We start from the raw sequence: 93,471 nt of genomic DNA on the forward strand, positions 1-93,471 counted from the left end.
GGCTACCCGGCGGCGGTTTCTCGTTTGGCCATGGTTCGATGAATGGCGTTGGCAATCCGCGCGTGGACACGCCAGGGCCAATGATGTCGGTGGGGGAGAACCCATGTGGGTTGGCTATTCCCGTGGCGCGTATCTGCGACATGTTGCTGCACCCCGGCGAACCCTATCAGTTCCGCGGTGAAACCTTGCACTATCCGGATATCCATCTGGTGCATTGGGCCGGTGGCAACCCGTTCCATCACCATCAGCAGTTAAATCGACTGGTGGAGGGCTGGCAGAAGCCGGATACGGTGATTGTGCAGGATATCTGGTGGACACCGGCGGCAAAGATGGCAGATATCGTTCTGCCAGTCACGACCTCGCTGGAACGTAACGACATTGGCGGTTCATCACGCGATCGCTACGTGTTGGCGATGCATCAGGCCATTGCACCACAGCATCAAGCGCGCAACGATTTTGATATTTTTGCCGACTTGGCGGAGCGATTGGGTTATCGCGAGCAATTCACCGAAAACCGCAATGAACGGGCCTGGATCGAATCTATTTACCAACAGTGTGGGCAGGCGCAGGCGGGCACAGGGGTGGAATGGCCCGAATTTGACGATTTCTGGCGTAAAGGCTACGTCGAGTTGCCGGCACCGGCGAAGGAATTTGTGTTCTTTGACGACTTTCGTGCCAATCCAAAGGCTAACCCGCTGCAAACGCCGAGTGGCAAAATTGAGCTGTTCAGCGAGAAAATCGCCCGTTATCGCTATCCCGATTTTGCACCCCATCCGCAGTGGCAGCCGCCGGTCGAGTGGCTGGGGGCTCCACAGGCGAAAACGTGGCCGCTGCACCTGATTTCTATCCAGCCGAGTGACCGTTTGCATAGCCAGATGGATCCTGCGCCGCTAGCGCAAGGCAATAAAACCGCGGGTCGTGAGACTCTGTATATGCACCCTGAGGATGCAGAAAAACGGGGTATTGCCAATGGCGCCGAAGTGCAGGTTAGCAATGCGCGTGGTCACTGCCTGGCGGGCGTTGCTATTACCGATGGGGTCACACGTGGTGTGGTACTGATGGCGACCGGTGCCTGGTTTGATCCGGGGGTGGGTGACCAACAGTTACCGGTAGAGCAGTCCGGCAACCCCAATGTATTAACGCTGGATATCGGCACCTCGCCGCTAACCCAGGGGCCGAACGCCATGAGCTGCCTGGTAGAGGTGAGCACCCGATAAATAGCTGGTTACACTTTGCGCCCTAATGTTGCGATAGCCTGCTGGCTGGTATTTGGCAGCACGGGGTAAGTTTAACGTCCCAGAGGTATTGATTGGTGAGTTTCAACAACGTGTTTGTTGAACCCATATTAATTTGCACCAACCTACGCAGATGCGTAGGTTTTTTTTCCTGAAGCCCAGCTAACCCGCCTGCACAAAATCACATTTTGTATTTATCTTGCCCAGGATTGTTTAGCTTTCATTGAGTTATTTCTGCCAAGCGTGGGAAATTTACAGCTGGTTGCATTTAGAGCAAAACTCTTGCGATTGATCGGTAGTTTCTTAATCCACTCCTCTCTAGAGTAGGTGATCCCAGAGGTATTGATTGGTGAGAAATCAACATACTCTGTATGTTGAAGCCATTTTCAATTGCACCAACCTACGCGGATGCGTAGGTTTTTTTTTGCCTGCCATCTGCCATATAGTATTCTTTTCCCAACAACCATTTATCCCCTTTACCTTTCAAGGCGCTGGTGTGTTGGCTGCGCCCCAATGACTTACTTCTGTAAGCGCTTGGGGGCCCGTATGCTTGCGGCCATCCCGCTCCTTGAGATCTATTGGGGATACACTCATTTTGGGCCAAAGGGAGAAGGGCATGATCTTTTCTATGCTGCGGGTGTTGTTCCGCCTGTTGTACCGGGTACGTGTCGAAGGTGACGCCCGGCATTTTGATCAGCCAAAGCTGCTGATTACACCCAATCATATCTCCTTCCTTGATGGCATTTTGTTGGCGCTGTTCTTACCAATCAAACCAGTGTTTGCCGTTTATGCCAGCATTGGCGATCGTTGGTTTATGCGTTGGCTGCGGCCCTATATCGATTTTGTCTCACTCGACCCAACAAAACCGATGGCCATCAAGCAGCTGGTGCGCAGGGTGGAACAGGGACGACCGATTGTGGTTTTTCCTGAAGGGCGGATTACCGTTACCGGATCCTTGATGAAGGTTTACGATGGCGCTGCATTTATTGCCGCCAAATCGGGGGCGACCCTGGTGCCCATTCGGCTCGATGGTGCTGAATTCAGCCCCTTTGGCCGTATGGCTGGGGTGTTCAAGATCCGCTGGTTTCCACAGATCAGCATCCGGATCTTACCCCCAACGTCACTGCCGATGCCGATTGCCCCCCGTGCCCGCGATCGCCGTGCGCTTGCCGGGGACCGTTTGCATCAGATCATGATGCAGGCACGTATGGATACCCGCGAACCACAGACCTTGTTTCAAGCCCTGCTGGCAGCACAGCACCGTTACGGCAGCCGTAAGCCGTGCATCGAGGATATTAACTTTAAGGAAGACAGCTACCAGACGTTGATCAAAAAGGCTCTGGGTGTCAGCCGTATCCTGCAACGCTTTACTGCCGAGGGTGAGCATGTCGGCATGCTATTGCCGAATGCCACTATCACTGTCGCAGTGATTTTTGGCGCTTCACTGCGTAACCGTATTCCGGCGATGCTCAATTACACCGCCGGATCCAATGGCCTGAAAAGCGCCATGACCGCCGCCAATATCAAGACCATTGTCACTTCGCGCCAGTTTCTGGAGAAGGGCAAATTGACGCATTTACCGCAGCAGGTACCTGAAGCTAACTGGGTCTATCTGGAGGATTTGAAAGATACCGTTACTTTGACGGACAAATTGTGGATCCTTCGCCATTTGTTGCAACCTGTGCGGGCAATGCTGCCACAGCAGCCGGACGATGCTGCGTTGATCCTGTTTACCTCGGGCTCGGAAGGCAATCCAAAAGGCGTGGTGCATTCTCACGCCAGTTTATTGGCCAATGTTGAGCAGATCCGTACCATTGCTGATTTCACGCCACGTGATCGCTTTATGTCATCGCTACCCTTGTTCCACTCATTTGGCCTGACGGTCGGGTTGTTGACGCCGCTGATGACCGGTAGCCGTATTTTCCTCTATCCCAGTCCGCTCCATTACCGCGTGGTACCGGAGCTGGTGTATGACCGCAACTGCACCGTGTTGTTTGGTACTGCCACCTTCCTTAATAACTATGCACGCTTTGCCCATCCGTATGATTTTGCCCGTTTACGCTATGTCGTGGCTGGCGCGGAAAAGCTGGCAGACAGCACCAAACAAATTTATCAGGACAAATACGGCATTCGCATCCTCGAAGGCTATGGCGTAACAGAATGTGCACCTGTGGTGTCGATCAACGTACCGCTCGCGGCTAAGGTCGGTACGGTGGGGCGCATTATGCCGAAGATGGAGGCGCGGCTGATCGCGGTACCAGGCATTGATAACGGCGGGCGTCTGCAGTTGAAAGGGCCGAATATCATGAAGGGCTATTTGCGGGTGGAGCGTCCGGGCGAGTTGGAACCACCGGCGGCAGAGGATGCACAGGGTAACCTGCAACCGGGCTGGTATGATACCGGCGATATCGTCACATTAGACGAACAGGGATACTGTGTGATCCGTGGTCGAGTGAAGCGCTTTGCCAAACTGGCGGGTGAAATGGTTTCGCTAGAGAGTGTTGAGCTGTTGGCACAACGTGCAGCGCCAGAAGGGCAGCACGCTGCTACGGTGAAAAGCGATAGCAGTAAGGGCGAAGCGCTGGTGCTGTTTACCACGGCAGCAGGCATGAGCCGTGAAGCGTTGCTACGGGTCGCTCGTGAGTTGGGCAGCCCCGAGCTGACAGTGCCGCGTGATATTCGCATTTTGAAAACCTTGCCGGTGCTTGGCAGCGGTAAACCGGACTTTGTGACCCTGCGTAACATGGCTGAACAGCCGGAGACAGTCTGATGAGCTCGACGTTGAATACTGATTCACCTCTGCTTTCACGCAGTATGATCGCCGTGATCTGTGCGCAGTTCCTGTCCGCTTTTGGCGATAATGCGTTGTTGTTCGCCACGCTGGCGCTGATCAAACAACAACTCTACCCGGACTGGAGTCAGCCGATTTTGCAAATGGCTTTTGTCGCGACCTACATCGTTCTGGCTCCCTTTGTCGGTCAGGTCGCCGACAGTTTCGCCAAGGGGCGAGTGATGATGGTGGCCAATGGATTGAAGCTTGCTGGCGCACTGGTCATCTGTTTTGGGCTCAATCCGTTCCTTGGTTATAGCCTGGTGGGTGTCGGCGCCGCAGCCTATTCGCCGGCAAAATACGGCATTCTGGGGGAGATCACCGGCGGTGAAAAGCTGGTCAAGGCCAACGGCCTGATGGAGGCTTCCACTATTGCTGCGATCCTGATTGGCTCTGTGGCCGGTGGTATATTGGCCGATTGGCATATCGTGGCGGCGCTGGCGGTGTGTGCATTGGTCTATGCGGCTGCGGTGATCGCCAACCTGTATATTCCGCGCTTGCCGGCGGCGCATCCGGCGGTTTCCTGGACGCCGCGTGCCATGACTCGCGCTTTCTTCAACGCTTGCGTGGTGCTGTGGCGCGATGGTCAGACACGTTTTTCATTGATTGGTACCAGCCTGTTCTGGGGCGCAGGGGTCACACTGCGTTTTCTGCTGGTGCTGTGGGTACCCGTGGCGCTCGGTATCACGGATAACGCCACGCCAACGCTACTCAATGCGATGGTGGCGGTTGGGATTGTGGTGGGGGCCGGTGCCGCCGCGCGCTTTGTCACATTGGAGACGGTGAAACGCTGCATGCCTGCCGGGATTTTGATCGGTGTCGCTGTGGCGGTATTTGCACTGCAAACGACCCTGTTTAACGCCTATGTGGTGTTGTTGATTATCGGCGTGTTGGGCGGCTTCTTTGTGGTACCGCTGAATGCCTTATTACAGGAACGGGGCAAAAACTCGGTGGGGGCAGGCAATGCGATCGCGGTGCAAAACCTGGGAGAGAACACCGCAATGTTGCTGATGCTCGGGCTGTATTCTCTGGCGGTGAAAGTCAGCGTGCCGGTGGTTGGCGTAGGAATTGGTTTTGGCGTGGTGTTTGCGCTGGCGATAAGCGCACTGTGGTTGTCGCAGCGGCGGGCAAAATAACAGATGGGGCGCGGTTCATTTACGCGCCCCACATGATTTATGGTGCAGGAATAGTAAAGAGGGTATGGATTTCTTCCAGCCCTTGAAGAACGTCTTCATTCAACACCACGTCGAAACTGTCGATGTTGGTTTTCAGTTGCTCTAACGTGGTGGCGCCCAGCAGGGTACTGGCAACGAAAGGTTGCTGACGTACAAAGGCCAGCGCCATTTGTGACGGATCCAGCCCGTGTTTTTTGGCTAATGCGACATATTCTGCAATGGCCAGCTGCGTTTGCGGCGCAGAGTAGCGGTTAAAGCGGCTAAATAGCGTATTACGCGCTCCGGCAGGCTTGGCACCGTTCAGGTATTTGCCACTGAGCGTACCGAACGCCAGGCTGGAATAGGCCAGCAGTTCGACGCCCTCATGCTGGCTGATCTCGGCCAGGGCTATTTCAAAACTGCGGTTCAGCAGGCTGTAGGGGTTCTGAATAGAGACGATGCGCGGTAACTCGTGCTTTTCAGCCAATTGCAGATAACGCATCACGCCCCATGGCGTTTCATTAGACACCCCGATATAGCGGATTTTACCGGCACGTACCTGTTCGGTCAGGGCTTCCAGCGTTTCCAGCAGGGTGACGGTGGCTTTATCGTCGGTGTATTGATAATTAAGCTTGCCGAAGAAATTGGTCGCTCGCTGCGGCCAGTGCAGCTGGTAGAGATCGAGATAATCGGTGTTTAGTCGCTTCAGGCTGGCATCCAGAGCTGCGCGGATATTTTTGCGGTCTAATGCCTGCTGCGGGCGGATGCTGCTATCGGTGCCACGCACCGGCCCGGCGATCTTGCTGGCCAGCACGATCTTCTCACGATTGCCGCGTGCCTTGATCCAACTGCCGATGTATTGCTCAGTCAACCCCTGGGTTTCTGGACGGGGCGGTACCGGATACATCTCTGCGGTGTCGATCAGGTTGACGCCAGCGGCTAATGCATAGTCGAGTTGCGCGTGGGCATCGGCTTCACTGTTCTGTTCGCCAAAGGTCATGGTGCCCAGTCCCAGCACGCTCACTTCTAAAGAACTGTGGGGAATACGGTGGTATTGCATTAACGGCCTTCCTTTCATGTTAGCGCTACGGGCTGTACCGCCCGGTGAAACAGGAGCCAAAGGGCAGGCTGCGGCAAACAGCCTGCAAGGCGGTATATCGCCTTTCTCGACTATAACCAAGCGGAGAAGATGGGGGAAGAGGATTCAGTGCGAGAGGCGGCTATCGTGTATCACAGAGGCGGTCTTTCAAGCTGCGGCGATCAAATAGGTTCCCGGCAGATTTGTCACTGACTTCAGCGACTGTAGGGACGAATAACCTCGTCCCTACAATATTTGGGTACAAACGAGCTGGGGGCCTGGCTGCAACGTGAAAGCTATAGGGTATAGTCAGGGTGTTTAACGCTCGATAACCTGTGAAACCTGATCACCGTTGATTTGGCGACTGTTACCTTTTTCATCTTTATAGCTGATCAGGCCGGTATCTTTGTCGATTTCCGGTTTGCCCTGGGTCAGGATCATATTGCCGTCTTTAGTCGCCATAACGTAATCGCTGGAACATCCCGCCAACCCGGCGGCGATAACCAGTGCCGAAACTGCCATTACCCACTTTTTCATCCTGCCGATCCTCGTTTATGTATGCAGAAAAGAAGTCTCTTCTTAGATTAGCAAACTCTAGATGCGCCGTGTTTCGGATAAGTCCTTATCTCTGTAAGAGAAAGTGGGATCGAGCAGCGTTGGGAACGGCGGACAATATTGCGGGAGCGGCTTTTGCACACTCCCGCAGAGGCATTACTCAGAGACCTGCTTTTTCTTGCTGCGCATTAAGTTGAGCGCTTCAACCGACATTGAGAAGAACATCGCAAAGTAAATGTAGCCTTTTGGTACATGTACCTGGAAGCTTTCCAACATCAGTGTGAAGCCGACCAGGATCAGGAATGCCAGCGCCAGCATTTTCACCGAAGGGTGGCGGTTAACAAACTCGCCAATCGGGCGGGCGGCAAACATCATGACGCCAACGGCAATGACCACAGCGGCCATCATGATAAACAGGTGGTCAGACAGACCTACTGCGGTGATCACCGAGTCCAGGCTGAAAATGATATCCAGCAGCATAATTTGTACGATGGCGCCAAAGAAACTGTGCACTTTCGTGTTGTGTTCTTCCTCTGAGCCTTCGATGGTTTCATGAATCTCTTTGCTGGCTTTCCAAATCAGGAACAACCCGCCCAGAAGCAGGATCAGATCGCGTGCGGAAATGCTGTGTTCCATCACGGTAAACAGCGGGTGGGTCAGACGGATCACCCAGGCGATAGAGGCCAACAGCCCCAGGCGCATTAACATTGCACCCGCCAACCCGAGACGGCGCGCTTTATTCTGTTGCGCTTTCGGCAGTTTGGACACCACCAGGGAAAGGAAAATAATGTTATCAATACCCAGAACGATCTCAAGAATGGTCAGCGTACCTAACGCTAACCAGGCATTGGGATCCACAATCCACTCGAACATTGCCCAGCACACCTTAATAAAAAGCCAAGGCTGAATTATACCCGTTTATTGATACGGCGACACCGTTAGCTAAACGTGACCTAAACAAACGCGATCAGATGAGAAAATGTCTTGCCAATAGCGCGCCGGTAAAACTTTTCTTCAGATAAAAGCCGCGCGGCAAGGTGAGGATCGGCTGCCCCTGTTCACCGATGGCTTCCGTTAGCGCTTTACTGTTGGCGGCCTTGGGCCGAAGTTGCAGTACTTCACCGTGTCGAGCCGTGATCTGTTCGACGTGGCCGAGCACGATCAAATCCATCAATTCTTCCCAGTCGCGGCGCAGCATTTCTTCTTCAACCGCGTTAGGGCTCCATAACAACGGAGAACCGATGCGACGTTGCGCCAGCGGGATTTGCCGTTCACCTTCAACCGGGATCCACAATACACGCGCCAGTTTATAGCGCACGTGGCTGCTGGCCCAGGTTACACCGCTATTGCCGGTTAAGGGGGCAACGCAGACGAAGGTGGTTTCCAGTGGTTTACCGGCGGCGTCTATCGGAATCGTTTTTAACTCGATACCCAATTCGGGGAAATCCTGCTCCGGTTTGCTGCCTGCCATGGCGCCAAGATATTGTTCCAACAGCATGCCAACCCAGCCTTTATCGCGCTTCAGGTCCTTAGGGATAGCCAACTGTGCGCGTTCGGCCAGCTCACCCAGGCTGCAACCGGCAAGCTGTTGCGCCCGTTCAAACAGCTGTTGCTCGTTTTTGGGAGGAGCGGGCAGAGGAGATAAAAACGCCATAATACAAGCCTGTTAGATTTGGTTGAAAAACGTACTGCATTTGTACACAGATAACTTTTGCCGGAAGTGGCTGGGGAAAAGAATAATAGTAGCATGATTTTTCATGACTTTTTTTCTGACACATGGCGGGGAGAAAATTCCTGACGACGCTTGTGCACCAGAAGCCACCGACAATAAACAGGATCTTACACCTATTTATCCACAGATTTATGGGATAACCCAAATTTTTACCGATCACTGGTTCGATTTACAGCCTTGACGTGGACACCTTTTTGCGAAATTGTCCGTTTTGTGCGTAACTTACGCGAATAATCTGTGGATAAAAACGACGTTGGTGGATCTTTCACCAGGCCAGGATCCTTAACGGACATAGATCACATTTTTGCTCTGTACATGTCTGTTGATAAATCCATAACTTCTTATTTTAAAGGTATTAATTTGGTTTTCGTTTTTTATGGGTTTTTGAGCTTGTCAGAGTTTTACCGGCTTATCCCTTGAGTTCTTCACACACCTATCCACAGAAAAAGTGAATAAAACCGCGGTGAAATTGCCCTGCATGTTTATAACTTTGCCATTATCTGTGAGTTATCCCAATGTTATCCGGTTTGCAGGGCCGCAAAGCAGTGGTTTACCGCCTGTAGCTTGTGTGAAACAATCAGGGTATCTATGCGAATTTAAGCTTATCGAGGTAGTCCGGTGATCGATGATGATGGCTACCGCCCGAATGTTGGTATCGTAATCTGTAATCGTCAGGGGCAAGTCCTGTGGGCTCGCCGTTACGGTCAACACTCCTGGCAGTTTCCCCAAGGTGGGATTAACCCTGGTGAAACCGCAGAACAGGCAATGTACCGTGAGCTGTTCGAAGAAGTGGGGCTGAGTAAAAAGGATGTGCGTATCCTGGCCTCAACCCGCAACTGGTTGCGCTATAAATTGCCAAAACGTTTGGTGCGTTGGGACACAAAGCCGGTTTGTATCGGCCAAAAGCAGAAATGGTTTCTGTTGCAGTTAATGTGCAATGACGCTGATATCAATATGCAACGCAGCAGCACGCCGGAGTTTGACGGTTGGCGCTGGGTGAGTTTTTGGTATCCGGTGCGCCAGGTGGTGTCGTTCAAACGTGACGTATACCGCCGGGTGATGAAAGAATTCGCCGTGACCGTGATGCCAATGCAGGAGCAGGCAGCACAGCGGCAGATCCCCGCTTATCGCCGGAAGAGAGGTTAAGTTAAGCCGACTATGCTCACGCGCTTGCGAGAAATTGTTGAGAAGGTGGCCGCGGCGGCCAGTCTGACAGATGCGCTGGATCTTTTGGTTAATGAAACCTGTCTGGCAATGGATACGGAGGTCTGTTCCATCTATCTGGCGGACAACGACCGCCGCTGCTACTACCTGATGGCGACACGCGGGTTAAAAAAACCGCGTGGGCGTGTCATCGCGTTGGCATTTGATGAAGGTGTCGTCGGGTTGGTCGGGCGCCGTGCGGAGCCTATTAACCTGGCGGATGCGCAAAGTCACCCCAGCTTCAAATACATTCCTCAGGTGAAGGAGGATCGTTTCCGATCCTTCCTCGGCGTGCCGATCATTCATCGCCGCCAATTGCTGGGCGTGTTGGTGGTGCAGCAGCGTGAGCTACGTCAGTTTGACGAAAGCGAAGAATCCTTCATGGTGACGCTTGCCACGCAGATGGCCGGGATCCTCTCGCAGTCACAGCTTAACGCCATTTTCGGCCAATACCGACAGACGCGTATTCGCGCACTGGCAGCCTCACCGGGCGTTGCGGTGGCGGAGGGCTGGCAGGACAGCAGCCAGCCTTCACTCGATCAAGTTTATAAGGCCTCGACGCTCGATACCGCGAGCGAGCGGGAACGCCTGACTCAGGCGCTTGAAGAAGCCGGGGCGGAATTCCGTCGCTTCAGCAAGCGCTTTGCCGCCAGCTCGCAAAAAGAGAGCGCGGCGATCTTCGATCTCTACTCTCACCTGTTGAACGACGCCCGTCTTAAACGCGAATTGTTTGCCGAGATTGATGCCGGTTCTGTGGCTGAATGGGCGGTTAAACAGGTGATTGAAGTCTTTGCCGCGCAGTTCGCCAGCCTGCAAGACACCTACATGCGCGAGCGTGCAAGCGATCTGCGTGCGCTTGGCCAACGCCTTTTGTTCCACCTCGACGACACCACCCAAGGTGCGACTCAGTGGCCAGCGCGTTTTGTACTGGTGGCCGATGAGCTGACTGCCACACTGCTGGCCGAAATGCCGCAGGACAGGCTGGTCGGTGTTGTTGTGCGTGACGGTGCTGCCAACTCCCATGCGGCGATATTGGTGCGTGCGATGGGCGTGCCGACGGTGATGGGGGCAGATATTCAGCCTGCGCTGCTCAGTCAGCGGCTGTTGATTGTCGATGGTTATCGCGGTGAACTGCTGGTGGATCCTGAGCCGGTACTGGTTCAGGAATACCAACGGCTGATCAGCGAAGAACAAGAATTAAGCAAACTGGCTGAGGACGACGTTGAGCAGCCGGCCCAACTCAAAAGTGGCGAGCGTGTTCAGGTCATGCTCAATGCTGGCCTTAGCCCGGAACACGAACAATTGCTGGGTGGGCGGGTCGACGGCGTTGGCCTGTACCGTACTGAAATCCCCTTCATGTTGCAAAGCGGTTTTCCTTCTGAAGAAGAACAAGTCGCGCAGTATCAAGGCATGCTCCAGCTGTATCCGAACAAGCCAGTGACGCTGCGTACGCTGGATATCGGTGCCGATAAGCAACTGCCGTATATGCCGATCAGCGAAGAAAACCCCTGCTTGGGCTGGCGCGGTATCCGTATCACGCTGGATCAACCGGAAATATTCTTGATTCAGGTACGGGCCATGCTCCGTGCCAATGCGGGCACGGGCAATCTGGGTATTCTGCTGCCGATGATCACCAGCCTGGAAGAGATCGACGAGGCTCGGCGTTTGATCGACCGCGCAGGGCGAGAAGTGGAAGAGGTTCTCGGGTATGAAATCCCGAAACCGAAGCTGGGCATCATGCTGGAAGTGCCGTCGATGATCTTCATGATCCCGCATCTGGCCGGGCGCGTTGAGTTTATTTCGGTGGGCACCAACGACCTGACGCAATATCTGCTGGCGGTAGATCGCAATAATACCCGGGTAGCGTCGCTGTATGACAGCCTGCATCCTTCCATGTTGCAGGTGTTGAAGTTGATCGCCGTTCAAGCCAAGGCCGTCGGGTTACAGGTCAGCTTGTGCGGTGAATTGGCTGGCGACGCAATGGGCGCGCTGTTGCTGGTGGGCATGGGGTATCGCAATCTGAGCATGAACGGCCGCAGCGTGGCGCGCATCAAATATCTGTTGCGACATATCGAACTATCCGACGCCGAAGTGTTGACGCAGCGGGTACTGAACGCACAAATGACCACCGAAGTACGTCATCAGGTTGCGGCGTTTATGGAGCGGCGTGGCATGGGCGGTTTGATCCGCGGCGGTAAGTAAGGTCACGGGCTGACTGATTTTTTTACAGAACTTTTCCCAGCAGGCCAGACCGGAGGGGGTTAAGCTTATGCTATTATCCGCCTCCTCAACTGCGTTGAAAGCAACGGAAAAAGAGTGTTCCTGCTGTGTTTCACCGCGTTTGGCACCTGCCGCCCCCGGATGGGGAAGAATAATAGACATGTTGTGGTGATAGATGACCAATAGCTATCTGGCGTTTCCTAAATTTGATCCGGTGATTTTCTCTATCGGCCCGGTTTCTCTGCATTGGTACGGTTTGATGTACCTGGTTGGCTTCGTTTTTGCCATGTGGCTGGCGGTGCGCCGTGCCAACAAGCCAGGCAGCGGTTGGACCAAGGATGAAGTAGAGAACCTGCTGTATGCCGGTTTCCTCGGTGTGTTCGTCGGTGGCCGCGTTGGCTATGTGCTGTTCTACAACCTGCCGCTGTTCCTGGATAACCCGCTCTATCTGTTTAAAGTCTGGGATGGCGGCATGTCGTTCCACGGCGGTTTGATGGGTGTGATCCTGGTGATGTTCTGGTTCGCTCGTCGCACCAAGCGCACCTTCTTCCAGGTTTCCGATTTTATTGCCCCGCTGATCCCATTCGGGTTGGGTGCCGGCCGCTTGGGCAACTTTATCAACGGCGAACTCTGGGGCCGTGTGACGACCGATACCCCATGGGCGATGCTGTTCCCAAGTTCGCGCAGCGAAGACGTGGCGCTTGCCGCCGCAGACCCGCAGCTGTTGCCGATCCTGAACCAATACGGAGTGTTGCCGCGCCATCCATCTCAGCTGTATGAATTGCTGCTGGAAGGCGTGGTGCTGTTTATCATTCTGAACCTGTTTATCCGCAAACCGCGGCCAATGGGCGCCGTCTCCGGCCTGTTCCTGATTGGTTATGGTGCATTCCGTATTATTGTCGAAGCTTTCCGTCAGCCGGATGCCCAGCTCGGCCTGTTCGACGGCGTAATCAGCATGGGGCAGATCCTGTCCATTCCTATGGTGGTGGCCGGTATTATTATGATGATTTGGGCGTATCGTCGCCGCCCGCAGCAACAACTGTCGTGAGGAACAAATGAAACAGTATCTGGATTTGATGAACAAAGTGCTCGCCGAGGGCACCCCTAAAGCCGACCGTACCGGCACTGGCACGTTGTCGATTTTCGGCCACCAGATGCGTTTCAATTTGCAGGAAGGGTTTCCCCTGGTTACCACCAAAAAATGTCACCTGCGTTCAATTATTCATGAACTGCTGTGGTTCCTGAACGGTGACACCAACGTGGCTTACTTACGGGAAAACAACGTCAGCATTTGGGATGAATGGGCTGACGAAAACGGCGATCTTGGCCCGGTGTACGGCAAGCAATGGCGAGCCTGGGGGGCAGCGGACGGTCGTCAGATCGACCAATTGACCACCGTGCTGAACCAATTGAAACAGGATCCAGATTCGCGCCGTATCATCGTTTCTGCCTGGAACGTGGGTGAGCTGGATCAGATGGCATTGGCACCGTGCCACGCGTTCTTCCAGTTCTATGTGGCAGACGGGAAATTGTCTTGCCAGCTGTATCAGCGTTCTTGTGATGTGTTCCTGGGCCTGCCGTTCAACATTGCCAGCTATGCGTTGCTGGTGCATATGATGGCGCAGCAATGCGATCTGGAAGTGGGTGATTTCGTCTGGACAGGTGGCGACACGCATCTGTACAGCAACCATATGGAACAAACCCAGCTTCAGTTGACCCGCGAACCGCGTGCATTGCCAAAACTTCTGATCAAACGCAAACCGGCATCGCTGTTCGATTACCGTTTCGACGATTTTGAAATCGAAGGTTACGATCCGCACCCTGCCATCAAGGCACCGGTTGCCATTTGATTTCCTTGCCATAAATTATTGCTAAGGGCGCACGGGTTGCGCCCTTACTTTTTTCTGCCTCTGCCTCTGCCTCTGCCTCTGCCTCTGCCTCTGCCTCTGCCTCTGCCTCTGCCTCGTTTACCTCTGCGTTCTGCTTCGCATTTTTTTAGGCTTTTCCACTCGTTACATCAAAAGGTTGCGTGGCGTAATTCATGTCGGCTAACGGGCGCTTTATCCCGCGGCATACTGGCTTACACTGGCCGCTATGAATGATGAGACGACGTTTAACTTTACAGGCCAACGTGGCATGACACTCATTGAACTGTTGGTGGTTATGACCCTGGCCGGTGTGCTAACCGGCGCAGGGATCAGCCATTGGCGTGATTACCAGCAGTCTTTGCGGTTGGAGCATACCGCCCAACAGTTGCTGGCCTTTCTCACACGGATGCAAGCGGACGCTAACTGGCGCAATCGCACGGTATTGCTGGGTTTTAAAACCGGCACCCCCTGGTGCATCAGCAACGGGCAAGCCCCTGCGGATTGCAATGCGCTCGGCGATGACGTGTTCACCCCGCACTACACGGATGTGCAACTGGCGGGTTATACCCAAAAAGAGATGGGCTTCTATGGCCTGCGTAACAATGCACAAGCCGGGCATATTGTACTGAGCAATGGGGCTGGTAGCCTTCGACTCGTGTTGTCCGGCAAGGGGCGGCTCCGGCTATGCAGTGAAGGCCAAAGCATACGGGGGATTCCATTATGTCAGTCTTAGAGCGTGGTTTTACTTTGCCGGAGGTGATGCTGGCACTCACATTCGGCAGCCTGATTGCGCTTGCTGCCGCTAAGACCTACCCGGTGCTGCGTCAGCACAGTGTTGATGTCGGCCGCTATTATCGGTTGGAGTCGGTGCTGCGGCAGTTGGCTTTTGGTATAGAGAAAGATCTACGCCGTGCCGGTTTCTGTGCGGGTCAGTGCCGCGGAAAGCCTCTGCTGATTAGCCATGCCAGCGGTGAGGCGGCGGGCAGCTGCGTGATTGTGGCCTACGACGTCTCTCGCAACGGTCAGTGGGCAGACACCGGCACTGATGCTGATTACTTTGGTTATCGTCTTCGACAGGGCATGCTGGAAGGGCAGCGTGGTGTGAGGCACTGCAGTGGCACGGGGTGGGAACGCCTACTCGATAGCGACGAAGTGCGCATTGAAACTTTTAACGTCAAAGCCAACGCGGGGGATGGGGGCAAAACCTGGGTTTCGCTGGCATTGACCGGTCGCTCGAAAGCCAATAGCGGTATACGGCGCAGTTTGCATTGGGCAGTTAATATGGCCTCGCTGCCATGAATGCGTGCAAGCAACGAGGGGGCAGTACCCTGGCGGCGGTGATGATGCTGTTGGTGATGGGGCTGATGTTACTGAATGCTCAGCATCGCCAACTGGATAGTGCCTTACTGGTGGCGGCCGACGAGCAGCGCTACTTACAGGCTTATAACCAGGCTATTTCGGCACTCAGTTGGGGTGTGGCACAATCCTGGCCGCGCAACCGCCTTGTCACTAATGGGTGGTGGTGCCAGAAAACCGCTGCATTGCGTGCCTGCGCAAAATTGTCCGCTCAGACGGGTATTGTGCTGGTGCGAGGTGAAGCCGACATGAATCATGGAGAGCCGCTGCGGATATATCAACGGACGAAGCCTGACGGGGCGGAAAGTTCGATCGTGCTGGTTGCAGAGGCGGGGGGCTGGCTGGATTTTTGCCCGGAAAAAAGACAGGTGGACTGTGCGGAGTAAGCAGCAAGGTTTCAGTCTGCCAGAGGTGATGATTGCTGCGTTGCTGTTCGCGGTGTCGCTACTGGGATTGTTACAGTATCATCAGGTGCTGTTGCAGTCGTTCCAGCGTCAGTGGCAGTATCGGCAAGCTTGGTCGTTAGCGCACCAGCAATTAGACGTTTTCGCCGCAACTGGGCGTGTGGATGCCGGACTGCCGCTACCTGCGCCGGGGTGGCTGCTTGATACTGAGCTGAGCACTCCGCAGGCGTTCTGCCAAAGGCTGACGGTAAAAATACAAACGCCCCAACGACAGTGGGCGAAACTCAGCCGTTGGTACTGCAAACGCCAGTAATCCGGCAGTCATTTTGTTTTAAGGGAGCTCCCAATGTTTAGGGTTTATCATTCCAATCAGTTGGATTTGCTGAAAACGTTGACCAGCGCGTTGATAGCCAGAGAGCCATTGGCCGATCCTTTTCAACAGGAAGTGGTATTGGTGCAGAGCCCCGGTATGGCGCAGTGGCTACAGATGCAACTGGCCGAACAGTTTGGCATCGCCGCCAATATCGCTTTCCCACTGCCTGCAACCTTCATCTGGGAGATGTTTACGCGAGTTTTGCCGGGTATTCCGAAAGAGAGTGCCTTTAGCAAAGACGCCATGACCTGGAAGCTGATGTGGCTGCTGCCCGATCTGCTCACCCAACCTGAATTTGCCCCGTTGCAGCATTACCTCACCGACGACGGCGACAAACGTAAAATTCACCAGCTTGCTGGCCGGGTGGCAGACCTGTTCGACCAATATTTGGTGTACCGCCCGCAATGGCTGGAAAGTTGGCAGAAAGGCGAACGCATAGACGGACTGGCGGAAGCACAGCAATGGCAGGCTCCGCTGTGGGCGCGGCTGGTCGAATACACTCAGGCGTTGGGGCAACCGGAATGGCACCGTGCCAATTTATACCGTCGCTTTATCAAGGCACTGGAAAGTGCGGATCAGCCGCCGGTAGGATTGCCGCCACGGGTATTTATCTGCGGTATTTCCGCATTACCGCCGGTATACCTGGAAGCGCTGCAGGCATTGGGAAAGCACATTGATATTCACCTGATGTTCACCAATCCGTGCCGTTACTATTGGGGCGATATCCAGAGCCCGTCATTCTTGGCGAAGTTACAGAGCCGTAAACGGCAGCACTATCGCGATAAAACGGAATATGCATTGTTCAGGGATCCGGATAATGCCGCTTCGCTGTTCAATGAAGAGGGTGAACAAGACTTGCCGAACCCGTTACTGGCCTCATGGGGCAAGCTGGGGCGGGATCATCACTTTTTACTTTCGCAGATTGAATCCTCACAAGAGGTTTTTGCTTTCGTTGATGTCCCTGCGGACAATCTGCTGCATGCCATTCAACACGATATGCTGGAGTTGAAGAACAGCGCAGTGATCGGCACCACACCGGAAACGTTGGAAAGTAGCGCCACTAAACGCCAGCTTGATCCCGACGATCGCTCCATTAGTCTGCATGCCTGCCACAGCCCACAACGAGAAGTTGAAATATTGCACGACCAGTTGTTGAGTATGCTGGCGGACGATCCCGCGCTGACGCCTCGCGATATCATTGTGATGGTGGCGGATATCGACAGCTACACGCCTTATATTCAGGCGGTGTTCGGCAACGCCTCACCTGAACGTTATTTGCCGTTTGCCATTTCTGACCGAAAGGCCAGCCAGGCGCATCCTGCGTTGCAGGCGTTTATTTCGCTGTTGGATCTACCCCAGAGTCGCTTTACGTCAGAACAGGTTTTAGCTCTGTTGGAAGTTCCGGCGCTGGCTGCGCGTTTCTCCATTCGTGAGGAAGGGCTGCGCCTGCTGCGCCACTGGGTCGGCGAGTCTGGCGTGCGCTGGGGCCTGGATGACGACAACGTACGCGAGTTGGACTTGCCCGCGACCGGTCAGCACACCTGGCAATTCGGGATTACCCGTATGCTGCTGGGTTACGCCATGGACAGCAACGCCGGTGATTGGCAGGGCGTATTACCTTACGACGAATCGAGCGGGTTAGTTGCTGAACTGGCTGGCCAACTGGCGGAACTGCTGGCTGCATTGAGCCGCTGGCGGCAACGATTGGGGCAGGCACGCTCCCTGACCGAATGGCAACCGCTGTGTCGACAACTGCTTGAGACCTTCTTCGAGCAGGATGACGAAACCGAAGTGGTGTTGGCACTGATAGAGCGGGAGTGGAACAAAGTGTTCGAGTTCGGGTTGGCGGCGCGCTATCCCGATGACGTGCCGCTGTCTATATTGCGTGACGAGTTGGCTGCGCGTCTTGATCAAGAACGCATCAGTCAACGCTTCCTCGCCGGGCAAATCAATTTTTGCACCCTGATGCCGATGCGTTCCATTCCGTTCGACGTGGTTTGCCTGCTGGGCATGAACGACGGGGTTTACCCGCGCACTCTGCCACCGCTGGGTTTTGACTTGATGGCGCAACAGATGAAGCGTGGCGACCGTAGTCGCCGTGATGATGACCGTTATCTTTTCCTGGAAGCGATTCTGTCGGCACAGAAACGGCTCTATATCAGCTTTATTGGCCGTTCTATCCAGGATAACAGCGAGCGTTACCCCTCGGTATTGGTGACTGAATTGTTAGAGTACCTGGAGCAAAGCTATTGCTTGCCGGGCGATGAAAAGCTGGACGCCGATGGCAGCGCTCGGCGCGTGGGTCAACATTTGCTCAACTGGCATTCACGCATGCCGTTTGCCGCAGAGAACTTTCTGCCCGGCAGCGAAGATCAAAGCTATGCGGCAGAGTGGTTACCTGCCGCCGATAGGCGCGGTGCGGCACATCCGCCGTTTAATCAGCCGTTATTGCCAGAGCCGCAAACGCAGATCTCGTTGGATGATTTGCTGCGGTTCTACCGTCACCCTGTCCGTGCGTTCTTCCAACTGAGGTTGGGCGTCAGTTTCATTCTGGAAGAAACCGAATTACCGGATGAAGAACCCTTTACCCTGGATAACCTCAGCCGCTATCAGTTCAACAGCCAATTGCTGAACACCTTGATTGATGGCGAGGATGCTACGCGCCTGTTTCAGCGGGTACGCGCCGCTGGCGGTTTGCCTTTTGGCCCCTTCGGCGAAATTTATTGGCAGAAGCAGCAGGAAGAGATGACCGAACTTGCCGAACAGGTGCGTGCTGAACGACGAGAGGGACATAGCCTGGAACTGGATATCGATATTGCCGGGGTGAATATCAGTGGGTGGTTGCATCAGGTTCAAGACGATGGGCTGCTGCGCTGGCGACCGTCAACGTTGTCGGCGGTTGATGGGATATTGTTGTGGCTGGAACATCTGGTGTATTGCTGCGTCGGTGGCACGGGAGAAAGCCGTATTTACGGGCGTAAGGGGGCCGCCTGGCGTTTTGCCGCGCTAAGCGCACAAGAGGCTCACGAGCACTTGGCTGAGCTGGTAGCGGGTTACCAGCGCGGCCTGTGTCAACCGTTACTCTTGCTGAACAAAAGTGGTTGGGCATGGCTGAGCCAGTGCTACCAGCCTGAAACGCAGCAGATTGATTGGGATGACGAAGTACAAACCAAGGCTCGGGCGAAACTGCTGCAAGCCTGGCAGGGCGATCAGCGTATTCCTGGCGAGGGTGAAGATCCCTATGTACAGCGGGTGTTCCGCCAATTGGATAATATTTATTTAGCGCAAATTCTGGCCGAAACAGAGCGTTATCTTCTGCCGGTGGCAAGGCATAACCTTGGGTAACAATCCCCCGGTGGTACTGATTGCCTTGTGGTGGTAAAAATAATCAGGGTTATATTCAACTATCGGGGTTAGCTCTGGTCGTACATAACGTACAAGCATATAGACCCGCCGCTTTTCAAACTGCAGCCGTTGTTAACTGCAGCTTGAAATTCAGAGGGTACAGATTTTGAGTGTGTTGTTTTGATGTACGTCGTCAACGTCAGGGATTTGCCGTGACGGCGTCAGAATAGGGGTTCATTTTGGATATACGCAGACAGTTGGCCCGCATCACCGGGTTAGTATTATTGGTTATGTTTTGGGCACCGTTGAGTTGGGCTGCACAGGGATGGCAACCGCTGGCGGAGAAGATCAACAAAAGCGATCACGATCCCCGTCAATATCAGGCGATCAAGTTGGCGAACGGTATGACCGTGCTGCTGGTTTCAGATCCTCAGGCACCTAAATCGCTGGCGGCGTTGGCGCTGCCGGTGGGGTCGTTGGAGGATCCAAATAGCCAGCTTGGGTTAGCGCACTACCTGGAACACATGGTTCTCATGGGGTCAAAGCGCTACCCGCAGCCAGAAAACCTCTCAGAGTTCCTGAAGAAGCATGGCGGTAGCCATAACGCCAGCACGGCGTCTTATCGCACCGCATTCTATCTGGAAGTGGAAAACGACGCCTTGGCCCCGGCGGTAGACCGCATGGCGGACGCCATCGCCGAACCGCTGCTGGATCCGGGTAATGCCGACCGTGAGCGTAATGCAGTCAATGCCGAGTTGACCATGGCACGTTCACGCGACGGTATGCGCATGGCGCAGGTCGGGGCAGAGACGCTGAACCCGGCTCACCCGAGCGCGCGTTTCTCCGGTGGCAACCTCGATACCCTGAAAGATAAGCCAGGCAGCAAATTGCACGACGAGCTGACGGCATTCTACCAACGTTATTATTCCGCTAATTTGATGATGGGGGTGCTTTACAGCAACCAACCATTGCCGGAGTTGGCTGAACTGGCGGCCAAAACTTTTGGCCGCGTGCCTAACCGTAACGCCACTGTGCCGCCGATAGATGTCCCGGCAGTGACCCCTGAACAGCAGGGCATCATTATTCACTATGTGCCGGCTCAACCGCGTAAGCAGTTGAAAGTAGAGTTCCGCATTGACAATAACAGCGCTGAATTCCGCAGTAAGACCGACATCTATATCGGCTACCTGATTGGTAACCGTAGTCAAAATACCTTGTCTGACTGGCTGCAAAAGCAAGGGTTGGCGGATGCCATTAATGCCGGGGCTGATCCGATGGTGGATCGCAATGGCGGCGTATTCTCGATCAGTGTATCGCTGACGGATAAAGGCTTGGCCAAGCGTGACGAAGTCGTTGCCGCGATTTTCAACTACTTGAAAATGCTGCGTACAGAAGGCATCAAGCAAAGCTATTTTGATGAGATCTCCCACGTACTGAATCTGGATTTCCGCTATCCGTCGATCACCCGTGATATGGATTACATCGAATGGCTGGTGGATACCATGGTGCGAGTACCGGTAGAGCATACGCTCGATGCCCCTTACCTGGCCGACCGCTATGACGCCAAGGCAATTGCCGAGCGCCTGGACGCCATGACGCCGCAAAATGCGCGTATCTGGTTTGTCAGCCCGAATGAGCCGCATAACAAAATGGCTTACTTCGTCAATGCACCTTATCAGGTCGATAAAATTACCCCGCAGCGTTTTGAGCAGTGGCAGCAATTGGGTAAAGGGATCAGCCTGTCGTTACCTGCTTTGAACCCGTATATTCCGGATGATTTCAGCCTGAACAAGCCTTCGCACGAGTTTAAAAAACCGGAGATGGTGGTCAACCAACCGGGGCTGCGGGTGTTGTATATGCCAAGCCGCTACTTTGCCGACGAGCCAAAGGCCGACGTCACGGTGGCGTTCCGCAATGCGAAAACCATGGATTCAGCACGCAATCAGGTGCTGTTCTCTTTGACCGACTATCTGGCGGGGATTTCGCTGGATCAACTGAGTTATCAGGCTTCGGTTGGCGGGCTGAGTTTCTCGACTTCGCCAAACAACGGCCTGATGTTTAACGCCAACGGTTTTACCCAGCGCTTGCCACAGTTGCTGACTTCGCTGATCGAAGGGTATTCAAGCTTCACGCCGACGGAAGACCAACTGACGCAAGCCAAATCCTGGTATCTGGAGCAGTTGGATTCGGCGGAGAAGGGCAAAGCCTTTGAACTGGCCATTCAACCGGTGCAGATGGTCTCTCGTGTTCCTTACTCCGAACGCAGCGAGCGCCGTGAGGTGCTGAAAACCCTGACGCTGAAGGACGTATTGGCTTACCGCGACAGCCTGTTGGCGGATGCAACGCCAGAACTGCTGGTGGTGGGGAATATGAGTAAGCAACAGGTGGATACCCTGGCCTCAACGCTGAAGCATCGCTTGGGGTGTACCGGCGTTGAATGGTGGCATGGCGAAGACGTTGAAGTGGCAAAAAAACAGTTGGCCAATCTGCAACGTGCGGGCAGCAGCACTGACTCAGCGCTGGCAGCGGTGTATGTACCGACCGGCTACGATGAAGTGACAGGTATGGCATACAGTTCACTGTTAGGCCAAATTATACAGCCCTGGTTCTACAGCCAACTGCGCACTCAGGAACAACTGGGTTATGCCGTCTTTGCCTTCCCAACGTCAGTGGGCCGGCAATGGGGGATCGGTTTCCTGCTGCAAAGCAACAGCAAGCAGCCAGCATACCTTTACCAGCGCTATCAGGATTTCTATCCGAAAACTGAGAAACGCCTGCGTGAGATGAAAGAAGCCGACTTCGAACAGTACAAGCAGGCGATGATCAACGAGCTTAAACAGCGCCCGCAAACGCTGAGCGAAGAGGCTGGCCGTTTTGCCAATGATTTTGACCGCGGCAACTTTGCGTTTGATACCCGCCATAAGCTGATTGAGCAGATCAAACAATTGACGCCGACTAAACTGGCAGATTACTTCCATCAAGCGGTGATCCAGCCGCAAGGCTTGGCTGTGCTGTCGCAGGTCAGCGGCAGCGGTCAAGAAAAAGCGGATTACGCGGTCCAGCCGGATTGGGTAACTTATCCCAATGCGTCTGCATTGCAGAAAACCTTACCGCGTAAGGTGGCGACACCATGACTGAGACGGCCCCGCAGCGGCTTGACCCACTCACGTTGCCGCTGTTTGGCGAGCGACTGATAGAAGCGTCGGCGGGGACCGGCAAGACCTTTACCATTGGTGCGCTGTATCTGCGTCTGCTGCTTGGCCTGGGCCAGGCAGCGGCCTATCCGCGCCCATTGACGGTTGAAGAAATCCTGGTGGTAACCTTTACCGAGGCGGCTACCGAAGAATTACGCGGACGTATTCGCAATAACATCCATGGGCTGCGCATAGCCTGTGTGCGCGGTAAAGGCGCTAAATGTGACAACCCATTGTTTGTCTCATTGATGGAAGAAATTGAAAATCTTCCGGATGCCGCCGCGCAATTGCTGGCTGCCGAACGTCAGATGGACGAAGCAGCGATCTACACCATCCACGGTTTTTGTCAGCGTATGCTGGCCCACAATGCTTTCGAGTCTGGCATTCTGTTTGAGCAAACTCTGGTGCAGGATGAGCTGCCGCTGCGCCGCCAGGCCTGTGCGGACTTTTGGCGTCGCCACTGTTATCCGTTACCGCTGGGCGTCGCGCGTGCGGTGAGCCAGGAGTGGAGTGGGCCGGAAGCCTTGCTGGCCGATCTTTCCGGCTATCTGCACGGTGAAGCGCCAATGCTGCGCCGACCGCCGAAGGATGAAGAAACGGTGCTGATGCGCCATGAGCAGATTGTGGCACGCATTGATGCCATCAAAGCGCAGTGGCTGGCAGCTGCAGGCGACTTGGAGGCATTAATCAGCCAGTCCGGTGTTGATAAGCGCAGTTATAGCAGCAAGCATCTGCCCAACTGGTTGCACAAAGTCGGTGAATGGGTCGTGCTGGAAACCCAGGACTATCAACTGCCGAAAGAGCTGGATAAATTCCGTCAGTCGGTACTGCTGGAGAAAACCAAAAAAGGCGAGCCGCCGCGCCATGCCTTGTTCGTGGCGATCGACGAACTGTTCGATGAACCCCTGACGCTGCGTGATTTGATCATGGCGCGGGCGCTCAGTGAGATACGTCAGTCTATCCAGCAAGAAAAACGCCAGCGTGCCGAGCTGGGGTTCGACGACTTGCTAAGCCGCCTGGATAGCGCATTGTGCAGCGAAGGCGGCGATCGGCTAGCGCAAGCAATCCGCCAGCGTTACCCGGTAGCGATGATCGATGAGTTCCAGGATACCGACCCACAGCAATACCGCATCTTCCAAAAACTCTATGTTGGCAGGCCGGAATGCGGCCTGTTGCTGATCGGTGACCCGAAGCAGGCGATTTATGCCTTCCGCGGTGCCGACATTTTTACCTATATGCGTGCTCGTTCAGAGGTAAGTGCCCACTACACCCTTGAAACCAACTGGCGTTCGTCACCGGCGATGGTGAACAGCGTTAACCATCTGTTTACTCAGGTGGAAAAACCTTTCCTGTTTGGCCAAATTCCCTTTATCGAGGTTGCCGCCGCTGAGAAAAATCGGGGGGTGGCATTTGAGCTACAAAACCAGGTTCAGCCGGCGATGCAGTTCTGGCTGCAACAGGGGGAAGGTGTTGGCGTTAGTGAGTACCAACAACTAATGGCGCGCCTGTGCGCGACGCAAATCCGTGACTGGCTCAGTGCCGGGCAAAACGAACAGGCCTGGTTGGTGAAGGGCGATAAACGGCGTACGGTGCAGGCATCGGATATTACCGTGCTGGTGCGTAGCCGCAATGAGGCGGCGTTAGTTCGCGATGCGCTCAGCGCACTGGCGATTCCCTCGGTGTATCTGTCCAACCGCGACAGCGTGTTTGATACACCAGAGGCCAAAGACTTGCTGTGGCTATTGCAAGCGGTGTTGGCTCCTGAACAGGAGCGCACGCTGCGCAGCGCCATGGCGACTGGGCTGATGGGGCTGGATGCTCCGGCGCTGGACGGTTTGAACCACGACGAACGCGCCTGGGATAAATTGGTTGATGAGTTTGATGAATACCGCTCGCTCTGGCTACGCCGGGGCGTGTTGCCGATGCTGCGTGAGGTGATGAAACGGCGTCATTTGGCAGAGAACTTGCTGGCCAGTCTCGGTGGTGAGCGCCGTTTGACCGACGTTATGCATTTGGGCGAACTGTTGCAAGAGGCCTCCGCACAGCTCGACAGCGAACATGCGCTGGTGCGTTGGTTGGCGCAGCAGATTGCTCAACCCAATCGCCAATCTGACAACCAGCAGTTGCGGCTGGAAAGCGACCGGCATCTGGTTCAGGTGATCACCATCCATAAATCCAAAGGGCTGGAGTTTGATCTGGTGTGGTTGCCGTTTGTCGGTAATTTTCGCCAGCAGCAGCAGGTGTTGTACCACGATCGCCAAAGCTTCCAGGCTTTGCTTGACCTTGATGCCAATGAAGAGAGTATCGAATGGGCAGAGGAAGAGCGGCTGGCGGAAGATTTACGCTTGCTATACGTAGCGCTGACCCGTTCGGTGTACCACTGCAGCATCGGCATTGCACCTTTGATTCAGGGCACGCGTAAGAAACAGGGCGATACCGATTTACACCGCAGTGCGCTGGGTTATCTGGTACAAGCCGGTCAGGCCGGTGATGCGGACTATTTACAGCGATGTTTGCAACGGCTTGCCGGGGACGGTGTCGCGTTGTCGTTGGTCGGCACCTTGGATGAACAGCCCTGGCAGCCGCAAACGGTGGCCTTGAGCGAACTGGCGGCTAAGGATTTCTCACGTCAGGTACAGGATTTCTGGCGGGTAACCAGTTATACCGGTTTACAGCAACATGGCGCGGGCCTGATGCAGGATTTATTGCCACGGTTGGATGTCGATGCCGCAGGAGAGCAAGCGCAAAGCGGTGAGCCAGCGCTCACACCGCACACCTTCCCACGTGGTGCTACCCCCGGGACTTTCCTGCACAGCCTGTTCGAAACCCTCGATTTCACCCAACCGCTTGATGAACAGTGGTTGCTTGAACAACTGCAACAGCAGGGCTTTGCCGAACATTGGCAGCCGATACTGCTGGCGTGGATGCAAGTGTTGTTGAACACCCCACTTAATGATGCCGGTGTCGCACTGTCGGCGCTGGCACCCCAGCATAAACAGGCAGAACTGCAGTTTTATCTGCCGATCGAGCAGCTGTTGCAGGCGCGCGAGTTGGATAAGCTGGTGAAAAGTTATGACCCGCTTTCTGCCCGCTGTCCTGAGTTGGACTTTCAACAGGTGCAGGGGATGCTGAAAGGGTTTATCGACCTGGTATTCTGCTGGCAGGGGAGATATTACCTGCTGGACTATAAATCCAACTGGCTGGGTGAAGACAGCAGTGCCTATACCCAGCCAGCAATGGCGCAGGCGATGGCGGAACATCGTTACGACTTGCAGTACCAGCTATACACGCTGGCGCTGCATCGCTATCTGCGCCATCGATTGCCGGATTATGACTATCAGCGTCATTTCGGCGGGGTGATTTATTTATTCCTTCGCGGTGTAGATGCGCAGCATCCAGGCAATGGGATTTTCGCCTGCCGCCCGGAGGCGAAATTGGTGGAAGGTATGGACCTGTTATTCCGCGGCGAAACCATTGCGGCGGAGGATGCATCATGATCACGTTATTGGAGCAGGCGCAGGCGCTTGGCGTGTTGCGCCCGCTTGACCTGCAGTTTGCCCGAGTGGTGGCAGGGGACGATGAGCCGGATATTCTGCTGGCTGCCGCCTGCCTCAGTGCAGAGGCCGGGTCTGGGCATGTTTGTCTGATGCTGGAGCAACTGCTGCCGGAAAATCTTTTTGACGGGCGGCAGCCTGAATTGGCACAGGCCGTGTGGCTGGCGGCAGGTCAGTTGGATATTGTCGGTTGGCAACGGCGCCTCTCTGCCTGTGGCGCCGTGGGTGATGGCACTACTGCAATGCCGATGGTGTTGCAGCAGCAGCGCTTGTACCTTCAGCGGATGTGGCAGAACGAAGGTGAGGTTGCTGCGTTTATCAGCAGCGATAGCCTCCATCAGCCCGTTGAAGAAGCAGAGCTGCGCACCATTCTTGACCGCCTGTTCGGCGAGGCGACAGATGAACCGGACTGGCAGAAAATTGCTGCTGCCGTGGCGGCAACACGGCGCATCGCGGTCATATCCGGCGGGCCGGGCACCGGTAAGACCACCACGGTCGCCAAACTACTGGCGGCACTGGTGCAACTCGCCGAGGGGCGTCGTTTGCGTATCCAGCTGGCGGCGCCCACCGGTAAAGCGGCGGCTCGTCTTACTGAGTCGCTCGGCAGTGCCAGCAGGCAATTAATGCTAACCCCAGAGCAGCGTGCCCTGTTCCCCACAGAAGCCTCTACGCTTCATCGCCTGTTAGGCGCTCAGCCCAACAGTCAGCGCATGCGTTATCATCGTGGTAACCCCCTGCATTTGGATGTGCTGGTCGTCGATGAGGCCTCAATGGTCGATTTGCCCATGATGGCACGTTTGATAGCCGCTTTACCTGCCCAGGCACAGGTGATTTTTCTGGGTGACCGTGACCAGCTCGCCTCGGTAGAGGCCGGGGCGGTTCTGGGGGATATTTGTCGTTTTGCCGAACAAGGTTACAGCGTTCCGCGAGCCGAACAACTTTCGCGCCTGACCGGCTGTTTATTACAGGGGCAAAGTGCTCAAGCGGAGGCGGCGGTGCGCGACAGCTTGTGCCTGCTGCGCAAAAGCTACCGCTTTGATGCCAACTCGGGTATTGGCCAATTGGCGTTTGCGGTGAACTCGGGTGACGGTAAACGTGCGTTGGCTACGCTCGGCGGCAGTTTCAGCGACGTTATCGGGTATCCGTTGGCGGAAACACAAGACTACCCGCTGTTACTGGATGCCTGCGTAGCAGGTTACCGTGATTACCTGCGGCAGGTCGCCGAAGGCGCAGATGCCGTGGCAGTGCTTGCAGCTTTTGGCCGTTTTCAGGTGTTGTGCGCGCTGCGAGAAGGGCCATTTGGTATTACCGGATTGAACGAACGTATTGAGACAGGATTGCAACGCGCCGGTCTGATTCGCCGTAAACCCGGTGCTGCGGGGCGCTGGTATCCGGGGCGTCCGGTGATGATTGGCCGCAATGACAGTGCGTTAGGGCTGTTTAACGGTGATATTGGTATTGCCTTACGGGATGTTAACGGCGAACTTCGCGTTCACTTCCAACTGTCAGATGGCAGCATTAAGTCGGTACAACCGAGCCGTTTACCGGCACATGAAACCGCCTATGCGATGACGGTACATAAGTCCCAGGGCTCGGAATTTGACCACACAGTGCTGGTGCTGCCTAATCACTTTCTGCCGGTATTGACGCGTGAATTGGTCTATACCGCGATAACCCGCGCACGCAGGCAACTTTCGTTATATGCCACCGATGCGGTTCTGACACGGGCGATCCGCACGCCAACACAGCGCCGCAGTGGGTTGGCTGAACGGTTGCAGATCAGGGTGTAAATGGGGCGCAGCATGCTGCGCCCACAAAGGATTACAGATCCGCCAGTAGGATCTTGGAGCGGCGCTGGTAGTTGTATAGCGCCTGTTTCTCGACGGGTAGCACGTCGACGTCTGCCGGCGTGAAGCCCCTCTCCTGGAACCAGTGAATGCTGCGCGTGGTTAGCACAAACAGTTTATGTAAGCCCATCTGCCGTGCCTGGCTTTCCACTCGCTGTAGTAACATTTCACCGCGCGATGAGCTGCGATAATCGGGGTGAACCGCAACGCAGGCCATTTCACCAATCTTCTCTTCTGGGAATGGGTATAGCGCAGCGCAGGCGATGGTCAGGTTATCGCGTTCGATAATGGTGAACTTGTCGATCTCCATCTCTAATTGCTCACGTGAGCGACGAACCAAAATGCCTTGCTGTTCAAGCGGGCGGATGAGCTCGAGGATGCCGCCGATATCGTTAATTGTCGCCCGGCGTACTTGTTCAGCACTCTCCATGACGATCTGGGTACCGATACCGTCGCGCGAGAACAGCTCTTGCACCAGTGCACCGTCTTCCTGATAACTGATCAGGTGGCTGCGACGCACGCCGCTGCGGCAGGCTTTTACTGCGCCACGCAGGAAGCGCACGGTGCCGGAATGGTAGTCACCCGTCTCTTCAAGTTCTTCGATGCGTTTCTGCGCATCATTGGGGAACAGTTCGGACAGGATATTGCCTTGTTGATCGGTGACCCCTTGAGAAGAGCAGAAGCCGATCATTTTCTCGGCCTTCAGTTTGATGGCTAACTGGGTTGCCACTTCTTCTGACGTCAGATTAAAGCTTTCGCCGGTGACGGAAACGGCGACCGGGCCAATCAGCACGATAGCGTTGCTGTCGAGCTGACGGTGAATGGCCTCTTCATCAATACGGCGGATACGACCGCTGTGGCAGTAGTCTACGCCGTCATCAATCCCCAGTGGTTGGGCAATGATAAAATTACCGCTAACCACGTTAATATGCGCACCCTGGAGCGGCGTGTTGTTAAGGCTCATCGACAACCGGGCGGTGATGTCCAACTGCAACAGGCCTGCAGCCTGTTTCACCAATTCAAGCGTGTGAGCGTCGGTGACGCGGGTATGCTTGTGATAAATCGGTTCTAGATTATGCTGCGCGAGGTTGGCATCGATCTGCGGTCGTGCACCATAAACCACCACCAAACGAATACCAAGGCTATGCAGCAGCCCGATATCGTTGACGATGTTGGAAAAGTTCTCATGTTCTATGGCTTCCCCGCCAAGCATGACGACAAACGTCTTGCCGCGGTGGGCGTTGATATAGGGAACTGAGTGACGGAATCCTTGGACCAGCTCTGTACTACGTTCCTTCACGGCCAAACCTCATTTGCATATTTATACGATATTTTTGTATTTTTATTCTTTTCTGGCCCTGATGGCAAGTACGAAATTGTCTCTCTTTCTTTGCTAAGGGCGCTGAATCGTTAATAAATTGAAAAACCATAAAAAGATTTTCTGATGACAGCGCCGGAATGATTGGTTAAAGTTTTCGGCATTCCCGTTTTACTGGTGTTTTTTTCATCTGTTTTAATCTGTTATCACTGCTGGAGTCGCATGCCAAACTCAAATCACAATCTGGGCCGCCGTCGTTTATTACAGGGGGTTGCCGCAAGCTGGTTGCTGAGTGTGAGTCGCGTAGGTATCGCTGCTTCATCGCACGTCATTGCCGTACGCGTCTGGCCTTCCTCCACCTATACCCGGGTGACGCTCGAATCTAACGTTGAATTGAAATACAAACAGTTTGCGCTGACCAATCCCGATCGCGTAGTGGTGGATATTGAAGGCGTGCAACTCAACAGCGTGTTGAAGGGTATTGTCGGTCAAGTGCGTGACGACGATCCCTACCTGAAGCAGGCGCGTGTTGGGCAGTTCGATCAAAATACCGTCCGCTTGGTGCTGGAGCTAAAACAGAGCGTTAGCCCTCATATGTTTACGCTGGCACCGGTACCGGAATATCGCAATCGTCTGGTAATGGATTTGTATCCGAGTAAGGGCGGTAGCGGTGAAGACTATGATCCACTGCTGGCGTTACTGGAAGATTACAACAAGGGCGATCTTGAGCGTACTTTGCCGGCGGAGGCACCACAGGCCGGTAAGGCAGGGCGTGACCGGCCTATTGTCATCATGCTGGATCCTGGGCATGGGGGGGAGGATCCCGGTGCCATTGGCAAATTCAAGACGCGTGAAAAAGACATCGTGTTGCAGATTGCGCGGCGACTGAGCACGTTAATCAAACGCGAGCCGAATATGAAAGTCTTTATGACGCGCAATGAAGATGTCTTTATTCCGCTGAAGGTGAGGGTGGCTAAGGCGCGCAAGCAGCGTGCTGACCTGTTTGTGTCAATCCACGCAGATGCTTTTACCAGCCGCGCTGCACGCGGCTCGTCGGTCTTTGCACTGTCGACCAAGGGGGCAACCAGCTCGGCGGCGAAGTTCCTGGCACAAACCCAGAATGAATCGGACCAAATCGGTGGGGTAAGTAAAAGTGGTGACCGCTACCTGGATCACACCATGTTTGATCTAATCCAAACCGCGACCATCAATGACAGTTTGAAATTCGGCAAGGAAGTGCTGAACCGGATGGGGAAAATTAACCGTTTGCATAAGAATCGTGTCGATCAGGCCGGTTTTGCCGTATTAAAGGCACCGGATATCCCATCGATCCTGGTTGAGACCGCGTTTATCAGCAACATAGAAGAAGAGCGTAAGCTGCGTACCACCCATTTCCAGCAGCAGGTGGCGGAATCTATTCTTGCGGGCATCAAGGCCTATTTTGCCAACGGTGGGGCGGTAGCGCGCAGAGGATAACCTAAAAGCAGAAACGGCTGGGCTGATGCCCGGTCAGTTTTTAGCGGATTTTAGATACAAAAAAACACCCGTTAAGGTGCTTATCTGTAGTCATTAAGATTGGTTGCGGAGGCCGGATTTGAACCGACGACCTTCGGGTTATGAGCCCGACGAGCTACCAGGCTGCTCCACCCCGCGTCCGTCTTAATGCTTGTATTATCGAAACCAACATTTCATAAGATACCGCTGGTACAGTATCTGTTGGTTGCGGGGGCCGGATTTGAACCGACGACCTTCGGGTTATGAGCCCGACGAGCTACCAGGCTGCTCCACCCCGCGTCCGTATAATACTTTTTCATCGAATCCAACGCTTAATTGATACTGCTCTTGCAGTATCGGTTGGTTGCGGAGGCCGGATTTGAACCGACGACCTTCGGGTTATGAGCCCGACGAGCTACCAGGCTGCTCCACCCCGCGTCCGATGGAAGCGCACTATACTCTCCGTGCATTTTGTTGCAACCCTTTTTGCATTTAATTGAACTAAAACGGCCTTTCTGGTGGATTAGTCCGCAATTTGCGGTCTTTTTCATCGTTATCCGCCGTGGGGCTTTTTTTATTTGCAGCGATTCCTTTATCTATGGGCGTTTGTTATCGTTCGCCGGTAGATCATATCAGTTGAGAGTGTGCGTGATGAAAGGACGTTGGGGCAAATACCTGCTGGGCGGGTTAGTGGTAGCGGTACTGGCAGGTTGTTCGTCTAAGCCGACTGACCGGGGACAGCAATATAAAGATGGCCGTCTGGATCAGTCTCTGGAGCTGGTGAACCAACCTAACGCCAAGGGCGTACCGGTGAATGCCAGGGATTACGCAGATCAACTGATGGAGATTAAAAACGCCTCTCCTTCACTTTTCAATCGTAACAACACGACGTTTCAGGCCGTACAACGTTGGATGTCCTCTGGCGCTGACACGCGCAGCCTGAACCAATACGGCCTCAGCGCCTACCAAATGGAGGGCGTGGACAACTACGGTAATGTGCAGTTTACCGGTTACTACACCCCGGTATTGCAGGCGCGCTATACCCAACAGGGCGAGTTCCGCTACCCGCTGTACCGCATGCCGCCAAAAGGAAAAGGCCGCTTGCCCGATCGCGCAGGCATTTATTCAGGTGCGCTGGATGACCGCTATATTGTGGCGTACACCAACTCACTGATGGACAACTTTATGATGGAAGTCCAGGGCAGTGGCTATGTGGATTACGGCAATGGTCAGCCGTTGGTGTTCTTCGGCTATGGTGGCAAGAACGGCCATGCTTACCGCAGCATTGGTAAAGTGCTGATTGACCGCGGCGAAGTGGCGAAGGCGGATATGTCGATGCAGGCGATTCGTCAGTGGGCGGATACCCACAGCGCAGCAGAAGTGCGTGAGTTGCTGGAGCAAAACCCTTCCTTTGTCTTCTTCCGTCCGGAGGCCTTTGCGCCGGTTAGGGGCGCCAGTGCTGTGCCACTGATTGCCAAAGCCTCGGTGGCGTCCGACCGTTCGTTGATCCCTGCGGGCACCACGCTGCTGGCAGAAGTGCCGCTGCTGGACAACAAGGGTAAATTCACGGGAAAATATGAGATGCGCCTGATGGTGGCTCTGGATGTGGGTGGGGCGATTAAAGGCCAGCACTTTGACATGTACCAGGGCATCGGGCCAGATGCCGGTCACTCGGCAGGTTTTTACAACCACTATGGCCGCGTTTGGGTGTTGAAAGGCGCCAATGTTAACGCGCCGTTGTTTACCAGCCAGAGCGGTTCCACGTCCGGTGGCTCGCTGTTAGTCACCCGCTAACGGCTCTGGGTGATACAGAAATAGATTGACCCGCAAGGGCCGGACATTCCGGCCCTTATCATTTGCAATGTTAAGGTATTGAAGCGTTATGAGCACAGCCTATTCTGAAGCCTACCTGCAGCGTTTTGGCGGCACGGCACGTTTGTACGGTCAGCAGGCATTGGCACTGTTTGCCCAGGCGCACATTTGCGTGATTGGCATCGGCGGCGTGGGCTCTTGGGCGGCAGAGGCACTGGCGCGCACCGGAATCGGTGCCATCACACTGATTGATATGGATGATGTCTGCGTCACCAACACTAACCGCCAGATTCATGCGCTACGCCAGCATGTTGGTCAGTCAAAAACGGAAGTGATGGCGGAACGTATTTTGGCGATCAACCCAGAGTGTCGGGTGACGTGCATTGACGACTTTATTACTGCCGACAATGTCGCAGAGTTGCTGAATAACAATTTTAGCTATGTCATTGATGCGATTGACAGCGTGCGGCCGAAGGCGGCACTGCTGGCCTATTGTCGCCGTTACAAGATCCCCGTGGTTACTACCGGTGGTGCCGGTGGCCAGATAGATCCTACCCAGATTGCGGTAGTCGACTTGGCGAAAACCATTCAGGATCCGTTAGCCGCCAAATTGCGTGAACGGCTGAAAAATGACTTCAACGTGGTGAAGAACAGCAAGGGTAAGCTGGGTATTGACTGCGTGTTTTCGAGTGAACCCCTGGTTTACCCGCAGCCGGATGGCAGCGTTTGTGCGTCGCGGAGTACCGCGGAAGGGCCAAAAAGAATGGATTGCAGTGCAGGGTTTGGTGCGGCAACGATGGTGACCGCCACCTTTGGCTTTGTCGCTGTTTCCCATGCCCTGAAGAAGATGGTAGCAAAAGCCGCGCGTCAGGCGTAGCGAGCGGCCATCGTTTTCACGGCGCCAGCCAGAGCCCCCAACCCGCTGGCGCGGGTGGCGCTGAGCTGGGCACGCAGTGCAAGCTGCTCAAACAGTGCCAAGGGATCCATTGCCACGATTTGCTGTGGCGTTTTTCCTTCGACCGCCGTCAACAGCACCGCCAGCAGGCCGCGTACGATGCGGCCTTCGCTGTCACCATAAAAGTGCATGGTGCCGTCCGCCAATAGCTGATGCCCCAGCCAGACCCGGTTCTCACAGCCACTCAATTCCATTTCCGCTGCACGTAATGCTTCTGGCAGCGGCGGTAATTGCTTCGCCAGCATGATCAGTTGGCGATAGCGATCTTCCCACTGTTTCAGCGCGGTAAACTTCTCGGTTAATGCCTCGGCGGTTATTTCATGGCCAAAGGGATGGGGGGCAAGCATAGTCTCTCCGGGAGTCATTTAGTCGGCCAGCAGGTCGATGGCGCTCTGCAGTGCGGCCACCAGGGCATCGACGTCTTCCTGGGTGTTGTAAGGCGCAAAAGAGGCACGTAACGTCCCGCTGACCCCCAATGCTGCCATGAGCGGCTGAGCGCAGTGCTGACCTGCACGCACCGCGATGCCTTGTTCTGCCAGCAAGGTGACGATATCACTGTGGTGGATACCGGCAATATCAAACGCCAACAGGCTGGAGCCAGAACAACGGAAGCTGCGGAACCCCGGCAGTTGCGCCAACTGTTTCTCTGCCAGATCGGCCAGTTCGCGGCTGTAGTGCTCAGCTGCCGCCATATCCTGATTGCCCAGCCATTCCAGCGCTGCGGCCAGCCCTAACACACCCGCGATATTTGGCGTACCGGCTTCAAAACAGTGTGGGGGGTTTTGCGGCGTGAAACCGTCGAATGACGCCAGCGTTAACATCTTGCCGCCCCCTTGCCAGGGGGCCATCTGCGCCAATAATTCACTTTTACCGTACAGTGCGCCAATGCCGGTCGGGCCATAGAGCTTATGCCCAGAGAAGGCGTAAAAATCTATGTTAAGTTGCTGAACGTCGGCCGGGCAGTGCACGATACCTTGTGCGCCGTCGATCATCACGCGTGCGCCGACGCTGTGGGCCAAATCTATGGCGTGTGCCAGATCCGGGCAACCGCCAGTGACGTTGGACATCTGTCCCAGAGCCAGCAGGCGGGTTTTATCGCTGAGCAGGCTCGGTAATTGTGCAAGATCGGGTAACGAGTCTGCGCCAAGCGGCAATTTCACCACGCGTGCGCCGGTTTGTTCAGCCACCATGAGCCAGGGAATCAGGTTGGCGTGGTGTTCGGCCTCACTCACCAGGATTTCGTCACCCGGCTGCAAGCGCGGGCGCGCATAACTTTGCGCCACCAAATTGATGGCTTCAGTCGTACCCCGGGTCCAAATAATGTCATCGGCTGACGGAGCATTCACAAGCTTAGCGACTTGCTGACGAGCCTGTTCGAAACGCAGGGTCAGATCTTGCGCCGCGCGATGTTGGCTGCGGTGCACGGTGGCAGCGTCGTCACGGTAAAACTGCTGCGTAGCGTTGATGACCGCCAAGGGTTTCAACGCGGTGGCGGCGCTATCAAGATAAATACCCGCTTGTTGCAAAGCAGGAAACTGATTACGAAAAGCGATGGGGTTAAAAGGTGTCATACCCTGATTGTCACTGGCTTGAGTCAATGGTTGATCCTGTCTTATTTTATCGCCAGAGACAAGCTATCCCGCATATTAGGATTCATCGGCTGGAAATTATGGGTAAGTTTGTTATGCTGTTAGGTGCGCACTAAGTCATGACGTTAAATAATATAAAAGGTTTTTTACAGCATTTAAAACTACAAAGGAGTCCACAATGAAGAAAACAGCCGCAGTTATCTCTGCCCTGATGCTAACGTTTACCCTGGCAGCCTGTTCCAGCAACTACGTGATGCAGACCAATGATGGACGTACCATTGTCGCTAAAGGAAAGCCCGCGTTGGATAATGATACAGGCATGATCCGCTATAAAGACGCCAATGGCGTTGAGCAGCAGATCAACCGTTCAGACGTGAAGGAAATGGTTGAAAGCGACCAGTAACGTCGGTCAAAAGCGGGTAAAAAAAAGCACCGCAAAGATTGCGGTGCTGCATAAAATCACTATGGACAGACAGGGTAAATGTACAGGAAGTGAAAAAACAGTAGCTTAGCTACCACGTCTGGATTGCCAGACAATTTGCAAACACAACATCACAACCACAAGCCAAAAGTTCATCGATGTCCTCGACACCCAATTCCTTTTCGTTCCGGCCCGGGAAGTGCCGCCACTATAGGTATTTGCTGGCGCATGCTCAACGGACAATTTATAATGGCTCGGATTAAAAAAACTAATGGTAGCGCTTTGCTGTCCTGTGCCTATTGCACGGCAGACAACGCCGCTTGATTTTTTATGCCGAATCATTCGGAATATTGTTACACAAAAGTAGCTAATAAATGTCTAAACGCTTACCACCTCTTAATGCGCTGCGGGTCTTTGACGCGGCTGCCCGTCACCTGAGTTTTACCAAAGCGGCTGAAGAGTTGTTTGTCACCCAGGCTGCGGTGAGCCACCAGATCAAGTCGCTGGAGGACTTCCTTGGCCTGAAGCTGTTTCGGCGTCGAAATCGCTCTCTATTGCTGACGGAAGAAGGGCAAAGTTATTACCTGGATATCAAGGAAATCTTCTCCTCAATCAATGAGGCGACGCGTAAGTTGCAGGCGCGTAGCGCCAAGGGCGCATTAACCGTCAGTTTGCCCCCGAGTTTTGCTATTCAGTGGTTGGTGCCACGACTGTCTGGCTTTAACTCAGCTTATCCGGGAATCGATGTGCGAATCCAGGCGGTGGACCGCGAAGAAGACAAGTTGGCGGATGATGTCGACGTAGCGATTTTCTATGGTCGTGGTAACTGGACGGGGTTACGTGCCGAACGTTTATACGCGGAATACCTGCTGCCGGTATGTTCACCGAGCTTACTGACTGGGGAACATGCATTAAAAGTGACGAGCGATCTGGCTTATCACACGCTACTGCATGATACTTCCCGCCGCGATTGGTTGGCATATACGCGCCAACTGGGGTTACAACACATTAATGTGCAACAAGGCCCGATTTTCAGCCACAGCGCCATGGTGGTTCAGGCGGCAGTACATGGGCAGGGGATTGCGCTGGTAAATAACGTGATGGCGCAGACCGAGATTGAAGCCGGAAGGTTGGTTTGCCCGTTTAACGATGTTTTAGTCAGTAAAAATGCTTTTTATCTGGTATGTCATGACAGCCAGGCAGAACTGGGTAAAATAGCCGCCTTTCGTCAGTGGATCCTGGCACGCGCAGCCAGCGAACAAGAAAAGTTCCGCTTTCGCTACGAACAATAAGGCAGGCCGCCATTTTATTGCTGCCCGCTTTCTTTAAATAAAGGTAAATAACGATGAGCAGTCGTTCAATGCTGATTTTTGCCGCTATCAGTGGCTTTGTATTTGTTGCTCTGGGCGCGTTTGGCGCACACGTATTAAGTGGCACGTTAGGCGCTAACGAGATGGTTTGGATCCGTACCGGTCTGGACTACCAAGGGTTCCACACTCTGGCGATCCTGGCGTTGGCCGTGGCGATGCAACGCCGCGTTAGCCTGTGGTTTTATTGGAGCGGGGCGCTCTTGGCGCTCGGCACTGTACTGTTCAGCGGCAGCCTGTACTGTCTGGCGCTGTCACACCTGAAGGTCTGGGTTTATATCACGCCGGTTGGCGGCATGTGTTTCCTGATCGGCTGGGCATTGATGTTGATTGGCGCTTTGCGTCTGAGGAAAAAGGCCGAGCGCCATGAATAGACTTGCGTTGTATTGCCGTCAAGGCTTTGAAAAAGAGTGCGCGGCGGAAATTACCGCCAAGGCAGCTGAACTGGAAGTGTTTGGCTTTGCCAGAGTAAAAGATAATAGCGGCTACGTGCTGTTTGAATGTTATCAACCGGATGACGCCGATCGCCTGGCACGGGAAATTCCGTTCCGCGAACTGATCTTTGCCCGCCAGATGCTGGTGGTTGGCGAGTTGCTGCGTGATTTGCCGCCGGAAGATCGCGTATCACCGATTGTTGGCATGCTGATCGGTGTGGTTGACCGTGGTGGTGAGCTACGTGTTGAAGTCCCTGACACCAACGAAAGCAAAGAACTGTTGAAGTTTTGCCGCAAGTTGACGGTACCGTTGCGTTCTGCAATGCGTGAACAGAAGGTGTTGATGGCGCGTGAAAACGCAACCCGCCCCGTGGTCCACGTGTTCTTTATTGCGCCGGGTTGCTGCTATGTCGGCTATTCCTTCAGCAATAATAATTCACCGTTCTACATGGGGATCCCACGTCTTAAGTTCCCATCCGATGCGCCAAGCCGTTCTACGCTGAAGCTGGAAGAGGCATTCCACGTATTTATCCCTGCCGATGAGTGGGATGAACGTTTGGCCAGTGGCATGCATGCGGTCGATCTGGGCGCCTGTCCGGGCGGTTGGACCTATCAATTGGTGCAGCGTAGCATGATGGTACATGCGGTAGATAATGGCCCAATGGCGCCGAGCCTGATGGATACCGGTCAGGTAACGCACCACCGCGCCGATGGCTTCCGGTATGAGCCTTCCAGCAGCAAGATTTACTGGCTGGTGTGCGACATGGTGGAGAAGCCGGCGAAAGTGACGAGCTTGATGATTCAGTGGCTGGTGAAAGGGTGGTGCCGTGAGGCAATCTTCAACCTTAAACTGCCGATGAAAAAACGCTACGAAGAGGTGTCGCAGAACCTGTTGTCCATCAAAGAAGCCTTGGACTCGGCGGGTATCAGCTCAGAAATCCATGCCAAGCAGCTGTACCACGATCGTGAAGAGGTTACGGTGCACGTTCGCCGCATGTGGTCAGCCGTGGCTGGCCGTCGCGACGAGCGTGAATAAGAACGCTGCCGGCACTAATCTTATACCCTAAATCATTCGAGTTGCAGGATCTAATACCCCTGCAGTTTGAAGTATGACGGGTATCGTTAAACCGGTAACCGCAGTTGCTGCAGGTTGCCGGTTAACACCAGATCGGTTCGTAGCGTCGCCACCTTTTTACTGATATAAGCCATTTCGCGGTGCTGCTGCAGTTTACCGCGCCATTTCTCCGGCACCTGTTCCAGACTCTGATATAACCCATCAAGCGAACCTGCCTGCTGTAACAGCAATACCGCCGTTTTCGGTCCGATGCCGGCTACGCCAGGGATCTTGCTGCTGCTGATCCCCGCCAATCCCCAGTAATCTGACAGCTGCTGTGGCGATACCCCAAACTCCTGTTGCACAAATGGCATATCCAACCAGCGTTTTTGGAAGTAGTCACGGATTTGCACACTTGGTGCCAACAGTTGGCAATAACCTTTGTCGGTGGACACAATAGTTACCTGATGACCGCCGCCAGCGATCTTGGCCGTCAGGGTTGCCGCCAGGTCGTCGGCTTCATTGCCGGGCGAGTGCCAACAGGCGACGCCAAGGGCGGCGAACGCCTGACGAAGCTGCGGCATTTCCTGCTGTAAATCCGCCGGCATCGGCGAACGGCCTGCCTTATAGTCGGGCAGGATTTGGTGACGCCAGCTTTCACTACGATCGTCTTCGTCGAACACCGCGACCGCGTGGGTTGGGCGGCTGTGCTGGATCAACTGTTGCAACGCATGTTGGCAGGCAGTCACGCAGGGGGAACCCTGCACGGCGTGAATGCGGCGGATGAGGTTTAGGGCGTCGACAATCAGTAGGTGTATATACACGTTATCCTTCACGCTGGTTCTTTGTTGGCTGCCTTCACTCACCCCGGTCACACAGTTATCTATGCTCCCGGGGATTCACTCTGTTGCCGCCTCGATGCAGCTTAAATGATTTCGTGTATCGGCAGCGTTCGCGGTTAAAAATGAGGCCTGGTTGAACTAGGCGACGATTTCGTAGCAGGGAACATAAGCGGTGCCGGGAAGCTTCATGCGATGTTGGGCGACAAAGCCCTGCAGCAGGCTGTCCATTTGCTTCATCATCTGCGGTTCGCCGTGTAGCTTGTACGGGCCAAACTGCTCAATAGCATGAATGCCATTTTCCTTCACGTTACCGGCTACAATACCGGAAAATGCGCGACGTAGCGCAGCTGCCAATTGTTCGGCAGGCTGATCCGGGTACAGGTTGAGATTGGCCATATTTTCGTGGCTCGGCTCAAACGGCAATTGCAGATCGGGTGCGATACGGATTGACCAGTTAAAGCTGTAGGCATCGCCGGTATTACGGCGGTTCTCTTTCACCAATGGCATGGCTTTCTTCATCTGACGTGCGACCTCGGCCGGATCGTCGATGATGATGGTGTAATGGCGGCGAGCTTCTTCGCCTAACGTGTTCTTGATGAACTCGTCCAGCACACGGAAATAGTCGGCGCTTTCTTTCGGCCCCGTGAGGATCAGTGGCAATACCTGCTCGCTGTTCTCTGGGTTCATCAAGATCCCCAGAAGATACAGCAGTTCTTCCGCCGTGCCGACGCCGCCCGGGAAGATGATAATACCGTGAGCGATACGCACAAAGGCTTCCAGACGTTTTTCAATGTCTGGCATGATCACCAGTTCATTAACCAGCGGATTAGGCGGTTCGGCGGCGATGATTGAGGGTTCGGTCATGCCGATAAAGCGGCTGTTATAGTAGCGTTGTTGCGCATGGCCTACCGCGGCGCCTTTCATCGGTGCTTCCATGGCACCCGGTCCGCAACCCGTGCAGATGTTCAGCTCGCGAAGGCCGAGTTGGCTACCCACTTTACGTGCGTACAGGTATTCGTTTTCGTTGATCGAATGGCCGCCCCAGCACACCACCATATTAGGATCTTCATCGAGATGCAGCGCACGGGCGTTGCGCAAGATAGAGAACACCAGGTTGGTAATGTGGGCCGAGTTTTCCAGGTTCAGATGTTGGAAACGGCCAGCGCTATCTATTTGTCCGTGAACGAACAAGATGTCACGCAGTACCGCAAACAGGTTGGCTTGCAGTGACCGGATAATTCTGCCATCAACAAAGGCTTCTTCCGGTGGATTCACCAGCTCAAGTTTGACGCCGCGCTCACGGCGCAGCACGTTAATATCAAAGCTTTCGTAACGCGACAGCAGCTGTTTGCTGTTGTCGGTCTGGCTGCCGGAATTCAAGACGGCCAGCGAACAGTTGCGGAATAGACGGTAAAGATCGCTGCTGGCGGTGCGCTTTAGCATGTCCACTTCCAGCTGCGACAGCAAATCCATAGAGCCAAGTGGGCTGATGTGTGTAATCAAGGTAACTCCTTTGCTCCCGGAATGGGGCAGTAGTAATCCATACGCAGCAGAACAGCATTTCGTTATTGTTAGCGCACTGCGGCAAGACCCGACCGGAATGCCCGGTGCTCCTGATTTAACCTTACCGCCGTCCCTTATTTTTTACCAATACAAACCGCTCGTTAGCTCAGTTGTTGAGCAATGTTCCGCACTATTGGCGTGCCAGGCGGCCATGTGAAGGGACAAAGTCAGTGTTACTGCGCCATGGATTGATGTCCAACCCGCCACGACGGGTATAGCGTGCGTAAACGGTCAGGCTCTGCGGTTGGCAGTAGCGCATCAAATCGTTAAAAATACGCTCTACACACTGTTCGTGGAATTCATTGTGGTGACGGAAAGACACCAGATAACGTAGTAGCGCCTCACGGTCGATTTGTGCCCCTCGATAATGAATTTGTACTGAACCCCAATCGGGTTGGTTGGTGATCAGGCAATTGGATTTCAGCAGGTGGCTGACAAGTTGCTCTTCGACCTGTTGCGTGCCGGCGGCATTTTTCAGGTAATCCGCGTTGAACGCGTAATCATCGATGCGAATGTCCTGGTGATCGATACATTCGCCGTCTAGCCGGGCGATCTGGCTCCCTTCCAATTGATCGACGCGGAACAATGAGACGCTGACTTCACCTTGCGCGCAAAGAGAAAGATCGCGTTGTAAGGTAGTGCGTACGGTCTCCCAGTCGCTAAACGGCGTCTGGTTAAAACTGTTGAGATACAGTTTGAAGCTTTTGGATTCAATCAGGTTGGTACTGTCGGCGTTGAGGCTAATCTCACCGACTGCGACCTGCGGCAGGCCGTTGTCGTTCAGCCAAGAGAGTTCGTACAGCGTCCAAATATCGGCACCGTGAAACGGCAGGTTGTCGGGATACAAACCCAGCGGCTCGCGGTTCATGCTGCGTGGCACCGCCTGCAGCAGCGTGGCGTCGTAGCGATCGCAATACGCGGTAGCTTTGCCTAGCGTCAATGCCGAAAGGGCATGATGATCTTGATATGAGGACATCTGCTGTCACCTTGGTCATAGATAGGTACAATGGATGCCAGTTTACCGTATGCGAGAAAAAATATGGACCATGATGTACCGCACGCCCTGCGTGAATTCACCCAGCGCTATGTTGATCTTTGGCAGCAAGAACGCGGTCATGCGCCAGCAAGTCAAGATCTATACGGCGTGCCGTCGCCTTGCCTCGTAGAAAATCGGGATAACGAGGCGCTATGGTTGCCGCAGCCGTTTACCCCAGCAGCGACGCTGGAAAAGGTAGCGACTGCGCTTGATCTGAGTCTGCAACCCGACATCAACCTGTTTTATACCCAACAGTATGCGGGGGATATGACCGCGCAGTTCGGTGAGCATGATGTGACACTGCTGCAGGTGTGGAGCGAGGATGATTTTATTCGCCTGCAAGAAAACCTGATCGGCCATCTGGTGACGCAAAAACGCCTAAAACTGTCGCCAACGTTATTCCTGGCCACCACAGAATCAGAAATGACCATGGTCTCGTTGTGCAACGTGAGTGGTAACGTGGTGCTGGAACAGTTTGGGAGTGATAAACGTACGTTGTTGGCGGCTTCGTTGGGGAATTTCCTCGACGCATTGCGCCCTCGACTGGGCGTTTGACGCTAATTTCACCGTAATCCGTGTGAGAGATCTCTCACACGGGCTGTGAGAGATCGCTTTTAATTTTTCCCTGCCACTGGCTTAGACAGATTTTATTGTTATCCAGATCAATTGGTTAGAATTTCTTTAGGATAACTCTTAGTATTAATTTCCTGTCAACCAACCAGTAAGCCCTTGTGAACCAGAGATAATTAAGCGATCTTATGTTTACCGGAAGGGACGCTGTGGAGCTGGAAAGCATCAGGATGATGCAGCTTCAGGACGAAGAAAGGGATGCGCTCAGTGAAGAGCGAAGGATGGCGTCAGGAGATGCCCAGGATGTTTCAGGATTGAAACCAGGGACACCTCCAGGACGGAGATTGAGAGCCGGCACAGGATGGTTGGCGGGCCATGAAGGCTGAGGAACCGCATCAGGACGATGTTAGAGGATAGCGCCAGGACGGTTTGGTCAGGATGGCCGCAGGAAAAGTTTTCAAGGATTGAGCAGGGAGCACACTGTGTAGCAGGACTGCTATAAAACGAACCGAGGGCACTGTTAGCGCAGTGCCCTCAACTTTTATATTGGTTATGCTTTGAGCATCAAAGATGCTTGTCCCTGTTCACATTCATCTCAGCTATTAACCAATTGCCCCCAGCGTATCGCCATGACCCTGTTTTTTCGGTAGCAGGAATAATGTGGCGTAAATATCCAGCAGGTAAATCGCTGCCAGCAGGCTGATTGCCGCAGTGAAGGATACCTGGGTCACCAAGACGCCGATGACCAATGGCCCCAAACCGCCAATGCCGCGCCCCAGATTAAACAGGATGTTCTGCGCGGTAGCGCGCGCCTGAACGGGGTAGGTATCCGAGATCAACGCGCCGTAGCCACCAATCATGCCATTAACGAACAATCCCATCAGCGCCCCGGCAAACAACATTAGCGTTGGGTCGCTAAGCTGCGCGTAGACAATCACCATCACTACGGCACCAATCTGATAGCTGACGAAAATCTTCCAGCGGGTGAAGCGATCGGCCAAGACGCCAAATAGCCAAATGCCGAATGTCATGCCAATCACCGTGACCGCGGTCCACAAACCAGACTTGGTCAGCGAAAAACCGAAGTTTTTTGCCAGATATGTTGGCATCCAAATCATCAGTCCGTAATAACCGAAATTCTGCACCGAGCACAGAATAAAAATACCGATGCTGGCTTTGCTGGTGGCTCGGTCCTTGAACAGCAGCCTAATACGTTGAGTGAAGGACAATGTCTCACCGGTACGTTGCTGGTGGACGAATTCCTCCGGCTCACCCAAGGTGCGGCGGATCAGGAATGAAACCAACGCCGGGAGCAACCCAACCAGGAACATACCGCGCCAGCCAATATGGGTCAGCAGTAACGGCGTGAGAAACGCGGCTGCCAGCACCCCAAGTTGCCATCCCATGCCCACATAAGCGGAGGCGCGATTACGTTTTTCCGCTGGCCAGGCTTCGGCGATCAGCGCCATGCCGATACCAAACTCACCGCCTAGTCCGATCCCCGCCAGTGTGCGGTAGGCGAGTAAATCCCAGTATCCCTGCGCCAGGGCGCACAGACCCGTAAATAACGAAAACATCAGGATAGTGAGGGTCAATATCCGAATGCGTCCAAAGCGATCGCTGAGGTGGCCGAAAATCACGCCTCCCAGTACGGCGCCGATCAGCGTCCAGGTGACTAGTGAACCGGCGGCGGAAGAACTCAGCCCCATTTCGATACTGATAGCGGGCAGCATAAAGCCGAGGATCAGCAAGTCGAAGCCGTCCATCGCGTAGCCGGTGACTGAGGCAAGCATGGCTTTGCCGGGTGTGGCGTGATTTTTTATCGGTGTAGTTGCGGGCATCTGTCTAATCTGCGTGGTTTATTTGGTGAGTATATTGTGCCGTGCGGTGCTGTAGGCTACCAGTTCAAATGCTCGAAGGTTATCCACTCAGCTGGATTTGGGCTATAAAAAGTAAAATGCTATGCTTTGCCGCCTTTCAGCCGCGCCGCTGAATATCATGGTTTAAACGGATCGAGAATGCAGATGAGTATACAAAATCAGGTTCGCCTTAGTTTGCAGGCGATTGAACAGTCAATGCGAGAGTTGGCGCTGTGGCAGGCCACGCCGCCAGAGCCTGAAGCCTTCGCCAGCCCCGAGCCGTTTTGCATAGGCAGCATGTCGGCAGAAGCGTGGTTGCAATGGGTCTTTCTACCACGTATGTACGCGTTGTTGGACGCCGGTTCGCCTCTCCCGACGCGTTTCGCTATTGCGCCTTACTTTGAAGAGGCACTGAAAGATAGCGAACCTAACTGCATGCCGCTGCTGGTACAGTTGCAGCGTCTGGATCTCATGCTGAATAAAGAGCCTCAATAATGCTTGAGATCCTTTATCAGGATGAGTACTTGGTGGCGGTGAACAAGCCCTCCGGGTGGTTGGTGCACCGCAGTTGGTTGGATCGCCATGAAACCCAATTTGTCATGCAGACCGTGCGCGATCAGATCGGCCAGCATGTGTTTACCGTACATCGGCTCGATCGCCCTACCTCCGGTGTGCTGCTGATGGCACTCTCCAGCGACGTCGCGCGGCTGCTATCGCAGCAGTTTGAACAACATCAGATGCAAAAAACCTACCACGCGGTAGTGCGTGGTTTTGTGCCAGAAGGCGATACTATCGATTATCCGCTGACGGAAGAGCTGGATAAAATTGCGGACAAATTTGCCTCGAAGGATAAAGGGCCACAACCAGCAGTGACGCATTATCGATCACTGGCGCAGGTAGAGATGCCGGTGGCCATTGGGCGTTACGACAGTGCGCGCTATAGCCTGGTCGAACTGAAGCCGGAAAATGGCCGCAAACACCAGCTGCGCCGCCATATGGTGCATATCCGTCATCCGATCATCGGTGACAGTAAACACGGCGACCTGCGTCAGAACCGGGGTATGGCTCAGCATTTCGGTTGTTCACGCCTGATGCTCCACGCCAGCCATTTACAACTGAATCACCCGGTGACCGGTGAGCCGTTGCTTCTTTCTGCGCGTTGGGATGAGCCCTGGCAGGGTGTCATGTCACAATTTGGCTGGGCAGAGAGTATCCCTGAGCTTGCCAGGGTTGAGTTTCCCCTGACGAGCGGTCAGGATAGTTGATCATTTTCAAAGGTATGTAAGGGAGTAGGGGCAATGGCTCAGGTTGGAATCTTCGTGGGAACGGTCTACGGTAATTCGCTGTTAGTGGCAGAAGAAGCGGAAAATATCCTCAGCGAACAGGGCCATGAGGTCAAACTGTTTGAAGAGGGTACGCTTGAGGCTTGGCAGTTTTACCGTCAACACTACGCATTGGTGATTACCTCCACGACGGGTCAAGGCGATTTGCCGGACAGTATTGCACCCTTGTTCCATGCGATCCGTGACCAGGTCGGTTACCAACCGGAACTGCGTTATGGGCTGATCGCGCTGGGTGACAGCAGCTATGACAATTTCTGCGGCGCTGGGCGGGCATTTGATGCACTGCTTCAGGAACAGGGGGCAACCCGTGTAGGAGAAGTGCTGGAAATTGATGCGATGGAACAGCCTGAGCCGGAAGTGGTTTCTTGCCCGTGGGTCGAGCAGTGGGGAACATTGCTGAAATAGCATTACCCGTCGCCTGTAGGGTGCGAATACATTCGCACCGATTGATGCGGGCGCAGCATGCTGCGCCCCTACAGTTACAGCTTATTTACCGCGGGTCAGTTTTTCCAGATCGGATTCGATCTCGGCAATTTTGTGTGAGACCACACCTTCCAGATGACGCAGGTCATCAAGAATTTTGCGTTTCAGATCCACTTCCACCTGATCGCGTTGGCATAGCTGATCTAGCTCATCAATGACGTAGCGCAGGTTCGGGTTTATTTCATGGATTTCTTTGTAACCCTGACCGGCGTTGTCTGCTACCACAGTTTTACGTTGGCGCGGATATTTGAATTTCACGCTCTTGGCAAAGAACTCGCCTTTGTCCTTGCGGAAATAAATCTTAAGAATGTCGTTATTGGCCTCCTGACGCAGGCTATAGCGATCGACATCTTCCGGTTGATTGATTCCTAAGCTTTTCAGGTTGTCATACATAATAGCGCCACCTTATAAATAGACTTTATTCCACGGTCTGGGATTATGGCGAATAACCACGCCAGAGACTGTGACTGCTCACATAATGAAGACAAAAAAATGGCGGGTTAATCACCCGCCATATCTATTTTAGTCGATGGTGCGTAATAACTCATTAATACCGACTTTACCGCGCGTCTTGGCATCGACTTTCTTGACGATCACCGCGCAATACAGGCTGTAAGAGCCATCTTTGGACGGCAGGTTACCGGAAACCACCACGGAACCTGCTGGGACACGACCGTAATGCACCTCACCGGTTTCACGGTCGTAAATGCGGGTGCTTTGGCCCAGATATACGCCCATGGAGATCACCGAGCCCTCTTCCACGATCACGCCCTCAACCACTTCTGAGCGTGCGCCGATGAAACAGTTGTCTTCGATGATGGTTGGGTTAGCTTGCAGGGGCTCCAGAACGCCACCGATGCCCACGCCGCCTGACAGGTGTACGTTTTTACCGATCTGCGCGCAAGAACCGACGGTGGCCCAGGTATCCACCATGCTGCCTTCGTCAACGTAAGCACCGATATTCACGTAGGAAGGCATCAGAACCGTGTTGCGTGCAATAAATGCACCTTGGCGAACCGTGGCTGGTGGTACGACGCGGAAGCCTTCTTTCTGGAAGCGCGCTTCATCGTAATCAGCGAACTTCATTGGCACCTTGTCGTAATAACGGGTTTCTGCACCGTCCATCACTTTGTTGTCATTAATGCGGAAAGAAAGCAGCACGGCCTTTTTTAGCCACTGATGCGTTACCCACTGACCGTCAATCTTCTCGGCAACGCGCAGGGCGCCGCTGTCCAGCAGGCCGATCACCTGGTTTACCGCTTCGCGCGTTACGGTGTCTGCGTTCGCCGGAGTGATTTCTGCACGGCGTTCGAAGGCGCTTTCAATAACGTTTTGTAATTGCTGCATGCTGTTCTCTGTCCTGATGTTGTCTACGAAAAAGTTACTTGTATCACAATTTATCGTTTGGATTGAGGGCCTCTGTCAACCGTTGTTCCAACTTTCTGCGTGTTTCCGGGTTAAGGGCGCGTCGATCGCTGTCGGCAAGAATAAATAAATCTTCCACCCGCTCCCCAATGGTGGAGATGCGTGCGCCGTGCAGAGACAGACCGAGATCGGCAAATACTTCGCCTACCCGGGCCAGCAGGCCGGGTTGATCCAGTGCGGTCAGTTCCAGATAGCTCCGGCGGTCAGTATGGGTTGGCAAGAAACTGACCTCGGTCGGCACGCTGAAATGACGCAGCTTGGAGGACGGCCTGCGCACGCGCGGCGGTTGATACTCTCGTTGAGTAATGGCCTGCACCAGTGCGTGGCGGATCGCCGCGTGACGGTCCTGGGCGAGTGGACTGCCATCGGGTTCCAGCACAATAAAGGTATCCATTGCCATGCCGTCGCGGTTCGTGAAGATTTGTGCGTCATGAACACTGAGGTTACGCCGGTCCATTTCGCCGGCTACGGCGGCAAACAGATACGGACGGTCAGGGCTCCAAATGAAAATTTCAGTGCCCCCACGCGTCGCTTGTCTGCTGACCAATACCAGCGGTTTGGTGGAGTCATGGGCCAACAAGTGGCGTGCGTGCCAGGCCAACTGATTAGGCGAGTGGCGCAGGAAGTAATCGGCACGGCAGCGGCTCCAGATACGGTGCAGCGCTTCTTCATCGATATTATCCATACGTAACAGGGCCAAGGCCTGCAGGCGGTGATGGCGCACGCGCTCACGCAGATCCGGGCTGTTTTGCATGCCACGGCGCAGCTGTTTCTCGGTGGCAAAGTACAGTTCACGCAACAGGCTCTGTTTCCAGCTGTTCCACAGGGTTTCGTTGGTGGCACAGATGTCCGCAACGGTCAGACAAACCAGGTAACGCAGACGGGTTTCGCTCTGTACTTCTGCGCTAAACTGCTGAATAACCATCGGATCCTGAATATCACGGCGTTGTGCGGTTACCGACATCAACAGGTGGCAACGCACCAGCCAGACAACCAATTGGGTCTCTCTGGAGTTCAAACCGTGCAATTCAGCGAACTCCAACACGTCTTGTGCACCCAGGATAGAGTGGTCGCCGCCACGTCCTTTAGCGATATCGTGGAACAAGGCGGCCAACAACAACAACTCTGGGTTTGGCAGACGCGGATACAGCTCCACACACAGCGGGTGGCGTGGCCGGGTTTCCGCATCGGCAAAGCTTTCCAACTTTTGCAGGACGCGAATGGTGTGCTCATCAACGGTATAGGCATGAAACAGATCGAACTGCATTTGCCCGACAATTTTGCCCCACTGCGGCATATAGGCCCACAGCACGCTGTGGCGATGCATCGGCACCAGCGCCCGTGATACCGCGCCTGGGTGGCGCAAAATGGCCATAAACAGTTCGCGAGCCTCTGGAATGTTGCACAGTGGCTGCTTTAGGTGCCGACGCGCGTGGCGGAGTTGACGCACCGTGGTGGAGTAAATGCCTTTGATATCGCGGTTGCGTACCATCAGGTAGAACATCCGCATGATGGATTCAGGTTGGCGGATAAACAATGTTTCGTCACGCAGGTCGATAAGATCGCCGCGCAGTTGAAAATCATCATTCAGCGGGCGCGGCTTTTCTGTCGCGTCCAGTGCGAGGATGGCTTCGTCGAACAGTTGCAGCAGCATGTGATTCAATTCGCCCACGCGGCGCGTCATGCGATAAAAGTCTTTCATCATGCGTTCAACGGGCTCGTTGCCTTCCCCCTCGTAGCGCAACAGCTGCGCTACACTGAGTTGGCGATCGAACAGCAGCCGGTTGTCATAGCGCGGCAGCACCAGATGCAGGGCAAAGCGGATGCGCCACAGGAAGCTTTGGCACTCGTTGAGTTCGTTGCGCTCGGCCTGCGTGAGGAAACCGAAACCGACCATTTCGTCCAGTGAGGTCGCCCCGAAGTGACGGCGAGCGACCCACAATAGCGTGTGAATATCGCGCAACCCGCCGGGACTGCTTTTGATGTCTGGCTCAAGGTTGTAACTTGTGCCGTGATAACGCTGATGGCGTTCCTGTTGCTCAACCAATTTCGCGTGGAAAAATTTGGGGGATGGCCAGAAGCCATCGCTGAAGATGTGTTTCTGCATTTGCAAGAATAGGGCGACATCACCGCAGATCATTCGCGATTCAATCAGGTTGGTGGCAACGGTCAGGTCTGCCAGCCCTTCCAACAGGCACTCCTCCAGCGTTCGCACGCTGTGGCCCACTTCGAGCTTCAGGTCCCATAGCAGGGTGATAAATTCCCCTACACGCTGTGATTGCTGCTCATTCAGGCGGCTCTGACTCAGCACCAGCACGTCAATGTCCGAAAGCGGGTGCAATTCGCCACGACCATAGCCACCAACCGCCACCAGTGCGGTTTCAGGGATATCTTTAAAGCCGTAGAAGGCCCACAGGCGGCGTAGCAGACGGTCGATAAAGTCGCTACGGGCGGCGACCAGGCTTTCCGCGCTGGAGCCGGCATTAAATGCCGCGGCGAGCCAGAGTTGGAACTGCTCAAGGCGCTGTTTCAGCGCGATGCAGTTAATCTCCTCATCGCCGTAGGCGTTGGGATATTCAGGCTGCTCTGGCATGGCCTGTTGTGGAATGACCGAGGTGTCGTGTTGGCGGAAGTTTTCAGACATAGTACGCAGCCCATAAAAAAGGCCGGTAATCCCCTTCATCTTTCCCGTTGCTACCTTGCCGCAACTGGAAATCCCTCGGGTTAATACCAGCCTATCTATATAACGAGCTGCAGTGACGCAGTTGCAGCTCTTACATTTCGTGCGTAATGATGTTGGGGATGGTGTCATCCTTGCGCAACGTCATTATCTCGCAGCCGTTATCTGTGACCACAATAGTATGCTCATACTGTGCCGACAAGCTGCGATCTTTAGTTTTTACCGTCCAACCGTCTTTCATGGTACGAATGCGGTAATCACCGGCGTTAACCATAGGTTCGATCGTGAAGGCCATACCGGCCTGCAACACCACGCCGCCGTCATCGGCGTCATAGTGCAGTACCTGCGGTTCTTCATGGAACACCTCGCCAATACCGTGGCCGCAGTACTCACGTACCACGGAAAAGTTTTCGGCTTCGACGAACTTCTGGATCTCTTTGCCCAGCGTGCGCAGGCGGATGCCCGGCTTCACCATTTTCAGTGACAAATACAGGCTTTCTTGCGTGATGCGGCACAGGCGCTCACCCAGAATGGTAGGCTTGCCAACAATGAACATCTTGGAGGTATCGCCATGGAAACCGTCTTTGATCACGGTGACGTCGATATTCACGATGTCGCCATCTTTCAAGACTTTGTCATCGCTCGGGATACCGTGGCAGACCACTTCGTTGACCGAAATACAGACGGACTTCGGAAAACCGTGGTAGCCAAGACAAGCAGAAATGGCCTGCTGTTGGTTGGTGATGTGATCGTGACAGATACGATCCAGTTCGCCGGTGGTCACGCCAGGTTTGACGTGCGGCTCGATGATTTCCAGCACTTCGGCGGCCAATCGGCCAGCCACGCGCATTTTTTGGATGTCATCAGGTGTTTTAATTGAGATTGCCATGAAATTCGTCCGCAGGTGTCGTGCTCGACGACAACAGAAAGAAATAAGAAGCAGTCTCTTATGGTACCAGCCCGGCCAGAGGCTGCCAAATTTGATTTCTTTGACAGCCTCTGGCCGGTAACAAAAGTTGGTGTCGGGGGCGGGTTTATGGTATAAAGCGCGCCGGCAGATCCGCTCTTCGTCCTTGTGATAATGGCGGAAAAGACCGAAAATACTTTAACTGCACTCACTTTGTGTAAATAACACACACGTATCGGCACATCCGCCGGGGTGCCCTGAGGTGATTTATCACCGCCAGGGTCGGCGTTATGGGATACGTGGAGGCATAACCCCAACTAACTCTATAGAGGTTTAATCATGGCAACTGTTTCCATGCGCGACATGCTCCAGGCCGGTGTACACTTTGGTCACCAGACCCGTTACTGGAACCCGAAAATGAAGCCTTTCATCTTCGGCGCACGTAACAAGGTTCACATCATCAACCTGGAAAAAACTGTACCAATGGCCAACGCAGCACTGGCTGAACTGACCAAGATCTCTTCCCGTAAAGGTAAGATCCTGTTCGTTGGTACTAAGCGCGCAGCAAGCGAAGCGGTAAAAGAATATGCTAACAACTGCGATCAGTTCTTCGTGAACCATCGCTGGTTGGGCGGCATGCTGACTAACTGGAAAACCGTTCGTCAGTCAATCAAGCGTTTGAAAGATCTGGAAATCCAGTCTCAAGATGGCACCTTTGACAAGCTGACCAAGAAAGAGGCGCTGATGCGTACTCGCGAACTGGCTAAGCTGGAAAACTCCCTGGGTGGTATCAAGGACATGGGTGGTCTGCCTGACGCTCTGTTCGTAATCGATGCTGATCACGAACACATCGCGATCAAAGAAGCCAACAACCTGGGTATCCCGGTATTCTCTATCGTTGATACCAACTCCGATCCAGACGGCGTTGACTTCATCATCCCTGGTAACGACGATGCAATCCGTGCAATCAAATTGTACCTGACTGCCGTTGCTGCCGCCGTCCGTGAAGGTCGTTCTCAAGATCTGGCCGTTCAAGCGGAAGAAAGCTTCGTAGAAGCTGAATAATAAGGCAAGCTCGTCACTGAGCCCTTATTAACCAGGTATTGAATATGTTGGTTAGGGGGGCCTTTATAGGCCCCCTTTGCTTATCTGAATGAGAACTGTCTCTACGCGAGATAACCGAGGAAAAAGAAATGGCTGATATTACCGCTGCTCTGGTAAAAGAACTGCGCGAGCGTACTGGCGCTGGCATGATGGATTGTAAGAAAGCGCTGGTTGAGTCCAACGGCGACATCGAGCTGGCAATCGAAAACATGCGCAAATCTGGTGCGATCAAAGCGGCGAAAAAAGCAGGCAACGTAGCTGCTGACGGCGTGATCAAAACCAAGATCGAAGGCAACTACGGCGTGATCCTGGAAGTTAACTGCCAGACTGACTTCGTTGCTAAAGATGCCGGTTTCCAGGCATTCGCTGACAAAGTGCTGGATGCTGCTGTTGCAGGCAAAATCACTGATGTTGAAGTGTTGAAAGCACAGTTCGAAGAAGAGCGTGTAGCGCTGGTTGCCAAAATCGGTGAAAACATCAACATCCGTCGCGTGGCTTCCCTGGAAGGCGACGTGTTGGGCAGCTACCTGCACGGCGCGCGTATCGGCGTTCTGATCGCGGCTAAAGGCGCTGATGAAGAGCTGGTTAAGCAAATCGCTATGCACGTTGCGGCAAGCAAGCCAGAATTCGTTAAGCCTGAAGATGTGTCTGCTGAAGTGGTAGAAAAAGAGTACCAGGTTCAGCTGGACATCGCCATGCAGTCTGGCAAGCCGAAAGAAATCGCTGAGAAAATGGTTGAAGGCCGCATGAAGAAATTCACCGGCGAAGTTTCTCTGACCGGTCAGCCTTTCGTTATCGAACCAAGCAAAACCGTTGGCCAGGTGCTGAAAGAGCACAACGCTGACGTTGTTAACTTCATCCGCTTCGAAGTGGGCGAAGGCATCGAAAAAGCGGCAAATGACTTTGCTGCTGAAGTTGCAGCAATGAGCAAACAGTCTTAATGACTGTATACCCGATAGATTTCGCGGTGCGGCAAGGCGGCAACTGAGCGAACTTCCAGAAGCCTGGTTTACCAGGTGACTGGGGTCAGTGACGGCAGCCAACGCAGCGGCAACGTGAAAGATGAAGGGTATAATGGAGCCGCCGTCAGGCGGTTCCATTCTATCCAGCCAGAATTACACCGGTGGCAAGCCCTGTGGCATTATACTCAACACAGGCGCGTTTCATCGGCTGAAATCCCCAATACTAATACTGCTTCTTAGGACAGAACTCCATGGCAACCAATGCAAAACCCGTATATCAGCGTATTCTGCTTAAACTGAGTGGCGAAGCCCTGCAAGGCGCAGAAGGTTTTGGTATCGACGCTAGCGTTTTGGATCGCATGGCTCAGGAAGTTAAAGAGCTGGTCGAACTGGGAATTCAGGTCGGTGTAGTTATTGGCGGCGGTAACCTGTTCCGCGGCGCGGGCTTGGCGCAAGCTGGCATGAACCGCGTAGTGGGCGACCACATGGGAATGCTGGCTACCGTGATGAACGGCCTGGCTATGCGTGATGCACTGCACCGTGCCTATGTGAACGCCCGCCTGATGTCGGCAATTCCGTTGAACGGCGTGTGCGATAACTACAGTTGGGCAGAAGCAATCAGCCTGCTGCGTAATAACCGCGTGGTGATCTTCTCCGCCGGTACCGGCAACCCGTTCTTCACCACCGATTCAGCTGCGTGTCTGCGCGGGATCGAGATCGAAGCGGATGTGGTATTGAAAGCGACCAAAGTGGATGGTGTATACTCCGCTGACCCGGTTAAAAACCCGGATGCAACACTGTATGAGCATATCACCTATCAAGACGTGTTGGAGCGTGAACTGAAAGTGATGGATCTGGCGGCATTTACGCTGGCTCGCGATCACGGTCTACCAATCCGCGTATTTAACATGAACAAACCGGGTGCGCTGCGCCGGGTGGTGATGGGTGAGAACGAAGGTACGCTGATCAGCAAATAAGGCTGTTCTGCCAAATTTAGTGGGAGCGGGTAACGCTATGCGTTGTGCGCTCTCCTTGAGTAAAATTCACGGGCTATACTGTGGTATAGCCTGCCAAGTATCCAGCTTCCAAGGGTTCGCAACGTGATTAATGAAATCAGAAAAGATGCTGATTCACGCATGGAAAAAAGCGTAGAAGCATTCAAAAACCAAATCAATAAAATCCGTACCGGTCGTGCTTCTCCAAGCATCCTGGACGGCATCATGGTGGAATACTATGGTTCCGCTACGCCACTGCGTCAGTTGGCTAACGTGACCGTTGAAGACTCCCGCACCCTGGCAATCAACCTGTTTGATCGCTCTTTGGGTTCTGCGGTAGAAAAAGCCATCATGTCTTCTGACCTGGGTCTGAACCCAAGCTCAGCGGGCAGCGTGATCCGCGTTCCATTGCCTCCTTTGACGGAAGAGCGTCGTAAAGACCTGATCAAAATCGTACGCAATGAAGCAGAACAGGGCCGTGTGGCTGTACGTAACGTTCGCCGTGACGCCAACGATAAAGTTAAAGCGCTGCTGAAAGACAAAGAAATCAGCGAAGACGAAGATCGTCGCTCACAGGACGATGTTCAGAAACTGACCGATGCGTACATCAAACTTCTGGATGCCGCGCTGGCGGATAAAGAAAAAGAGCTGATGGAATTCTAATCAGCATCGCGCAGAAAAAAAGCGTCGCCTGGGCGGCGCTTTGTTTTTTGTGGCGCAGATCCCGTTTCATCGTACTGATTGATCATGGACAAGTGGTGGCCAAGGTTACACACTGGAGCACCTCCGATCTCATCAGACAGTTATTCAGAGTGAGCTCATGAAGCAACTGACTATTCTTGGCTCTACCGGCTCAGTGGGGACAAGTACCCTGGCCGTGGTTAGGGAAAATCCCGACCGTTTCGCGATTAAAGCGCTGGTTGCCGGCCGCAATGTGGCGGTCATGGCGCAACAGTGCATGGAATTTCGTCCAGCCTATGCAGCGATGGCGGATGAAGGCGCTGCACGTGAGCTGCGCATCCTGCTGGCGGAGAACGGCATTGCCACCGAGGTGATGTCAGGTGAACAGGCTGCCTGTGAATTGGCGGCGCTGGACGATGTCGATCAGGTGACGGCGGCCATTGTTGGCGCTGCCGGGCTGCTGCCGACGTTGGCGGCCATTCGTGCTGGCAAACAGGTACTGTTGGCGAATAAAGAGTCGCTTGTGACCTGCGGACGCCTGTTCATGGATGCGGTTCAAAAGAGCCAGACGCAGTTGTTGCCGTTGGATAGCGAGCATAACGCGATTTTTCAGAGTTTGCCTGAGAGCATTCAGCGTCAGTTGGGATACTCTTCATTAGACAGTCATGGTGTTTCGCGCATCGTGCTTACCGGTTCAGGTGGCCCATTCCGTACTACGCCAATGGAACAGTTCGCCACGATGACGCCGGATCAAGCCTGCGCTCACCCTAATTGGTCGATGGGGCGCAAGATTTCGGTAGATTCCGCCACCATGATGAATAAAGGACTGGAATATATTGAGGCCCGTTGGCTGTTTAATGCCTCGGCCGAACAAATGGAAGTGATTCTGCATCCGCAGTCGGTGATCCACTCAATGGTGCGTTACGCTGATGGCAGCGTGCTGGCTCAGTTGGGTACGCCAGATATGCGTACTCCTATCGCCCATGCGATGGCATATCCGCAGCGTATCAGTTCAGGCGTAGAAGCCTTGGATTTCTGTCGTATTGGCTCACTGACCTTTGCTGAACCTGAGCGGGAGCGCTACCCCTGCCTGTATCTGGCTATTGACGCTTTTGATGCTGGTCAGGCAGCAACGACGGCGCTGAATGCCGCTAACGAAGTGGCTGTGGCGGCTTTCCTGCAGGAGCAGATTCGCTTTACCGATATTGCGGCAGTGAACCAAAAAGTGGTCGAACGGCTATCCGTGCAGGAACCGACGTGCATTGATGCGGTCTTAGAAATAGATCGTCAGGCACGTGAGGTTGCCGTTGGATGCGTTAAATCACTGCGGAACTGATACCGGCAATTATCCTATTTTGTTCGCAAATTACGCGTGCCGCAGTGGGGCCGTTTGTTCAGGCCCGGTTGAGGTGGTATAGTCTGCGCCACCTGTCAGCGGTTATACCGTTGAATTATGGCCTGATTGACATCTCGAATGCCGATGGCGCAGCAGATATTCCCTGTTGTTGCTGGGCAGACTGAAAAGCCGTGTCGGGCACACGGCTTTTTTTGCGCGTAAGGGTCTGATGTTCCGGAAGGGCAGTTGTATTTCTATTGAGGAAATAAGTACGAGTTATGTCGTCCGCAAATCAACAAGAGGCTAATCCGTCCACTCTGGGGCCACGACATGTCGCCATTATTATGGACGGCAACGGACGCTGGGCTAAACGTCAGGGTAAGTTACGTGTCTTCGGTCATAAAGCAGGGGTGAAATCGGTTCGGCGTGCTGTCAGCTTTGCCGCCAATAACCATTTAGATGCGCTCACGCTTTATGCCTTCAGCAGCGAGAACTGGAACCGTCCGGTGCAGGAAGTCTCCGCCCTAATGGAGCTTTTTGTCCGTGCCCTGGATAGCGAAGTAAAAAGCCTGCATAAACATAACGTCAGATTGCGGGTGATCGGCGACATCAGCCGTTTCAGTACGCGTTTGCAAGAGCGGATCCATCGCTCTGAGCAACTGACAGAAAATAACGATGGCCTGACGCTCAACATTGCTGCTAACTATGGCGGTCGTTGGGATATTATTCAGGGAGTAAGGGAACTGGCTGAGCAGGTGAAGGATGGTGTACTGCATCCCGATCAAATTAGTGAAGAGTTACTGGGTGAGCGGGTCTGCATGAATGACCTGTCACCGGTGGATCTGGTGATCCGCACTGGTGGTGAACATCGCATCAGTAACTTTTTGCTGTGGCAAATTGCTTATGCTGAACTTTACTTTACTGATGTACTCTGGCCTGATTTTGATGAACTTGTCTTTGAAGGTGCGCTGAATGCATTTGCACAACGCGAGCGTCGCTTCGGGGGAACAACACCTATCGGCGCCAATGCGTCCTAGGGGGAACTTTTGCTGAAGTATCGCCTCATAACTGCTCTGATTTTAATTCCGATTGTTATCGCAGCGCTGTTTTTGCTGCCACCGGTGGGCTTTGCCCTGGTAACGCTCGTTGTGTGCATGTTAGCTGCCTGGGAGTGGGGCCAATTGGCCGGTTTTACTTCCCGCTCGCAGCGCATCTGGTTGGCGATATTGTGCGGCTTCCTGCTGGCGTTAATGATGCTCAGCATTCCGGCTTATCACCAGTCGGTCCATTTGCCTCAGGTTGGTGGGCCGTTATGGCTGTCGCTGGTTTGGTGGCTGGCAGCGCTGTTACTGGTTCTGTTTTATCCCGGTTCAGCAGCACTGTGGCGTAACTCACGCCCGATACGTCTGGTTTTCGGTCTGCTGACCATCGTGCCGTTCTTCTGGGGCATGCTGTCGTTGCGTCAGTTCGGCTATGAACAAAACCACTTCACCGGTGCCTGGTGGCTGCTGTATGTGATGCTGTTGGTGTGGGGCGCGGATTCCGGCGCCTATATGTTCGGCAAGTTGTTTGGCAAGCATAAACTGGCACCGAAAGTTTCCCCGGGGAAAACCTGGGAGGGGCTCATTGGTGGCCTGATCACCTCAGCCCTGATATCCTGGTTGTTTGGCCGTTATGCCCCGCTGAACGTGGTGCCGGCGACCTTACTGATTTGTTCGATAGTGGCTGCGCTGGCCTCTGTGCTGGGTGACCTTACCGAGAGCATGTTCAAACGCGAAGCGGGTATCAAAGACAGTGGTCATTTGATACCGGGTCATGGCGGTATACTGGATCGTATCGATAGCCTGACCGCAGCAGTGCCTGTATTTGCCTGCCTGATGCTGTTAGTGTTTTAATCCGTCAATGACGGGGAGTGAAGGGATTATGGTTAGCGTGCTCTGGAACTTGGTCGCATTTCTGGTTGCGCTCGGTGTGTTAATCACCGTGCACGAGTTCGGGCATTTTTGGGTTGCTCGCCGTTGCGGCGTCCGTGTAGAACGCTTCTCCATTGGTTTTGGCCGTGCTTTGTGGCGTCGTACCGATCGCCAGGGCACGGAGTATGTGATTGCCCTGATCCCGCTGGGCGGTTATGTGAAGATGCTTGATGAGCGCGTTGACTCGGTTGCACCGGAACTTCGCCATCAGGCATTTAACAACAAAACCGTTTGGCAACGTGCCGCTATCGTCAGCGCCGGCCCTATCGCCAATTTCCTGTTCGCTATCCTTGCTTACTGGCTGGTATTCATTATCGGCGTCCCCAGCTTCCGCCCTGTGATCGGTGAAATCTCACCACAATCGATCGCCGCTAACGCTGAAATTTCGCCTGGGATGGAACTTAAGTCTGTAGATGGCATCGAAACGCCTGATTGGGAATCAGTTCGTTTGGCGCTGGTGACAAAGATTGGCGATGCGCAAACGGAAGTTGGCATCGCGCCATTTGGTTCTTCGCGGGTAGTCACTAAAACCCTCGATTTGCGCCAATGGAACTTTGAGCCGGACAAGCAGGATCCCGTCGTTGCACTGGGTATCATTCCACGCGGCCCACAGATAGAATCTGTCCTTGCCGAAGTGCAACCTGATTCGGCTGCACAAAAGGCGGGTTTGCAAGCTGGGGACAGGATCGTTAAAGTCGATGGTCAGCTATTGGGTCGTTGGCAAACGTTGGTTAAACGGATCCACAACGGCCCGGGACAACCGCTGGCTTTAGAGATCGAAAGAAACGGCACCCCCTTGTCTTTGACGCTGATACCGGATACAAAGCCGGTGGGAAAAGACAAAACCGTGGGATTTGCAGGCATCATTCCGAAAGTGTTGCCGCTGCCAGACGAGTATAAAACGATTCGCCAGTATGGACCTTTCCCAGCGCTGTATCAGGCTGGGGACAAGACCTGGCAGCTAATGAGCCTTACGGTCAAAATGCTGGGCAAATTAATAACCGGTGATGTAAAGCTGAACAACCTGAGTGGCCCGATTTCTATTGCACAGGGAGCAGGGGCGTCAGCTGGGGTCGGGTTTGTGTATTATCTGATGTTCCTGGCGTTGATCAGTGTCAACCTGGGTATCATCAACCTGTTCCCATTACCGGTGTTAGATGGTGGGCATCTCCTTTTCCTGGCGATAGAAAAGCTGAAGGGTGGGCCGGTTTCCGAGCGAGTACAGGACTACAGTTACCGCATTGGTTCGATCGTGTTGGTGCTTTTAATGGGTCTTGCACTTTTCAATGATTTTTCTCGTCTTTAGGGGCGAGGATAGGTTAGGAAGAACGCATAACAACGATGGCGATGAAAAAGTTGCTCATAGCGTCGCTGCTGTTTGGCAGCGCCACCGTATACGGTGCAGACGGGTTCGTAGTGAAGGATATTCATTTCGAAGGCCTGCAGCGAGTCGCCGTCGGTGCGGCGTTACTCAACATGCCGGTTCGCGTAGGCGATACCGTCACTGACGATGATATCAGTAATACCATCCGTGCCTTGTTTGCCACTGGCAACTTCGAGGACGTTCGCGTGCTGCGCGATGGTAATACGCTGATTGTTCAGGTTAAGGAACGTCCTACCATTGCCAGCATCACCTTCTCCGGCAACAAGTCGGTGAAAGATGACATGCTCAAGCAAAACCTGGAGGCCTCTGGCGTTCGGGTTGGCGAAGCGCTTGACCGCACCACGATTTCCAGCATTGAAAAAGGGTTGGAAGACTTCTACTACAGCGTCGGTAAATACAGCGCCTCGGTGAAAGCCGTTGTCACGCCGTTGCCGCGTAACCGTGTCGACCTGAAACTGGTGTTCACGGAAGGGGTTTCTGCCAAGATTCAACAAATCAACATTGTCGGTAATCATGCCTTCACCAACGACGAACTGATTTCACGCTTCCAACTGCGTGATGAAGTACCTTGGTGGAACGTGGTCGGCGATCGTAAATACCAGAAACAAAAACTGGCGGGTGACCTTGAAACCCTGCGCAGTTTCTATCTGGATCGCGGCTACGCACGCTTTAATATTGATTCGACTCAGGTCAGCCTGACGCCGGACAAAAAAGGCATTTACATCACCATCAATATCACCGAAGGCGAGCAGTACAAGCTTACCGGCGTGGTAGTGAATGGCAACCTGGCTGGCCACTCGGCAGAAGTTGCCCAGTTGACCAAAATCGAGCCAGGCGAGCTGTACAACGGCAGTAAAGTGACCAAAATGGAAGACAACGTCAAAACGATGTTGGGCCGTTATGGTTATGCCTATCCGCGTGTTTCCACTCAACCTGAAATCAATGACGCGGATAAAACGGTGAAGCTGCACCTGAATATTGATGCAGGCAACCGCTTCTACGTGCGCCGTATCAAGTTCGAAGGTAACGACACCAGTAAAGACGCCGTATTGCGCCGTGAAATGCGCCAGATGGAAGGCGCATGGCTGGGTAATGCTCAAGTTGAACAGGGTAAAGAGCGTCTGAACCGTTTGGGTTACTTTGAAACGGTCGATGTCGAAACCCAGCGCGTTCCAGGTACTGCGGACCAGGTCGACGTCACCTACAAGGTCAAAGAGCGTAACACCGGTACCTTTAACTTCGGCGTCGGTTACGGCACCGAGAGCGGTGTTAGCTTCCAGGCGGGTGTTCAGCAGGACAACTGGCTGGGTACGGGCTATTCCGTCGGTATCAGCGGTACCAAGAACGACTACCAGACCTACACAGAGCTGTCGGTCACCAACCCGTACTTCACCGTTGACGGTGTGAGTTTGGGTGGCCGTATCTTCTACAACGACTTTAAAGCGAATGACGCGGACCTGTCCGACTATACCAACAAGAGTTACGGTATAGACGGTACCCTGGGCTTCCCGATCAACGAAAACAACTCGTTGCGTACCGGCTTGGGTTATGTGCATAACGGTCTGTCGAACATGCAGCCGCAGATTGCCATGTGGCGTTATCTGGACTCAGTGGGCCTGAACCCTAACACCACTGACCGCGCCAGCTATTCTGCCGACGACTTCACGTTGAACCTGGGTTGGACCTACAACAACCTTGACCGTGGCTATTTCCCAACCTCGGGTAACCGCACGACGCTGAATGGTAAAGTCACCATTCCAGGCTCAGATAACGAATACTACAAGTTGACGTTAGACAGCGTGCAGTACGTTCCGATCAATGACGATCGTACCTGGGTGCTGTTGGGGCGTGGCCGTCTGGGGTATGCCGACGGTATTGGCAGCAAAGAAATGCCGTTCTACGAGAACTTCTATGCCGGTGGTTCAAGCACCGTGCGTGGTTTCGGTTCCAACACCATTGGTCCAAAAGCGGCATACTACAACTCCAGCTCGTATAGCTGCAGTAACGGTACCCCGATTTGTAACTCGGACGACGCAGTGGGCGGTAACGCCATGGCGGTCGCCAGTATGGAGCTGATCACGCCAACGCCATTCATCAGTGAGAAATACGCTAACTCTGTGCGTACTTCACTGTTTATGGATGCGGGCACCGTGTGGGATACCAACTGGAAGAATACGACTCAAACTAGCATGTATGATATTCCGGACTACAGTAAAGCGAGCAATATCCGCGTTTCTGCCGGCGTCGCTTTGCAGTGGATGTCACCTTTGGGTCCGTTGGTGTTCTCTTATGCCAACCCGCTCAAGAAATACGAAGGCGACAAGTCCGAACAGTTCCAATTTAACATTGGCAAGACCTGGTAACAGGTCCCGCTTCTGGGCATAGCAGTTATTAAGAATCGCAAATGCCAGGCGCCCGTCAGAGCACAGAGAGATGATTCTCATTGTTTTGCGGGATAAGTCTGGCAGATTGTGTACTTCAGTGTCATATGACACAAATGGGTGATGGTAAGGAGTTTATAGTGAAAAAGTGGTTGTGTGCCGCAGGCCTCGGTTTAGCAATGGCTGCTTCAGCTGGCGTTCAGGCAGCAGATAAGATCGCTGTAGTTAACGTCTCCAGCATTTTCCAACAGTTGCCGGCTCGTGAAGCCGTTGCCAAACAGCTGGAAAACGAGTTCAAAGGCCGTGCGGGTGAGCTTCAGAACATGGAGCGTAGCCTTCAGACCAAAATGCAACGTTTGCAGCGTGATGGCGCGACCATGAAAGCCAGCGATCGTAGCAAGATGGAAAAGGACGTGATGGCACAGCGCGAGCAGTTCTCTCAGAAAGCACAGGCTTTTGAGCAGGACAACCGTCGCCGTCAGATGGAAGAGCGTAACAAAATCCTGAGCCGTATTCAGGACGCTGTGAAATCTGTTGCCAGCAAAGAAGGCTACGACGTAGTCATCGATGCTAACGCTGTTGCCTACGCAGGTTCTTCTAAAGACATCACTGCCGACGTGCTGAAACAGGTTAAATAACACATGCCTTCAATTCGACTGGCTGATTTAGCGCAGCAGTTGGATGCACAATTGCACGGTGATGGCGATCTCGTCATCACCGGCATTGCTTCTATGCATTCGGCACAGGCTGGCCAAATCACGTTTTTGTCAAACAGCCGCTATCAAGAGCAGCTGTCTTCCTGCCAGGCAAGCGCAGTAGTGCTTACCGAAGCGGACTTACCACACTGTCGTTCTGCGGCGCTGGTGGTTAAAAACCCTTATCTGACTTACGCGCGTATGGCGCAGCTGATGGATACGACGCCATCCCCGGCTCAGGATATCGCGCCAAGTGCGGTTATCTCCCCTGACGCCACGCTGGGACAGCATGTTGCCATAGGGGCAAATGCGGTGATCGAGTCTGGTGCAGCACTGGGTGATAACGTGGTTATCGGCCCTGGCTGTTTTATCGGCAAAAGTGCACGCATTGGCGCGGGTACGCGTCTGTGGGCGAACGTTACGATTTATCATGAGGTCGAGATCGGCCAGCGCTGCTTGATCCAGTCCGGTACTGTGATTGGTGCTGACGGTTTTGGCTATGCCAACGAACGCGGCGAGTGGATCAAGATCCCTCAACTGGGCACGGTGATTATTGGCGATCGCGTCGAAATTGGCGCTTGCACCACGATTGACCGCGGCGCGTTGGATAACACCCAGATTGGGAATGGTGTTATCATCGACAACCAATGTCAGATTGCACATAACGTTGTGATTGGCGAGAATACCGCCGTCGCCGGTGGTGTGATTATGGCAGGCAGCCTGAAAATCGGGCGCTATTGCCAGATCGGGGGAGCCAGCGTGATCAACGGTCACATGGAGATCGCCGACAAAGTTGTTGTCACCGGAATGGGAATGGTTATGCGACCAATCACCGAACCTGGGGTATACTCTTCGGGCATTCCGTTACAACCCAACAAAGTGTGGCGTAAAACCGCTGCGTTGGTGATGAATATCGATGAGATTAGCAAGCGCTTAAAAGCTGTCGAACGAAAAGTCGGAAAAGACGATACCCGATAAATTGTACGCTGCATTGCGGCGGCAACTGAGCAAACCCTTGGCACATAGCTAATGGGTAAGTGAAGGCAGCTAACAAAATGCAGTTTGCACGATGTAGGGTATAATCACTGCCGCCCGCCACACTGGGTACAAAACGAAACGCGTTGGTCATGAGACCAAAAGCGCAAAGAGTTGTTAATTTGCGGCCTGCATGATGATCTCCTTTTGGGGTCAGCGCAGGCCGTGTTGTTGATGCCATCAGTTTTTAGAGACAGGAAGAGTATTTTGACTACTGACACTCATACTCTGGATATTGCAGAAATTTTAGAGCTGCTTCCTCACCGTTACCCGTTCTTGCTGGTCGATCGCGTCCTCGAGTTTGAGGAGCACAAATTCCTGCGTGCGGTGAAGAACGTATCTGTAAATGAGCCGTTTTTCCAGGGACACTTCCCTGGTAAACCGATTTTTCCAGGCGTATTGATTCTGGAAGCCATGGCGCAAGCCACCGGTATCTTGGCGTTTAAAAGCGTCGGCAAACTGGAACCGGGCGAATTGTATTACTTTGCCGGTATTGACGAAGCCCGCTTCAAACGTCCGGTAGTGCCAGGCGATCAGATGATCATGGAAGTCACCTTTGAGAAAACCCGCCGTGGCTTGACGCGTTTCAAAGGCGTGGCGACGGTAGACGGCAAAATTGTCTGCGAAGCAACCATGATGTGTGCCCGCAGCCGGGAGGCATAATCCGTGATTGACGAAACCGCCTTTATCCACCCTAGCGCAATAGTTGAAGACGGCGCCATTATTGGCGCTGGCGCGCATATCGGTCCCTTCTGCTACGTCGGCTCCCAGGTGGAAATCGGCGCTGGCACGGTACTGAAGTCCCACGTTGTGGTGAACGGCATTACCAAGATTGGCCGTGATAATCAGATCTATCAGTTCGCCTCCATCGGTGAAGTGAACCAGGATCTGAAGTATGCGGGTGAACCAACACGCGTTGAAGTTGGCGACCGTAATCGCATCCGCGAAAGCGTCACCATCCATCGCGGCACTGCGCAGGGCTCAGGCCTGACCAAAGTGGGCAGCGATAACCTGTTGATGGTTAACGTGCACGTTGCACACGACTGCGTAGTCGGCAATTCTTGCGTGCTGGCCAACAACGCCACGCTTGCGGGCCATGTTGAAGTTGACGACCATGCCATTATCGGTGGCATGACGGCGATTCATCAGTTCTGCATTATTGGCGCACACGTGATGGTTGGCGGCTGCTCCGGGGTTGCTCAGGACGTGCCTCCTTTCGTCATCGCACAAGGTAACCACGCGACACCATTCGGCGTTAACGCCGTTGGCCTGAAGCGTCGTGGTTTTGATAAGGATGAAATGCAGGCGATCCGTAATGCCTACAAGATCCTTTATCGCAGTGAAAAAACGCTGGATGAGGCGAAGACAGAAATCGAAGCCCTGGCTAAAGAACAGCCAGTGGTGCAGCAATACCTCGATTTCTTTACCCGTTCAACCCGCGGTATCATTCGCTGACCTATGCTAAATCGCCCATTGACTATCGGATTGGTCGCCGGAGAAACTTCCGGTGATATTCTTGGCGCCGGTTTGATTCGTGCGCTCAAGGCGCAGATTCCTGACGCGCGTTTTGTTGGCGTCGCGGGCCCGCTGATGCAGGCGGAGGGCTGCGAAACCTGGTACGAAATGGAAGAGCTGGCGGTAATGGGCGTGGTGGAAGTGCTCGAACGCTTGCCACGCCTGTTAAAGATCCGCAAGGATCTTACCCGCCGGTTCAGCGACCTGAAGCCGGACGTGTTTGTCGGCATTGATGCGCCGGACTTCAATATCACGTTGGAAGGCCGCCTGAAACAGCGGGGCATCCGCACCATTCACTATGTCAGCCCGTCCGTTTGGGCCTGGCGTCAGAAGCGCGTTTTCAAAATTGGCAAAGCCACCGATCTGGTGCTGGCGTTTCTCCCTTTCGAAAAAGCGTTTTACGATCGTTTTAACGTTCCTTGCCGTTTTATTGGCCACACGATGGCCGACGCCATGCCTCTTCAACCGGACAAACTGACTGCGCGTGCAGCTTTGGGTATCGCGCCTGACGCACGTTGCCTTGCTTTGCTTCCGGGGAGCCGCGGCGCAGAAGTCGAGATGCTGAGTGCCGACTTCCTGAAGACGGCGCAGTTACTGCGTACGCGTTATCCCGATCTGGAATTGGTCGTGCCCTTGGTGAATGCCAAGCGGCGTGAGCAGTTCGAGCGTATCAAGGCTGAAGTGGCACCAGAGCTGAGGGTTCATCTGCTGAATGGTCAGGGTCGTGAAGCGATGATCGCCAGCGATGCGGCATTACTGGCCTCGGGTACTGCGGCGCTGGAATGCATGTTGGCTAAATGTCCGATGGTGGTGGGCTACCGCATGAAGCCATTTACCTTCTGGTTGGCGCAGCGGTTGGTGAAAACCCCCTATGTTTCACTGCCTAATTTATTAGCGGGCCGTGAGATCGTCACTGAACTGTTACAGCATGATTGCGTGCCGGAAAAACTGGCAGCGGCGGTGATGCCTCTGTTGGAAGACAGCCCGCAAACCGATGAACTGAAACAGACGTTCCTTACTTTGCACCACAGCATCCGTTGCGGTGCTGACGAACAGGCCGCTCAGGCTGTGTTGGAGCTGGCAAAAGCATGATTGAACCTTTCATTTATCCTGCCGCGACATTGATTGCCGGTGTGGATGAGGTCGGCCGAGGCCCCTTGGTCGGGGCGGTTGTAACTGCCGCAGTGATTCTCGATCCTACCCGACCGATCCTGGGTTTGGCGGACTCGAAAAAACTCAGTGAAAAGCGCCGATTGGCGTTATATGACGAGATTATTGAGAAGGCACTGTCCTGGAGTCTGGGACGCGCCGAGCCGGATGAGATTGACGAACTTAACATTCTGCATGCCACGATGTTGGCGATGCAGCGTGCTGTTGCCGGATTGCATATCGTGCCGGACATGGTATTGATTGATGGCAACCGTTGTCCGTCATTGCCGATGCGTTCGCAGGCGGTAGTTAAGGGCGATAGCCGTGTCGCGGAAATCAGCGCGGCATCCATTCTGGCGAAAGTAACGCGTGACCACGAAATGACCGAACTGGATCGGGTATTCCCGGACTACGGTTTTGCGCAGCATAAAGGTTATCCGACCGCCTTCCATCTGGAGCGGCTGGCCGCGCTGGGTGCGACCGAGCATCATCGCCGCAGCTTTGCCCCGGTAAGAAGGGCGCTGGAGCTGTAATCTGCAGGCCCGGTAATTCGGGCCAAGCACGCGATAGAGTTAACCCGGGTATCAGTTCACTGAGCCCATAGATTCAGGTATCTGGATATGGCCGAACCTCGTTTTATTCACCTGCGCGTTCATAGTGACTATTCCATGATTGATGGATTAGCCAAGATTGGGCCGTTGGTGAAAAGAGCCGCCGCGTTAGCCATGCCTGCTTTGGCAATTACTGACTTTACTAACCTGTGTGGCCTGGTGAAGTTTTATGGCAGTGCGCACGGTGCCGGGATCAAACCGATCATCGGCGCAGATTTTCACGTGCAAAGCGACGTGCTGGGCGATGAACTTGCGCAGCTCACGGTGCTGGCTGCCAATAATGACGGTTACCAAAATCTGACGCTGTTGATCTCCCGTGCTTATCAGCGCGGTTACGGTGCTGCTGGCCCGATTATTGATCGTGACTGGCTGATTGAGCACCGTGAAGGGCTTATTCTGCTCTCTGGCGCGCGTCAGGGCGACGTCGGTAAGTTTTTACTGCGTGGCAACCAGCCGCAGGTAGAGCAATGCCTGGAGTTCTACCAGCAGTACTTCCCTGACAGCTATTATCTCGAGTTGATCCGCACCGGACGGCCAGACGAAGAAAACTATTTGCATGCCGCGGTGGCGCTGGCTACCGAGCGTGGGCTACCGGTGGTGGCCACTAACGACGTGCGTTTTCTGGTTGCGGATGACTTTGATGCCCACGAAATCCGCGTTGCCATCCATGACGGCTTTACTTTAGACGATCCCAAACGCCCACGTAACTATACGCCGCAGCAATACATGCGGAGTGAAGACGAGATGTGTGAGCTGTTTGCCGACATCCCGGAAGCGTTGCTCAATAGCGTCGAAATTGCCAAACGCTGCAATGTGACCATTCGTCTTGGTGAATACTTCCTGCCGCAGTTCCCGACTGGTGAAATGACCACCGAAGATTTCCTGATCCTTAAGTCGAAGGAAGGCTTGGAAGACCGTTTGGAGTTCCTGTTCCCCGATCCGGAAGTGCGCGCTCAGCGCCGCCCTGAATATGACGAACGTCTGGATGTTGAGCTGAAAGTGATCAACCAGATGGGCTTCCCAGGTTACTTCCTGATCGTCATGGAGTTCATCCAGTGGTCGAAAGACAATAATGTGCCGGTTGGCCCGGGCCGTGGCTCTGGTGCCGGCTCGTTAGTGGCCTATGCGCTGAAAATCACCGATCTCGACCCGTTAGAATTTGATCTGCTATTTGAACGTTTCCTTAACCCGGAACGTGTTTCGATGCCCGACTTCGACGTCGACTTTTGCATGGAAAAACGCGATCTGGTGATTGATCACGTGGCGGAAATGTACGGCCGTGAAGCGGTATCACAGATCATCACCTTTGGTACCATGGCGGCGAAAGCCGTTATTCGCGACGTGGGACGCGTGTTAGGCCACCCTTATGGCTTCGTCGATCGCATCTCCAAACTGGTGCCACCCGATCCGGGAATGACGCTGGAAAAGGCCTTTGCTGCCGAGCCGCAGTTGCCGGAAATCTACGAGGCCGATGAAGAAGTCAAAGCGCTGATCGACATGGCGCGTAAGTTGGAAGGGGTGACACGTAACGCCGGTAAACACGCCGGTGGTGTGGTCATCGCGCCGACGAAAATCACTGACTTTGCCCCGCTGTATTGCGATGCCGAAGGTCAGCACCCGGTAACCCAGTTTGACAAGAACGACGTGGAATACGCCGGTCTGGTGAAGTTCGACTTCCTCGGCTTGCGTACTCTGACGATCATCGACTGGGCGCTGGCGATGATCAACGCTCGCCGAGCCAAAACCGGGTTGGAGCCGATCGATATCGCCGCCATTCCGTTAGAGGACAAGAAAAGCTTCGACATGCTGCAGCGTTCGGAGACCACCGCGGTCTTCCAGCTTGAATCTCGCGGCATGAAAGATCTGATCAAACGCCTGAAGCCCGACTGCTTCGAAGATATGATCGCACTGGTGGCGCTGTTCCGCCCAGGGCCGCTGCAATCAGGCATGGTTGATAACTTTATCGACCGTAAACACGGCCGTGAAGAAATATCCTACCCGGATATCCAGTGGCAACATGAGTCGCTTAAGCCTGTGTTGGAGCCGACGTACGGCATCATCCTGTATCAAGAACAGGTTATGCAGATTGCCCAGGTGCTGGCCGGTTATTCGCTGGGCGGCGCGGACATGTTGCGCCGTGCGATGGGTAAAAAGAACCCGGTAGAAATGGCCAAGCAGCGCGGCGGTTTCGAGGATGGAGCAAAATCGCGTGGTATCGACGGTGAGCTGTCGGTAAAAATCTTTGACCTGGTGGAAAAATTTGCCGGTTACGGTTTCAACAAATCACACTCCGCCGCCTATGCTTTGGTGTCATACCAAACGTTGTGGCTGAAGGCGCACTACCCAGCTGAGTTTATGGCGGCGGTAATGACTGCCGATATGGACAACACCGATAAAGTGGTGGGATTGGTGGATGAGTGCTGGCGCATGGGCCTGAAAATCCTGCCGCCGGATATCAACAGCGGGCAGTACCATTTCCACGTAAACGATGAGGGTGAGATCGTTTACGGCATCGGCGCCATCAAAGGTGTGGGTGAAGGGCCGATTGAAGCTATTCTTGAAGCACGTAACAGCGGCGAACAAGGCTACTTTAAAGACCTCTTCGATTTATGTGCACGCTCAGACATCAAAAAACTGAACCGTCGCATTCTTGAAAAGCTGATCATGTCCGGGGCATTCGACCGTCTTGGACCGCACCGTGCCGCGCTGATGAATTCATTGGGCGATGCGTTGAAAGCGGCCGATCAGCATGCCAAAGCCGAAGCTATCGGTCAGGTGGATATGTTTGGCGTATTGGCGGAAGCGCCAGAGCAAGTGGAGCAATCCTACGCTAACGTGCCCCGCTGGCAGGAGCAGGTGGTGCTGGACGGTGAACGGGAAACGTTGGGTTTGTACCTCACGGGTCACCCCATCACCCAGTACCTGAAGGAAATCGAACGCTACGCCGGTGGCCAGCGTTTGAAAGATATGCACCCGACGGATCGGGGCAAAATGACGACCGCTGTTGGGCTGGTGATTGCCTCGCGGGTTATGGTCACCAAGCGCGGTAATCGCATCGGAATTTGTACCCTGGATGACCGTTCTGGCCGTCTGGAAGTCATGTTATTCACCGATGCGTTAGAAAAATACCAGCATTTATTGGAAAAAGACCGTATCCTGATCGCCAGTGGACAGGTTAGCTTTGATGACTTTAGCGGTGGGCTTAAAATGACCGCCCGTGAGCTAATGGACATCAGTGAAGCCCGTGAAAAATACGCTCGCGGGCTTGCTATCTCGCTGACGGACAGGCAAATTGATGACCAGCTTTTGAACCGTCTCCGTCAGTCTTTGGAACCCCATCGCTCGGGGACGATTCCAGTGCATCTTTACTATCAACGGGAAGATGCGCGGGCCAAGCTGCGTTTTGGCGCAACCTGGCGCGTGACGCCAACCGACCGCTTATTGATTGATTTGCGGACTTTGGTAGGTAATGAGCAGGTGGAACTGGAATTTGACTAAAATAGGAATGCTATGAGTCTGAATTTTCTTGATTTTGAACAGCCGATTGCAGAGCTGGAAGCGAAAATTGACTCGCTGACTGCAGTCAGCCGTCAAGACGAAAAATTAGATATTAATCTGGACGAAGAGGTTCAGCGCCTTCGTGAAAAGAGCGTTGAGCTGACGCGCAAGATTTTTTCCGATCTTGGGGCTTGGCAAGTTGCCCAATTGGCACGCCACCCGCGCCGTCCTTATACCCTGGATTATATCAAACACATCTTTACCGACTTCGAAGAGTTGGCGGGCGATCGTGCCTATGCCGATGATAAAGCGATTGTAGGTGGTATTGCGCGCTTAGATGGTCGCCCGGTGATGATCATCGGTCACCAGAAAGGCCGTGAAACCAAAGAGAAAATCCGTCGCAACTTCGGTATGCCGGCACCAGAAGGTTACCGCAAAGCATTACGCCTGATGGAAATGGCCTCTCGCTTTAAGCTGCCGTTGATCACTTTCATCGACACCCCAGGTGCATACCCGGGCGTGGGCGCGGAAGAGCGCGGCCAATCGGAAGCCATTGCCCATAACCTGCGTGAAATGTCCCGCCTGAACATTCCGGTGATCTGCACCGTAATTGGCGAAGGCGGCTCTGGCGGCGCATTGGCTATCGGCGTTGGTGACAAAGTGAATATGCTGCAGTACAGCACCTATTCGGTGATTTCACCGGAAGGCTGTGCATCAATCCTGTGGAAGAGCGCTGATAAAGCCCCTCTGGCTGCAGAAGCGATGGGCATCACCGCACCACGCCTGAAAGAGCTGAAACTGATTGATTCGGTGATCCCGGAGCCGTTGGGTTCTGCCCACCGCGACGTGCCTGCGATGGCTGCGACGCTGAAAGCGCAGCTGTTGGCTGATCTGAAAGATCTCGATGGTTTGAACAACGAAGAGTTGCTCAACCGCCGTTATCAGCGCCTGATGAACTACGGCTATTGCTGAGTTCAGTCATGCGTTGCAAGAAACCGCCTTCGGGCGGTTTTTTTTTGGCTACACACCGCTGGATTTTCATGTTGTTATAGGGGTTTGGCGGTTAACTGACAGGAGCAGCCGATGAACATCATCGCGATCATGAGCCCAGCGGGCGTTTATTATAAAGATGAGCCGATCCGCGAGCTCCACACCGCACTGACTGCAATGGATTTCCAACTGGTGTATCCAAAAAACAGCGGTGACCTGTTGAAGTTAGTCGAGGCAAATGCGCGTATCTGCGGGGTGATCTTTGACTGGGATGACTACAGCCTGGAGTTGTGCAGCGACATCAACGAGCTGAACGAATATCTGCCACTGTATGCCTTTATCAATACCCATTCCACTTTCGACGTTAGCCTGCACGAAATGCGTATGGCTTTGTATTTCTTTGAGTACGGGCTGAATGCGGCGGATGATATTGCACAACGCATCCAGCAATATACGGCCGAATACATTGATACCATTACGCCGCCCTTGACCAAAGCGCTGTTCAATTATGTACGAGAGGGGAAATATACCTTCTGTACGCCAGGCCATATGGCCGGTACGGCCTTCCAGAAAAGCCCGGTAGGTTGCCTGTTTTACGACTTTTTCGGTGCCAATACCCTGAAAGCCGACGTATCGATTTCTGTCACTGAACTGGGATCGTTGCTGGATCACACGGGCCCGCACCTAGAGGCTGAAGAGTATATTGCACGTACTTTTAATGCCGAACAAAGCTATCTGGTGACCAACGGCACCTCAACGGCCAATAAAATTGTCGGGATGTATTCTGCGCCAAGTGGCAGCACCGTCTTGATCGACCGGAATTGCCATAAATCGCTGTGCCATCTGTTGATGATGAGCGATATCGTGCCGATTTACCTGCGCCCACTGCGTAATGCCTATGGCATTCTTGGCGGCATTCCACGCCACGAATTCACCCATGAGAGCATTGCCGTTAGGGTCGCGACGACAGCCAATGCGAGTTGGCCAGTGCATGCGGTGATCACCAACTCTACCTATGATGGTTTGTTGTACAACACCGACTACATCAAACAGACGCTGGACGTGCCCTCAATCCACTTTGACTCTGCCTGGGTGCCTTACACCAACTTCCATCCGATTTATGACGGCAAAAGCGGCATGAGTGGCGAACGTACCCCCGGTAAGGTGATATACGAAACCCAATCTACGCACAAACTGCTGGCGGCGTTTTCGCAGGCTTCGATGATCCACATTAAGGGCGACTACGATGAAAGCACCTTTAACGAAGCCTATATGATGCATACCACCACGTCACCGAATTACGGCATTGTGGCGTCGATGGAAACGGCTGCGGCGATGCTGAGAGGCAATCCAGGCCGTCGTTTGATTAACCGTTCGGTGGAGAGAGCGCTGCATTTTCGCCGCGAAGTGCAGCGGCTACGGGAAGAAAGCGATAGCTGGTTCTTCGACATCTGGCAACCGGAAGTGATCGACGAGGCGCAGTGTTGGCCGCTCAATCCGGATGATAACTGGCACGGTTTCGGCAACACCGACAGCGATCACATGTATCTCGATCCGATCAAAGTCACGATTCTGACGCCGGGCATGAACGAGCTTGGCAAGTTGGAGGAGGACGGCATACCGGCGGCTCTGGTGGCAAAATACCTGGACGAACGCGGTATCGTAGTGGAGAAAACCGGGCCTTATAACCTGTTGTTCCTGTTCAGCATCGGCATCGATAAAACCAAGGCGATGAGCTTGTTGCGCGGCCTGACCGACTTCAAGCGCGCTTATGATCTCAATCTGCGGGTGAAGAACATGCTGCCGGACTTGTTCGCGGAAGATCCGGATTTTTACCGCAATATGCGTATTCAGGATCTGGCCGCCGGGATCCACCGCTTGATTTGCCAACACGATCTGCCACGTTTGATGCAGCGGGCGTTCGACGTTCTGCCGGAAATGAAATTGACGCCACATCAGATGTTCCAACAGCAAGTACGTGGCAACGTGGAAACCTGCGAACTGGATCAGTTGGTCGGCAAAGTGGCGGCCAATATGATTCTGCCTTACCCGCCTGGGGTGCCGCTGGTGATGCCAGGAGAGATGATCACCGAGGAGAGCCGTGCAGTGCTCGATTTCTTGCTGATGCTGTGCTCAATCGGCGAACATTATCCGGGTTTTGAAACCGATATCCACGGTGCAAAACTGGCTGAAGACGGGCGTTATTGGGTGAAGGTGCTGAAGACGCCGTTGGTCTAAGCAAACTCCCGACAGATCAGGTTCACGCTGCTTTGCGGCAGCGGTTCCTGTGTCAGGCCACAAAACGGCAGGCCGTCATGCCGTTGATGATAACGGCAGCTGTGGCACTCGCCAAAGAGCGCCACATTATCGTCTTGTTTCTGCAATTGACGCAGCAACTGCGTGAGCAGTTCCAGCAACTGCCCACCTTCCTGTTGCATGGCATCCTGTGCATTTTGCAAATAGGCGGGTGGGAACAAACTCTCCATCAACATGCGTGATTTGTCTGTCAGCTTAAGCCTGACGCTCCGCCGGTCTTTCTCGTCGGCAGTACGGGCGATCATCCCGTTACTCTCCAGCTTTTTCAGCGACTGCGATACCGTGCCCTTGGTCAGGCCAAGATATTCCGCCACCGCCATCGGTGTGTTGGAGTAATGGTTACAGCGTGCCAGGTAGTACAACGCACTGAGCTGTACCGGCGGCAGGCTTTCCAGTTCTTCGTGGTTGCGCAGCCAGCTGCGCTGCAGGCTATTTAGCCTTTCCAGTAAATCAAACAGTCTCAATGTAGGATCCTCGTGAGCAGACTAAAATAGTATCGATTAAAAACTATATTGACAAGCGGTGGCGATGGTTTTATCGTGCATATGGTTTCGATTCGAAACTAAATGAGGTGCTATTTCACCTACAACAGTCAGAACCAAGGAGAATTATCATGACTAAAGCCGTTTTTTATCACGCCGGTTGTTCGGTTTGCGTCAGTGCAGAGCAGCAGTTATTGGGTCTATTGAGCCCAAATGTGCAGGTGGATGTGGTGCACCTGGGCGAAAAGCCAGCGCGCATCTCTGAAGCGGAAAAAGCAGGGGTGCAGAGCGTTCCTGCACTGGTGGTGGATGGACAGGTGTTGCACATCAACTACGGTGCGGCGTTGGCAGATCTTAAAGCCTGATCTGCACATTGCGTTGCTGATGTATGAATGACAGCCCCGTCTTATGCTGCGGGGCTTTTTGCCGTTGACGTCACCAACGGTGCCAGATACCGTGCCTCATCAAACAGACAATGAGACATCACTATGTTGGCGATACGTCAGGTACATCACATCGCAGTTATCGGATCAAACTATGAGGCCAGTAAGCATTTCTACTGCGATATTCTTGGTTTTACCCTGTTGGACGAGTTTTACCGCGCGGAGCGTGATTCCTGGAAAGCGGATTTGGCGCTGAATGGGCAATACAGCATCGAACTGTTTTCCTTCCCGTCACCGCCGGCTCGGGTCAGCCGCCCAGAGGCCTGTGGTCTGCGCCATCTTGCATTCAGCGTCGATGACATCGAACAGGCGATCCGGCATTTGCAAAATGCCGGGGTGGTTTGTGAACCGGTGCGTGTCGATCCCTATACTCTGTCACGTTTCACTTTTTTCAGCGATCCTGATGGGCTGCCTCTAGAATTATATGAGCTATGAATGCTTAATCGGGGCGTATCGACGCAGGACGCGCCCTCATATGTTATTATCCCGCGCTTGCCGTACGCCCCTTTTGAGTTATTTTCACTATGCAAGAACCCGTTTTTCGCGTTGGTGAGTGGTTGGTTACTCCCGCAGACAATAAAATAAGCCGCGATGGACGCCAACTGGCGTTAGAACCGCGGTTAATCGATATGCTGCAATATTTCGCCCGGCACCCGGATGTGGTGTTAAGCCGCGATGAGCTGATCGATAACGTTTGGAAGCGCAATATCGTCACCAACCACGTGGTGACGCAGAGTATTTCCGAACTGCGTAAATACCTCAAAGACGGCGACAGCAACAGCCCGGAATACATTATAACCGTGCCCAAGCGCGGTTATAAATTGGCTGCGCCAGTCATGTGGTGTGAAGGGGAAGGTGCAGCGTTACCGCGGGTGGCGGTAATTACCCACGAGCCGGAAGATGGCAGCGAAGATGACGGTGAAGACTATGAACCGCCAAAACCCACCGTGACAAAAACGCCACTGACGAAATCGAAGATACCTTTTTACCGTCAATCACCGTTCTGGGTGTGGCTGGCTTTCCTGGCGGCGTTGAGTGCCTGCGTGGTGTTTGTCGCCATTGCCACCTTGTCGCAGCGTATACCGGAATCCACCATGCCGGTATTAATGAATCCGCGCGATATTGATATCCGTATTCAGGGTGGCAACAGTTGCAGCAACTGGACGCCGCAGCTTTCTTATGTCGTCGGCTTAAGCGAAGTGGTGACAGATTCGCTGAATACTTATTCCACGTTCCTGGTGCACGATCAGACCAACTACAACTACACCGGGCCAAGCAGTTCGGGCAAATCGCTGACCATTGAGTTCGTTAATCAACGCCATTATCGCGCGCAACAGTGCTTCCTGTCGGTACGGCTGGTGGACAACGCGGACAGCTCGATCATGTTGGATAAACGCTACTTTGTTACTGCGGATAACCAACTAAAAATTCAGGAAGACTTCCTTAGCAGCCTGTCGGTTGCACTCAATCAGCCGTGGCCACCCCAGTTGCAGCAGCGTCTTATGCGGCTCTTACCGAACTCCGGACCGGCCTTGCAGCAGTATTATCAGGCGCATCAATTGTTGATCCAGGGGGATATCGACTCTCTGACGCATGCCAGCAGCATGCTCGGTGAGATGGTAAAAACTTCACCAGACTTTATTTATCTTTCTGCGGAAAAAGCGCTGGCGGATTTACTGCGCAATTCTTATCAACCCTTCGACAGCGCGCAGTTGGCACAATTGAGCACGGAGATGGCTCGCCTGGACACGTTGCCTGCATTAAAAGACAGCCCCATTATTCAGCAAATTCATACGATACGGGCTTTGGGAGAGGGAAAAACGGATGAGGCTTATCAGGCGATAAATAAAGGCATTGAATTGCAGATGTCATGGATGAATTATGTGTTGCTCGGCAAAGTTTACGAAATGCAGGGGTATAACCGTTTGGCTGCAGACTCCTATATCACTGCATTTAATCTTCGCCCAGGAGAGAATACGCTGCATTGGATCCGTAATGCTGTCTTCCATACCTCAGTGAACACCGTGGTTCCTTACCTGGAAAACTACAACCCCAATAAATAATGCCTGCTGATTAACACCGCCCAAACGCATTGTCTGATGGGCGGTGTTATTTATTGTTTTTCATTTGTTAAATTAAATAAATACCTTGGTTGGAAATTTACGCCATAAAACCCCGGTTTGTTGTTATCGGATAACAAAGCTACTTGCATGTTTTAATTGAAAGTTTATCTTTTCTTGAGCATGTGTTTATCTCTTGATGTGTTAATGGAAAACCTCAATTTATCATTTGTATGATCATGAGCGTAATATCACTTTATCTTTAGGACTTTATTCCCGCCTGTCATTAGCATCCTGATTATCAAGTCGGGTCATTAGCAAAATTGCATAACGATCAAGACTTATAAGAAATCAAAATCAGGAGAAACTGACCATGGCTTCATCCAAGAAAATAGGGCTTATTGCCTGCACCGGCGTGGTCGCCGGTAATATGATGGGGAGCGGTATTGCTTTATTGCCCGCGAACCTGGCAAGTCTCGGTTCTATCGCTATCTGGGGGTGGATAATTTCCATTATTGGCGCGATGTCACTGGCTTATGTGTATGCGCGTCTGGCCACTAAAAATCCTCAGCAGGGCGGTCCTATTGCTTACGCGGGTGAAATTTCACCGGCATTTGGTTTCCAGACCGGCGTGCTTTATTACCATGCTAACTGGATCGGTAATTTGGCTATCGGCATTACCGCAGTTTCTTACCTCTCTACCTTCTTCCCTGCATTGAATAACCCGGTACCTGCAGGTATTGCCTGCATTGCTATCGTGTGGGTGTTTACCTTTATTAACCTTCTCGGCGGTTCTTGGGTCAGTCGTTTGACGACGCTGGGTTTGGTATTGGTGTTGATTCCGGTGGTTGTTACCGCTACTGCGGGTTGGCATTGGTTTGATGCTGCCACCTATCACGCTAACTGGAACACCTCCGGGACAACGGACATGCATGCCGTCGTCAAAAGTATCCTGTTGTGCCTGTGGGCGTTTATCGGCGTAGAGTCTGCCGCCGTGAGCACCGGCATGGTAAAAAACCCGAAACGTACCGTGCCACTGGCAACCATGCTGGGTACTGCACTGGCTGGGATTATCTATGTCGCTGCAACTCAGGTGATGAGCGGTATGTACCCTGCTTCTGAGATGGCGGCTTCCGGCGCACCATTCGCCATCAGCGCCTCTACCATTATGGGCAGTTGGGCCGCACCAATGGTTTCTGCCTTCACCGCCTTTGCCTGCCTGACATCTCTGGGGTCGTGGATGATGCTGGTTGGCCAGGCTGGGGTACGTGCTGCCAACGACGGTAACTTCCCGAAAGTGTATGGCGAAATGGATAAAAACGGCATTCCTAAAAAAGGCCTGCTGTTGGCAAGCTGCAAAATGACCGCGCTGATGGTGCTGATTACTGCCATGAGTTCCGGTGGCGGTAAAGCTTCCGATCTGTTCGGGATGTTGACCGGTATTGCGGTGCTGCTGACCATGCTGCCGTACTTCTACTCTTGCGTAGACCTGATCCGCTTTGAAGGCGTCAATATACGTAACCTGCTGAGCCTGATTGCATCGATTCTGGGTTGTGGTTTCTGCTTCATCGCGCTGATGGGGGCTGACTCGTTCGAACTGTCCGGTACCTTCATCATCAGCCTGATCATTCTGATGTTCTATGCCCGCAAAATGAATACTCGCCAGACGGCCAAAGCCGTCGCTATCGACAGCAACACACCGGCTAAAGCGCACTAAGTACGCACTGACCCACCTCTAATTCAGCCCCTTGCAACAATTGCCATCCGCGATGGCAAGGGGCTCGCATTACCTGGAGAAATGATTATGAACGTTATTGCTATCATGAACCACATGGGTGTTTACTTCAAAGAAGAGCCCATCCGCGAACTGCACAACGCGTTAGAAAAACTGAATTTTCGTATCGTTTATCCGAACGATCGCGAAGACCTGCTCAAACTGATCGAGAACAATGCTCGGCTGTGTGGGGTCATCTTCGACTGGGATAAATACAACCTTGAGTTATGTGAAGAAATCAGCCAGCTGAATGAGTACATGCCGCTGTATGCATTTGCCAATAGCTATTCAACGCTGGATGTCAGCCTGAACGATTTACGCATGCAGGTGCGTTTCTTCGAGTATGCCTTGGGTGCCGCTAACGACATTGCTGACAAGATTAAACAAAACACCGATGAGTACGTCGATACCATTTTGCCTCCGCTGACCAAGGCGCTGTTCAAGTACGTGCGTGAAGGCAAATACACCTTCTGTACGCCTGGCCATATGGGCGGGACTGCTTTCCAGAAAAGCCCGGTGGGGAGTTTGTTCTATGATTTCTTTGGCCCGAACGCGATGAAATCCGACGTGTCGATTTCAGTCTCTGAACTGGGATCGCTGCTGGACCATTCCGGCCCGCATAAAGAAGCTGAAGAGTATATTGCTCGCGTATTCAACGCTGAACGCAGCTACATGGTGACTAACGGGACGTCTACCGCCAACAAAATTGTTGGTATGTACTCCGCACCTGCTGGAAGCACCGTACTGATAGACCGTAACTGCCATAAATCGCTGACCCATCTGATGATGATGAGCGACATTACGCCGATCTATTTCCGACCAACCCGTAATGCCTACGGCATCCTTGGCGGTATTCCGCAGAGCGAGTTTACCCGTGCCACTATCGCCAAACGGGTAAAAGAAACGCCAAACGCCACCTGGCCTGCACATGCGGTTATCACGAACTCGACTTACGACGGTTTGCTGTACAACACCGACTTCATTAAGAACACGCTGGATGTGAAATCTATCCACTTTGACTCTGCCTGGGTGCCTTACACCAATTTCCACCCGATTTACAAAGGCAAATGCGGCATGAGCGGTGGGCGTGTGGAAGGGAAGGTGATTTATGAAACACAATCTACCCATAAACTGCTGGCGGCATTCTCACAGGCTTCAATGATCCATGTGAAAGGTGACATTAACGAAGAAACCTTCAATGAAGCATACATGATGCACACCACCACTTCACCGCACTATGGCATCGTGGCCTCTACCGAAACCGCAGCAGCAATGATGAAGGGCAATGCCGGTAAGCGCCTGATCAACGGTTCCATTGAGCGCGCTATCAAGTTCCGTAAAGAAATCAAACGCCTGAATGTAGAATCTGAAGGCTGGTTCTTTGATGTTTGGCAGCCAGAACACATCGACGAAGCGGAATGCTGGCCACTGCGTTCCGACAGTGCTTGGCATGGTTTCAAAGGCATTGATAACGAACATATGTACCTCGACCCAATCAAGGTCACCATGTTGACACCGGGGATGAGCAAAGATGGCCAAATGGAATCGTTTGGTATTCCTGCCAGCCTGGTGGCGAAATACCTTGATGAGCACGGCATCATTGTTGAGAAAACCGGTCCATATAACCTGTTGTTCTTGTTCAGCATCGGTATCGACAAAACCAAAGCTCTGAGTCTGTTGCGCGGTCTGACTGACTTCAAACGCTCGTTCGATCTGAACCTGCGGGTGAAAAACATGCTGCCTTCGCTGTACAAAGAAGCCCCAGAATTCTATGAAAACATGCGGATCCAGGAGCTGGCTCAGAATATCCACAACCTGGTGAAACAGCATAACCTGCCGGACCTGATGTACCGCGCCTTTGAAGTGTTGCCAACCATGGTGATGAACCCGTTCAAAGCCTTCCAGAAGGAACTGCACGGCGAAGTAGAAGAGGTCTATTTGGAGGAAATGGTCGGCAAAGTGAATGCCAACATGATCCTGCCATATCCTCCGGGTGTTCCATTGGTTATGCCGGGTGAAATGCTGACGGAGGAAAGCCGTCCGGTGCTGGAGTTCCTGCAAATGCTGTGCGAAATCGGCGCGCATTACCCAGGCTTTGAAACTGATATCCACGGCGCGTACCGCCAGGCGGATGGACGTTACACCGTTAAAGTATTGAAAAACGATAAATAAGTGTAATAACAGGGGAGGCGTTCGCGCTTCCCCTTTGTCGTTCAACGACTGATGGGAGAAAACCATGAAAACACCCTCACAGCCGCGCGCAATCTACTATGTCGTAGCAATACAAATTTGGGAATATTTCAGCTTTTACGGCATGCGTGCGTTACTTATTCTCTATCTGACCCACCAACTTGGTTATTCCGACAGCCGCGCCATTAGCCTTTATAGCGCCTATGCTTCCCTAGTTTACGTTACGCCGATTCTTGGCGGCTTGCTTGCCGATCGCCTGCTTGGCAACCGTGTCGCCGTCATTGCCGGCGCGGTGCTGATGACCCTGGGCCATATCGTACTCGGGCTGAGCGCCGTCTCAACACATTCACTCTATCTGGCATTGGCGATCATCATCTGCGGCTATGGCCTGTTTAAATCCAATATCAGTTGCTTGCTGGGTGAGCTGTATCAACCGCAGGATACGCGCCGTGAAGGGGGCTTCTCTCTGCTGTATGCCGCCGGTAACGTCGGCTCGATTCTGGCGCCGATCGCCTGTGGGTTGGCGGCGGAACGCTACGGGTGGCATGTAGGCTTTGCGCTTGCGGGTATCGGCATGTTGGCAGGGTTAACGATTTTCCTGTGCGGTAGCCGCCACTTTCGCCATACGCGTGGCGTGGATCCCGCTCAAATGTCAGCTACCACGTTACGGGTTCCAAACTGGGTATGGCTGAGCGTCATGCTGCTGTTGGCTCCGTTGTTTTTCACCGCGTTGTTCATTTACGATTTGGCCGGACAATTACTGATGCTGGTGTGTGCTGCTGCCGTCGTGATGGTGATGCGGATCATGGCCCGGGCCACGGCGATACAGCGGCGCGGGTTGTGGCAGATTGTCACGTTGATGCTGTTGGGGACCTTATTCTGGGCTTTCGCCCAGCAAGGCGGCAGCTCCATTAGCTTATTTATCGACCACTATGTCGATCGCCAATGGTTCTCTTGGTCAGTACCGACCGCATTGTTCCAGTCGGTGAATGCTTTTGCCGTCATGTTTGGCGGTGTGATGCTGGCCTGGCTGGCAAGAGGAAATGGCAGCGGGAGCCGAACTCTGCGTATCTGGGGAAAATTCGCCTTCGGTTTGTTGCTGATTGGCGTGGGTTTTACCCTGATGGCACTGAACGCCCGTTACGGGCAAGGATCGATGGCGTTAATGATCGCCGGGCTTTCGGTTATGGGGCTCGCCGAACTGTTTATCGACCCTGTCGCGATGGCGCAAATTACGCGTCTGAATATTCCCGGCGCCACCGGGGTGCTGACCGGCATCTATATGCTGACCACCGGTTCGATAGCCAATTACCTGGCGGGCATTATCGCCGGCCAGACCGCTGACGACCCGGCAACAGGCGCGACAGCGCAAGCTTATGTCCACCTGTTTGCTCAAATTGGCTGGTGGGCGATGGGGTGCACTGCGGCAGTGGTTGCGGTGTTGGCCATGTGGTGGTTATTGGCGGGGCGGCATATCCGAGCGGTTAATGCTTGATTGATGGTATGACGGGGGTTAACGTGCAGCTATCTGGACGTCATTAAGCCTAATCAATGAAGAGTAATCAATTATCTGCACAGCTTGCCCGCCAATTGGGTGCAAACCGGCATCTGCTGGTGGCATTCAGCGGCGGGTTGGACTCCACCGTGCTGCTGCACCTGCTGGCTATGTTACGGCTGCAATTGCCGGAATTGCAGTTACGTGCGGTGCACGTACATCATGGCCTGAGTACTTTTGCCGATCGGTGGGCAGCGCATTGCCAGCAGCTATGCGCTGCCTGGCGATTGCCGCTGGTGGTTCAGCACGTGCAGGTTGACGGCAGCCAAGGCGGCATTGAAGCCGCCGCCCGAGCCGCGCGCTATGCGGCCTTCGCCAGCACGCTGGAGGCCGGTGAGGTCTTGCTTACCGCACAGCATCTTGATGACCAATGTGAAACCTTCCTGCTGGCGTTAAAACGTGGCAGTGGCCCGGCGGGCCTGTCGGCGATGGCTGCAGAGGCAACGCGGGGGGATCATAGTTTGCTGCGCCCGTTGTTGGGGATTTCACGCCAACAGTTGGAAGCCTACGCGCAGCAGCATAAACTCACCTGGATTGACGACGACAGCAATCAGAACCCGCGCTTTGACCGTAATTTCCTGCGTCTTCAGGTGTTGCCGCTGCTGAATCAGCGCTGGCCGCATTTTGCAGCCGCAACGGCGCGTAGCGCCAGCTTGTGTGCCGAGCAAGAGCAGTTGCTGGACGAGTTATTGGCAGAGCAACTGCACGCGTTGATGGATGAAGACAATGCGCTGGCTATTGAGGGTTTACTGGCGTGTTCAGCAGCCCGGCGTTTTGCTGTGTTACGCCGTTGGATTGCGTCATTCGACGTTACCATGCCCTCACGTGAACAGCTGCAACGGCTATGGGAAGAGGTCGCACTCAGCCGCGACGATGCCGAACCGCAACTGCAACTGCGGCAATATCAGATCCGCCGTTTCCGCCGGCGTTTATACCTGTTGCCGCTAATGGCCGATCTGCGGGATCTCAGCCTAAATTGGTCATTGGCAGAGCCACTCACATTGCCGGACGGATTAGGCACGTTGGTCAGTGGGGAGGGGGATATTTGCCTGCGGGCGCCACAGCCACAACAAAAAGTGAGCATACGTTTTGCTGCCCAAGGTAAACTCCGCATTCTTGGTAGAACGCATTCCCGGCCGATCAAAAAATTGTGGCAAGAGTTGGGGATTCCTCCCTGGCAGCGTGAGCGTATCCCGATGGTCTATTATGATGATCAACTTATCGCTGCGCTGGGGGTTTTTGTCTGCGAGGACGGTCAAATACCCGAAGGGCAACAGCCCCTGCGGTTGCACTGGCATAAAAAATAATAAGAGACCCAACCTACCTGACGTTGTCTTTTTGTTGGCAACCTGTATTTGCTCCAGTCACGTACGATTTGTACGTCCAGGGGGCGTTTGGTTGCCACCTCGATGCAACGCCAATGGTTTTGGGCATAGCGAAGGAGCAATGATGAAATTTGTGAGCGCAGTGGCGGTGATGTTGGGGTTGTGCAGCCTGCCAGCGATGGCTGCGGGCGATGCGGCGGCGGGTAAGGATAAATCTGCCAGTTGTATGGCGTGCCACGGTGCGGAAGGGAAGGTCTCCGTGCCCATGTACCCGAACCTGGCCGGGCAAAACGCCATGTATCTGGAGCATGCATTGCAGGCGTATAAAAAAGGCGAGCGTAATGGGGGGCAGGCAGAAGTGATGAAGGCCTACGTTTCAGCGCTGTCTGATGATGATATTGCCGATCTGGCGGCCTACTATGCCAGTCTTAAACCCTAGCAGAAGCCATAAAAGACGAGGGCAGCCGTTGGGCTGCCCTGTTGGGATGGCGTTACCGTTTAATCAGTCAGACAGGCTGACGACCACGGTACCGATTTCCGGATGACTGAAACTGAGGATATGATCCAGACGCAAGCTGAGAGCATTGCCGGCCTGATCGATAATCAGATACTCAACGCCCTTGGTAAACTTCAGCTCGGTGGCCTTGCCTTCGAGTTTTTCTCCGTCGCGTAACTCCAGCTTCAGAATGTAGTTATGCTGACAGGCGAGTTCCAGGCTTTCATAGTCATCGCAATTGATGGATTGGTACTCATCATTCATCAACATAGTCGCTCACCAATAAGTTAGCGGCGGCAAAGGCCGCCTGTTCCCTAACGGAGGACGGTAGCGCGTTATTCGCAGCAACTTCGTCCAATGCCTTTAATACACATGCTAACGCATCAGGCACGTAGCCGAGATCACCACTGCCGATCTCAGCGTAAAAACGGCGTACTAACTCACAGTATTGTTGCACAGTTTCCTCCCTTAAGAACCTCTGCGTCATCGAAGCCCTACAGCGATGAGGCGCAGGCTCTCGGAGCTTGACTCTATCCTAGACGACTATAGCACAGCTATTGTGGAGTTATTAGCACCTCCGCATGGCTTTCGTGCCGTGCTTTTCCCGGCCGCGCTGGCAGCAGTTAGGCCAAATCTAGTACACTGTCGCCTTATAATTATGAGGTCACCCATGGCGCTGAAAGCTACAATTTATAAAGCCACGGTCAATATCGCTGATATGGATCGTCACTTCTACCACGACGCCACGCTCACCTTGGCCCAGCATCCTTCCGAAACTGAACAGCGCATGATGCTGCGTTTGCTGGCTTGGATCTGCCACGCGGATGAGCGTTTGGTATTTACTAAAGGCCTGAGCGCTGACGATGAGCCGGAAATCTGGCAGCGGAACGACCATAACGGGCTGGAAATGTGGATCGAAATGGGATTGCCTGATGAAAAGCGGATCAAGAAAGCCTGCAATCAGTCACCGCGGGTCGTGTTGTATGCTTACGGTGAACGCGCCGGCCATGTGTGGTGGCAGTCGATGCAGAGTAAGGTGGCAAACCACAAAAACCTAAGCATCCGTTTTCTGGATGATGAACAATTGGGCAAATTGGCCGCGCTGGCCAGTCGAAATATGACGCTACAGGCTACGCTGCAAGAGGGAACTATCTGGCTTTCTGATGTTCAGAATAGTCTGGAAATCCAGTTTGCCGAGTGGCAACAGGCACAGGTGTGATTGGTGTTAGAACTGTCAAGAAACGTAGCCATACCGGATAACGAGCTGGAATTAACGGCGATCCGTGCACAGGGTGCGGGTGGTCAGCACGTGAACAAAACCTCAACGGCTATCCATTTGCGCTTTGACATCCGGGCATCCAGCCTGCCAGAGTATTACAAGGAAAGATTGCTGGCCCTGAATAATCATTTAATTACCGCTGATGGCGTCGTGATTATTAAAGCGCAGGAATATCGCAGCCAGGAATTAAACCGCGAGTCGGCGCTGGCCAGGTTGGTCGCGCTAATTCAGCAGGCGATGGTGGTGGAAAAGGCGCGCAAAGCGACCAAGCCCACGAAAGGATCAAAATTACGCCGGCTGGAAGGCAAGGTACGTAAAGGCGCAACTAAAGCGCTGCGCGGTAAGATCCGCACTTAAGGATACATACACCCAATATAATTGGCGTTGCACCGAGTCGGCCAGTGAACGAATTCGAATGCGCTTGCGTGGTAAGTGATTCGGATAAGGGAGCACTGGCAACTCAGAGGCAGCGGCAAGAATAAAGGATATAAACACAGTAGGAGAATAACTGTGAAGAAAATAACACTGGCCTTGTTTTTAGCGGCAGGGGCACTTTCGTTACTGGGATGTAATAACCACTACCAGCCGAAAGAACAACCACTTCAGGCGATGCAACAAAGCTACCAAGGCATTCTGCCTTGCGCTGATTGTGGTGGCCTGGATACCTCGTTGTTCCTGGATAAAGATGGCACTTTCGTGTTGCAGGAAACTTACCGCGGTACCAAAGATGGCGATCAAACCTTTGCTGATTACGGCAAGTGGGCGCGTACAGCGGATAAGTTGGTGCTGACTGACAGCCGTGGTGATAAACGCTATTTCCGTCCGGTTGGTAAAAGCCTGGAAATGCTGGATCAAACCGGTGCTGTGATTGAGTCTCAGCTGAATTACCGTCTCGATCCCGTAGAGAAGGCACTGCCTAAGACACCGATGTCGCTGAAAGGCAGTTACACTTACATGGCAGATGCGGCAGTATTTAAAGACTGCGCCACAGGCCAGACTTTCCCGGTTGATAATACTATCGCCCTGGAGCAAGGTTATGCCAAAGCCTATAAAACCCCGGGTGAGCCGGTGTTCCTGACCCTGAATGGTCACTTCAGCGTTCAGCCTTCAATGGAAGATGGCTTAACGGAGAAAGCGCTGGTGCCTGACGGCAAAATTGCTTTCGACCGCAGCAAAAATTGCGACAGTAAATAAGCGTCATAAAAAAACCCGCCTCGGCGGGTTTTTTGTTTTCAGCTGTCGCGGATTAGCGCGTGATCTGGCCTAACAGGAAATCAACGATTTCACCGGTTTTGATCATGCGTTTCTCGCCGACGCGGCGGTTTTTGTACTCAATCTCTTCGGTGTCGAGGTTACGATCGCCGATAACAATAGAGTGCGGTACGCCAATCAGTTCCATATCAGCAAACATCACGCCTGGACGCTCTTTACGGTCATCGAGGATCACGTCGATGCCGTGTGAACGCAGGGAGTTGTACAGATCTTCCGCCAGTGCTTGCACGCGGAAAGATTTGTGCATGTTCATTGGCAGAATCGCCACCTGGAATGGAGCGATAGCATCTGGCCAGATGATGCCGCGTTCGTCATGGTTCTGCTCGATAGCCGCAGCCACAACACGGGTCACCCCGATGCCGTAACAACCCATGGTCAGCACTTGGTTACGACCGTCTTCACCCTGAACCGTGGCTTTCATCGCTTCAGAGTATTTGGTACCGAGCTGGAAGATATGGCCCACTTCGATACCGCGTTTGATCAACAGCGTACCTTTACCGTCCGGGCTGGCATCGCCTTCCACAACGTTACGGATATCGGCAACCTGTGGCAGCGGCAGATCGCGCTCCCAGTTGATACCGAAGTAGTGTTTACCGTCGATGTTGGCACCGGCACCAAAATCACTCATTGCCGCTACGCTGCGATCGGCCACGACAGGAACCTGCAGATTAACTGGGCCAAGAGAACCAGGGCCAGCGCCGATGATGGCGCGGATTTCTTCTTCGGTGGCGAAGACCAACGGAGCAGCAACCTGCGGCAGTTTTTCGGCTTTAATTTCGTTCAGTTCATGATCGCCGCGAACCAGCAGGGCAACCAACTTGTTGCCGCTTTCTTCTTTAGCACGCACCAGCAGCGTTTTGACGGTTTTCTCAACCGGCAAATTGAATTGCTCTACCAGCTCGGCAATAGTTTTGGCGTTTGGCGTATCCACAATGCGCAGTTCTTCACTGGCAGCAGCACGCGGCTCCGCAGGGGCAACGGCTTCGGCCAGTTCAATGTTGGCGGCAAAGTCGGACCCGGTGGAAAACACAATGTCGTCTTCACCGCTGTCAGCCAGCACCTGGAACTCGTGTGATGCGCTACCGCCAATAGAACCGGTATCGGCATGTACCGGACGGAAGTCCAGGCCCATGCGGCTGAAAATTTTGCTGTAGGCTTCGTACATCGCATCGTAGGTCGCTTGCAGCGATTCCTGCGTGGTGTGGAACGAATACGCGTCCTTCATCAGGAATTCGCGAGAGCGCATCACACCAAAACGTGGGCGCACTTCATCACGGAACTTGGTCTGAATCTGGAAGAAGTTCAGCGGCAGCTGCTTGTAAGAGCTGATCTCATTACGGATCAGATCGGTGATCACTTCTTCGTGCGTTGGACCCAGTACGAACGGGCGCTCGCCGCGATCGACAAAACGCAACAGTTCAGGACCGTACTGTTCCCAACGGCCACTTTCCTGCCACAAGTCGGCAGGCTGTACCACCGGCATACATACTTCGATCGCGTTAGCATTGTTCATTTCTTCGCGAACGATGTTTTCAACCTTTTTCAGAACGCGCAGACCGGTTGGCAACCAGGTATAAAGACCCGAGGCCAGTTTGCGAATCATCCCGGCGCGCAGCATCAGCTGGTGGCTGATCACTTCGGCATCGGCAGGTGTCTCCTTCAGGGTGGAGAGCAGATATTGGCTAGTACGCATGGTGTTTTGGTTCCGTTAGAACTGCAAATTGCATTGGGTAGCCACAGTGGCGGCCAAAAGTGGTTTAGTTTACCAGTGCAAGCGGGTTGTCAAAAGAGAGACGATGGATTTTTAACGCAGGTCGAGAGACAGCACCTCGGTTTGTTGATCCACGACCCGCCAGCGTACGTTGAAATCCAGTAACCAGACCGCGTAATCCCGTTCCACTTCTTGCCCCTTACGGTAGGCTGGACGTGGATCTTGAGCCAGAACCTGAGTGATAAAGCGCCGTAACTGCGGGTAGCGTGTTTGATGTTGCTGTAGCTGCTGTTCCGCTTCAGGGGCAAAAAACACGGGCATATCACCGGCTGGCGCTGACTGAGCAAATCCGGCACGCGCCTGTGGCTGGCTTTCGGCAAAGGGCAGGTAGGGTTTGATATCCACCACTGGCGTACCATCAACCAGATCGAGGCTGCCCAACTCAAGCACGACGTCGCTGCCCTGAGTACGCACATTTTTTAATTCAATCAGCGACATACCGAGCGGGTTCGGACGGAAAGTCGAACGGGTCGCGAATACTCCCATCCGGGCATTGCCGCCGAGGCGGGGTGGGCGGACGGTTGGCCGCCAGCCGCCTTCCATGGTTTGATGGAAAATAAACATCACCCAAAGATGGCTGAACTCACTGAGACCGCGTACTGCTTCCGCCTGATTATAGGGCGGCAGCAGCACTAACTCACCGCCACCATCTTCCACCAACCCCGGTTGACGGGGTACGGCGAATTTTTCTTTATACGGTGAACGGATGGTTCCGATCTGATTGAAAACAAACTCGGTCATTTGGACGAAACGTTAAGCGCTGAGCCTTGGCAAATGGCCTGTTGGTAACAGCCGGCAACGCCACTGACAATTTGGCAGTCGTGCAATAGCACGGCATTTGCTTTCATATAAGAAGCGCGGATTTGCATGCGTTTACGGGCTGTCGCCAGATTAGGTGGAGAATCCTGCACCGTCGTTTGGCAAGACTCGCCGGAAACTTCACCCAGATCGCGGAATGGCTTACCGACTAACTCTTCTGCACTTTTATACAGTTTAACCGGCGCGGGACGTGCCGCCGAGGTCGTTTTCGTTGGCGTTGTTGCTACCGGTTTGCTGGTGCTGTTTGTTGAGGGGGGCGCGAAACGCTGCGACGAACACCCTGCTAGCGCAAGCGCTAACAAACAGAGAGGTAAAGCACGCATTGAGATTCCTCTGCCTTGATGGAATATAGAAGTGGCGCTATTGAAGCAATCTATCGTGGAAATAACAAGACGGGCCGGAGCCCGTCTAGATTTCTGACAAACACCCGAAAAACGTGGTTTTCGGATGTTTGGGGTAATGTAGAAAATATAATCCTTTGTTTTTATTAGTACTAAATGACTGCATCAGTCGCAAAGGATTTGATTAACAGTGTCAGACGGGCCGAAGCCCGTCTTGCAATTATAGGAATAAAATCGGTAATGAATAATTACCAACCTTTAACTGCACCACCGTTAAAGATCTTGTTGGCCGCTTCGTTCACTTCGTCAGATTGGTAAGCCTGAACGAATTTCTTCACGTTTTCCGCGTCTTTGTTATCTTCGCGGGCAACCAGCAGGTTCACATACGGCGAGTCTTTGCCTTCAACGAACAGGCCGTCTTTCGCTGGGGTCAGGCCAATCTGGCTGGCGTAAGTGGTATTGATTACCGCCAGTGCGATTTGCTGATCATCGAGTGAACGTGGCAACTGTGGTGCTTCCAGCTCGACCAGCTTCAGGTTTTTCGGGTTCTCAGTTACGTCCAGCACGGTCGGCAGCAGGCCAACACCGTCTTTCAGTTTGATCAGGTTAACCTTCTGCAGCAGCAGCAGGGAACGGCCCAGGTTCGTTGGGTCATTAGGCAAGGCAACCTGAGAACCGTCTTTCAGTTCGTCCAGAGATTTGATTTTCTTGGAGTAACCGGCAATCGGATAAACGAAGGTATTGCCGACTGCGACCAGTTTGTAGCCGCGATCCTTGATTTGCTGGTCCAGATAAGGTTTGTGCTGGAAGGCGTTCAGATCGATGTCACCTTTGCTCAGCGCTTCGTTTGGCAGCACGTAGTCATTGAACGTTACCAGCTCGACGTCCAGACCGTATTTCTCTTTCGCCACTTTTTGCGCGATTTCGGCGACCTGCTGTTCAGCACCGACAATGACGCCGACTTTAATATGGTTCGGATCTTTTTCTTCTTGACCACAGCCTACCAGAGCCAGAGTACCGATCAGTGCGCCGATTGCTGCGATGGATTTAAATTTTAACGACATATCCCTTCCTCATTAGACTCGCATTTGAAATACGCTTTACCCTTTATCTTTCAAAGCCCAGCGTTGTTGGCTGTGTACGCTCACCCCAATTACTGTTCATGGGGACTCGCTTACTTGCCGACTGGCCAGGTTCTGAAATCTATCGGGTAGATATCAGCGCAGTTGCTGTAAAAACTACTTATGGGTGACGGCCTTGACGATCCGGTCACCGAAGAACTGAATCAGATAAACCAGCACCACCAGTAATACTAATACGGTATTCATTACTGTGGCGTTATAACCGATATAACCGTACTGATAACCAATCTGCCCCAGCCCACCTGCGCCAACAGCGCCGCCCATGGCGGAATAACCCACCAGAGTGATCAAGGTAATGGTGGCGGCGTTAACTAAACCCGGCAGGGCTTCTGGCAACAACACCTTTTTAATGATTTGCATCGGGGTTGCGCCCATCGCACGGGCCGCTTCCACCAAGCCAGAGGGGATTTCCAACAGCGCGTTCTCTACCATACGGGCAATAAAGGGGGCAGCGCCTACGGTCAGTGGCACGATGGCCGCTTGCAGGCCAATCGACGTACCGACGATCAAACGAGTAAATGGAATCATCCACACCAACAGAATAATGAAGGGGATGGAACGGAAAACGTTCACTAACCCAGACAGTGTTCTATATAGCGTATTGTTGGCGGCGATTTGCCCCGGACGAGTCACATACAGCAGCACGCCAACCGGCAGGCCGAGTACGAAACCGAAAAAGCCGGAGACAAAGGTCATCATGACGGTTTCCCACACGCCACGAGCCATTAACCACATCATTGCCTCAGACATAACCCAGAACCTCTACTTTTACCTGATTTTCCTGCAGGAACTTAATCGTTGCCAATGCGTCTTCATCACTGCCGTGGAGCTCAGCGAGCATCACGCCAAATTTGACGCCACCGGCATAGTCCATCTGCGCACTGATGATGTTGTTATTCACGTTGAAACGGCGGGCAGCTTCTGACAGCAGCGGCGCATCAACTGACTGGCCGGTGAATTCCAGACGTAATAGTGGCTGACGGCCACCACTGCGTTCAGGCGCCAGGCGCTTGGCATAGTCATCCGGGATATCCAGGTGCAGCGTGGATTGAATGAACTGCTGGGCCAGCGGGGTTTTCGGGTGCGAGAACACTTCGCTGACACTGTCTTTTTCAATGAGTTGGCCCTGGCTGATAACCGCAACCTGATCACAGATGCGTTTTACCACGTCCATTTCATGGGTGATCAGCAAAATAGTCAGACCAAGACGACGGTTAATGTCTTTCAACAGTTCCAGAATTGAACGTGTGGTGGCCGGGTCCAGGGCGCTGGTGGCTTCATCACACAACAGAACTTTAGGTTGGCTTGCCAATGCACGGGCAATTGCCACGCGTTGCTTCTGGCCGCCTGACAGGTTAGCCGGATAGGCATCATGCTTATCTGACAAACCGACCAGTTCCAACAGTTCGGTCACGCGTTTTTTGATTTCAGCGCGCGGGGTGTTATCCAGCTCGAGCGGCAAAGCAACGTTGCCGAACACGGTACGGGAAGACAGCAGGTTAAAGTGTTGGAAAATCATGCCAATCTGACGGCGTGCGCGCGTCAGTTCGCTTTCAGACAGCGACGTCAGATCCTGTCCGTCGACCAGCACCTGGCCCGAGGTTGGGCGCTCAAGCATATTGGCGCAGCGGATCAAGGTACTTTTACCGGCGCCTGATGCACCGATAACGCCATAAATTTGCCCGGCAGGGACGTGAAGAGTCACGTCAGAGAGCGCGTTAATCGTGCGCGAACCCTGCTGGAACACTTTGGTGATGTTAGAAAGTTTAATCATATTCTTCTTATTTTAGCGTGGTTGCCCGTGGCTAGATAAAAGTAAACCTTGGCGTGGACCAAGGTATGACTCAGATGTTAAGGCGTCTAGACGTCTAAGTCAACGATCAACGCTGTTCTCTTCCGTTCTCAGCATTGGGTAAAACATGCGATACTGTGCACGTTTTCAGGCCCTCAGGAGCAAACCGGTGACACAAAGCGTTCCAGCAATTTTCCTCGATCGTGATGGCACGATTAATGTCGACCATGGCTACGTCCATGAAATCGATAATTTCCACTTTATTGATGGCGTGATTGACGCCTGTCGCGAACTTAAAAAGATGGGCTTTGCTTTGGTATTGGTGACTAACCAGTCTGGCATCGCACGCGGTAAGTTCAGCGAAGACCAGTTTATGTACCTGACTGAATGGATGGACTGGTCGTTAGCCGATCGTGATGTTGATCTGGATGGCATCTATTTCTGTCCACATCATCCAGAAGCAGTAATAGAAGAGTTCCGCCAAGTGTGCGATTGCCGCAAGCCTCAACCTGGCATGTTGTTGCAGGCGCAGCAGGAATTGAACATTGATATGGCTGCTTCTTATATGGTTGGCGACAAACTGGAAGATATGCAGGCGGCAATGGCGGCGGGTGTTGGCACAAAAGTACTGGTGCGTACCGGCAAGCCAGTCACTGAAGAAGGCGAGAAACTGGCAGATTGGGTGTTAAACAGCCTGGCAGACCTGCCGGAAGCCATTAAAAAGCGGGTTTAGTAGACGTTATGCATGAATAGTGAGCGGTCAGATAAAAAGTGAATATTAATCCTTGTCATTCTGAGTCGGCTCCCTATAATGCGCCTCCATCGACACGGAACATGTGAACAACTTCACAGAGTCTCCGGGGTTCGAAGAGAAAAAATCCTGAAATTTAGGGGTTGACTCTGAAAGAGGAAAGCGTATTATACGCCACCTCGAGATAGCAAGCTACGGCGGCTAACTCACTGCTCTTTAACAATTTATCAGACAATCTGTGTGGGCACTCCACA

The 93,471-nt window shown here is 53.5% G+C and carries 80 protein-coding genes and 3 tRNA genes (1 of these 83 only partly in view); 56 read left to right on the plus strand and 27 right to left on the minus strand.

Features of this window, described 5'->3' with window-relative positions:
* The 3 genes from JOE25_RS23960 to lplT all read left to right on the plus strand — a co-directional run.
* Positions 1 to 1,217, plus strand: the 3' portion of a protein-coding gene (locus JOE25_RS23960; RefSeq protein WP_209639769.1) for a molybdopterin guanine dinucleotide-containing S/N-oxide reductase. It extends 1,042 nt beyond the left edge of the window; only the last 1,217 of its 2,259 coding nucleotides appear in the window; its start codon lies off the left edge, out of view; its stop codon occupies positions 1,215 to 1,217.
* A gap of 634 nt (positions 1,218 to 1,851) precedes the next feature.
* Positions 1,852 to 4,005, plus strand: coding sequence for a bifunctional acyl-ACP--phospholipid O-acyltransferase/long-chain-fatty-acid--ACP ligase (aas, locus tag JOE25_RS23965; protein WP_209639771.1), 2,154 nt, complete (start codon positions 1,852 to 1,854; stop codon positions 4,003 to 4,005).
* On the plus strand, positions 4,005 to 5,201 hold the full coding sequence (gene lplT, locus JOE25_RS23970) for a lysophospholipid transporter LplT (RefSeq protein ID WP_209639774.1): 1,197 nt from the start codon (positions 4,005 to 4,007) through the stop codon (positions 5,199 to 5,201). Before aas ends, lplT begins: the two co-directional genes overlap by 1 nt.
* Positions 5,202 to 5,238: 37 nt before the next feature.
* Here lplT and JOE25_RS23975 read toward each other — a convergent pair whose 3' ends face one another.
* The 4 genes from JOE25_RS23975 to mutH form a co-directional block, all read right to left on the minus strand.
* Positions 5,239 to 6,279 carry an NADP(H)-dependent aldo-keto reductase gene (locus JOE25_RS23975; RefSeq protein ID WP_209639777.1) on the minus strand — a complete coding sequence of 347 codons (1,041 nt, stop codon included), beginning with the start codon at positions 6,277 to 6,279 and terminating at the stop codon, positions 5,239 to 5,241.
* A 336-nt stretch (positions 6,280 to 6,615) separates the two neighbouring features.
* Positions 6,616 to 6,834 carry a YgdI/YgdR family lipoprotein gene (locus JOE25_RS23980; RefSeq protein WP_135317776.1) on the minus strand — a complete coding sequence of 73 codons (219 nt, stop codon included), beginning with the start codon at positions 6,832 to 6,834 and terminating at the stop codon, positions 6,616 to 6,618.
* A gap of 174 nt (positions 6,835 to 7,008) precedes the next feature.
* Complete coding sequence (locus tag JOE25_RS23985; RefSeq protein WP_209639780.1) at positions 7,009 to 7,725, minus strand: TerC family protein; 717 nt, start codon at positions 7,723 to 7,725, stop codon at positions 7,009 to 7,011.
* A gap of 94 nt (positions 7,726 to 7,819) precedes the next feature.
* Positions 7,820 to 8,506: a DNA mismatch repair endonuclease MutH gene (gene mutH, locus JOE25_RS23990; RefSeq protein WP_209639783.1), complete on the minus strand. Its 687-nt coding sequence runs from the start codon at positions 8,504 to 8,506 to the stop codon at positions 7,820 to 7,822.
* A gap of 696 nt (positions 8,507 to 9,202) precedes the next feature.
* Here mutH and rppH point away from each other — a divergent pair.
* The 12 genes from rppH (at position 9,203) to recD (ending at position 27,891) form a co-directional block, all read left to right on the plus strand.
* On the plus strand, positions 9,203 to 9,730 hold the full coding sequence (gene rppH / locus JOE25_RS23995) for an RNA pyrophosphohydrolase (protein ID WP_209639786.1): 528 nt from the start codon (positions 9,203 to 9,205) through the stop codon (positions 9,728 to 9,730).
* Positions 9,731 to 9,742: 12 nt separating this feature from the next.
* Positions 9,743 to 11,989 (plus strand): phosphoenolpyruvate--protein phosphotransferase, encoded by a 2,247-nt coding sequence (gene ptsP, locus JOE25_RS24000; protein WP_209639789.1) that lies wholly within the window; start codon positions 9,743 to 9,745, stop codon positions 11,987 to 11,989.
* 193 nt (positions 11,990 to 12,182) lie between these two features.
* Positions 12,183 to 13,055, plus strand: coding sequence for a prolipoprotein diacylglyceryl transferase (lgt, locus tag JOE25_RS24005; protein WP_209639792.1), 873 nt, complete (start codon positions 12,183 to 12,185; stop codon positions 13,053 to 13,055).
* 7 nt (positions 13,056 to 13,062) lie between these two features.
* Entirely contained in the window at positions 13,063 to 13,857 is a 795-nt protein-coding gene (gene thyA, locus JOE25_RS24010; protein WP_209639795.1) for a thymidylate synthase, read from the plus strand.
* Positions 13,858 to 14,101: 244 nt separating this feature from the next.
* On the plus strand, positions 14,102 to 14,608 hold the full coding sequence (locus JOE25_RS24015) for a prepilin peptidase-dependent protein (RefSeq protein WP_209639798.1): 507 nt from the start codon (positions 14,102 to 14,104) through the stop codon (positions 14,606 to 14,608).
* Positions 14,596 to 15,174 (plus strand): prepilin peptidase-dependent protein, encoded by a 579-nt coding sequence (locus JOE25_RS24020; protein WP_209639801.1) that lies wholly within the window; start codon positions 14,596 to 14,598, stop codon positions 15,172 to 15,174. Before JOE25_RS24015 ends, JOE25_RS24020 begins: the two co-directional genes overlap by 13 nt.
* Positions 15,171 to 15,617, plus strand: coding sequence for a YgdB family protein (locus JOE25_RS24025; protein WP_209639804.1), 447 nt, complete (start codon positions 15,171 to 15,173; stop codon positions 15,615 to 15,617). Before JOE25_RS24020 ends, JOE25_RS24025 begins: the two co-directional genes overlap by 4 nt.
* On the plus strand, positions 15,607 to 15,948 hold the full coding sequence (locus JOE25_RS24030; protein ID WP_209639807.1) for a prepilin-type N-terminal cleavage/methylation domain-containing protein: 342 nt from the start codon (positions 15,607 to 15,609) through the stop codon (positions 15,946 to 15,948). The genes JOE25_RS24025 and JOE25_RS24030 overlap by 11 nt, the downstream gene beginning before the upstream one ends.
* A 33-nt stretch (positions 15,949 to 15,981) precedes the next feature.
* On the plus strand, positions 15,982 to 19,353 hold the full coding sequence (gene recC, locus JOE25_RS24035; RefSeq protein WP_209639811.1) for an exodeoxyribonuclease V subunit gamma: 3,372 nt from the start codon (positions 15,982 to 15,984) through the stop codon (positions 19,351 to 19,353).
* A gap of 245 nt (positions 19,354 to 19,598) precedes the next feature.
* Complete coding sequence (gene ptrA / locus JOE25_RS24040) at positions 19,599 to 22,487, plus strand: pitrilysin (RefSeq protein WP_209639950.1); 2,889 nt, start codon at positions 19,599 to 19,601, stop codon at positions 22,485 to 22,487.
* Entirely contained in the window at positions 22,484 to 26,044 is a 3,561-nt protein-coding gene (recB, locus tag JOE25_RS24045) for an exodeoxyribonuclease V subunit beta (protein WP_209639813.1), read from the plus strand. The genes ptrA and recB overlap by 4 nt, the downstream gene beginning before the upstream one ends.
* On the plus strand, positions 26,041 to 27,891 hold the full coding sequence (gene recD, locus JOE25_RS24050; RefSeq protein ID WP_209639817.1) for an exodeoxyribonuclease V subunit alpha: 1,851 nt from the start codon (positions 26,041 to 26,043) through the stop codon (positions 27,889 to 27,891). The genes recB and recD overlap by 4 nt, the downstream gene beginning before the upstream one ends.
* Before the next feature lie 31 nt (positions 27,892 to 27,922).
* On the opposite strand, the gene argA is transcribed toward recD, so the two are convergent.
* Positions 27,923 to 29,248 (minus strand): amino-acid N-acetyltransferase, encoded by a 1,326-nt coding sequence (gene argA / locus JOE25_RS24055; RefSeq protein ID WP_209639819.1) that lies wholly within the window; start codon positions 29,246 to 29,248, stop codon positions 27,923 to 27,925.
* 240 nt (positions 29,249 to 29,488) lie between these two features.
* On the opposite strand from argA, the gene amiC reads away from it, so the two are divergent.
* Positions 29,489 to 30,742 carry an N-acetylmuramoyl-L-alanine amidase AmiC gene (amiC, locus tag JOE25_RS24060; RefSeq protein ID WP_209639822.1) on the plus strand — a complete coding sequence of 418 codons (1,254 nt, stop codon included), beginning with the start codon at positions 29,489 to 29,491 and terminating at the stop codon, positions 30,740 to 30,742.
* A gap of 100 nt (positions 30,743 to 30,842) precedes the next feature.
* Here the strand turns inward: amiC and JOE25_RS24065 are convergent.
* From JOE25_RS24065 to JOE25_RS24075, 3 genes are all read right to left on the minus strand, one after another.
* A tRNA-Met gene (locus JOE25_RS24065) sits at positions 30,843 to 30,919 on the minus strand.
* Positions 30,920 to 30,983: 64 nt separating this feature from the next.
* Positions 30,984 to 31,060 (minus strand) — tRNA-Met (locus JOE25_RS24070).
* Positions 31,061 to 31,121: 61 nt separating this feature from the next.
* Positions 31,122 to 31,198: transfer RNA gene (locus JOE25_RS24075), tRNA-Met, on the minus strand.
* 213 nt (positions 31,199 to 31,411) lie between these two features.
* Between JOE25_RS24075 and mltA the strand changes: the two genes are divergently transcribed.
* Together mltA and tcdA are read left to right on the plus strand one after the other, a co-directional pair.
* Positions 31,412 to 32,554, plus strand: coding sequence for a murein transglycosylase A (gene mltA, locus JOE25_RS24080; RefSeq protein ID WP_209639825.1), 1,143 nt, complete (start codon positions 31,412 to 31,414; stop codon positions 32,552 to 32,554).
* Between the two features lie 88 nt (positions 32,555 to 32,642).
* Complete coding sequence (gene tcdA, locus JOE25_RS24085) at positions 32,643 to 33,449, plus strand: tRNA cyclic N6-threonylcarbamoyladenosine(37) synthase TcdA (RefSeq protein WP_012146512.1); 807 nt, start codon at positions 32,643 to 32,645, stop codon at positions 33,447 to 33,449.
* On the opposite strand, the gene csdE is transcribed toward tcdA, so the two are convergent.
* Positions 33,440 to 33,874 (minus strand): cysteine desulfurase sulfur acceptor subunit CsdE, encoded by a 435-nt coding sequence (gene csdE / locus JOE25_RS24090; protein WP_209639828.1) that lies wholly within the window; start codon positions 33,872 to 33,874, stop codon positions 33,440 to 33,442. The two genes, tcdA and csdE, sit on opposite strands and share 10 nt — an antisense overlap.
* 18 nt (positions 33,875 to 33,892) lie before the next feature.
* Positions 33,893 to 35,098: a cysteine desulfurase CsdA gene (csdA, locus tag JOE25_RS24095; RefSeq protein ID WP_209639953.1), complete on the minus strand. Its 1,206-nt coding sequence runs from the start codon at positions 35,096 to 35,098 to the stop codon at positions 33,893 to 33,895.
* 196 nt (positions 35,099 to 35,294) lie between these two features.
* Here csdA and JOE25_RS24100 point away from each other — a divergent pair, with 196 nt between their 5' ends.
* The 4 genes from JOE25_RS24100 (at position 35,295) to rlmM (ending at position 38,374) form a co-directional block, all read left to right on the plus strand.
* Positions 35,295 to 35,519: a YgdI/YgdR family lipoprotein gene (locus JOE25_RS24100; RefSeq protein WP_209639831.1), complete on the plus strand. Its 225-nt coding sequence runs from the start codon at positions 35,295 to 35,297 to the stop codon at positions 35,517 to 35,519.
* A 392-nt stretch (positions 35,520 to 35,911) separates the two neighbouring features.
* Positions 35,912 to 36,829: a transcriptional regulator GcvA gene (locus JOE25_RS24105; protein WP_020828381.1), complete on the plus strand. Its 918-nt coding sequence runs from the start codon at positions 35,912 to 35,914 to the stop codon at positions 36,827 to 36,829.
* A gap of 53 nt (positions 36,830 to 36,882) precedes the next feature.
* On the plus strand, positions 36,883 to 37,278 hold the full coding sequence (locus JOE25_RS24110; protein WP_209639834.1) for a DUF423 domain-containing protein: 396 nt from the start codon (positions 36,883 to 36,885) through the stop codon (positions 37,276 to 37,278).
* Positions 37,271 to 38,374 carry a 23S rRNA (cytidine(2498)-2'-O)-methyltransferase RlmM gene (gene rlmM, locus JOE25_RS24115; protein WP_037418444.1) on the plus strand — a complete coding sequence of 368 codons (1,104 nt, stop codon included), beginning with the start codon at positions 37,271 to 37,273 and terminating at the stop codon, positions 38,372 to 38,374. The genes JOE25_RS24110 and rlmM overlap by 8 nt, the downstream gene beginning before the upstream one ends.
* A gap of 86 nt (positions 38,375 to 38,460) precedes the next feature.
* Here rlmM and xni read toward each other — a convergent pair whose 3' ends face one another.
* The 3 genes from xni to queF all read right to left on the minus strand — a co-directional run bounded on the left by xni (position 38,461) and on the right by queF (position 41,773).
* Positions 38,461 to 39,216: a flap endonuclease Xni gene (gene xni, locus JOE25_RS24120; protein WP_209639956.1), complete on the minus strand. Its 756-nt coding sequence runs from the start codon at positions 39,214 to 39,216 to the stop codon at positions 38,461 to 38,463.
* A gap of 156 nt (positions 39,217 to 39,372) precedes the next feature.
* Positions 39,373 to 40,737 carry a nucleotide 5'-monophosphate nucleosidase PpnN gene (gene ppnN / locus JOE25_RS24125; RefSeq protein WP_209639837.1) on the minus strand — a complete coding sequence of 455 codons (1,365 nt, stop codon included), beginning with the start codon at positions 40,735 to 40,737 and terminating at the stop codon, positions 39,373 to 39,375.
* 190 nt (positions 40,738 to 40,927) lie between these two features.
* Entirely contained in the window at positions 40,928 to 41,773 is an 846-nt protein-coding gene (gene queF, locus JOE25_RS24130) for an NADPH-dependent 7-cyano-7-deazaguanine reductase QueF (protein WP_209639840.1), read from the minus strand.
* Between the two features lie 63 nt (positions 41,774 to 41,836).
* Between queF and syd the strand changes: the two genes are divergently transcribed.
* Positions 41,837 to 42,388 carry a SecY-interacting protein gene (gene syd / locus JOE25_RS24135; RefSeq protein ID WP_209639842.1) on the plus strand — a complete coding sequence of 184 codons (552 nt, stop codon included), beginning with the start codon at positions 41,837 to 41,839 and terminating at the stop codon, positions 42,386 to 42,388.
* Positions 42,389 to 43,005: 617 nt separating this feature from the next.
* Here syd and JOE25_RS24140 read toward each other — a convergent pair.
* Positions 43,006 to 44,244 (minus strand): MFS transporter, encoded by a 1,239-nt coding sequence (locus JOE25_RS24140; RefSeq protein ID WP_209639846.1) that lies wholly within the window; start codon positions 44,242 to 44,244, stop codon positions 43,006 to 43,008.
* A gap of 183 nt (positions 44,245 to 44,427) precedes the next feature.
* Between JOE25_RS24140 and JOE25_RS24145 the strand changes: the two genes are divergently transcribed.
* From JOE25_RS24145 to JOE25_RS24155, 3 genes are read left to right on the plus strand one after another with little or no spacing between them, the layout of a single operon-like run.
* Entirely contained in the window at positions 44,428 to 44,757 is a 330-nt protein-coding gene (locus tag JOE25_RS24145; RefSeq protein WP_209639848.1) for a YqcC family protein, read from the plus strand.
* Positions 44,757 to 45,527 carry a tRNA pseudouridine(65) synthase TruC gene (truC, locus tag JOE25_RS24150; protein WP_209639851.1) on the plus strand — a complete coding sequence of 257 codons (771 nt, stop codon included), beginning with the start codon at positions 44,757 to 44,759 and terminating at the stop codon, positions 45,525 to 45,527. Before JOE25_RS24145 ends, truC begins: the two co-directional genes overlap by 1 nt.
* 33 nt (positions 45,528 to 45,560) lie before the next feature.
* Positions 45,561 to 46,010 (plus strand): flavodoxin, encoded by a 450-nt coding sequence (locus JOE25_RS24155; protein WP_209639853.1) that lies wholly within the window; start codon positions 45,561 to 45,563, stop codon positions 46,008 to 46,010.
* A gap of 81 nt (positions 46,011 to 46,091) precedes the next feature.
* Here JOE25_RS24155 and JOE25_RS24160 read toward each other — a convergent pair whose 3' ends face one another.
* The 4 genes from JOE25_RS24160 to map all read right to left on the minus strand — a co-directional run bounded on the left by JOE25_RS24160 (position 46,092) and on the right by map (position 51,082).
* On the minus strand, positions 46,092 to 46,481 hold the full coding sequence (locus JOE25_RS24160; protein WP_006318690.1) for a DUF3461 family protein: 390 nt from the start codon (positions 46,479 to 46,481) through the stop codon (positions 46,092 to 46,094).
* A gap of 129 nt (positions 46,482 to 46,610) precedes the next feature.
* Positions 46,611 to 47,435, minus strand: a complete 825-nt coding sequence (dapD, locus tag JOE25_RS24165) for a 2,3,4,5-tetrahydropyridine-2,6-dicarboxylate N-succinyltransferase (RefSeq protein ID WP_037418465.1) — start codon at positions 47,433 to 47,435, stop codon at positions 46,611 to 46,613.
* Positions 47,436 to 47,478: 43 nt separating this feature from the next.
* Positions 47,479 to 50,157 (minus strand): bifunctional uridylyltransferase/uridylyl-removing protein GlnD, encoded by a 2,679-nt coding sequence (gene glnD / locus JOE25_RS24170; RefSeq protein WP_209639856.1) that lies wholly within the window; start codon positions 50,155 to 50,157, stop codon positions 47,479 to 47,481.
* A gap of 130 nt (positions 50,158 to 50,287) precedes the next feature.
* Positions 50,288 to 51,082, minus strand: a complete 795-nt coding sequence (gene map / locus JOE25_RS24175; protein WP_209639859.1) for a type I methionyl aminopeptidase — start codon at positions 51,080 to 51,082, stop codon at positions 50,288 to 50,290.
* Positions 51,083 to 51,439: 357 nt separating this feature from the next.
* Between map and rpsB the strand changes: the two genes are divergently transcribed.
* From rpsB to JOE25_RS24265, 18 genes are all read left to right on the plus strand, one after another.
* On the plus strand, positions 51,440 to 52,165 hold the full coding sequence (gene rpsB, locus JOE25_RS24180; RefSeq protein ID WP_004952226.1) for a 30S ribosomal protein S2: 726 nt from the start codon (positions 51,440 to 51,442) through the stop codon (positions 52,163 to 52,165).
* 128 nt (positions 52,166 to 52,293) lie between these two features.
* Positions 52,294 to 53,145: a translation elongation factor Ts gene (gene tsf / locus JOE25_RS24185; RefSeq protein ID WP_209639862.1), complete on the plus strand. Its 852-nt coding sequence runs from the start codon at positions 52,294 to 52,296 to the stop codon at positions 53,143 to 53,145.
* A 272-nt stretch (positions 53,146 to 53,417) separates the two neighbouring features.
* Positions 53,418 to 54,143 carry a UMP kinase gene (gene pyrH, locus JOE25_RS24190; RefSeq protein WP_004952223.1) on the plus strand — a complete coding sequence of 242 codons (726 nt, stop codon included), beginning with the start codon at positions 53,418 to 53,420 and terminating at the stop codon, positions 54,141 to 54,143.
* A 123-nt stretch (positions 54,144 to 54,266) separates the two neighbouring features.
* Positions 54,267 to 54,824, plus strand: coding sequence for a ribosome recycling factor (gene frr, locus JOE25_RS24195; RefSeq protein ID WP_209639865.1), 558 nt, complete (start codon positions 54,267 to 54,269; stop codon positions 54,822 to 54,824).
* 157 nt (positions 54,825 to 54,981) lie between these two features.
* Positions 54,982 to 56,178: a 1-deoxy-D-xylulose-5-phosphate reductoisomerase gene (gene ispC / locus JOE25_RS24200; protein WP_209639868.1), complete on the plus strand. Its 1,197-nt coding sequence runs from the start codon at positions 54,982 to 54,984 to the stop codon at positions 56,176 to 56,178.
* Positions 56,179 to 56,456: 278 nt separating this feature from the next.
* Complete coding sequence (gene ispU, locus JOE25_RS24205; RefSeq protein WP_209639871.1) at positions 56,457 to 57,215, plus strand: (2E,6E)-farnesyl-diphosphate-specific ditrans,polycis-undecaprenyl-diphosphate synthase; 759 nt, start codon at positions 56,457 to 56,459, stop codon at positions 57,213 to 57,215.
* Positions 57,216 to 57,224: 9 nt separating this feature from the next.
* Entirely contained in the window at positions 57,225 to 58,073 is an 849-nt protein-coding gene (cdsA, locus tag JOE25_RS24210) for a phosphatidate cytidylyltransferase (protein WP_037418841.1), read from the plus strand.
* 28 nt (positions 58,074 to 58,101) lie between these two features.
* Entirely contained in the window at positions 58,102 to 59,457 is a 1,356-nt protein-coding gene (rseP, locus tag JOE25_RS24215) for a sigma E protease regulator RseP (RefSeq protein ID WP_209639874.1), read from the plus strand.
* 35 nt (positions 59,458 to 59,492) lie between these two features.
* The gene (gene bamA, locus JOE25_RS24220; RefSeq protein ID WP_209639877.1) at positions 59,493 to 61,898 is read left to right on the plus strand and encodes an outer membrane protein assembly factor BamA; all 2,406 of its coding nucleotides are present in this window, start codon (positions 59,493 to 59,495) and stop codon (positions 61,896 to 61,898) included.
* A gap of 158 nt (positions 61,899 to 62,056) precedes the next feature.
* Positions 62,057 to 62,554, plus strand: coding sequence for a molecular chaperone Skp (gene skp, locus JOE25_RS24225; RefSeq protein WP_037418831.1), 498 nt, complete (start codon positions 62,057 to 62,059; stop codon positions 62,552 to 62,554).
* Positions 62,555 to 62,557: 3 nt separating this feature from the next.
* Positions 62,558 to 63,589 (plus strand): UDP-3-O-(3-hydroxymyristoyl)glucosamine N-acyltransferase, encoded by a 1,032-nt coding sequence (gene lpxD, locus JOE25_RS24230; protein WP_209639880.1) that lies wholly within the window; start codon positions 62,558 to 62,560, stop codon positions 63,587 to 63,589.
* 264 nt (positions 63,590 to 63,853) lie between these two features.
* Positions 63,854 to 64,309 carry a 3-hydroxyacyl-ACP dehydratase FabZ gene (gene fabZ / locus JOE25_RS24235; RefSeq protein ID WP_017893789.1) on the plus strand — a complete coding sequence of 152 codons (456 nt, stop codon included), beginning with the start codon at positions 63,854 to 63,856 and terminating at the stop codon, positions 64,307 to 64,309.
* 3 nt (positions 64,310 to 64,312) lie between these two features.
* A complete protein-coding gene (gene lpxA / locus JOE25_RS24240; RefSeq protein ID WP_209639883.1) occupies positions 64,313 to 65,101 on the plus strand; it encodes an acyl-ACP--UDP-N-acetylglucosamine O-acyltransferase in 789 nt (262 codons plus the stop codon).
* 3 nt (positions 65,102 to 65,104) lie between these two features.
* Positions 65,105 to 66,253: a lipid-A-disaccharide synthase gene (lpxB, locus tag JOE25_RS24245; RefSeq protein WP_209639886.1), complete on the plus strand. Its 1,149-nt coding sequence runs from the start codon at positions 65,105 to 65,107 to the stop codon at positions 66,251 to 66,253.
* The gene (rnhB, locus tag JOE25_RS24250; RefSeq protein ID WP_209639888.1) at positions 66,250 to 66,843 is read left to right on the plus strand and encodes a ribonuclease HII; all 594 of its coding nucleotides are present in this window, start codon (positions 66,250 to 66,252) and stop codon (positions 66,841 to 66,843) included. Before lpxB ends, rnhB begins: the two co-directional genes overlap by 4 nt.
* Before the next feature lie 87 nt (positions 66,844 to 66,930).
* Positions 66,931 to 70,419, plus strand: coding sequence for a DNA polymerase III subunit alpha (gene dnaE, locus JOE25_RS24255; protein ID WP_209639891.1), 3,489 nt, complete (start codon positions 66,931 to 66,933; stop codon positions 70,417 to 70,419).
* Positions 70,420 to 70,431: 12 nt separating this feature from the next.
* Positions 70,432 to 71,391 (plus strand): acetyl-CoA carboxylase carboxyl transferase subunit alpha, encoded by a 960-nt coding sequence (gene accA, locus JOE25_RS24260; protein ID WP_037418817.1) that lies wholly within the window; start codon positions 70,432 to 70,434, stop codon positions 71,389 to 71,391.
* 111 nt (positions 71,392 to 71,502) lie between these two features.
* Positions 71,503 to 73,647, plus strand: coding sequence for a lysine decarboxylase LdcC (locus tag JOE25_RS24265; RefSeq protein ID WP_209639894.1), 2,145 nt, complete (start codon positions 71,503 to 71,505; stop codon positions 73,645 to 73,647).
* Here JOE25_RS24265 and JOE25_RS24270 read toward each other — a convergent pair.
* Entirely contained in the window at positions 73,644 to 74,189 is a 546-nt protein-coding gene (locus JOE25_RS24270; protein ID WP_209639897.1) for a MarR family winged helix-turn-helix transcriptional regulator, read from the minus strand. The two genes, JOE25_RS24265 and JOE25_RS24270, sit on opposite strands and share 4 nt — an antisense overlap.
* Before the next feature lie 149 nt (positions 74,190 to 74,338).
* Between JOE25_RS24270 and JOE25_RS24275 the strand changes: the two genes are divergently transcribed.
* The 8 genes from JOE25_RS24275 to JOE25_RS24310 all read left to right on the plus strand — a co-directional run bounded on the left by JOE25_RS24275 (position 74,339) and on the right by JOE25_RS24310 (position 83,993).
* Positions 74,339 to 74,572 carry a thioredoxin family protein gene (locus JOE25_RS24275; RefSeq protein ID WP_209639900.1) on the plus strand — a complete coding sequence of 78 codons (234 nt, stop codon included), beginning with the start codon at positions 74,339 to 74,341 and terminating at the stop codon, positions 74,570 to 74,572.
* A 123-nt stretch (positions 74,573 to 74,695) separates the two neighbouring features.
* A complete protein-coding gene (locus tag JOE25_RS24280; RefSeq protein WP_209639903.1) occupies positions 74,696 to 75,085 on the plus strand; it encodes a VOC family protein in 390 nt (129 codons plus the stop codon).
* Between the two features lie 89 nt (positions 75,086 to 75,174).
* Positions 75,175 to 76,713 (plus strand): lysine decarboxylation/transport transcriptional activator CadC, encoded by a 1,539-nt coding sequence (cadC, locus tag JOE25_RS24285; RefSeq protein WP_209639906.1) that lies wholly within the window; start codon positions 75,175 to 75,177, stop codon positions 76,711 to 76,713.
* A gap of 370 nt (positions 76,714 to 77,083) precedes the next feature.
* A complete protein-coding gene (cadB, locus tag JOE25_RS24290) occupies positions 77,084 to 78,427 on the plus strand; it encodes a cadaverine/lysine antiporter (protein WP_209639909.1) in 1,344 nt (447 codons plus the stop codon).
* A gap of 87 nt (positions 78,428 to 78,514) precedes the next feature.
* Positions 78,515 to 80,656, plus strand: coding sequence for a lysine decarboxylase CadA (cadA, locus tag JOE25_RS24295; protein WP_209639912.1), 2,142 nt, complete (start codon positions 78,515 to 78,517; stop codon positions 80,654 to 80,656).
* Positions 80,657 to 80,720: 64 nt separating this feature from the next.
* A complete protein-coding gene (dtpD, locus tag JOE25_RS24300) occupies positions 80,721 to 82,169 on the plus strand; it encodes a dipeptide permease DtpD (RefSeq protein ID WP_209639915.1) in 1,449 nt (482 codons plus the stop codon).
* Positions 82,170 to 82,225: 56 nt separating this feature from the next.
* Entirely contained in the window at positions 82,226 to 83,536 is a 1,311-nt protein-coding gene (gene tilS, locus JOE25_RS24305; RefSeq protein ID WP_209639918.1) for a tRNA lysidine(34) synthetase TilS, read from the plus strand.
* 139 nt (positions 83,537 to 83,675) lie between these two features.
* Positions 83,676 to 83,993, plus strand: a complete 318-nt coding sequence (locus tag JOE25_RS24310) for a cytochrome c (RefSeq protein WP_209639922.1) — start codon at positions 83,676 to 83,678, stop codon at positions 83,991 to 83,993.
* 63 nt (positions 83,994 to 84,056) lie between these two features.
* Here the strand turns inward: JOE25_RS24310 and rof are convergent, their stop codons facing one another.
* Together rof and JOE25_RS24320 are read right to left on the minus strand one after the other, a co-directional pair.
* Positions 84,057 to 84,314, minus strand: coding sequence for a Rho-binding antiterminator (rof, locus tag JOE25_RS24315; RefSeq protein ID WP_004952197.1), 258 nt, complete (start codon positions 84,312 to 84,314; stop codon positions 84,057 to 84,059).
* The gene (locus JOE25_RS24320; RefSeq protein ID WP_037426441.1) at positions 84,307 to 84,507 is read right to left on the minus strand and encodes a YaeP family protein; all 201 of its coding nucleotides are present in this window, start codon (positions 84,505 to 84,507) and stop codon (positions 84,307 to 84,309) included. The genes rof and JOE25_RS24320 overlap by 8 nt, the downstream gene beginning before the upstream one ends.
* A 213-nt stretch (positions 84,508 to 84,720) precedes the next feature.
* Between JOE25_RS24320 and JOE25_RS24325 the strand changes: the two genes are divergently transcribed.
* The 3 genes from JOE25_RS24325 to nlpE all read left to right on the plus strand — a co-directional run bounded on the left by JOE25_RS24325 (position 84,721) and on the right by nlpE (position 86,523).
* Entirely contained in the window at positions 84,721 to 85,269 is a 549-nt protein-coding gene (locus JOE25_RS24325; RefSeq protein WP_209639924.1) for a YaeQ family protein, read from the plus strand.
* 3 nt (positions 85,270 to 85,272) lie between these two features.
* A complete protein-coding gene (gene arfB / locus JOE25_RS24330; RefSeq protein WP_037426459.1) occupies positions 85,273 to 85,686 on the plus strand; it encodes an alternative ribosome rescue aminoacyl-tRNA hydrolase ArfB in 414 nt (137 codons plus the stop codon).
* A gap of 153 nt (positions 85,687 to 85,839) precedes the next feature.
* Positions 85,840 to 86,523, plus strand: coding sequence for an envelope stress response activation lipoprotein NlpE (gene nlpE, locus JOE25_RS24335; protein WP_037426436.1), 684 nt, complete (start codon positions 85,840 to 85,842; stop codon positions 86,521 to 86,523).
* A gap of 52 nt (positions 86,524 to 86,575) precedes the next feature.
* Here the strand turns inward: nlpE and proS are convergent, their stop codons facing one another.
* The 6 genes from proS to metN all read right to left on the minus strand — a co-directional run bounded on the left by proS (position 86,576) and on the right by metN (position 92,448).
* Entirely contained in the window at positions 86,576 to 88,294 is a 1,719-nt protein-coding gene (proS, locus tag JOE25_RS24340; RefSeq protein ID WP_209639927.1) for a proline--tRNA ligase, read from the minus strand.
* 111 nt (positions 88,295 to 88,405) lie between these two features.
* Positions 88,406 to 89,113: a tRNA (N6-threonylcarbamoyladenosine(37)-N6)-methyltransferase TrmO gene (gene tsaA, locus JOE25_RS24345; RefSeq protein WP_209639930.1), complete on the minus strand. Its 708-nt coding sequence runs from the start codon at positions 89,111 to 89,113 to the stop codon at positions 88,406 to 88,408.
* Entirely contained in the window at positions 89,110 to 89,514 is a 405-nt protein-coding gene (rcsF, locus tag JOE25_RS24350) for an Rcs stress response system protein RcsF (RefSeq protein ID WP_209639933.1), read from the minus strand. The genes tsaA and rcsF overlap by 4 nt, the downstream gene beginning before the upstream one ends.
* Before the next feature lie 266 nt (positions 89,515 to 89,780).
* Positions 89,781 to 90,596 carry a MetQ/NlpA family lipoprotein gene (locus JOE25_RS24355; RefSeq protein WP_037426426.1) on the minus strand — a complete coding sequence of 272 codons (816 nt, stop codon included), beginning with the start codon at positions 90,594 to 90,596 and terminating at the stop codon, positions 89,781 to 89,783.
* 174 nt (positions 90,597 to 90,770) lie between these two features.
* Entirely contained in the window at positions 90,771 to 91,424 is a 654-nt protein-coding gene (locus JOE25_RS24360; protein WP_012146460.1) for a methionine ABC transporter permease MetI, read from the minus strand.
* Positions 91,417 to 92,448 carry a methionine ABC transporter ATP-binding protein MetN gene (metN, locus tag JOE25_RS24365; protein WP_209639936.1) on the minus strand — a complete coding sequence of 344 codons (1,032 nt, stop codon included), beginning with the start codon at positions 92,446 to 92,448 and terminating at the stop codon, positions 91,417 to 91,419. Before metN ends, JOE25_RS24360 begins: the two co-directional genes overlap by 8 nt.
* Before the next feature lie 187 nt (positions 92,449 to 92,635).
* Between metN and gmhB the strand changes: the two genes are divergently transcribed.
* A complete protein-coding gene (gmhB, locus tag JOE25_RS24370; RefSeq protein ID WP_209639939.1) occupies positions 92,636 to 93,199 on the plus strand; it encodes a D-glycero-beta-D-manno-heptose 1,7-bisphosphate 7-phosphatase in 564 nt (187 codons plus the stop codon).
* The last annotated feature ends 272 nt before the right edge of the window (positions 93,200 to 93,471 follow it).

The organism is Serratia sp. PL17 (assembly GCF_017832355.1).
Lineage (GTDB): Bacteria > Pseudomonadota > Gammaproteobacteria > Enterobacterales > Enterobacteriaceae > Serratia.

Coding starts and splice junctions, on each gene's coding strand:
- aas (WP_209639771.1), top strand. CDS start 1,852: ATGATCTTTTCTATGCTGCGGGTGTTGTTCCGCCTGTTGTACCGGGTA.
- proS (WP_209639927.1), bottom strand. CDS start 88,294: ATGCGTACTAGCCAATATCTGCTCTCCACCCTGAAGGAGACACCTGCC.
- dtpD (WP_209639915.1), top strand. CDS start 80,721: ATGAAAACACCCTCACAGCCGCGCGCAATCTACTATGTCGTAGCAATA.
- JOE25_RS24025 (WP_209639804.1), top strand. CDS start 15,171: ATGAATGCGTGCAAGCAACGAGGGGGCAGTACCCTGGCGGCGGTGATG.
- csdE (WP_209639828.1), bottom strand. CDS start 33,874: ATGCTTGCCCCCCATCCCTTTGGCCATGAAATAACCGCCGAGGCATTA.
- JOE25_RS24145 (WP_209639848.1), top strand. CDS start 44,428: ATGAGTATACAAAATCAGGTTCGCCTTAGTTTGCAGGCGATTGAACAG.
- JOE25_RS24100 (WP_209639831.1), top strand. CDS start 35,295: ATGAAGAAAACAGCCGCAGTTATCTCTGCCCTGATGCTAACGTTTACC.
- map (WP_209639859.1), bottom strand. CDS start 51,082: ATGGCAATCTCAATTAAAACACCTGATGACATCCAAAAAATGCGCGTG.
- ptsP (WP_209639789.1), top strand. CDS start 9,743: ATGCTCACGCGCTTGCGAGAAATTGTTGAGAAGGTGGCCGCGGCGGCC.
- JOE25_RS23980 (WP_135317776.1), bottom strand. CDS start 6,834: ATGAAAAAGTGGGTAATGGCAGTTTCGGCACTGGTTATCGCCGCCGGG.
- JOE25_RS24360 (WP_012146460.1), bottom strand. CDS start 91,424: ATGTCTGAGGCAATGATGTGGTTAATGGCTCGTGGCGTGTGGGAAACC.
- rnhB (WP_209639888.1), top strand. CDS start 66,250: ATGATTGAACCTTTCATTTATCCTGCCGCGACATTGATTGCCGGTGTG.
- ispC (WP_209639868.1), top strand. CDS start 54,982: ATGAAGCAACTGACTATTCTTGGCTCTACCGGCTCAGTGGGGACAAGT.
- JOE25_RS24355 (WP_037426426.1), bottom strand. CDS start 90,596: ATGTCGTTAAAATTTAAATCCATCGCAGCAATCGGCGCACTGATCGGT.
- tsf (WP_209639862.1), top strand. CDS start 52,294: ATGGCTGATATTACCGCTGCTCTGGTAAAAGAACTGCGCGAGCGTACT.
- metN (WP_209639936.1), bottom strand. CDS start 92,448: ATGATTAAACTTTCTAACATCACCAAAGTGTTCCAGCAGGGTTCGCGC.
- glnD (WP_209639856.1), bottom strand. CDS start 50,157: ATGTCTGAAAACTTCCGCCAACACGACACCTCGGTCATTCCACAACAG.
- dnaE (WP_209639891.1), top strand. CDS start 66,931: ATGGCCGAACCTCGTTTTATTCACCTGCGCGTTCATAGTGACTATTCC.
- rof (WP_004952197.1), bottom strand. CDS start 84,314: ATGAATGATGAGTACCAATCCATCAATTGCGATGACTATGAAAGCCTG.
- tsaA (WP_209639930.1), bottom strand. CDS start 89,113: ATGACCGAGTTTGTTTTCAATCAGATCGGAACCATCCGTTCACCGTAT.
- rpsB (WP_004952226.1), top strand. CDS start 51,440: ATGGCAACTGTTTCCATGCGCGACATGCTCCAGGCCGGTGTACACTTT.
- JOE25_RS24105 (WP_020828381.1), top strand. CDS start 35,912: ATGTCTAAACGCTTACCACCTCTTAATGCGCTGCGGGTCTTTGACGCG.
- lpxB (WP_209639886.1), top strand. CDS start 65,105: ATGCTAAATCGCCCATTGACTATCGGATTGGTCGCCGGAGAAACTTCC.
- JOE25_RS24155 (WP_209639853.1), top strand. CDS start 45,561: ATGGCTCAGGTTGGAATCTTCGTGGGAACGGTCTACGGTAATTCGCTG.
- cadA (WP_209639912.1), top strand. CDS start 78,515: ATGAACGTTATTGCTATCATGAACCACATGGGTGTTTACTTCAAAGAA.
- lplT (WP_209639774.1), top strand. CDS start 4,005: ATGAGCTCGACGTTGAATACTGATTCACCTCTGCTTTCACGCAGTATG.
- rlmM (WP_037418444.1), top strand. CDS start 37,271: ATGAATAGACTTGCGTTGTATTGCCGTCAAGGCTTTGAAAAAGAGTGC.
- JOE25_RS24110 (WP_209639834.1), top strand. CDS start 36,883: ATGAGCAGTCGTTCAATGCTGATTTTTGCCGCTATCAGTGGCTTTGTA.
- JOE25_RS23975 (WP_209639777.1), bottom strand. CDS start 6,279: ATGCAATACCACCGTATTCCCCACAGTTCTTTAGAAGTGAGCGTGCTG.
- rcsF (WP_209639933.1), bottom strand. CDS start 89,514: ATGCGTGCTTTACCTCTCTGTTTGTTAGCGCTTGCGCTAGCAGGGTGT.
- cadC (WP_209639906.1), top strand. CDS start 75,175: ATGCAAGAACCCGTTTTTCGCGTTGGTGAGTGGTTGGTTACTCCCGCA.
- queF (WP_209639840.1), bottom strand. CDS start 41,773: ATGTCCTCATATCAAGATCATCATGCCCTTTCGGCATTGACGCTAGGC.
- syd (WP_209639842.1), top strand. CDS start 41,837: ATGGACCATGATGTACCGCACGCCCTGCGTGAATTCACCCAGCGCTAT.
- recB (WP_209639813.1), top strand. CDS start 22,484: ATGACTGAGACGGCCCCGCAGCGGCTTGACCCACTCACGTTGCCGCTG.
- JOE25_RS24020 (WP_209639801.1), top strand. CDS start 14,596: ATGTCAGTCTTAGAGCGTGGTTTTACTTTGCCGGAGGTGATGCTGGCA.
- JOE25_RS24015 (WP_209639798.1), top strand. CDS start 14,102: ATGAATGATGAGACGACGTTTAACTTTACAGGCCAACGTGGCATGACA.
- mltA (WP_209639825.1), top strand. CDS start 31,412: ATGAAAGGACGTTGGGGCAAATACCTGCTGGGCGGGTTAGTGGTAGCG.
- mutH (WP_209639783.1), bottom strand. CDS start 8,506: ATGGCGTTTTTATCTCCTCTGCCCGCTCCTCCCAAAAACGAGCAACAG.
- JOE25_RS24160 (WP_006318690.1), bottom strand. CDS start 46,481: ATGTATGACAACCTGAAAAGCTTAGGAATCAATCAACCGGAAGATGTC.
- amiC (WP_209639822.1), top strand. CDS start 29,489: ATGCCAAACTCAAATCACAATCTGGGCCGCCGTCGTTTATTACAGGGG.
- lgt (WP_209639792.1), top strand. CDS start 12,183: ATGACCAATAGCTATCTGGCGTTTCCTAAATTTGATCCGGTGATTTTC.
- recC (WP_209639811.1), top strand. CDS start 15,982: ATGTTTAGGGTTTATCATTCCAATCAGTTGGATTTGCTGAAAACGTTG.
- ispU (WP_209639871.1), top strand. CDS start 56,457: ATGTCGTCCGCAAATCAACAAGAGGCTAATCCGTCCACTCTGGGGCCA.
- lpxD (WP_209639880.1), top strand. CDS start 62,558: ATGCCTTCAATTCGACTGGCTGATTTAGCGCAGCAGTTGGATGCACAA.
- JOE25_RS24325 (WP_209639924.1), top strand. CDS start 84,721: ATGGCGCTGAAAGCTACAATTTATAAAGCCACGGTCAATATCGCTGAT.
- csdA (WP_209639953.1), bottom strand. CDS start 35,098: ATGACACCTTTTAACCCCATCGCTTTTCGTAATCAGTTTCCTGCTTTG.
- JOE25_RS24310 (WP_209639922.1), top strand. CDS start 83,676: ATGATGAAATTTGTGAGCGCAGTGGCGGTGATGTTGGGGTTGTGCAGC.
- JOE25_RS24265 (WP_209639894.1), top strand. CDS start 71,503: ATGAACATCATCGCGATCATGAGCCCAGCGGGCGTTTATTATAAAGAT.
- tcdA (WP_012146512.1), top strand. CDS start 32,643: ATGAGCACAGCCTATTCTGAAGCCTACCTGCAGCGTTTTGGCGGCACG.
- rseP (WP_209639874.1), top strand. CDS start 58,102: ATGGTTAGCGTGCTCTGGAACTTGGTCGCATTTCTGGTTGCGCTCGGT.
- JOE25_RS23985 (WP_209639780.1), bottom strand. CDS start 7,725: ATGTTCGAGTGGATTGTGGATCCCAATGCCTGGTTAGCGTTAGGTACG.
- dapD (WP_037418465.1), bottom strand. CDS start 47,435: ATGCAGCAATTACAAAACGTTATTGAAAGCGCCTTCGAACGCCGTGCA.
- cadB (WP_209639909.1), top strand. CDS start 77,084: ATGGCTTCATCCAAGAAAATAGGGCTTATTGCCTGCACCGGCGTGGTC.
- pyrH (WP_004952223.1), top strand. CDS start 53,418: ATGGCAACCAATGCAAAACCCGTATATCAGCGTATTCTGCTTAAACTG.
- thyA (WP_209639795.1), top strand. CDS start 13,063: ATGAAACAGTATCTGGATTTGATGAACAAAGTGCTCGCCGAGGGCACC.
- JOE25_RS24280 (WP_209639903.1), top strand. CDS start 74,696: ATGTTGGCGATACGTCAGGTACATCACATCGCAGTTATCGGATCAAAC.
- bamA (WP_209639877.1), top strand. CDS start 59,493: ATGGCGATGAAAAAGTTGCTCATAGCGTCGCTGCTGTTTGGCAGCGCC.
- truC (WP_209639851.1), top strand. CDS start 44,757: ATGCTTGAGATCCTTTATCAGGATGAGTACTTGGTGGCGGTGAACAAG.
- accA (WP_037418817.1), top strand. CDS start 70,432: ATGAGTCTGAATTTTCTTGATTTTGAACAGCCGATTGCAGAGCTGGAA.
- JOE25_RS24140 (WP_209639846.1), bottom strand. CDS start 44,244: ATGCCCGCAACTACACCGATAAAAAATCACGCCACACCCGGCAAAGCC.
- recD (WP_209639817.1), top strand. CDS start 26,041: ATGATCACGTTATTGGAGCAGGCGCAGGCGCTTGGCGTGTTGCGCCCG.
- JOE25_RS24275 (WP_209639900.1), top strand. CDS start 74,339: ATGACTAAAGCCGTTTTTTATCACGCCGGTTGTTCGGTTTGCGTCAGT.
- tilS (WP_209639918.1), top strand. CDS start 82,226: ATGAAGAGTAATCAATTATCTGCACAGCTTGCCCGCCAATTGGGTGCA.